Genomic DNA, 113,436 nt, shown 5'->3' on the forward strand with positions numbered 1-113,436 from the left:
ATATGTCCGCCCGATACAGTCAAATCGGATTCCCGGACTCGGGAGCGGGCGAGTTCTCGGGCCTCTCTGTAGCGCCTGATCTGCACGGCGGCCCGACCTGACCTCGGCCATCGGGCGTGGGCACGGTCCTCCGATTGGCCAGCTGCCGCGGTCCACCGGGCACTGTTAAGCCGTCCCGACCGATCGCGCCCTGGCCGCCGCCAGCGCCGCCGCCACCCTGTCGCGTCCGAAGGATCCCATGGCAGAACTCCGAGAGGGGCCGGAAGCGACGGCGCCGCCCGCGTTCTCGAAGCGCCGGAGCCTGGCCTGGATGGGATTCTGCCAGGGCGGGTTGTTCCTGGCACAGTTCGGCACCTCGCTGGCCCTCGCGCGGCTGCTGACGCCCCACGAGACCGGCATCTTCAGCCTCGCCGCCGCGATCGCGGGCCTGCTGTCCACGCTGCGCTCCTGCGGCCTGTCGAGCTACATCGTCCGGGCGGACCGGGTGGACGGGGCCCTGCTGGCGAGCGTGTTCACGGTGAACCTGATCCTGTCGGGCGCGGCGGCGATCCTGATCCTGGCCTTCAGCGTGTTCGGCAGCGTCCTCCTGGGCGAGCCGGAGGTCCAGCGCGCCCTGGCCATCCTCGCCGTCGTGCCGCTGGTCGGCGCGCTGGAGTTCCGCCCGGCCGCCATGATCGAGCGGCACGGCAATTTCCGCGGCGTGGCCCTCGTCAACATGCTGCGCGGTCTCGTCGCCAGCGGCGCGATGCTGGCGCTGGCGCTCCTCGGCTTCAGCTACATGAGCCAGGCCTACGGGCAGGCAGCGGGCGCCGTCGCGGCGGCGCTGGCGGCGAACGGCCTCGGCCTGCGCTACGTGTCGCTGCGCATGGGCCTCGCGGGCTGGCGCGAGATCCTGACCTACGGCGGCCGGCTCTTCGCCATCGCGGGCGTCGCGGGGATCGCCGGCCGGATGGGCGACCTCGTCCTCGGGCGGATGCTCGGGCTCAGCGCCCTCGGCCTGTACTCCCGCGCGGCGAGCCTCAACACCCTGATGTGGGACCACCTGCACGTGGTGATCACGCGCATCACCTTCGTGGACCTCGCGAACCAGCAGCGGAACGGGCAGTCCCTGCGCACCTGCTACCTCCACACGCTGCGGATGATCACCGTGCTGCTCTGGCCGGCCTTCGCGGGCGCGGCCGTCCTGGCCGGGCCGATCATGCGCGTCCTGCTCGGTCCGGGCTGGGACGGCGCGGCGCTGCCCTTCTGCCTGCTGTCCCTGGCGGCGATCGTGCTGAGTTCGCTCAGCATGACCTGGGAGGTGTTCCTGATCCGGGATCAGACCGCCCTGCAGGCGCGGTTCGAGTTCCTGCGCCACGGCGCCGGCCTCGTGATGTTCAGCATCGGCTGCCTGTTCGGACTCGGCGGCGCGGGCGCGGCACGGGTCGGCGAGGCGCTCCTGGCCGTGGGCCTCTACCGGCCGCATCTCGAGCGGATGACCGACACGTTCCGGCGCGACTACGCCCCCATCTACCTCCACGCCGCCGTCCTGACCGGCATCGCCGTCGCGCCCGCCGTCCTGGTGATGTCGGCCTGGGGATGGTCGGCCGAGACGCCGCTCCCGAGCCTCGCGGCCGCGATCGCCGCCGGGATCGCCGGCTGGGCCTGCGGCCTCTGGTACCTGGACCATCCCCTCGTCGCGGAAGCGCGCCTGCTGCTCGCGCACATGCGCCCGGCCCGTCCGGCCACGAGCGTGTCGAACCTCTAGCGGCGGCCGCGCGCTTGCGCTCGCGCGCATCGGGGCGCGATATGGCCGGGCACGACGGCGAGGCGGGACGATCGCGGGATGGCGGATTTCCGCAGCTTGGAGGTGTTCTACTGGGTCGCGAAACTCTCGAGCTTTCGCCGCGCCAGCGAGAAGGTGAACACCACGCAGCCGGCGGTCTCCCAGCGCATCGCGGCCCTGGAGCACGAGTACGGGACTCTGTTCGAGCGCCGCAGCCGGGACGTCGCGCTGACGGAGCGGGGACGCCTGCTCCTCGGCTTCGCGGAGCGGTTCCTGGCGCTCCAGACCGAGATGAGCGCGGCCCTGCACGAGACCGGCCGGACGCGGGGCACCCTGCGGCTCGGCGTGTCCGAGACGATCGTGCACCTGTGGTTGTCGCGCTTCATCGAGCGGATGCGCGCCACCCATCCCGGGATCGGCGTCGACATCACGGTCGACATCTCGCCGAACATGCAGGCCGCCCTGGTCGCCGACGAGATCGACCTCGCCCTTCTCGTCGGCCCGATCACCCTGCCGAGCTTCGCCAACCGGCCCCTGTTCAGCACCCCCGTGGCCTGGATCGCCGCGCCCGACCTGCTGCCGGGCGACGAGCCCCTGAGCCTCGGCGCGCTGCTGCACCACCCGCTCATCACCTACCCGCGCAACACCAGCCCCTACGTCGAGCTGCGTGACCTCGTCCTGCAGGAGAACCTCCTGCCGAGCCAGATCCACACGAGCGCCTCCCTGGCCACCATCGTGAAGATGGGCGTGGAGGGCCTCGGGATCTGCGTAATCCCCCCGGCCGTGGTCGAGGCCGAACTGCGTGCCGGCACCCTGCGCGTCCTGCCAGCCGAGCCGCAGCTCTCGGACCTGACCTTCACGGCGATGCACACCAAGCGGCCGGCCCACCACTTCGTGGCGGACGCGGCCCGCCTCGCCCAGGACGTCGCCGAGACCTGGGCCACCAAGACCTGGGCCGCCGGCCGATAAGTCCGGTTTATCGCGCCCCATTCGCAATCACGATTGGCGTGCCCCGCGGCGCGATGGGATCGTTGCCGCAGGAAATGAATCGCTGAAGCGATCGGGATCTCGCGGAATACGGACAGCCGACGCGGCCGCTCCGGCGCGCGACGACCAGCCAGGGAGATCAACGCGGTGAGCCAGCACGCGGGCGCCGATGGCGCGCCACCTGTCTTCGCCGACGCGGCGGACGCGCGGCGCGCGATCCGCGCGGGTCGGTTCCGGGGCCACACCTCGGGTCTCGTCCCCGCCCACGCGCAGGGCAACCTGATGATCCTGCCGCGGGCCATGGCGGAGGATTTCCACCGCTTCTGCCAGCAGAACCCGAAGCCCTGCCCGATCCTCGGCGTCTCGCGGCCCGGCGCCCGGGCGCTTCCGACGCTCGGGACCGATCTCGACCTCGCCACAGACGTGCCCGGCTACCGCGTCTACGAGGGCGGCGCGCTCGTGGCCGAGCTGCCCGACCTGACCGGCGTGTGGCGGGACGACCTCGTCACCTTCGTCCTCGGCTGCTCCTTCTCGTTCGAGGCCGGCCTGATCGAGGCGGGCATCCCGCTCCGGCACGTCGCCCTCGGCCGCAACGTCGCGATGTACCGGACCTCCATCGCCACCCAACCGTCGGGCCCGTTCCACGGCCCGCTCGTCGTCTCCATGCGGCCGATGAAGGCGGCGGACGCCATCAAGGCCGTGCAGGTGACGGCCCGGATGCCGGCGGTCCACGGGGCGCCGATCCATCTCGGCGACCCGGGCCTGATCGGCATCCGCGACCTCGGGCGACCGGATTTCGGCGACCCCGTGCCGATCGAGCCGGACGAGATCCCGGTCTTCTGGGCCTGCGGGGTCACCCCCCAGGCGGTGGCGATGGCGGCGCGGCTGCCGCTCTGCATCACCCACGCGCCCGGTCACATGCTGATCACCGACCTCCTCAATCGCGACCTGCCGTTCCTGTGACCATCCCGGCCGCGCGGCGGCCATTCCGCAAAGGAGTTGCGCCATGTGGGTGAAAGACACGAGTCCGGCGGAGCGCCGGGTCCTGGGCGCGGCCTTCGCGGGCTACGGCGTCGATGCGTTCGACTACATGATCTACACGTTCCTGATCCCGACCCTGGTCGTGGTCTGGGGCCTGACCAAGGTCGAGGCCGGCAACATCGCCACCGCCGCGCTGGTGACCTCGGCGATCGGCGGCTGGGCGGCCGGGATCCTCGCCGACCGCTACGGCCGGGTCGTCGTCCTGCAGGGCACCGTCGCGTGGTTCACCCTGTTCACGGTGCTCAGCGGCTTCACCCAGTCCTACGAGCAACTGCTCGTGACCCGCGCGCTGCAGGGCTTCGGCTTCGGCGGCGAGTGGTCGGTGGGCTCGGTGCTGATCGCCGAGACGATCCAGGCCCGCTACCGCGGCAAGGCGGTGGGGCTCGTCCAGTCGAGCTGGGCGGTCGGCTGGGCCTGCGCGGCGATCGCCTTCTGGGCCGTGTTCGCCCTGGCGGAGCCGGCGGTGGCGTGGCGGATCCTGTTCTGGCTCGGCGCCCTCCCCTCAATGCTGATCTTCTGGATCCGCCGCAACATCGAGGATCCCGAGGTCTACCGGCAGACCCGCGCCGCCATGCGGGACGTCGGCGATACCGGCAGCTTCCTCGACATCTTCTCCCGGCCGCTGATCGGCCGGACCGTGCTGGCGAGCCTGCTGGCGACCGGCATGCAGGGCGGCTACTACGCGGTGACCACGTGGCTCCCGACCTACCTGAAGACCGAGCGCAACCTCTCGGTCCTGAACACCAGCGGCTACCTGCTGATGCTGATCTTCGGGTCGTTCGTCGGGTACCTCACCAGCGCGTGGCTCTCCGACCGGATCGGGCGCCGCTTGGGCTTCGTCCTGTTCGGCTTCTGCGCCGGAATCCTCGTCCTGGCCTACACGCTGATCCCGATCACCGACCCGGTGATGCTGGTCCTCGGCTTCCCCCTCGGCTTCTTCCTCTCGGGCGTCTTCTCCGGGATGGGCGCCTTCCTGAGCGAGCTGTTCCCGAGCCGGATCCGCGGCTCCGCGCAGGGCTTCTGCTACAATTTTGGCCGCGCCACCGGCGCGATCTGCCCGGCCGTGGTTGGCCACCTCAGCGGCTCGCTGACACTCGGCATCGCCATCGGCGTCGTGGCGGCGGGCGCCTATTGCCTCGTGATCGTCGCGGCGCTTCTCTTGCCCGAGACGGCGGGCCGCGCGCTCGATTCTTGCAGCGCGGATCCGGCGGAGCCGGAACCCGTTGCGGCCCTATGAGACCCGATCGGCACGCGGAGCGGCGGCGATGACCAGCGTGGACCTGAATTCCGACCTAGGCGAGGGCTACGGCGCCTACGCCTGCGGCGACGACTCGGCGATCCTCGGGATCGTCACCTCGGCCAACGTCGCCTGCGGCCTCCACGCCGGCGACCCCGAGATCATGGCCCGGACCTTCGCGCTGGCGAAGGAGCGCGGCGTCGCCGTCGGCGCCCATCCGGGCTTCCCGGACCTCTGGGGCTTCGGGCGGCGGCGGATGCCCTACAGCCCCGCCGAGATCGAGCGGCTCGTCGCCTACCAGATCGGTGCCGCGCAGGCGCTCGCCGCCTATGCCGGCCACCGCATCACCTACGTGAAGGCGCACGGGGCGCTGGCCAACGTCGCCGCCGAGGAGCGGCCGGTGGCGGACGCCATCGCCCGCGCGGTTCGCGCGGTGGACCGGGAGCTCGCGCTGCTCGCCATCGCGCTGACCGCCCAGGTGCCGGCGGGCGAGGCCTGCGGCCTCGAGGTTCACCAGGAGATCTTCGCCGATCGCGGCTACACGCCGACCGGCCTCTTGATCCCCCGCAGCCAGCCCGGCGCGATGATCACCGATGCCGGCGAGGCGGCCGACCGCGTCCTGCGCATGGTCGAGGCGGGCGCGATCCTCACGGCCGACGGTCAAACGCTGCCGACGCCGATCCGCTCGATCTGCGTCCACGGCGATTCGGACCACGCCGTCGCCACGGCGCGGGCGGTGCGGACCCGGCTGGAGGGCGCGGGCGTCACGCTGGCGCCGTTCCGGCCGTGAGCGCGGCGCTGGACGAGCCCCGGCTCCTCGACGCGGGCGAGGCGGCCCTCGTGGTCGAGTTCGGCAGCACCGTCGACCCGGCGATCAGCGACCGGGTCCTGGCCCTCGACGACGCCCTCGGGGCGGACCCGCCGGAGGGGCTGCGGGAGCGCGTGCCGACCTACCGCTCCCTGATGCTGCACTACGACCCGCTGGTGCTCGACCGCGAGACGCTCGCCGAGCGGGTCCGGGCGCTGGTCGCCGGCGCGACCGCGCGCGCGGCGAGCCCGATACTCTGGACGCTGCCCTGCTGCTACGACGCCCCCCACGGGGAGGACGTCGCGCAGGTCGCCGAGCGGAGCGGCCTGAGCCCGGAGAATGTGGTGTCGACCCACGCGGCCACGACCTTCCGGGTCTACATGTACGGCTTCGCGCCGGGCTTCGCCTATCTCGGCGGCCTGCCGCAGCCCCTGGCGGTGCCCCGGCGGCCGAGCCCGCGGCCGCCGCACCCGCGCAACGCGATCATGATCGGCGGCGGCCTCGCCGCGGTGGCGACCGTGCCGATGCCGACCGGCTGGTACGTGATCGGCGCGACGCCGTCCCGCCTCTACGCGCCGGAGCGCGACCCGAGCTTCTTCGTCGGCGCCGGCGACCTGATCCGCTTCGAGCCCGTGGATGCCGCGACCTTCGACGCCCTCACGGCGCGCGAGGCGGCGGGCGAGCCGGTGGCCCGCCGCGGGGAGGCGCGCTGATGCCCGCCCTCGTCATCGACTCCGCCGGGCCCGGCATCACCCTGCAGGACGGGGGCCGGCACGGCTACCTGCGCTACGGCATCACGGCCGCGGGCCCGATGGACCCGCTGATGCACGCCGCCGCCAACCGGGCGGCGTCGAACGCCCTCGACGCCACCGCCATCGAGATCTCCACGGGCGGCATCACCGTCTCGGCGCAGGACGGCGCCGTCGGGCTCGCCCTGCTGGCACCGGGCTTCCGCATCGCGCTGGACGGCGTGCCCCTGCCCGACACGGTCGCGCTCGCCCTGGAGCCCGGCCAGACCCTCGTCGTGCGGGCCGGCGATGCCGGCGCCTGGGGCTACCTCGCGGTCGCCGGGCGGCTCGACGTGGCGCCGGTCCTCGGCTCGGCGGCGACCCATACCCGCTCGGGGCTCGGCGGCCTCGACGGGCGCGGCCTCGCCGCGGGCGACCGCCTCCCCGTCGCCGAGGGCCGGACGGCGGACGGAGCGCCGCAGCGTCTCGTCGCGCCCTGGCTCGACCGGGACGGCCGGGAGATCCGGGTCGTGCTGGGCCCGCAGGACGATTACTTCGCGCCCGACCAGATCGAGGCCTTCCTGGCCGGTCCCTGGACGGTCTCGCCGCGGGGCGACCGGATGGCCTGCTTCGTCGACGGCACGCCGCTGAGGCACGCCAAGGGGCACGACATCGTCTCCGACGGCGTCGCCATGGGGGCAATCCAGGTGCCCGGCAACGGCCTGCCGATCATCCTGATGGCCGACCGGCAATCCACCGGCGGCTACCCGAAGATCGCCACGGTCATCGGGCCCGATCTCGGGCGGCTGGCGCAGGTCCGGGGCGGGGCGAGCCTGTCGTTCCGGCGCGTCACGGTGGCGGAGGCGGTCGCGGCGCGCCGCGCCGAGCGCGATCTCCTGCGCGAGGCGATCCCGCGCGAGCCGGTCATCCGCACGGATTTCGCGTCGGATTTTCTGCTCGGCCTCAACCTCGTCGGCGGCGTCACGGACGGCCGCGCCTGAGCGCTTGGTACCTGAGCGCTTGATACCTGAGCGCTTGGCGCCTGAGCGCGAGCGTCTAGAGTGCGGCCCCGGCCGGTCTGCCCGGCCCGATCCGAAGTCACAGGAAAGCCCGCACGCATGGCGCACGCCGTTACCGCCCCGGGGACTCCGCCGGCCCGCAGCAACGAGCCCCTGAACGCCGACAGCGTGCGCCGCGCCCGGATCGACCTCGCCGCCTGCCTGCGCTGGGCCGCGCGCAACGGCCTGGAAGAGGGCATCTGCAACCACTTCTCGGCGGTGCTGCCGGAGCGGCCCGACCTGTTCCTGGTCAATCCCTACGGCCTCGCCTTCGCGGAGGTCACCGCGTCGAGCCTGCTGCTCTGCGACTTCCACGGCAACGTCCTCGAGGGCGACGGCCAGCCGGAGGCCACCGCCTTCCACATCCACGCCGAGCTGCACCGGCTGAAGCCCCGCGCCCGGGCCGCGTTCCACACCCACATGCCCTATTCCACGGCCCTGGCCATGCTGGAGGGCGAGCCCCTGATGTGGGCGGGCCAGACGGCGCTGCGCTTCTACGGCCGGATCGCCGTGGACGAGGATTACAACGGTCTCGCGCTCGATTCGTCCGAGGGCCGGCGGATCGCCGAGAGCGCCGGCGAGGCGGACGTCGTGTTCCTGAAGAACCACGGCGTGATGGTGCTGGGCGAGACGATCGCGGAGGCCTGGGACGACCTCTACTACCTGGAGCGCGCCGCGCAGGCGCAGGTCCTGGCCATGAGCACGGGGCGCGCGCTCAAGCCCGTGCCCGAGGCGATCGTGCAGCGCGTGGCGGCCCAGGAGGCGGCCGGGCGCGCCGAGAGCGCCCGCCTCCACCTGGAGAGCGTCAAGCGGGTGCTCGCCCGGGACGAGCCCGCCTTCCTGGCGTGAGCGCCCGTCAGGGCGCGGCCCGGACCCGGTCCAGCAGCGCGGCGTCGGCGTAGCCGTCCGGCGGCAGGCCGACCGACCCCTGGAAGGCGCGCAGCGCCGCCCGCGTCTTCGGGCCGATCTTGCCGTCGACCCCGCCGGTGGCGAAGCCGCGCTCCGTCAGGCGGGTCTGCAGGTCGCGCCGCTCGTCGCCGGTGAGGGGCCGGTCGCCCCGCGGCCAGTCGTGCACCAGGCCCGGGTCGCCGCGCAGGCGGTCCGACAGGAGCGCGACGGTCAGCGCGTAGGACAGCGCCGTGTTGTAGCGGAGGATCACCGCGAAGTTCGGCTGCAGCAGGAAGGCGGGGCCGCGGATCCCGGCGGGCAGGATCAGGGTCGCCTCGGCCGTGTCCGGCAGGGCGCGGTCGCGGGCGGGTCTCACGCCGAGCGCCCGCCACGCCGCGACGGTGCGGACCGTCGTCTCGTCGGCGAGCGCCGCGTCGAAGGTCTCGGGCAGCACCGCCTCGGCGCCCCAGCCCGCGCCGGGCTTCCAGCCGTGGCTGCGCAGGTAGTTCGCCGTCGACGCGAGGGCGTCCGGCACCGAGGTCCAGATGTCGCGCCGGCCGTCGCCGTCGAAATCGACCGCCTCGCGCTGGTAGACGCTGGGCATGAACTGCGTGTGCCCCATGGCGCCGGCCCAGGACCCGGTCAGCCCCGCTTGCATCCGGTCGAGGGGCGCCTGGTTCCAGGCCAGGATCTGGAGCGCCGCCGCCAGCTCGTCGCGCCAGTACGTCGCCCGGGCGGGATCGCTGCAGCCGAGCGTCGCGAGCGAGCGGACGACCGGCTTCACCACCGCCGGGTTGTCGAGCACGGCGCCGTAGCTCGACTCGACGCCCCAGAACGCCACCAGGATGTGGCGGTCGACCCCGTACCTGGCCTCGATGGCGGCGAGCGTGTCGGCGTGCTCGGCGAGCTTGCGCAGACCGGCCTCGACGCGGGCCGGCGTGACGCTGGCCTCGATGTAGTCCCAGATCGGACGGACGAACTCGCCCTGGCTCTGGGTCGCGGCGACCACGTCCGGGTCGGGGGTGAGCGCGGCGAGCTGCGCCTCGGCGAGGCCCTGCGGCACGGCGCGGGCCGTGACCCAGGCGATCAGGTCGGCCCGGCAGGCCTCGAAGGCCTGCGGCGCGGCCGGCGGCGACGGGTCCGGCCCCGCGGCGAGCGCCGGCATGGCCGTGCCGATGACGAGCGCGGCGCCGGTCGCCAGGACCGCGCGCGCGGCGCCGCTCCGGGTCGCGGGCCGCTTCGGCGCGGCGCGATCGTCCATGGGCATCTCCGGTGATCCTGACGGGCGCGGCGTAGCATACCGCGCCGTCAGCGACACCTTCGAGACGCGGTCCGTCGCGGCCCCGGGGCTCGCCGCGGCCCGGCGGCGCCCCAAGTCGCGTCACATCAGCCCGGCGGCCCGGAGACCGACCCGTGATGCATCCCGCTTCCCTGACGGCGATCGGCGCGGCCGTCCTGGCCGCCGGACCGGCCAGCGCCCTGGAGGTCACCCGCAGCCGCGACATCCCGGCTCCGCCGGCCGCGGTCTGGGCGCTGGTCGGCGATTTCTGCGCGATCCAGAACTGGCACCCGCAGGTCCAGCGCTGCATCCTGTCGGGCGAGGACGAGGATGACGGCATCCGCGCGCAGATCCGCGGCCTCGTGGTGAAGGGCGGCAAGGGCACGATCGCCGAGGTCGAGACCGCGCGCGACGAGACCGGCATGAGCTACAGCTACAGCTTCATCCAGGGGCCCCTGCCGGTGCGCGCCTACAACGCGACGCTGGCGGTCCGTCGCGACGGCGCGGGCTCCACGGTGATCTGGAGCGCGACCTTCGACGCCGAGGGCATGAGCGATGCCGACGCCGTGGCCGACATCACGGACGTGTTCGACGCCGGGCTTGCCGGGATCGCCCGGGAGGCGGCCAGATAGCCCCCCGCCGAATCGGCCCGCCGCGCGAAAAATCGCCCGCCGGGCGCCGCGAGGCCTCGCCGCGGGGCCGTCGCGGACCGATGTGAGCGCCGTCGGCGCGAGCGAGCGCCCGGCTCGATTCCCAGAGGCAGCCTCAGGAGGCCGAGACCCGCATGCGCCGTCACCGCCACGCCAAGATCGTCGCCACCGTCGGTCCCGCCAGCTCCGCCCCGGACCAGCTCCGCGCCCTGTTCCTCGCCGGCGTCGACACGTTCCGGCTCAATTTCAGCCACGGCCTCCAGGCGGATCACGCCAAGGTCCACGCGGCCATCCGCGCCCTCGAGAAGGAAGTCGGCCGGCCGATCGGCATCCTGCAGGATCTCCAGGGGCCGAAGATCCGCATCGGCACGCTCCAGGGCGGCCGGCTCGATCTCCAGGCCGGCGAGACGGTGCGCTTCGTCCTCGAGGGCGCCGACGGCGACAAGCAGGCGATCCCGCTGCACCACCCGGAGATCTTCGACGCCGTCGTGCCGGGCCAGGAACTCCTCATCGACGACGGGCGGGTTCGGGTGCGGGTCACCGGGCCCGAGCGGACCTCCATCACCGCCGAGGTCGTCACCGGCGGGCCGATCTCGAACCGCAAGGGCGTGAACCTGCCGGGCACGCTGCTGGACCTGTCGCCGCTGACCGAGAAGGACCGGGCGGACCTCGCCTTCGGGCTCGACCTCGGCGTCGACTGGGTCGCCCTGTCGTTCGTCCAGAAGCCGTCCGACGTCATCGAGGCGCGGGGGATCATCGGCGACCGCGCCGGCATCATGTCGAAGATCGAGAAGCCCCAGGCGCTGGAGCGGATCGCCGACATCATCCGGCTCTCCGACGCCGTGATGGTCGCCCGCGGCGATCTCGGCGTCGAGATCCCGCACGAGGACGTGCCGGGGCGGCAGAAGGAGCTGATCCGGGCCTGCCGGCTCGCCGTGAAGCCCGTCGTGGTGGCGACCCAGATGCTCGACTCGATGGTCAATGCGCCCGCGCCCACCCGGGCGGAGGCGTCGGACGTCGCCACCGCCATCTACGACGGCGCCGACGCCGTGATGCTCTCGGCGGAATCCGCGACCGGCCGCTACCCGGTCGAGGCGGTGGCGATGATGGACCGGATCATCCGGAGCGTGGAGGGCCACAAGCTCTATCACTCGATCGTCGCGGCCTCGGAGCCGGGCGAGGAGGAGACGCCGCCCCACGCCGTGGCCACCGCCACGGCCGACCTCGCCGAGGCGGTGCGCGCCGCGGCCATCGTCGCCTACACGGCGAGCGGGACGACGGCCGCGCGGGTCGCGCGCAAGCGGCCCGCGGCCTCGATCCTGGCCCTGACCCCCAACGTCGCGACCTCGCGGCGGCTGAGCCTGCTCTGGGGGGCGCACAGCGTCCTGACGGAGGACGTCGACAGCTACGAGGAGATGACCTCGAAGGCCTGCCACCACGCCCAGGACGAGGGCTTCGCGCGGCCGAACGACGTCATCGTGGTCACCGCCGGCATCCCGTTCCACACGGCGGGCAACACCAACAACATCCGCCTGATGCAGGTCTGAGGCGCCCGATCGGGCGCCGGGCTGGAACGCGGCCCGCGCCTGACCCGTTGTTGGGGAAGCTGCGCCATTTGGGCGCGATACCGGAGGGCCGACCCATGAACCTGATCGGACGCATCGTCACCAAGATCCTCGGCAACGAGAACCGCCCCGTCGACCGGGACGACCGGAACGCCAGCACGGCGACGCCGCTCGGCCGCCTCGTGACGAAGATCCTGGGCAAGTAGGCGCGTCGTCCGCCCGCGCCATTCGCCGCGCGCCCGAGCCGGGCGCGCGGCGGACCGTTAGGCGGTCAGTTCGCGACGGCGCTGGCGGTCGCCTTGAGCACCGGCGCCGCCGGGATCGAGTGCTGCCAGAAGGTGCCGGTCCGGCCCTTCTCGTAACCGGCGTCGTACAGGGCCCGCATGTAGGCGGTGTCGAAGCCCTTTGCGGCGGACGCCTTGGGGCCGTTCTCGTCGATGTAGGTGAGATTGAAGCCGATGCCGTTGGTGCGGGCCAGCGCGTAGGTCGCCGTCAGCGTCGCGCGGGAGCGGGCGCGGCTCGCGGTGGTGAAGGAGCGCTCGACGATCGAGAGCGTGTTGTCCTTCGTCACCTCGAATTCCGGCTCCAGGCGGCCGTTGATCACCACGTAGATCTCGGCCTTGCCGCCGGTGCGGATTCGCCCGTCGCGCAGCAGCAGGGTCTGCGGCAGGGTGAAGACGGGGGTCACCACCGAGCCGTCGACATGCATCTCCTGGAAGCGCGCGTCGCCGGCCGAGACGTCGATGAACTGGGGCGGGAACACCGCCGGGATGCTGGCCGAGGCCGCCAGCACGTCGCGGAACAGCTGGCGGGCGTTGGGCACCCCGCTCGCCGCGATGGCGCCCATGTTCCAGATCACCGCGCGCTGGGAATCGAGGTTCGTCGTGACGACCAGCAGGCGCCGGCCCTTCGCGTGCTCCTCGGCCACGGCCTTGAGGAGGTCGTCCGTGACGTAGCGGTCGATGAGGTTGCGCAGGCGCCCGTCGCCGAACAGGCCCGAGCCGAACAGCACGTTGGCCAGGTTCGGCGAGGCCACCAGCTCGCTGGCGACGCCGCTCGTGTAGAACTCGGTCAGGTAGGGGTCGTAGGCCGGGCCCAGGAAGGCGAAGGGCGCGATCAGCGCGCCCGTCGAGACGCCGGAGACCAGGGTGAATTCGGGCCGCTTGCCGGACGCCGTCCAGCCGTTGAGCACGCCCGCCCCGTAGGCGCCGTCGCCGCCGCCGCCCGACAGGGCCAGGTAGGTGAAGCCCTTGAGGCGCCGCTCCGGATTGGCGGCGAGCGCCGCGATCGTGTCCACCGACGCGTCCGCGAAGACGCGCGCGCCGGGGATGCCCGGCACGGTGGCGAAGGCCGCCTGCTCGGCACTGTAGGGGGTCCGCGGAACGCTGCCGCAGGCCGCGACCTGACCCGCCAGCCCGAACGCCATCGCCATGCGCAGGCTGACCTGACGAACACCCATCGTCACTTCCTCGAACCGCGAAACGCGCCCACTCTGCCACACGGAACGAGCTTGGCCGTATCGCCTGTTCCGTCTTAGCCGGCTTCGGAGGAACGATAAGGCCGCGCTGTTGCGGTGGGGTCACGATCCCACGCGATCGGGGCGCAAGCGTGGCCGCTGCGGCCGGCGGCCCGGACGGTGCGGCGCCGTACCGGTCACCGGCGGGACTGCGCCGGGGCCGCGCAGGATCGCGCCGGACACGGCCGACCCGGGCCGGCCTGGGTCATTGCCGGTGGACAGGCGTCGCGGCGGCCCGTGCCCGGCGACCGCCCGCCCTTGCAACGTTCGCGAGCGCCGCGCTAGGGTTCCCCCGTGGCCTGGCGAGACAGGGTGTCGCACGCGATGCGGCAGCCGGTGCGCGGGGGCGCGGTCTGCGCGGCGACACGGTCGGCCGGGATAACGGCTCCTGTCTGCCTGGAAGACGCGGACTGGCCTTCGGGAACGCGGCCGAGCCGCAGGGGGCGGAGGGGATGATGGAAGCGGGTCTCGGCTGGACGGACGATCGCGTGGCGCTGCTGCGCCGCCTGTGGGAAGACGGGCAGAGCGCCAGCAAGATCGCGGCGCAACTCGGCGGCGTCACCCGCAACGCGGTGATCGGCAAGGTCCACCGCCTCGGTCTGGCCGGTCGCGCCCGCGGCGGCGAGGAAGCCGCCACCGCCGTCCCGCCGTCGAAGACGGTCGAGATCGAGACCGCCATCGCGGTGGTCGAGACGCAGGCGCCCGAGCCGGTCGCGATCCTGGCCCACCGTCCGGCCCCGGACTTCCCGGCGCCCGCGCCGGCCGCGGCGCCCGCGCCCGTGGCCCTCGCGGTGTCGGAGCGCGTCACCATCATGGACCTCCGGGAATCCATGTGCCGCTGGCCCCTCGGCGACCCGACGACGCCGGAATTCCGCTTCTGCGGCGCCCGCTCCATCACCGGCCTGCCGTACTGCACCCACCACGCCGAGATCGCCTACCAGCCCGCCGCCGAGCGGAAGCGCGATCGCCGGGTCGCCTCGTTCCGCTGAGCCCCCACGGCGTCAGCGCAGCGTGACGCCGGCTTCGCGCAGGACGCGGGCGGTGCCTGGATTGACCTGGTCCGCCGGGACGAGGCCGACGAGGTTCCTCGGCTGCGCTTCGGTGAGATCCGTCCGCGCCAGCGCCCGGACGATCCGGTAGGCCGTCTCCTCGTCGAGGCCGGGCCGCGCGATCACGAAGCTCCAGGACCCCACCGTCGCGATCGGCTCCGCCTGCCCGGCGAAGCTGCCGGCCGGAACCGTGAGGCGCCGCGTCGCCGCGCCGGGCTGCGCGAGGCGCGCGATGGCCGCCTCGGACGGTCCGAAGAAGCGGGCCCCGCCCGGATCCGCGGCCAGCGCGTGGAAGCCCGGCCAATCGAGGCCGCCGCCCCAGAGCGCGTCGGCGCGGCCCTCCCGCACCAGGGCCGGGCCGTCGCCGGCCCGGTCGAGGAGGATCGGACTGATGTCGCGCTCGGGATCGAGGCCCGAGGCGCCGAGGACGCTGCGGCCCATGACGGTCAGCCCGGACTTGTGCGTGCCGAGCACGACCCTGCGCCCGCGCAGGTCCGCCACCGAGCGGATCGCGCTGGTCGCCGGCACCACGAACAGGCCCGGCGTCGGGTACATCGGCGCCAGGACGGTCAGGCTGCCGCCCTCGGCGAGGGCCGGGTAGGCGTACTCGCCCTGCACGAGGCCGAGATCGACGCGGCCGGCGCGGAGGAGGCCGACATTCTCGGACGACCCGCCGGTGGCGCGCCGCTCGACGGTCAGGGCCGGGTCCGCGGCCGCGACCGCGCCGGCGAAGGCCTCCCCGAAGGCCGGGAAGCCGCCGCCCGGCGTCGCGGTGGCGAGCACGACGCGGAGCGCCTCGGCGGCCTGCGCCGGCCGCGCCAGGACCAGCCCGAGGCCCGCCAGAAGAGCGGCCCGACGAGTCGGCCGAAGGGTGAGGTCCCGTCCGCCCGTCGGGCAGGAGGGCTGGGCAGCGCCGGCCGCGGCCGGACGGGCTGGAGAATAGAATTCCATCAGGAACGGGCCGCTCAATAAAGGTCTTCCACCCCGCCGCGAAAGTTCGCCCAATTCCGGAAAGAACTTTCGGCAACGGCACTTAGCCCGATTGCTCCGGCCGCGGCAACGCGATATCGCAGCCTCCCGTCCGGGCCGGTCAAGCCTCCCCACGCGAGGGCGATCCCTTGGCGGGGCCTCTCCCGGATACGACATCTGTCCGATCCGTCACCACGAGCAGGAGTTCCGCGATGGCCGATACCCTCAACGCACCGGCGAAGGTCGGCCACGGCCGTGTCTACGGCTCGATCACCGAGACGATCGGCAACACCCCTCTGGTGCGCCTGAACCGGCTGCCCAAGGAGCACGGCGTCGACGCCGAGATTCTGCTGAAGCTCGAGTTCTTCAACCCGATCGCGAGCGTGAAGGACCGCATCGGCGTCAACATGATCGACGCCCTGGAGGCCTCCGGGAAGCTCCAGCCCGGCGGCACGCTGGTCGAGCCGACCTCGGGCAACACCGGCATCGCCCTCGCCTTCACGGCGGCGGCCCGCGGCTACCGGCTCATCCTGGTGATGCCCGAGACGATGTCGCTGGAGCGGCGCAAGATGCTCGCCTTCCTGGGTGCAGAACTGGCGCTCACGCCGGGCGCGCAGGGCATGAAGGGCGCGATCGCCAAGGCCGAGGAGCTCCTGAAGGAGATCCCGGGCTCGGTCATGCCGCAGCAATTCTCCAACCCGGCCAACCCGGAGATCCACCGGAAGACCACCGCCGAGGAGATCTGGAGCGACACGGGCGGCCAGCTCGACGCGTTCGTGGCCGGCGTCGGCACCGGCGGCACCGTGACGGGCGTCGGCGAGGTGCTGAAGCCGCGCCTGCCGAACCTGAAGGTCTTCGCGGTGGAGCCGGAGGACAGCCCGGTGATCTCCGGCGGCCAGCCCGGCCCGCACAAGATCCAGGGCATCGGCGCCGGGTTCATCCCCGACAACCTGCACACGAGCATCCTCGACGGCGTCCTGAAGGTCACCAACCAGGCGGCGTTCGAGACCTCCCGGGCGCTCGCCCGGCTGGAGGGCATCCCCGGCGGCATCTCCACCGGCGGCAACGTCGCGGCGGCGCTGGAGCTGGCCAAGCGCCCCGAGTTCCAGGGCAAGCGGATCGTGACGGTCGCCTGCTCGTTCGCCGAGCGCTACATCTCCTCGGCGCTGTTCGACGGGATCGGCTGAACCGGCCATCGGAGCGGCCTTCGGGCCGCTCCCCTACGGAGCACCGATCGAATCGCACCGGGGCGGATCGCGGCGATGTGGATCCGCGCGCGCTTCCGGTCCGCCGGGGACGGACACGATCGTCGCGACCCACGGAATTTTTCATTTTATCACAGTCATACAATTATTTTTCCTTGATCAGTATCTGTCTCTTTTAAAATTTATTCGCAGCACAATACTGAGTTTTGGGCGAAAATTTCGGATCAACACTGCGATCTCCCGTGCCTGGACGCCAGAAAAACTCTCCGCTAACGCCGATCGGCGAACGGACAGCGATTCTCTCATGCGCGGCCTCCTGCTTCTCGTGTTCGGCCTCTGGGCTCAGTCGGCGATGGCCCTGGGCTTCGCGGTCCACGACCTGACCGGGCTGGCCGAGGCCGCCAGACTGGCGCTGGGACCGGCAGCCACCGCGCAGGCGGAGGCCCAACGTCTCGGCCTGCACTGCGCCGCCTGCGCGGGCACCCCGGCGATCGAGCTGCGGATCGGGCGCCTGACGGACGGGACCGAGGCCCGGGTCCGCTCCGGCAGGACGACCCTCGCGGCGCTCGAGGCGCTCTGCGTGCGGCGCAATCCGGATTGCCGGCTCTCGGCCCTGCCCGCCGGCCCGGCGATCGGCTGGTTGAGCGTGTACGCGCTGGACGGCGGCGCGGGTGCCACCGCGGTCATCCTCCGGGACGGCGATCTGCTGACGATCGAGGCCCGGGCGTCGGATCGCGGGGCCGCGGAGGATGCGGCGCGGCGCCTCATGCAGGCCGTCCTGCCCCGGATCGTCGGGCCGGAGACCTGAACCGACCGCCTCCGGTCGCCCAGTTCGCGCAACCCTCCCCGGCCGCCTCCGTTGTCCCCCGAAGAGGCAGAGAGGCGAGCCATGACAGACCAGACCGGACGACCCGCGCGGGAGGGTGCCGAGGCCGCGGTGGCCAACGAGACCGAGACGTCGCGCGAGAAGCTCGGCCAGATGGAGGACAAGGCGCGGTCCGACACGGATCTCGGCGAGGCGATCGACCGCGCCACCGCCGCCGTCGGCCAGGACGACGGGAAGCGCTGATGGTCAGGCCGACGAGCGAATCCGGCACAGTCACCCGCAAGCCCGACGACAAGGTCGGTTCGCGCGGGAGCCCGCCCGCCGGGCGCGGCCATCAGACGGCCGATCAGGCGGCGATCACCGACATGGGCTCCGGCGAGGCGCCGCGGACCGAACCGAAGGAGGGATGGGGCGCGGCCGGAGAGCCCGGGCGCGCGCCGCCGGCGGTCGGCGGCTCCTCGGGCGGCCACTCGGACCAGAAGGCCTCGCGGGGTCCGGCCGCCGACACGAAGGTCGCGGGCGGGCACTACCGGGCGGAGCGGGAGAATCGGGAATGACCGAGCGTCGCGAGACCGGCGCGCAGCCGGACAAGCCGAAGAACGTCGCCCCCGACGCGGTCAAGGACCCGAACGAGAAGACGGAGGGCAAGCCCGGCCAGGGGACGCCCGCCGGCGGAACGCAGAACGACGAGACCGATCCCGGGGGCAGCTGACGCGACCGGGATGCCGCCGCGGCGGCATCCCCCGCGCGGCGGCGCGCGGCTCAGGAGAGACGGAAGGGGATCGGCCCGGAAGCCAGCGGGACGTCGCCGGGACGGCAGCCGGTCTCGACGCAGGCGTAGCGGATCGCGTCCTGGCGGCTGCGGAAGATGCCTCCGGCACGCCCACCGGTCTCGACGGCGACCCAGTGACCCTCGCCGTCCTGGCCGACGAGGTATGAGGGCGGCGCGGCGGCGGCCTGCGCGAGCGACGGAAGCGGGTTCAGCGCGACGGGCATCGGTGTCACGGGGTTCACGCGGGCCTCTCGGGTCCGCCCCATCGAAGTATTGCCCCCAGCATAAGGGTTCGATGGGTCCGAGAGCGGCCAGGAATAAGGGCCACATCAGCAACCGGGCCTGAGCGCCCGGTTGCCGGTCATTCACGATCGGTGACGGTCGCGCGCCTCAGGCGGCGTTCTCCTTCGACCGCTCGGCCCGCTTGCGGTCGTTCGGGTCGAGGATCGCCTTGCGCAGGCGGATCGACTTCGGCGTCACCTCGACGAGCTCGTCGTCCTGGATCCAGGCCAGCGAGCGCTCCAGGGTCATCCGGATCGGCGGAGTGAGGCGCACGGCCTCGTCCTTCGAGGTGGTGCGGATGTTGGTGAGCTTCTTGCCCTTGAGCACGTTCACCTCGAGGTCGTTCTCGCGGTTGTGCTCGCCGACGATCATGCCCTGGTACACCTTCCAGCCCGGCTCGATCATCATCGGGCCGCGGTCCTCTAGGTTCCACATGGCGTAGGCCACGGCCTCACCCTGGTCGTTGGAGATCAGCACGCCGTTGCGCCGGCCCGGCATCTCGCCCTTGTAGGGCTCGTACGCCTTGAACAGCCGGTTCATGATCGCGGTGCCGCGGGTGTCGGTGAGCAGCTCGCCCTGGTAGCCGATCAGGCCGCGGGTCGGGGCGTGGAAGACGAGGCGCAGGCGGTTGCCGCCGGAGGGCCGCATCTCCAGCATCTCGGCCTTCCGCTCGGACATCTTCTGGACGACGACGCCGGAATGCTCCTCGTCGACGTCGATCACGACCTCCTCGATCGGCTCCAGCAGGCCGCCAGCCTCGTCGCGCTCGTACACGACCCGCGGCCGCGACACGGCGATCTCGAAGCCCTCGCGGCGCATGGTCTCGATCAGGATCGAGAGCTGCAGCTCGCCGCGGCCCGAGACGTAGAAGCTGTCCTTGTCGGCCGCCTCCTCGATCTTGAGCGTGACGTTGCCCTCGGCCTCCTTGAACAGGCGGTCGCGGATCATGCGGCTCGTCACCTTGTCGCCCTCGGTGCCGGCGAGCGGGCTGTCGTTGACGATGAACGACATCGTCACGGTCGGCGGATCGATCGGCTGCGCCTGGATCGGGGTCTCGACCTGCGGGTCGCAGAAGGTGTCGGCGACGGTGCCCTTGATCAGACCGGCGATCGACACGATGTCGCCCGCCTCGCCGATGTCGATCGGCGCGCGCTCCAGGCCGCGGAAGGCGAGGATCTTCGACACGCGGCCGGTCTCGACGACCTTGCCGTGACGGTCGAGCACCTTGATCTGCTGGTTCGGCTTCACCGAGCCCGCGGCGATCCGGCCGGTGATGATGCGGCCGAGGAACGGGTTGGCCTCGAGCAGGGTGCCGAGCATCCGGAACGGCCCCTCCTCGGTCCGGGCCGGCGGCACGTGCTTGAGCACGAGGTCGAACAGCGGCTCGAGGCCGACCGACGGGTCCGCGTCCGGGCTGTCGGCCATCCAGCCGTTGCGGCCCGACCCGTAGAGGATCGGGAAGTCGAGCTGCTCGTCGGTGGCGTCGAGGGCGGCGAACAGGTCGAACACCTCGTTCACGACCTCGTTGATCCGCGCGTCCGGACGGTCGACCTTGTTGATCGCCACGATCGGGCGCAGGCCGATCTTGAGCGCCTTGCCAACCACGAACTTGGTCTGGGGCATCGGCCCCTCGGCGGCGTCCACCAGCACGATCACGCCGTCGACCATCGACAGGATGCGCTCGACCTCACCGCCGAAATCGGCGTGGCCGGGGGTGTCGACGATGTTGACGCGGGTGTCCTTCCAGACGACCGAGGTCGCCTTGGCGAGGATCGTGATGCCACGCTCCTTCTCGAGGTCGTTCGAGTCCATCGCCCGCTCCTCGACCCGCTGATTCTCGCGGAAGGTGCCGGACTGGGCCAGCAGCTTGTCGACGAGGGTCGTCTTGCCGTGGTCGACGTGAGCGATGATGGCGATGTTGCGCAGTTTCATGGCGGCCCGAAACGGGTTGTGCCGGCTCCCTGGCGGCCGCGCGGCGCGGCCGTCCGCGCCGGTTCAGGTACGGAGTCGTGGTGGTTGCGTCGCAATATAAGGACGCGCGCGCTTGGGCAAGGCCGCTGAAGTCATGGGGGCCTCGCGTGACCGGGATTGCTGGGGGAAGATCGGCGTCGGGATCCGGCGCCGAGTGCCCTATATGACGGCGCGATGACACCGCGGCCGGCGGGAATCCGCGCCTATCGGGCTGTATTGGATGAAACCGGATCCCTCGGGTAGCGTATCGACCAGGATCAGGCGTCCGGCTGCGGCGATTCGGCCGTCGGGCCGCCAGGGCGGGCTTTCGTCGGAAGGACACGATGCGCGCGCTTGAGCCGCGGCTGTTCCCGTATATCTGGCGCTACTCCAAGGTCGCGCAGCTCCGGATCTGCGCCGTCGTGCTGGCGTCGCTCCCGTTCTATTTCGCCTCGCTCGACCTGCCGAAGCGCATCGTCAACGACGCGATCACGGGGAAGGCCTACGCGCACGGCGAGGCGACCGCGCCGTTCCTCGAGCTCACCGTCGAGTGGCCCGCCTTCCTGGGCGGCGGCAAGACGCACCTGTTCGAGGGGTTCCAGCTCGACCGGTTCGAGCTGCTGCTCAGCCTGTCGACGCTGTTCCTCAGCCTCGTCCTGATCAACGGCGCGTTCAAGTTCTGGATCAACCTCCAGAAGGGCATTCTCGGCGAGCGGATGCTGCGCCGCCTGCGGTTCCAGCTGTTCTCGCTGATGCTGCGCTTCTCCCCGGAGACGCAGCGGGAGGTGAAATCCTCCGAGACCGCGACGATCATCCGGGACGAGGTCGAGCCGATCGGCTCCTTCATCGGCGACGCGATCGTGGTGCCGGTGTTCCTGGGCACGCAGGCCGCGACGGCGCTGGCCTTCATCATGATGCAGAACATCTGGCTCGGCATCGCGGCCGGCGGCATGGTCGCCGTGCAGATGACCGTGATCCCGCGGCTGCGGCGGGAGATCATCCGTCTCAGCCGCCAGCGTCAGATCGCGTCCCGCGCCCTGGCCGGGCGCGTCGCCGAGGTGCTCGACGGCCTGCAGGCGGTGACGCTGAACGACACCGGCCGCTGGGAACGCGCGGAGATCGGCGGCCGCCTCTACCGGCTCTACGACCTGCGCCTGCGGATCTACCGCCGCAAGTTCGCGGTCAAATACCTCAACAACCTGCTCGCGCAGGTGACGCCGTTCCTGTTCTACGCGATCGGCGGCTACTTCGCCCTGAAGGGCCAGCTCGACATCGGCCAGCTCGTGGCGGTCCTGGCCGCCTACCGGGACCTGCCGCCGCCCCTCAAGGAGCTGATCGACTGGGATCAGCAGCGCCTCGACGTCGAGGTCAAGTACGAGACCGTGGCGGCGCATTTCGGCCCGCAGCGCCTCCTGCCGGCCGAGCACGAATCCGAGCGCGCGGCGCCCCGGCTCGGCGGGCCGCTGCGGCTGGAGGGCCTGCAGCTGCGCGATCCGCAGGGCGGCTCCCTGATCGAGGTCGGCGACGTGGAGGTGCGCCTCCCCGGGCAGGTCGCCCTGGTCCCGCCCGGGGCGATCGCGCAGGAATTCGTCCGCGTGCTCGCCGGGCTCCAGTCGCCGCCCGGGGGCACGGTCCGGATCGGCGAGCACGACCTCTCGACGCTGCCGCGCCGCGACCACGCGCGGCGCATCGCCTACGCGGGCGTCCAGCCCGTGCTGTTCCCCGGGACGCTGCGCGACAACGTCCTCTACGGGCTGCGCGTGCACCCGCTGCGCACCAAGAGCCTCGACCTCAGCAAGGCGCGGATCAACGAGGCGGTGAAGACCGGCAACCCCTGCGACAGCGTCGAGGACCCCTGGATCGACTTCAAGCGCCTCGGCGTCCGGGATGCCGACGAGCTCGACGAGCGCCTGCTCGACCTGCTCGGCCGGCTCGACCTCGGCGACGAGCTCTACCGGTTCGGGCTCGGCGCCCTGAGTTCGGTCGCCCACGACACGCCGGTGGGCCAGCGCATGATCGCGGCGCGGGAGCACCTGCGCGAGCATTTCGCCCAGAAGGGTCTCGCCGACCTCGTGATCCCCTTCGCCCGGGGCCACTACAACGAGCAGGCCACCGTCGGGGAGAACCTGCTGTTCGGCGTCCCCCGCGACCCGACGCTGACGGATCCGCGCCGCCTCGCCGGCGTCCCCCTGTTCCGCGACGCGCTGGAGAAGGTGAAGCTCCTCGACGAGCTCGACCGGATGGGCGTCGCCATCGCCAGCAACCTCAAGGACATCTTCGCCGACGTGCCGCCGGGCCACCCGCTGTTCCGGCGGTTCTCGCTGATCACCCCGGACGCGCTGCCCGACTACCTGCGCCGGCTCGCGCGCCTGCCCGAGGACGGGCGGCTGAGCGAGACCGACAGCGTGGCCTTCCTGGCGCTGGCCCTCGCCTATGTCGAGCCGCGGATGCGCTTCGGGCTGCTCGACGAGACCCTGGCCAAGCGCATGGTCGGCGCGCGGGCGGTCGTGCAGGGCTTCATGCACGGCGACGACGGCTGCGACGTCGAATCCTACGACCCGAACCGGATCAACCCGCGCAGCACCGTCCTCGACAACCTGCTCTTCGGCCGCATCGACACGGCGCGGATGCACGGCGAGGCGCTGATCCAGAAGGAGGCCCGCGCGGTGTTCCGGGAGTTCGACCTGGAGCGGCCGATCCAGCGGCGCGGCCTCGAGAAGGAGGTCGGCAACCGCGGGCAGGCGCTCGCCGAGCGCGTGCGGGTGCGGGTCGGCCTCGCGCGGGCGATCCTGCGCGAGCCGGAGATCCTCGTGGTCGACCGGGTGGACGAGCACCTGGAGCGGGGCGTCGACACGCTGCTCGACGTGACCGAGACCGCCCTGCCCCGGGCGAGCCTCGTGGCGAGCCTGTCGCCGGAATCCGACCCGGCCCGGTTCCCCGCGCGCCTGCCGATCCAGAGTGCCGACCGGAGTGCCGAAGCGCGCCTGCGCGCGGCGGCGGAATGACGTAAGCGTGACCGGTCCGCGCGGGGCGCGGCCGGCGGTTTACAGGGCTGCCCGTCTCCGGCACAGGATGGCACCCCATGCCAACATTCTCGGACGCCACCGCGACCCCGGACCGGACGATCCCGAGCCTCGCCGGGACGCCGCGCGTGGTGCCGCCGCACCGCGCTCCGCCCGAGCGCGAGCTGCCCCTGTCCGCCTACCTGCGGTCGATCCGCGACAACGCGCTCGCGGGCTTCCCCCGGCGCGCCTTCGAGGAGCCGGTCACCCGCCGGGGTCTGCTCGGGCGGTCGAGCTTCGTGCTGAACGACCCCGAGGCGATCCGCCGGGTGCTCGTCGAGAATCAGGCGAACTACGCCCGCACCACCGGGACGACCCGCATCCTGCGCCCGATCCTCGGCGACGGGCTCCTGATCAGCGAGGGCTCGGCGTGGCGGCACCAGCGGCGCACCCTGGCGCCGGCCTTCACGCCGCGGGCGATCGACGGCCTCGTGCCCCATATCGCCGCGGCCGTGACCGACGGGATGGAGCGCATCGCCGCCGAGGCCGCGGCGGGGCCGGTCGACCTGTTCACGTCCTTCTACCGGCTCGCCCTCGAGATCGCCGGGCGCGCCATGTTCTCGGTGGGGATGGACCAGCACGGCGCCGAGCTGCGCCAGTTCATCGCCGAGTACGCCGAGCGGATGGGGCGGCCGCACCTCCTCGACATCGTCACCCCCCCGGGCTGGCCGGTGCCCCTCGACTGGTCGCGCCGCCGGTTCCGGCGCCGGTGGATCCCCTTCCTCGACCGGATCATCGCGGCGCGCCGGGCGGTCGAGGGGGACAGGTCCCGCTCGGGCGATTTGCTCGACCTGCTCGCGGCCGCGCGCAATCCCGATACCGGCGCCGCCTTCACGCCCGACGAGCTGCGCGACCAGGTCGCCACCATGATCCTGGCGGGCCACGAGACCACGGCCGGCACGCTGTTCTGGGCGGCCTACCTGATGGCCCTCGCGCCGGAGGTGCAGGAGCGGGTCGCCGCCGAGGCGCGGGCCGCTGACCTCGCCGACCCCACCGGCTGCCAGAGCGACGGGCGGCTGCCGCTCACCCGCGCGGTGATCGACGAGACCTTGCGCCTGTACCCGGCGGCCTTCGTGGTCGTCCGGCGGGCGCTGGGCCCGGACACAGTGGCGGGCCACGCGGTCAAGGCGAGCGACATCGTCATGGTGAGCCCCTGGGTGCTCCACCGCCACCGGTCGCTCTGGCCGGACCCGGACGCGTTCGATCCGGGCCGCTTCCTGCCCGGCGCCCCCGCCCCGCGGCGCTTCGCCTACCTGCCCTTCGGGGCCGGCCCGCGGGTCTGCATCGGCGCGCAGTTCGCCCTGAGCGAGGCCGTCCTCTCCCTGGCGCGGGTGCTCCAGCGGTTCCGGCTGGTGCTCGACGAGCGCGAGCCGGTGCTGCCCCAGGCGGTCGTGACGACCCAGCCCGATCGCCCCGCGCGCTTCCGGCTGATCCCCCGCGCGCCGGTCAGCCCCTGATCCCGGTGATCGTCGCCGAGATCGCCCGGGGGTCGCGCATCGGCCAGCGGCCGCTCTCCACCTGCGCCAGGAAGTCGTCCAGCAGGCGGTTGTAGGCGTCGGGCTCCTCGACCGAGAGGGCGTGGCCGGTATTGGGCAGCATGGCGAGGGCGGCGGAGGGGATGACCCGCTTGAGCATCAGGCTCGGGGTGAGGCAGGGCCAGTCCTCGTCGCCGGCGACGATCAGGGTCGGGACGGTCATGCGCCCCAGCTCGTCCGTGAGATCGTAGAGCGACGGCCGCCCCTTCTGCACGCCGGCCTGGGTGTTGGCCGAGCCGAGGGCCGAATGCTCGGCGAGCATCCGCCTGAACTCGGCGTGCCCGCGCGGGTCCTTGGTCTCGAACTGCACCCGCGTCGGCCCGACGGCGTAGCGCTCTGCGAAGGCCGCCATGCCGTCGCGGAGGAGCATCGCGGCGGTGGCGTCCGCCTCGGCGCGGAACAGCGCCTGCCGCTCCGGCTCCGCGCCGTAGCCGCAGCCGCCGAGGCACAGCGACAGCGCCCGGTCGGGGTGCCGCAGGCCGAAATGCAGGGTCGCGAAGGCGCCCATGGAGATGCCGGCGACGTGGGCCTTCGGCGCGCCGAGATGGTCGAGGACGGCCAGGATGTCGTCGGCGGCGCGCGCCTGCGCGTAGGCCGTGACGGACTCAGGCACGTCGGAGGGCGGGTAGCCCCGGGCATTGAACGCGACCGCGCGGTAGCGCCGGCCGAAATGGCGCAGCTGCGCCTCGTAGCTGCGGTGATCGCCGGCGAACTCGTGGACGAAGATCAGCGGCGTCCCCTGGCCGCTCTCCTCGTAGTGGAGCCGTATCCCGTCGTCCGTCGTGGCGCTCGGCATGGCGATCCTCTCATCGGCCTCCCCCGGGGTTTCCGAGATGGCGCGGCGGGGCGCCCGGTCGAGAGTCGGGACCGGAGTTCGTGGAAGGAACGACGAAGCCGCACCCGGCGGACCGGGCGCGGCGCGTGGATCTCCGTGCCGGCGGGGACGCTCCCCGCCCGGCTCAAGCGGCCTTCTTGGAGGAGGCCGGCTTGGCGGCCCCCTTCTTGGCGGCGACCTCGGCGAGCTTCGCGGCCAGCTTGGCGTCGAGCTTGCCCGAGGCACCGAGCGGCAGCTCGATGTCGAGGCCGAGGGTCGAGACACCCTCGCCGCGCTCCAGGGTGACCTTCACCTTGTCGGGCTCCACCGCGACGTGGTTGGCGATCACCGCCAGGATTTCCTCCCGGAGCTGGATCACGAGGTCGGGGCGACCCGACTCCGCGCGCTCGTGGGCGAGGATCAGCTGCAGGCGGTCGCGGGCGACCGCGCCGGAGCTGCGCTTCTGGAACAGTCCCAGGATGCTCACGCCGCCCTCCGCATGAACAGCTTGTCGAGGAAGGACTTGCGCTCGACCGGCAGGCTCATCGGCACGGACTCGCCCTTGAGCCGGCGGGCCGCGTCGGCGTAGGCCCGCGCCGGGGCGCAGAGCGGGTTGTTCAGCGTCACCGGGCAGCCGAGGTTCGAGGCGCGCAGCACCTCCTGGCTCTCCGGGATGATCGCGAGCAGCGGGATCGACAGGATGTCGAGCACGTCCTCGGTCTTGAGCATGTCGCCGCGGTCGGCCCGCATCGGGTCGTAGCGGGTGAGGATCAGGTGCTTCTCGATGTCCTCGCCCTTCTCCGCCTTGGCGGTCTTGGAATCGAGGAGGCCGATGATCCGGTCGGAGTCGCGCACCGAGGAGACCTCGGGGTTGGTCACGACCACCGCCACGTCGGCGTGGTGCATGGCGAGCTGGGCGCCGCGCTCGATGCCGGCGGGGGAATCGCAGATCACCCAGTCAAACTTCGCGCGCAGCTCGTCCATCACCCGGGCCACGCCCTCATCGGTGAGCGCGTCCTTGTCGCGGGTCTGCGAGGCCGGCAGCAGGTGCAGGGTCTCGAGCCGCTTGTCCTTGATCAGCGCCTGCGGGAGCTTGGCGTCGCCGTTGACCACGTTGATGAGGTCGTAGACGACCCGGCGCTCGGCGCCCATGACGAGGTCGAGGTTGCGCAGGCCGACGTCGAAGTCGACGACGCACACGCTCTGCCCGCCCTGGGCCAGGGCCGCTCCGAGGGCCGCGGTCGTCGTCGTCTTGCCGACGCCGCCCTTGCCCGATGTGACGACGAGAACCTTTGCCACGCGTCGATCTCCCTTAATCCAGGCTTGCCATTCGGATGTTGCCGCCATCGAGCCAGACCTGGGCGGCCTTGCCGCGCAGGGCCGTGCCCATGTCCTCCGCCGTCCGCACGAGGCGGTCGATCCCCAGCAACTCGGGTTCGAATTTGCGGCAGTAGATTCGTGCGCGCGGGTTGCGCGCGGCTCCGGCGATCGCGCGACCGCGCAGGGCGCCGTAGACGTGGATCGAGCCGCCGGCCAGGATCTCGGCCCCGGAGGAGACGGACCCCATCACGGTCACGTCGCCGGTCGGGTTGATGACGCTCTGTCCGGAGCGGACCGAGCCCTCGACGGTGATCGAGGTGACCACCTGCGGCTCCGGCTCGGCCGGGACGCTCGGGATCTCGATCGTCTCGGACGGGTGCCCCTTGACCAGCAGCGGCGGCAGGCCGTCCACCACCGCGTCGGCCCCCTCGATGCCCAGGACCGCGATGCCGCGGGCCTTGAGCTCGTTCATGAGCGTCTCGAGCGCGTCCGGCTCGGGCTTGAGCTGGGCGCAGTCCAGGATGACGGCCCGGCCTTTCAGCAGGGTCGGCGAGCGCTTGAGCGCCGCGTCGAGGCCCGCGAGCCACTCGGGGAGCGGCGGCTCGGGGGAGAGGGCCAGGGCCTTGAAGGCCCGCCCGCGCAGGCTGAGCGGCCGGGGCGCGGAAGGAGCCGCCGCTGTGGCGGTCTCCGGGTCGATCGGCTCGGGGAGGGTGTCGCTCATGTCCGCCCGTTAAGAGTCCTTACCGGACCATTGACGGCGGGTATGGTTACCGAAGGGTTAAGTTTCTGATCCGGTCGGCAAATTCTGCCGGGATCCTTGTATCGGGGCAGCGGAGGATGGTCTCACGCCCTCGGGCGCGCGTCGCGGGGGGCTCGGCCCCGGTCTCCGTGGGTTCTGCGCGGGCGGAAAGGCCGTTAACCGACGGCCTGAACGCCGGAGCTGCGAAGCCTCTCAACCTCGCTCGAACAGGTTCAGCTTGATCGCGTCCTCCAGCAGCCGCACCTCCACGGCCTGCCCCCGGAAGGCCGGGTCGAGGTCGTCGGCGGCGCGGTAGAGACCGTCGATCGCGACCAGCTCCGGCTCGAACCGCCGGCACCAGATCCGCGCCGTCGGGTTGCCGGCGGCGCCGGCGATCGCGCGGCCGCGCAGGGCGCCGTAGACGTGGATCGAGCCGCCCGCGATGACCTCGGCGCCCGACGCCACGGCGCCCAGCACCGTGACGTCGCCCTCGAGGTGCAGGACGGTCTGGCCGGAGCGCACGGGCGCGTCGAGGATCAGCGAGCGGGCCGTCTCCCTGGCCTGCGGCTCGGCCGGCGCGGGCGCGTCCGCGGCCGACTCGTCCGGGGCGGCGATCTCCCCCGCGGGGCGCCCGCCCGACAGGGCCGGCGGGGTCGCGGAATCCAGGAGCGACGGCGCCGCGCCCTCGATCCCCAGGATCGGGATGTTGCGGGCGGCCAGCTCGGCGAGCAGACCGTCGAGATCCTCGCGGTTGAGCCGCAATCCGGACAGGTCGAGGATCACCGGCCGGCCGGCGAAGAAGTTCGGGGCACGGCGGTTGAGGGCGTCGAGGTCGCCGAACCAGTCGGCGACCGGGGGGATCGGCGCCAGGACGGTGGCCATGAAGGAGCGGCCGCGGAAGCGGATCGGCGGGCGCGCCGGCTCGGATGTCGGCTGGGTCACGGGCGTGTTCGGTGTGCGCGGAAGGGATCGTCTGCATCCATGGGACGGCGCCGCGCCCGGGGCAATCCCGCGAGGGCCGGTGTGACGCCTTGGCGGGTCCGCGGGCGCGTTTCTGTTGTAGAGAGAGAGCCGGCAGCCGAGCCGGACCGGACCGTTGAGCAGCGTCACCCCGCACGCCCCCGCCCCCTTCGTCGTCGACGACCTGACCCGCGCCAACCAGCGTCGGGCGGCCGACCCGCGCGCCTCGGCCTGGGTCTCGGCCAATGCCGGCGCGGGCAAGACCAAGGTCCTCACCGACCGGGTGGTCCGGCTGCTCCTCGACGAGGCGCCGCCCGGCCGGATCCTCTGCCTGACCTTCACCAAGGCCGCCGCGGCCAACATGGCGATCCGCGTCTTCCGGCTGCTCGGCCGCTGGGTCACGCTGGACGACGAGACCCTCGCCGCCGAACTCGCCGAGCTCACCGGCGAGCGCGCCGGGCCCGAGCGCCTGCGCCTGGCGCGGCGCCTCTTCGCCCGGGCGGTCGAGACGCCGGGCGGCCTCAAGATCGAGACGCTGCACGCCCTGTGCGAGCGGCTGCTCCACATGTTCCCCTTCGAGGCGAACGTGCCGGCCCGCTTCGTGGTGCTCGACGAGGCCAAGGCCCGGGAACTGTCCGACATCGAGATGGCCAACGTCCTGGCCGACGCCGTCGCGAACGGCGACACGCCGCTCAGCGCCGCCCTCGCGCGGGTCACGCCGGAAGCCACGGGCGACACCCTGCGGGCGGCGATCCGGGCGGCCATGCGAGCGCGGAGCTTCATCGGCGACGCCGCCGGCCTGGAGCGGGCCTTCGGGCGGCTGCACGGGGCGCTGGGGCTGGCGGCCGAGGAGTCCGCCGAGCGGATCGAGGCCGGGATCCTCGAGGGCGGTCCCGGGTGCCGCCCGGAGGAGCGCGCCGCGCTGGTCGCGGCGCTGCGCACCGGCAAGGCCAACGACGAGAAGCTCGCCGACGCGCTCGAAGCCGCCGAGGCCGAGCGGCTCCGCTCCGCGGACCTTCCCGACCGGGCCGAGGCGCTCGCCCTCTACCGCGCGGTCTTCTTCACCCAGAAGGACGAGCCCAAGGCCGACAGCAGCCTCGGGACCAAGGGCGTGCCGGCCGGCGCCAAGGCGGCGCTGCTCGCCGAGCGGGACCGGCTGGATCCGCTGTTCGACCGCCTGCGCGCCGCCCGGGCCCATGCCCGCACGCAGGCGCTGTTCCAGATCGCCGCCGAGATCCACCGCCGCGTCGAGGCGCAGAAGGCGCGCCTCGGCGCCCTCGACTTCGACGACCTGATCCACAAGGCGCTGGACCTGCTCGGCCGCGTCGGCGCCGGCTGGGTCCTGTACAAGCTCGACCGCGGCATCGACCACGTCCTCGTCGACGAGGCGCAGGACACGAACCCGGAGCAGTGGGCGATCCTGCGGGCGATCACGCAGGAATTCGCCGCCGGCGAGGGCGCGCGGTCCGGCAGCCGCACGCGCTTCGCGGTGGGCGACCCCAAGCAGTCGATCTACGGCTTCCAGGGCGCGGAGCCGCGGGAATTCGCCCTGACCCGCGCGTCCTGGATCGCGGAATCGCGCTCGGCCGGACTGACCTTCGAGGACGTGCCGCTCACCCTGTCGTTCCGCTCGACCGATCTCGTCCTGCGCGCCGTCGACGCGGTCTTCGCCCTCGACGCGCACAACGAGGGCCTGTCGTTCGAGGACACGGTGCGCACGACCGTCCACGCCAGCGCCCGCCCGGGCGCGCCCGGCGCCGTCGAGCTGTGGCCGATCGCCGAGCCGGAGCCGGCCGCGGAGCCCGATGCCTGGACCGCCCCCGTGGACGCGCCCGAGACCAGCGCCCCGGCGATCGTCACCGCCCGGCGGGTGGCGCAGGCGGTGCGCGCCTGGACCACCGCGGGGGACGCGACCGGCCGGATCTGGCGCCCCGGGGACGTCCTGATCCTGGTCCGGAAGCGCGGGCCGGCCTTCGAGGAGGTGATCCGCGCCCTGAAGGGGCTCGGCGTCCCGGTCGCCGGGCAGGACCGGCTCGAGGTCTCCGCCCACATCGCGGTGGCCGACCTCGTCGCCGCCGGCCGGGCGGGCCTCCTGCCGGCCGACGACCTGACCCTCGCCACCGCCCTCAAGACGCCGCTCGTCGGGCTCACCGACGAGGACCTCGTGCGGATCGCCGCCCGCCGCGACCTCGCCGAGACCCTGGAGGATGCCCTGCACCGCCACGCCGCGGCGGGCGACGCGGCCGCGCGGCGCGGGCTCGAGGCCCTGTCGGGCTGGATCGCCCTGGCGGGGCTCCACGGCCCGTTCGGTTTCTACGCCCGGCTCCTCGGGCCGCAAGGCGGCCGGGCCAAGCTGGTCGCCCGCCTCGGCGGCGAGGCCGGGGACGCGATCGACGTGTTCCTCGCCGCCGCCGCCCAGGCCGAGACCGGCGAGGACGCCCCGTCGCTGGGCGGCTTCCTCGCCCGCTACGTCGGGGCCGAGGCCGGCCACACGGTCAAGCGCGACCTCGAATCGGGCCGCGACGAGGTCCGGGTCATGACGGTCCACGGCGCCAAGGGCCTGGAGGCGCCGGTCGTGGTGATCCTCGACGGGTGCGAGCCCCTCGGCCGCAACGACCCGCCCCTCCTGCCGCTCCCGGCGACGGAGATCGCCCTGCCGCCGGTCTGGTCGGGCGGGCGGACGCAGGACTGCGCCGCCACCGACGCGGCGCGGGCGGCCCTGCTCGCCAAGGCCCGGCAGGAGCACAACCGCCTGCTCTACGTCGCCATGACCCGCGCGGCCGACCGGCTGATCGTCGCGCCCTTCCGCGGCCACGAGCGCGAGACCGAGGCGGCGTGGTGCCGGATGATCCAGGCCGGCCTGGAAGCGGCACTCGGCGCCGGCCGGGCGCTGGAACTCCCCTACGGGCCCGCGACCCTCTGGCAGGACGGCGCCCCGCCGGATCCCGCCCCCGCCGCGGGTGCCGCGTCGGCCGGAGCGGAAGCCGGGCCGGAGCCCGACTGGCTGCGCGGCCCGGTGCCGCCGGAACCGACCTCCGAGGCCCTGAACCCGTCCGGCGCCCTGCAGGCGGCGGACGGCGCGCGCGTGCCGCCGCCGCGCCTCGCCGACGCGCAGGCCCGGCGCCGCGGGATCCTGACACACGCCCTGCTGCAGCACCTGCCCCGGGTCGAGCCGGACCGCCGGGAGACGGCGGGGCGCGCCTTCGTGCAGGCCCGGGCGCCCGGTCTGCCGCGCGCGGCCGCTCCCGCGATCGTCCGGTCGGTCCTCCGGATCATCGACGCCCCCGACCTCGCGCCGCTCTTCGCCCGGGACGCCCGCGCGGAGGTGGCGCTGTCGGGGCGTGTCCGTGCCGGCGGGGCAGAGAGGGTGGTCCAGGGGCGCGTCGACCGCCTCGCCGTGACGGCGGACACGGTGCACCTCGCCGACTTCAAGACCGGGCGCCCGCCCGAGCCCGGCGCGCCGCTGCCCGCCGCGGAGGCCGGCCAGATCGCCCTCTACGCGCGCCTCCTCGCGCAGATCTACCCGGGCCGGACGATCCGGCCGATTCTCGTCTGGACCTCGGGGCCGGTGATCCGCGCCCTCGATTCCGACGACGTCGCGACGGCCCTGGACCGGATCGGGATCGAGGCGTGACCCGTGCCCCGGGGCGCGTGCCCGGAAGCGGTCCGCATGCGCCAGCGCACGTCGCGGTGGGGCGATTCACCGAGAGAGCCGTGCGTCCCGGGCACCCCCGCCCTCCCCCGGCGACCGGACTTCTTGACCGGGCGCCGGGCCGTCGCCAATTCTGACCGGACCGCGCGGGCCTCTGCCCGTTCGACGCCGCCCGACGGGCGGCGGATTCCGAAAGGTGACGTTATGGCGACGGTGAAAGTAACCGACGCGAGCTTCGAGCAGGACGTTCTCAAGTCCGCCGAGCCCGTCGTGGTGGATTTCTGGGCGGAGTGGTGCGGCCCCTGCCGTCAGATCGGCCCGGCCCTCGAGGAGATCGCGACCGACCTGCAGGGCAAGGTGAAGATCGCCAAGGTCAACGTCGACGAGAACCCGCAGATCGCCGCCCAGTACGGCATCCGCTCGATCCCGACGCTGCTGCTCTTCAAGAACGGCGAGCGCGTGGACCAGAAGGTCGGCGCCGCCCCGAAGGGCGACCTGTCGCGCTGGATCGGCGCCCAGACCGCCTGAACCGGCCACACGGTTCCGAACGACAAAAAGAAAGCCCGGCCGCGAGGCCGGGCTTTCTCGGTTTCGAGCCCAAGTTTTTTATTTCGGGATCCCGGTGCTTGGCCCGGGATCCCGTATTCCGTCTCAGTACGAGCCGAACTTGTAGTTCAGGCCGGCGCGGACGACGGCGAAGGCGTTCTCGTTCCGGCTGGCGCCGGCGAGCGAGTACACCGGCACGAGGCCGACCGGGGAGATCGCAGCACCAACCAGCGGCGCCTGGGCGCGGCCGTTGTTGTTGTCGAGGTTCACGTACAGACCTTCGACCTTCAGCGTGACGGCCGAGGAGCGGAAGAAGTTCAGGAACGAGTCGGTGGGCAGGGCGTACTCGACACCGCCGCCGACCGTCCAGCCGGTCTTGAAGTCGTTCCGGCGGCCGGCGAAGTTCTGCAGGCCGACGCGAGCGCCGTCATCCGTGCCGGTGGCGTAGGCGAAACCGCCGGTGGCGTACACGAGGGTCCGGTCGAAGGCCCAGCCGAGACGACCGCGGACGGTGCCGAAGAAGTCGATGGTGTTGAGCGTGCCGTTGACCGGGATGAAGCCCGGGTTGATCGCCACGGCGTTGGTGGCGAAGCGGGCGCGACGGCCGAAGTCGAGGTACTGGGCGTCAGCCTCGAAGCCGATCACGGCGCCGGAGCCCGGGGTCAGCTGCCAGTTGTAGCCGATCTGGCCACCGCCCGAGAAACCCTCGCGGCTGTCGTTGCTGTAGACCAGCGACGAGCCGTTCGGCAGCAGGGCCTGGTAGGGGACGAGACCGCCCGGAACCAGAGCGACCGGGTTGCCGGGCGTCTGGACGAAGCCGCGGGTGGAGTTGCTGCTGGCGTCGAACGCGTAGCCGGCGTTGATACCGAAGTAGGCGCCGGTCCAGGTGAACACCGGAACGGGGGTGAACACCGGCGGCGGCGCGGCGCGGCGCGGCAGGTCGGCGGCCGAAGCGGCGGCCGTGAGCGCGGTGAACACCGCGAGAGAGGTGAGAAGCTTCTTCATTACTGTGATCCCCAGCATAAGCCCGATCGCCGGTGAAACTATGCGATCGGGCCCCGCGAGGATGTAGCTTAGCTGCCACAGCGGGAGGAAAGCGTGGCCGTGGACGGGTGTCCGTCCGGGCGATTGCGGCGATTCGACGGATTTTCGAATGCAGAATCCGGATTTCACAGGTCTCCGGACCCCGGCCACTTGATACAGCGGCTGCGCGCGGCGCTCCCAGACTGGAGACGACTCAGACCGGCGGCGTGTCGTTGGCGGCGAGAACCATGCCGGCCAAGTAGAGCGATCCGCAGATCAGGATTCGCGGCGGGCGCTCGAAGGCGATGTCCCGCACGAGGGCGAGGGCCGCCTCGATGCTCGGCGCCGCGTAGGTCTTGAGGCCGACATCCTCGCCGATCCGGGCCACCTCCTCGGCCGGGCGCGCGGCCATGGTCCCGGTGATCGGGACGGCCACCAGGGCCCGGGCCAGGCCCACGAAGTTGCGCAGGAACCCGTCGGCGTCCTTCGTGCCGAGCAGGCCGACCACGAGGACGAGCGGCACGTCGCTCTTCTCGCCGAGATCCGCCATGGCGGCCGCGAGGATCCGGCCGCCGTCGATGTTGTGACCGCCGTCGAGCCACAGCTCGGTGCCGGGATCGAGCTGGGCGGCCAGCCGGCCGCGGCCGAGGCGCTGCAGCCGGCCCGGCCACTCGACCTCGGTCAGGCCCCGCTCCAGGGCCGCGATCCCGATGTCGCCGAACCCGGCGGCGCGCAGCGCGGTGATCGCGGTTCCGGCGTTGACCAGCTGGTGACGCCCGGCGAGGCGCGGCCGCGGGAGGTCGAACAGGTCGGTCTCGTCCTGGTAGACGAGCCGGCCGCGCTCCTCGTGCACGGAGAAGTCCTGGTTGCCCACCAGCACGGGCCCGGCCCCGAGGGCTTCCGCGCGCCGGCAGAGGACGGCGTCGGCCTCGGCGTAGTCCTGGGCGGCGATCACCGCCGGGCAGCCGCGCTTGAAGATCCCGGCCTTCTCGGTCGCGACCGATTCGACCGTGTCGCCGAGATACTCGGCATGGTCGCGGCCGATCGGCGTCACCACCGCGCAGGCCGGCCGGTCGATGACGTTGGTGGCGTCGAGCCGGCCCCCGAGGCCGACCTCCAGGAGCAGCACGTCGGCCGGGCTCTCCGAGAAGAGCAGGAACGCCGCGGCCGTTGTGATCTCGAACATCGTGATCGGCTCGCCGGCATTGGCGCTCTCGCAGCGCGCGAAGGCGTCGGCCAGCCGGTCCTCGTCCACGAAGTGCCCGCCGCCGATCCCGCCGATGCGCATCCGCTCGTGGAAGCGGACGAGGTGCGGGGAGGTGTAGACGTGGGCGGCCAGGCCCCCGGCCTCCAGGATCGACCGCATGAACGCGATGGTCGAGCCCTTGCCGTTGGTGCCGGCCACGTGGATCACGGGCGGCAGGCGGCGCTCGGGATGGTTGAGCCGCGCGAGCAGCCGCTCGATGCGCCCGAGCGACAGGTCGATGGTGCGGGGGTGGAGCGCCAGGAAGCGCGCCATCAGGGCGTCGGACGAGGCCATCGCCGGGCTCAGGCCGCCTCGGAGGCCGCGGCCGGCGCGCCGGCCTGGGCCGCGTTGGTGAGGAGGCTGCAGAGACGCGTGATCGTCTCCTTGAGCTGGTGCCGGTGGACCACCTGATCGACCATGCCGTGCTCGCGCAGGTACTCCGCCCGCTGGAAGCCGTCCGGCAGCTTCTCGCGGATCGTCTGCTCGATCACCCGCGGTCCCGCGAAGCAGATCAGCGCGCCGGGCTCGGCGAGGTGGACGTCGCCCAGCATCGCGTAGGAGGCGGTGACGCCGCCCGTGGTCGGGTTCGTCAGCACCACGATGTAGGGGAGCCGGGCCGCGTTGAGCCGGCGCACCGCCACGGTGGTCCGCGGCATCTGCATCAGCGACAGGATCCCCTCCTGCATGCGCGCGCCGCCGGAGGCCGCGAACAGCACGTAGGGCGTGCGCTTCTCCAGCGCCGTCTCGGCGCCGCGCACGAAGGCCTCGCCCGCCGCCATGCCGAGCGATCCGGCCATGAAGCCGAATTCCTGCGCGGCCAGCGTCATCGGCAGGCCGCCGACCCGGCCGAAGCCGATCTTGAACGCGTCCTGCAGGCCGGTCTTGGCCCGGGCCTCCTTGAGCCGGTCGACGTAGCGCTTCTCGTCGCGGAACTTCAGCGGGTCGGGCGTGACCTCGGGCAGGGCCACGTCGATCCACGTGCCCTCGTCGAACATCATCTTCAGGCGCGCCTGGGCGCCCATCTTCAGGTGATGCTCGGAACCGGGAATGACCCAGTGATTGGCCTCCACCTCCTTGTGGAACACCATCTGACCCGTGTCCGGGCACTTGACCCAGAGATTCTCGGGCGTCTCGCGCTTGAACAAGGTCTTGATCCGGGGGCGCACCACCTCCGAGATCCAGTTCATCGGTTCGACCATCGACTTGCGTCCGTCCGCTTCAAGCCCGCGCAGATATCAGGTGCGGCGCGCTCCGCCGCCAGGGGTGCCCGGTCCGCCCGTCAGGCGGCCCGCCCGACGCCCGCCGACCGCACGCCCGCGGCGAGTTCTCGCACCAGCTCCGTCACGGCCTCGACGCTTCCGCCCTGCGCCCGGCCCTCGCCGTCGAGGGAGCGCACCAGGGCGTCCACGAGCGCGGAGCCGACCACGACGCCGTCGGCGCCCTCGGCGATCGCCGCCGCGTGGGCGCCGGTCTTGACGCCGAACCCCACGACGACGGGCAGCTCGGTGTGGCGGCGGATGCGGGCGACCGCCTCGGAGACCTTGCCGAAATCCGGGGTCGCCGTCCCGGTGATGCCGGTGATCGACACGTAGTAGACGAAGCCCGCCGTGTTCGCGAGGACGGCCGGGAGGCGCCGCTCGTCGGTGGTCGGGGTGGCGAGGCGGATGAAGGCGAGGCCCTTGCCGAGGGCCGGAAGGCACAGCTCGGAATCCTCCTCGGGCGGGAGATCGACGACGATCAGCCCGTCGACGCCGGCCGCCAGCGCGTCGTCGAGGAAGCGGTCGACGCCGTAGGTGTGGATCGGGTTGTAGTACCCCATCAGCACGATTGGCGTGGTGTCGTTGCCGGCGCGGAAGCGGCGCACGAGGTCGAGGGTGCTCGACACCGTCTGGCCCGCCTTGAGCGCGCGCAGGCCGGCCGCCTGGATCGCCGGGCCGTCCGCCATCGGGTCGGTGAACGGCAGGCCGAATTCCAGGATGTCGGCGCCGGCGCCCGGCAGCGCCTTCAGGACCTCGAGCGAAGTCGCGGGATCGGGATCGCCGGACATCACGTAGGTGACGAGGACGGACCGGTTCTCCGCGCGGGCGCGGGCGAAGGTGGCGTCGATGCGGCTCGGCATGGTCGGTCGATATTCGCTTCTGCAGGGCCGCCGACGGCCCGGGGTTGCACCCGCGCTACACCAAAGGCATCGGCCCGTGAAGCGGGCGGGCCCGCGGCGACCGCGGGCGAAGGCGTCCCGGAGGCCCGGCCACGCGCGAGACGCGGCCATGCGCGCGGGCCGGTTGCCGGGACGGCGGCGCCGGCCTAGCCCTCGCCCATGCCCGAGTCAGCCCTCCCGTCGCGCCCCCTGGCGGCGCTCCTGTTCGACATGGACGGGACGATCATCAGCTCGATCGCCTCCGCGGAGCGGATCTGGTCGCGCTGGGCCGAGGCGCACGGCCTCGACGCGGCGTCCTTCCTGCCGACGATCCACGGCGTGCAGTCGGTCGAGACCATCCGGCGGCTGAACCTGCCGGGCGTCGATCCCGTGGCCGAGGCGGCCGCGATCACCGAGGCCGAGATGGCGGATGTCGACGACATCGTGGCGATCCCGGGGGCGCGGGCCTTCCTGGAGGCGCTGCCGCGCCACCGCTGGGCGATCGTCACCTCGGCGCCCCGGCGGCTGGCGGAGCGCCGCCTCGCGGCGGCCGGCATGCCGATCCCCGACCTTCTGGTGGCCGCCGAGGACGTGGCGCGGGGCAAGCCCGCGCCGGACTGCTTCCTCCTGGCGGCCGGGCGCCTCGGCGTCGCGGCGCCGGACTGCCTCGTGTTCGAGGACGCCCCGGCCGGCATCCGGGCGGCCGAGGCCGCGGATGCGGCCGTCGTGGTCGTCACCGCGACCCATCACGAGCCGGTGCGGACCGGTCATCCGACGATCGCGGACTACACCGGGCTGCGCGTCGCGGCGGACCCGGAGGGAATCCGGGTGACACGGACCGCCTGAGCCTCTCCATCCCGGCCGCGGATCCGCTGGCGGCCGGTCCCGCCCGGTCGTATCGCCCGCCTGCGCCGCGCGGCGCGCGGATCAAGGTGAAGGGACACGGCCATGGCAACGATCAGTCGACGCCGCGCTCTCGGGGTGGTGGCCGCCGGCGCCGCCGCGGGCCTCGGCCCCGCCGCCGCCGCCGAGGCGCAGCCGGGCCTGCTGTTCCCGCTGCCGCAGGCCACGATCCCGATCCAGGGCGAGGCGCAGGTCTTCCCGGTCCGCCGGATCTACTGCATCGGCCGGAACTACGCGGCCCACGCCCGTGAGATGGGCTCCGACCCGTCGCGCGAGCCGCCCTTCTTCTTCCAGAAGCCGGCGGACGCCGTGCAGGTCGTCGCGGGCGGCGTCGCCGACCATCCCTACCCGTCGCTGACCCAGAACTACCACCACGAGATCGAACTCGTCGCCGTGCTGAAGTCGGGCGGTCGCGACATCCCGGCCGCGCAGGCGCTCGACCACGTCTACGGCTACGCCACCGGCCTCGACATGACCCGCCGGGACCTCCAGCGCGGCATGGGCAACCAGAAGAAACCCTGGGAGATCGGCAAGAGCTTCGACCAGTCCGCGCCGATCACGCCGATCCTGCCCGTCGCCCAGGTCGGGCATCCGGCGCGCGGCCGCATCCGGCTCGCCGTGAACGGCACCGTGCGGCAGGACTCCGACCTGTCGGACATGATCTGGTCGGTCGCCGAGCAGATCGCCGAGCTGTCGCGGGCCTTCGAGCTGAAGGCGGGCGACATCGTCTTCTCGGGAACGCCCGAGAATGTCGGGCCGGTCGTCCGCGGGGACGTGCTCGCCGGCTCCATCGAGGGCCTGCCGGACCTGTCGATCCGCATCGTGTGATCGCGCGTCGCGCGATTCCCCGCGGCGATCCGGTCGCGGCGGGGCGTTGACTTTCCCTGCCGGCGTCGCGGCTTTATCCGGTACGGATCCGCGGGGGCAGGAGCAGCGCGCGTATGACCAAGCCCGACGGCGTGCCGCCGCACCTCTTCGAGACCGCCGAGGGCCGCCGTCTCGTGGAGGCCCGCTCCGATCCGGCGTGGCGCCGCTGGGGGCCCTACCTCAGCGACCGGCAATGGGGCACGGTGCGGGAGGATTACAGCCCGAAGGGCGACGCCTGGGACTACCTGCCCCACGACCACGCCCGGTCCCGCGCCTATCGCTGGGGCGAGGACGGGATCGGCGGCTTCGGCGACCGCCACCTGAACTGGTGCCTGTCCCTGGCGCTGTGGAACGGGCGCGACCCGATCCTGAAGGAGCGGCTGTTCGGCCTGACCAACCAGGAGGGCAACCACGGCGAGGACGTCAAGGAACTCTACTACTACCTCGACGGGATCCCGACCCACGCCTTCATGCGAATGCTCTACAAGTACTCGCAGGCCGCCTTCCCGTACGGGCGCCTGGTCGAGGAGAACGCGCGGCGCGGCCTCGACGACCCGGAATTCGAGCTCCTCGACACGGGCCTGTTCGACGAGGGCCGCTACTTCGACGTCGAGATCGCCTACGCCAAGGCCGCCCCCGACGACATCCTGATGCGGGTGACCGCGACCAACCGCGGCCCGGACCCGGCCGCCCTGACGCTGCTGCCGCAGCTCTGGGCCCGCAACACGTGGTCGTGGAAGCAGGGCACGCCGAAGCCGGAGCTGATGGCCGGGTCGGAGGGCTCGGTCTGGGCGCGCCACCCCGAGATGCCGACCTTCCGGTTCTTCGCCGAGGGCGCGGGCGACCTGCTGTTCACCGAGAACGAGACCAACACGCACCGGCTGTTCGGCAGCGGCCCCGCCGAGGGCTTCTACAAGGACGGGATCGACCGGTGCGTCGTGGGCGGCGACCGGGCCGCCGTCAACGCCCTGTCCGGCACCAAGTGCGCCGCCCGCTACGACCTGCATCTCGGCCCCGGCGAGACGCGGACCGTGCGCCTGCGCCTGCGCGCCGAGACCGCGCCGGGCGCACCCTTCGCGGATTTCGACGCCGTCTTCGCCGCCCGCGAGGGCGAGGCCGACGACTTCTACGGGGCGCTCCAGGCGCCGATCGCCGATCCCGAGATGCGGCTCGTGCAGCGGCAGGCGCTCGCCGGCATGCTCTGGTCGAAGCAGCTCTACCATTACGACGTGCGCGAGTGGCTCGCCGGCGACCCGGCCCAGCCCGCGCCGGCGCCGGAGCGGCGGCACGGCCGCAACAGCGACTGGTCGCACCTGCGCGCCAACGACATCATCTCGATGCCGGATGCCTGGGAGTATCCCTGGTTCGCCTCCTGGGACCTCGCCCTGCAGGCGATCGTGTTCGGGCTCATCGACCCGGACTTCGCCAAGAACCAGCTCCTGCTGCTGGTCGACGAGGCCTACACCCACCCGAACGCCGCGCTGCCGGCCTACGAGTGGGGCTTCGGGGACGCCAACCCGCCGGTCCACGCGCTGGCCGCCTGGCGGGTGTTCGAGCTGGACCGGGCGCTCACCGGCCAGCCGGACCACGCCTTCCTCAAGCGGATCTTCAACAAGCTCACCCTGAACTTCACGTGGTGGGTGAACCGGAAGGATTCCGACGACCGCAACCTGTTCCAGGGCGGCTTCCTCGGGCTCGACAATATCGGGATCTTCGACCGGTCGAAGCCGGTAGGCGACGGCGCCACGCTGACCCAGTCCGACGCGACGGCCTGGATGGCGACCTACGCGCTGAACCTGATGCGGATCGCCATCGAGCTGGCGCTCGACGACCCGACCTTCGAGGACATGGCGGAGAAGTTCTTCGAGCACTTCCTCCTCATCGCCGGAGCCACGGGCGCGGGCGTGTGGGACGAGCCGGACGGCTTCTTCTACGACGTCATCGAGACGCGCGACGGGCAGCGCCTCCCGATCCGCGCCCGGACCATGGTCGGCCTGATCCCGATCTTCGCGGTGGCGGTGATCAACGAGTGCGACCTCGCGCGGCTGCCGTCCCTGCGCAGCCGAATGGTGTTCTTCCTCAAGAACCGCCCGGACCTCGCGACCCTGGTCTCGCGCTGGAACGAGCCCGGCGAGGGCCAGACGGCGCTGCTGTCGCTGCTGCGCGGGCACCGGCTGAAGGCGCTGCTCCACCGCGCCCTCGACCCGAACGAGTTCCTCTCGGATTACGGGCTGCGCGCCGTGTCCCGCGTCTACGCGGACGAGCCGTTCTGCTTCGCCTGGGACGGGCGGGACCTGGGGCTCGCCTACGAGCCGGCCGAGTCGCGCTCGCGGCTGTTCGGCGGCAACTCGAACTGGCGGGGACCGGTGTGGATGCCGGTCAACTACTTGCTCATCGCCGGGCTGAACCGCTTCCACGACTATTACGGCCCGGATTTCAGGGTCGAAGCGCCGACCGGGTCGGGCCGGACCTACGCGCTCCGGGAGATCGCCGCCCACCTGTCACGGCGGCTGATCAGCCTCTCGACCCGTCGCCCGGACGGGCGCAGGCCGGTCTACGGCGACAGCCGGATCGAGCAGGAGGATCCGCATTTCCGCGAGCACGTCCTGTTCTACGAGTACTACCACGGGGACAGCGGCCGCGGGGTCGGCGCGTCGCACCAGACCGGATGGTCCGGGCTCGTGGCCCTGCTGATCCAAGAAGTGGCGACCGCCGCCGCCGAGGCGCAGAACCCGGGCTGGCCGTGAGGACCGGTCGCCGGGCTCGCGCGCCGGCGACCGACGCCCATTTACTCCGCGGCCTGCTGCATCCGCAGGCGCTGGCCCTCGCCGATCTGGCGGGAGATCGTCGAGCGGCGGGCGCTGTAGACCGCCGAGACCAGCGGGTAATCGACGGGCAGGCCCCACTTGGCCTTGTAGGCCTCGGGCGTGAGGCCGCGCATCGTCAGGTGACGCCGCAGGGCCTTGTAGGGTTTGCCGTCCTCGAAGCTGATGAGCGTGTCCGGCCGGATCGAGGCCCGGATCTGCGCCTCGGTCGGCCGCCGGACCTGCGGCTCCGCGGGCTGGTCCAGGGCGGTGATCGAGCGGTGTACCTCGGAGAGCAGGTCGGGCAGCGTTCCCGCCGGGACACTGTTGCGCGTGACGTAGGCGCTCAGGATCTTTGCGGCGAGTTCGACGCTCGGCGATGTCATCTGCATGGTCGTCACCTCGATTCTACGTGTTTCGGATGTGGCTCTCGTCGGTTTCCGTCGGGCTCTTCGCCGCCGACGGCCGGTGCATGTCCCTGAGACGTTCTCGGCCTCGGCCGGAGGCGGCGGATGGCCTCATTATGGGCCAGTCCGCCGCCGCTACAACCGAGCCGCGCATTTATCGCGCCGATATTTCTACTTAGGATTGAGATTTAGGGTCAACGACGAATCAACGGGCGCGTCGTTGTTCCGGCTCAAGTGCGGTATTGAGGACTCACCTGCCCAACCGGGCGCGTTGGAGAACGCGAAGACATGGAGGCCCTGGTCGTCGGAGCCGGCGTCGTCGGACTCGCCATCGGGCGGGCACTCGCGCTGCGCGGGCATGCCGTCATCGTGGCGGAAGCCGAGGACGCCTTCGGGACGGGGGTCTCCTCCCGCAGCTCGGAAGTGATCCACGCCGGCATGTACTACCCGGGCGGATCCGAGCGCGCGCACCACTGCGTCGAGGGCGCCGGGCGCCTATACAACTTTTGCGCGAGTCACGGCGTCCCGCATCGCGCGTGCGGCAAGCTGATCGTCGCCTCCGACGACGCGGAGGCCGAGAAGATCGCGGCGATCCGACGCCAGGGCGAGGCCAACGGCGTCCCGGGCCTCGAACTCCTCGACGGACGCGCCGCCCGGCAGCTGGAGCCGAATCTCGCCTGCACGGTGGCGCTGCACTCGCCGCGCACCGGCGTCGTCGACAGCCACGCGCTGATGCTCGCCCTGCTCGGGGCGATCGAGGATCACGGCGGCGCGCTCGCCCTGCGCACCCCGGTCGAGGGCCTGACGCGGCGGGACGGGCAGTGGCAGGCCGCGTTCGGCGGCGCCGAGCCCGGCACGATGGCCTTCGACGCGGTGGTCAACGCCGCGAGCTTCGGCGCCCCGGCCCTGGCCGCCGGCACGGAGGGCTACCCGGCCGAGCGCGTCCCGACGCTGCGCCTCGCCCGCGGCAACTACTTCGGCTGCACCGGCAAGCCGGCCTTCTCGCGGCTGATCTACCCGGCGCCGCGGATCGACGGCGGCCTCGGCATCCACCTCACCCTCGACCTCGCCGGCCGCACCCGCTTCGGGCCCGACGTGGAGTGGGTCGACGGGTTCGACTACCGGGTCGATCCCGCGCGCGCCGAGGCCTTCTACGGCGCGATCCGGCGCTACTGGCCCGGCCTGCCCGACGGGGCGCTGTACCCGGACTACGCGGGCCTGCGGCCGAAGCTGACCGGGCCCGGCGAGGCAGCGGCCGACTTCCGGATCGACGGGCCGGCCGAGCACGGCCTGCCGGGGATCGTGCACCTGTTCGGGATCGAGAGCCCCGGCCTGACCTCCAGCCTGTCGCTCGCCGAGGCGGTGGCCGACCGGCTGGACGCCTGAGGCCACAGAACAGCAGGTGCTCAGAACAGCAGGTGCAGCGCCAGGGGCGCGAGGATCGCCGTCAGGAAGGCGTTGAGCCCCATGGCGATGCCCGCGAAGGTGCCGGCGACCTCGCTGACCTGGAAGGCGCGGGCCGTCCCGATGCCGTGGGCCGCGAGCCCTGCGGCGAAGCCGCGGGCGCGCATGTCGCGGATCCGCAGGAGGTTCATCATCGGCGTCACGAGGATCGCCCCGATGATGCCGGTGAGGATCACCAGGATCGCCGTGAGCGTCGGGTCGCCGCCGAGCGCCTCCGCGATGCCCATCGCGACGCCCGAGGTCACGGATTTCGGGGCCAGCGAGACGAGGATCGGCTGCGGGATGTCGAGGAGGCGCGCGAGGCCGATCACCACGGCGAGGGTGGTGGCCGAGCCGGCGGCGAGGGCCGCCAGCATCGGCGCAAGGGCGCGCAGGACGGTCGCCCGCCGCTCGTAGAGCGGCATCGCCAGCACCACGGTGGCGGGCCCGAGCAGGAAGTGGACGAACTGCGCGCCCTCGAAATAGGCCCCGTAGGGCGTGCCGGTGACGGCCAGGACCGCCCCCACCAGGACGACGGTGATGAGGACGGGGTTGGCGATCGGGTGCCGGCCGGTCACGGCGGCGATCCGGTCCGCCAGGACGTAGGCGGTCAGCGTCACCGTCAGCCACAGGAGCGGCGTCTTGGCGAGGTAGACCCAGAGCGAGAAGTCGCCGGCCACCCGTCAGGGCTCCCCGTCGGTCCCGCGCCGCTCGACCAGCGCGGCGACGGCGCGGAACACCAGGACGGTGACCAGCAGCGACAGGGCGGTCGAGACGACCAGCACGAGGGCCAGTTTGGCGCCTTGCGCCCGCAGCAGGTCGAGGCGGCCGACGACGCCGACGCCCGCGGGGACGAACAGGAGCGACAGGTTCATCAGCAGCCCGCGCGCGGTCGTCTCGAGCGTCCCGTCGGTCAGCGGCTTCGGCAGCACGCGCGGTAGGCCGAGGCGGGCATTGTCGCGCAGCAGCAGGAACGCGAACATCAGGCCCATGCCGATCACCGGCCCCGGGATCGGGACGCCCGCGCCGCGCGCGAGGGCTTCGCCCAGCAGCTGCGCGAGCAGGATCAGGGCCAGGCTGGCGATCATCGCGGGCTGCCGGGACTACGCGGCCGCGACGCCCTGCTGTCCGCTGCGGCGGGCCGCCGCAATGGCGGCCTCGTCGAAGCCGAGCAGGCGGCCGAGGCGCTCGACCAGCGCCTCCTCGAACTCGTCGACGTTGCCGTCCGCCGCCGCGACCGACCACGCCATGGTCAGCAGCTCCTCGCGCTCGGACCGGTCGGCCTCGTGCGGGATCATCTCCACGAGGCTCGCCACGTCGCGCACCTCCGAATCCATGGCGGCGGCGCGCTCGATCAGCGCCCGCGCGGCGTCCGGACCGTCGGCGTAGTGGCCCTGCACGAGGCGCGAGAGGCGCTCGCTCTCGGCCGGCGCCAGGATGCCGTCGACGCGGGCGACGTGGACCAAGAGCGCGGTGGCCGCGAGATGCGTCTCGTCCACGGTCTCCTGCGTGCCGACGCCGAGAGCCTCGGCCGCGTAGGCGCGCAGGCGTGCGATCAGGGACATGGCGGCTCCGGGGGATCGTGCACCGCAACAGTTCGGGCCCCGGCGGCGCGTCGTCAAGCACGCCGCCGCACGTCGCGCCGGACCGTGGCCCGGTTGCATCGCCGGCGCGGCGCTCACCGGCGCGCTGCGGCCTCCGCCCCCGTCACCAGCGGCGCGAGGATCGCCTCGGCCGCCCGGACGGTCGCGGGCCCGGCCTCGGCGGGCGTGCCGGCGCGGAAGGGCGGCGCCGGGGCGTACTCGGCGACGAGCTGCGCGGTGCGGGCGAAGGTATCCCCGCGCAGGCGCGCGGCGAGCGCCAGCCCGAGATCGAGCCCCGCCGAGACCCCGGCCGCGGTGACGCGGTCGCGGTCGAAGACGACGCGCTCGGCCAACGGCCGGGCGCCCAGGAGCGGCAGCACCGCGTCGCGCACGCTCCAGTGCGACGTCGCGCGGTAGCCGCGCAGCAGGCCCGCCGCGCCGAGGATCAGCGACCCGGTGCAGACGCTGGCGATCCAGCCGGCCCGCGCGGCGCGGTCGCGCAGGAAGGCGAGGAGCGCGGCGTCGCCCATCTGTGCGGGGGTGCCGTCGCCTCCGGGGACGAACAGGACGTCGAGGTCCGCCGGGCAGGTCGCGAAGCCGTGGGTCGCCACCAGAACGAGGCCGGTGTCGCTCGTCACCGGCCCGGGCTCCGCGCCGACGAGGTGGAGGCTGCCGGGGGCGAGGCCGGCGAGGAAGGTCTGCGGCCCCACGAGATCGAGCGCGGTGAGGCCCGGATAGACCAGCATGGCGATCCGGACGGGACGATCCGGCGGGATCGGCGCCGGATCGCCGGCGGCGGCCAGGGCCGGACGGAGCGGCGCGGCGAGGGCTGCAGCGAGCGCGGCGGCGACGAGATCGCGGCGGCTGGCGTCCGGCGCGGTCACGGGCGCGCCGGGCGGCTCACAGGGCCCAGGCCGCGTCGCGGTAGGCGCTGTCCCAGAACTGCCACTCGAGCCGGGTGGCCTGCGTGAACGCCCGGTGCATCCGCGCGCGCTCGGCCTCCGACGCGTCCCGCGCCGCGCAGTCCGTGGCGGCGATCATGGCCGCGACCGCCGCGGCGAAATCGTCGCCCGCGTAGGTGTCGATCCAGGCGCGATACGGGTTGTCGGGCGCCGCGCGGGCGAAGATGTCGTCGCCGACCGCCTTGTAGATCCAGAAGCAGGGCAGCAGGGCCGCACAGAGGACCGCGTAGGGCTCGGCGTAGGCGGTGGCCGTGAGGTAGCTGACGTAGTGGTCGCAGGCCGGCGTCAGGGGCGTGGCCGCGAAGGTCTCCGGCCCGATGCCGTAGTCGCGGAAGAAGCCGCCGTGGAGGGCGCGCTCGACCACGATCGCCTCCTGCGCGGCGCGGGAGAACTGCACGATCGTGTCCGGATCCGGCGCCTTCGCGGCGGCGAGGCTCAGCGCCCGGCCGAAGCCGATCAGGTAGTGCGCGTCCTGCACGATGTAGTGCCGGAACCGGTCTTGCGGCAGCGTGCCGGCGGCGAGCTCGGCGTTGAACGGCATCGACCGGATGGTCTCGTAGGCGGCGGCGTTGCGCGCCCAGGCCTCCCGGGAGAAGGCGTCGTCAGGTCCGGGGGATGCCACGGCTTAGCCCTGCCGCTGCGCGTGGGTGACGGCGACGTGGATCAGCTCGGCGAGGGTGCGCACGCCGAGCTTCTGGCGCATCTGCGAGCAGGCGTTCGTCACGGTCTTGTAGCTCACCGACAGGTCGGCCGCGATGGCTCCGTAGGAGCGGCCCTGCGCGAGGCGCGCCAGGATCTGCTGCTCGCGGGGGGTCAGCTGCGATTCCGGCGCGCGGCGGGCGTCGGCGCGCAGCATCGCCACCTCGGTGGCGAGGCGCCGGTCGAGGTAGACCTCGCCGACGCGGACCTTGGCGAAGGCCTCGAACAGCTCGGCCGAGGCGTGGTCCTTGAGGACGTAGCCCAGGGCCCCCGCCTCGAGGGCGCGGGCGACGATCACCGGGTCGTTGTGCATGCTGAAGACCAGGATGCGCGTCTCGGGCGCGACCGCCCGGATCCGCCGGATCAGGCCGAGCCCGGCCATGCCGCTGCCCTGGAAGGTCAGGTCGCAGATCACGACCGGCGGGCGGAGCCGGTGGAAGATCCGGTAGCCGCCGACGACTGTCGTCGCCTCCGCGATGGTCTCGACGCCGGAATCCTCCAGCACGCGTCGACAGCCCTGCAGGACGATGGGGTGATCATCGATGACGAGAACCGGCAGGCGCGTGGCGGCGGCGTCGATCTGGGATGCGATGGCGTTCATGCGCTCGGCGCGGTGTTGTTCTCGTCGCCCCGGTCGGGCGGAACGGGGATCGTGATCCGGACGATCGCCCCGGGGCCGGCATTGTCAAGGGCGAAGGTGCCGTCGAGGGCCTCCACGCGCTCGCGCATCCCCGACAGACCGAGCCCGGTACCGTGTTCCGGCGGGATTCCGGTGCCGTTGTCGCGGATGGTGAGGTCGATCCGGCCGCCGGTCTCGGCCGCCTCGGCCTCCACCCGGGTCGCGGCGCCGTGCCGCACGGCGTTGGTGGCGCTCTCCTGAACGCAGCGGAACACCGTGAGGTCCACGAGGTCGCCGTAGCCCCGGGCCAGCCCGTCGAAGCGGCCCGCGAAGGTGATGCCGGGATGGCGCTGCCCGAAGCCGCGCAGGAGCAGGTCGAGGCAGGTCGCCAGGGGCGCCTGCCCGAGGCCGTGCGGCCGCAGGCGGTTCAGGAGTTCCCGGTTGACGGTCTGGACCTGCCCGACGATCGCGCTGATCTCGGCCGCCCGGGCGGCGAGCTTCTCGCGGCTCGGCTCGGCCGCGCCGGAGGCGATGCGGCCGATCGAGGCGGCGTTGGCCTCCAGGGCGAACAGGCACGGACCGAACTCGTCGTGCAGCTCCAGGGCCGTCCGGCGGCGCTCGTCGTCCTGCGCGGTCAGGAGCTGGCGGTTGAGGCGGCCGTTGGCGGCCCGGACCTCGCCCAGGGCCTCGGCGACCTTGTTGAACCGCTCGGCGATCACCGCCAGCTCCCGGGCGCCGGGCGGCTCCAGGCGGGCGGTGTAGTCGTGGTGCTCCAGCTGGGTCAGGCCGGCGCCGAGCCGCCGCAGCGGCGCGAGGATCCGGCCCAGCGCGATGTAGAGCGCGATCAGCATCGCGGCGTTGATCGCCAGGGTGGTCAGCGAGAGCGCCCGGGCGTAGCCCCAGATCTCGTCGATCTCGTCCATCGGCTGCGTGGTGATCTGCGCCGTGCCGAGCCGCCGCCCGTTGACGACGATCGGAAGGGCGTGGCGCTCGATCGGCGGCATGATCAGGTCGGCGAACCAGCGCGGCGCCTCCCGGTCGGCGCGCGGCGGCGGCAGCGGCCGGCCGACCTCGTCGCCGTCCGCGTCGAGCACAGCGACCCGGACGTGCCGGAGGACCTTGAAGCGCAGGTCGAGGGTCTGGAGCAGCGTGTCGGGCGCGGCCGTGTCGGACAGGCGGATCGTGTCGGCCACCAGCGACTCGACGGTCGCGAGCGACGCGCGGGTCTCGACGCGCACGGCCGACCGGGCGTTCAGGACGATGACCGCGCAGGAGATCACGGCCGCGAAGGCGTCGATCAGCAGGACCACCGCGACGAGCCGCGCGCGGGTGGACCACGCCGACCAGGGCCAGCGGCGGAGCCGGGGAGCGTCCGGCGCTTCGGCCGTCTCGGTACGCGGGGACAGGTTCGGGCGGGTATCCACGCGCTGACGCATAGCGACCGCGCCGGCGAAGTCCATGGCGCCCGCCGCGGCCGGCCGGCAGAGTGGCGCCCCGGACGTGCTCAGGCCGCCCCGCCCCCAGTGCCGCGGACGGGGCGAACACCGATTCTTAAGCGGCGCGGCGTAATCTTGTGGATAGCCGCGCCAGGACTGGCAGGGCAGGCAATTCGGACCGACATCATTGCGCCGTATTGCAGCTCCTCTATCGCCACCAGAGTCGAACCACCTTCGAATCCTCGGAGTGTGGCGGCCGGTGAAGGGGAGCCCGGTCGCGCGCGGCGTGTATCGTGTCAGAGACCCCGGCCTATGATCGATCTCAACCTCGACCCGTCCGAGACCCGGCCTGACCGGACGCCGTCGGCCAAGCCCGGGCCGTCGCTGAACCTCAAGGTCGCGCTGTTCAGCGTGGCCGGCGCAAGCGCGCTGGTCGGCTTCGGCGTCGCCGCCTCGACGGTGATGGCCGGCCTGGCGGCGCCGACCCCCGTGAAGATCGTCGCGTCCCGGCAGGCCGCGGACTGGCCGGAGCTGAAGGACGGGCTGCCCGCCATCAAGGGCTCCGTCCAGACGGCGGCCGCCCCGGCGCAGCCCGCCAAGCCGGAGACACCGGCGCTCAGGATGGTGTCGCTGCCGGAAGCCTTCGCGGCGATCAAGCCCGCCCCGACGGCGCCCGCACCCACCACCCCGCAGCCGGCGGCCCCGCGGCCCGCGAAGGTCGCCGCGGCCCCCGTCGCGCCGACGCAGCGCATCCCGGTTCCGACGCCCGTCACGCCGGTCGCGGCCGCGCGGGAAGTCGCGCCGCTGGCGCCGGTCCGCACGGCCGCGCTTCAGACGCCCCGCGCCTCCGAGACGGTCCGGGCCCGCGAGCTCGTCGAGCCGGCCGCGCCGAAGTCGGTGGCGGAGAGCACCGAGCGCGCGGAGAAGGCCGAGCGTCCCGAGAAGAAGGAGCGGGCCGAGAAGACGGAGCGCTCCGTAAAATCGGAGAGGACGGAGCGCGCCGAGAAGATCGAGCGCCCCGAGAAGCCCGCGCCCAAGGCGGCGACCCGCCAAACGCCCGCGCCGACGCGGACCGCCGACAAGGCGAAGGGCGCCGCCACCGCGACCGTTGCCCAGGCGGAGCCCGCCGAGGCTGAGGACACAGAGGTGCTCGGCATCAAGCTCCCGTCCCTGGCGCCGGCCGGGCGGAAGCTGAAGGAGAGCGTCGACGCCCTCGGCGACGCCGTCAAGAACGTCTTCTGATCCGCCGCGGCGGCCCCGATAGCGGGGCCGCACGGTTATCGGGCCCGGCGCTCAGGCCCGGCCCGTCTGGCGCCCGGCCTTGTCGCCCTTCGGCCCGGTGCGCTCGGCCTTGCGCTGGTGCTTGCCGGCCCGCGGGCTCGCGAATCCCTTCGGCCCGGCGGGCGGGCCCCTGCGCTCGGCCGGCGCCCCGTCGCCCGCGAGCGCCTCGACCTGGATCTCCGGCGAGCCGTTGCGGGCGAAAGCCTCGGCGAAGCGCGCCGCCGCGTTGCCCCGCACCTCGAACTTGGTCTCGCGGTCGAAGATCCGGATGGCGCCGATCTCCTGGCGCCCGATCCCGCCCCGACGGGTCAGCATCGGCAGCAGCCGGCGCGGATCGGCGTTGTCGCGGCGGCCGAGGTTCAGCCGGAACCAGACCGCCGGGCCCATGGCGGCGATCCGCTCCGGGTCCATCGGGTCGTAGGGCGGACGCTCGCCGCGGGGCGCGCGGCCCTCGCCCGGATCGCTGACCTCCTCGGGGGCCGGCAGGCGGGTGCGGTACACGCGGGCCAGGAGCGCGGCGAGCTCTTCCGGGCTCTTGCCGGCGAGCAGCGTCTCGGCCAGCGCGACGTCCTCCTCGGCCGGCGGCTCGGCGAAGAGCGGGTCGGAGAGCATGCGCTCGCCGTCGAGCCGGCGGATCTCGTCGGCCGAGGGCGGCCCCGACCATTCGGGGCTCACCTTGGCGATGGCGAACATCTGCTCGGCCCGGCGCCGCCGGGCATTGGGGATCAGCAGCACCGAGGTGCCCTTGCGGCCGGCACGGCCGGTGCGGCCGCTGCGGTGCTGCATGACCTCGGCGTCGTGCGGGAGATCCGCGTGGATGACGAGGCTGAGCGACGGCAGGTCGATGCCGCGGGCGGCCACGTCGGTGGCGACGCAGACGCGGGCGCGGCCGTCGCGCAGGGCCTGGAGGGCGGCGTTGCGCTCGCCCTGCCCCAGCTCGCCCGAGAGCGCCACCACCGAGAAGCCCCGCTCGGTCAGGCTGGCCTGGAGGTGCCGGACGGCGTTGCGGGTGTTGCAGAAGACGATCGCGGTCTTGGCGTCCGCCTCGCGCAGAAGGTTGAGCACCACGTGCTCGGTCTCCCGCGGCATGATCCGCACCGCGCGGTAGGCGATGTCGGCGTGGCCCTTGGTCTCGCCCTTGATCGCGAGCCGGAGGGCCCCGCGCTGGTAGCGCTCGGCCAGCGTCTCGATCGCCTTCGGCAGGGTCGCGGAGAACAGGTAGGTGGCCCGCTCCGCGGGCGTCGCCGAGAGGATGAACTCGATGTCCTCGCGGAAGCCGAGATCGAGCATCTCGTCCGCCTCGTCGAGGACCACGGCGCGCAGCGCCGTCGGGTCGAGGTTGCGGCGCTCGAGGTGGTCGCGCAGGCGGCCCGGCGTCCCGACCACGATGTGGGTGCCGTCCGCGAGCATCCGGCTCTCCCGGCGCGGATCCATGCCGCCGACGCAGGCCGCGACACGGCCTCCGGCCGGGCCGTAGAGCCAGGACAGCTCCCGCTGGACCTGCAGGGCGAGTTCCCGGGTCGGGGCGATCACGAGGGCGAGGGGCGCCGCCGGGGGCGGCAGATGCTCGGCCTCCCCGATCAGCATGCTGGCCATGGCGAGGCCGTAGGCCACGGTCTTGCCGGACCCGGTCTGGGCCGAGACGAGGAGGTCGCGGGAGCCGGCGGCGGCTTCCAGCACGGCGGCCTGGACCGGCGTCGGGTCGGCGTAGCCGCGGTCGCTCAGGGCCCGCGCGAGGGGGGCGGGCAGGGTCGGGAAAGGCAAGCTTCGGGAACTCTCAACGGCCGTGCCGCGCCCGGCAGCGCGCCATCGCGCGGCGGGGGAATCAGGCGCCGGACTTTATTCGGGTGCCTGGAAGGTAACGCCAACCGGGCCGACTGACCACTCCCGTCGCAGCATGGGGCGGTTGCGCGCGCTCGATCCGGGATCCGGCACGCCTCATCGGCGCGCGAATGGACCCGCGGCCGATCGGCCGTCGACGCCGACACTGGTCCGACGACCTGCTAAGGCTCCCGTGAATCGCGCACGTCGAGGCCCGACGCGAACCGAGCGGAGTACACGTTCATCATGATGGCAGCCCTGCGGGTGGCGATAGCCTGGGCGACGGTTCTCGCCTTCACGTGGTTCGGCAAGGACTGGCTCGGGGACCTGTCTCAGCCCCTGTTCGCGGGGGGCCTGTTCGCGTGGCTGCTCGCCGTGATCGTCTGGGCGGCCTTCGGCGTGGTGCACGAGGCCGAGGAGCTGGCACACCGCCTCGGCGAGCCCCTCGGGACGCTGGTCCTGACGCTGGCCATCGTCATCATCGAGGTGGCGCTGATCTCCGCCGTGATGCTGTCGGCCAAGGACGCGCCGACCCTCGGTCGCGACACGATGTTCGCGGTGCTGATGATCGTGCTGAACGGCGTGGTCGGGCTGGGCCTCCTGGTCGGCGGCCTGCGCCACCACCAGCAGCGCTACAACCTCCAGGGCGCCTCGGCCTTCATGGCGGTGATCATCCCGCTCACCACCATCGCGCTGATCATCCCCAACTTCACCAGCTCCACCAGCGACGGGACCCTGACGACGCTTCAGGCGGTCACGTTCTCGGTGTTCACCCTCGCCCTCTACGGCGTGTTCCTGCTCATCCAGACCGGGCGCCACAGCGAGTTCTTCATCGACGCGGAGATCCCCGAGGCGACGGAGCCGCCGCACGGCGCGGATCCGGTCTCGGGCGGCAGCGTCGCCAAGCATGTCGGCCTGCTGCTCGCCAACGTCCTGCCGATCGTGATCCTGGCCAAGAGCCTCGCGGTGATCCTCGACCACGGCATCGCGGCGCTCGGCGCGCCGACGGCGCTGGGCGGCGTGCTGATCGCCGCCATCGTGTTCACGCCGGAGGGGATCTCGGCGCTCAAGGCGGTGGCCCGCAACGAGCTCCAGCGGGCGATCAACCTGTGCCTGGGGGCGGCCACCTCGACGGTCGGCCTCACCGTGCCGGCGATCCTGACCATCGGGCTGCTCACCGGCCAGACCGTGGTGCTCGGCCTCAAGCCGACTGAGATGACCCTGCTCGCCGTGACGCTGATCCTCAGCGCCCAGACCTTCTCGGGCTCGCGCACCACCGTGCTGGAGGGCGCGGTGCACCTCGTGCTGTTCTTCGTCTACCTCGTGCTGATCTTCAGCCCCTGATTCGGCTTCCGGCTGAACGCTTCGGTCGGCGCAACCCGCTCCGTCATCGCGATCGCAGCGAAGCGACCCGGGGCGGCGCGACGTTGGAGAACGTGGCGCACTCTGGATTGCTTCGCTCTGCTCGCAAAGACACAGAGCCGAGATCCTCGACCGGAAAGCGCCGGGCCTCGTTCAGGCGCCGAAGCGCTCGGTGCGGATCAGGCCCGGCGCGACGCCCTGCGCCAGGATCAGGTCCGAGGCCGCGGCCACGAACCGGTTCGAGCCGCAGAGGAACACCTTCCCGGGCGCCCCGATCCGCGCCAGCGCGTCGGCGACGAGGGGCGCGTCGATCCGCTTGCCGCCGGGCTCCCGCGTCGTGGCGAGATGCAGGGAGAAGTTGGGATCCGTCTCGGCGAGCCGCTCCAGCTCGGCGACCGCGATCGCCTCCGCGCGGGTGCGGGCCGAGTAGATCAGCGCCGCCGGGATCGCCCGCCAGTTCTGCGCCCGCCGCCGCAGCATCGCCAGGAGCGGCACCACGCCGGACCCGCCGCCGCCGAGGAGCAGCGGCCCGCCGTCGGACCCGTCCCAGGAGAACGAGCCGCCGATCGGCCCGCGCAGATCGACCCGGTCGCCGACCTCGGCGCAGTGCGAGAACCAGCCGGACACCTCGCCGTCCGGCAGGGCCTCGATCATCAGCTCCAGGGTGCCGCTGCCGTCCTGCGCCGAGGCGACGGAGTAGCTGCGCTGCGCCTGGTAGCCGTCCTCGGCGGTGAGCCGGACATCGACGTGCTGTCCGGCCCGGTAGGACTCGGCGAGGCCGCAGCGCAGCCGGACGCTCTTCACGTGCGGCGTCACCGGCGCGATCGCGGTGATCTCCGCCTCGTGCCAGCGGAAGACGATGGGCTCGAACGCCGGGTCAGTCACTGTGTCCGTCACTGCGCCAGTCACCGCCTCAGGAACCGCCTCAGGAACCGCCTCAGTCACCGATGTAGCGCTGCTCACGCCAGGGATCCCCGTACATGTGGTAGCCGCGCAATTCCCAGAAACCGGCCGTGTCGGTCTGAGTGAACCGCAGGCCCTTCACCCACTTGGCGCTCTTCCAGAAATAGAGGTGCGGCACGAAGAGCCGCGCCGGGCCGCCGTGATCCGGATGGATCGGCTGACCCTCGTAGCGCGTCGCCACCAGGGCGCGACCGCCCACGAGGTCGGCCACCGGAACGTTCGTGGTGTAGTCGTCGTGGGATTCCGCCAGGAGGTAGCCGGTCGGTGCCGTGATCCCGGCATCGGCCAGGATGTCGTCGAAGCTGACGCCCTCCCAGGTCGTGTCGAACTTCGACCACTTGGTGACGCAGTGAATGTCGCCGCGCCAGGTGGTGCGGGGCAGCGCCTCGAACTCCGCCCAGCTCCACGCCTTGATCGGCCGGGATCCCTCGCGCAGCGTGAACCGCCACGTCGCCATGTCGATGGTCGGGTTGGGGCCGATCTGGAGGATCGGGAAATCGTCGGTGAGATACTGACCCGGCGGCAGGCGCGCGCCGGTCTCGGGCGGCTGCCTGCGTCCGACGAAGCCCCGTGTCACCATGACGGTCGCCGCTCCTCTCGCTCGCCCTCCGGCTCGCCCCCGGGTTTGGTGCGGCGGAGCACCTCACGTCAAGCCGGCACGTGCGGCCGAACAAACGCCCCAAAGCTCGGGTGTGCTAGCAGCTCTGTGCCGATCGATCGGCACGAATCGCCTGCTTTCAGGGGGATGTCATGAAGTACCTTCTCGCGACGAGCCTTGTCGTCGGGAGCCTCGCCACGCTCGCGCCGGCCGCCCAGGCCCGCGACGGCATCGGCGCCGGCGGCGCGGCCGCCCTCGGCGTGCTCGGCGGCCTGGCCGTCGGCGGCGCCATCGCGTCGGCCAACAACGGCTACTACCCGGGCCGCCCGGTCTACCGCGCCCCGCCGCCGGTCTACGTCGAGGAGGATTACGGCCCGGTCTGCCACTTCGAGCGCCGCCGGACCTACGACGCCTACGGCGACGTCTACATCCGCCGCGTCCGCGTCTGCGAGTAGGCGGCTTCCGGAGTCGCCTCTGCGGCGGGCGCCGGTTTCAGGCGCTCGGCGCAGGCGATCCCGGCCAGCACCAGGGCCAGGGCGACCCCTTCCGTCGCGCCGAACGGCTCGCCGACCAGCAGGACGGCGAGGATCGCGCCGAAGATCGGCACGAGGTTGACGAACAGGCCGGCGCGGTTCGGGCCGATGATCTCGACGCCGCGCATGAAGAAGAGCTGCGCCAGCAGCGACGGCCCGAGGCCCACGAAGGCGACCATCAGCCAGCCCTCGCGGTTGGGCCAGACGGCGTGGCCCGTCGCCCACTCGACGGCGAGCGGCGGCAGCGAGGTGACGAAGGCCGCGACCGCCATCGCGGCGAAGAACACCAGGGCCGGCACCTTCGGGCGCGTCGGCAGGAAGATCGTGTAGCCCGCGTAGAGCAGGCAGGCGCCGAAGACGAGCACGTCGCCGCGGTTGAACGCGAGGGTCGTGAGCACCGACAGGTCGCCGTGCGTGGCGGCGAGGCCGGCGCCGACCAGGGTCAGCGCCACGCCCAGGACCTGCCCCGGCGTGACCGGCACCCGGTAGGCGAGCCGGTTCAGGACGATCACCAGCACGGGGATCGCCCCCTGGAACAGGGCGAGGTTGATCGCGCCGGTATGCACGCCGGCCGCGTAGAACAGGCAGTTGAAGGCCGTGTAGCCGAGGCCGCCCATCAGCAGGATGCGCAGCCAGTGCGGCCGCAGGAGCGGCCACGCGGCGGCGAGCCGGCGCGCGGCGAAGGGCATGAGCACCAGGCAGGCGACCGCCCATCGGAGCGTCGTGATGACCTGGGGCGACACGTGACCGGGCGCCCAGCGGCTGGTGACGGCGTTGCCAGCCCAGAGCAGCGCCGTGACGGTCAAGAGCAGGTAGGCGGGCGCCGCCGGGGAAGCCCGGCGCGCGCGCCCGGTCGTCAACGGCGGCGGAACTGACCGCCGCGCACCGGCGGGCGGGGTCCGGACGAGCGCTCGTCCTTGTGGCGGAACACGAGGCGGCCCTTCTCGAGGTCGTAGGGCGACATTTCGACCGTCACCCGGTCGCCCGCCAGCGTCTTGATGCGGTTCTTCTTCATCTTGCCGGCCGTGTAGGCCACGATCTCGTGGCCCTGGTCGAGCTGCACGCGGTAGCGCGCATCCGGCAGGATCTCGATCACGAGACCATCGAACTGCATCAATTCTTCTTTCGCCATGCACCTTCTCCAGTCGGACCGTCCGGCAGCAGGCGTTCCGGCAATGCGTGTTCGGCTGTCATCGAGCTCGGGAAACGCCGCAGGGCGCGGATCCGATCCGGGGGACCGCCCGCGCCAGCTCAGCAGCACCGCTCGCATGTAGTCCCCGCGGGAACCGGCCGCAAGTCACGGACACCGAACACGTTCCGTCATCGACACGATTTGCCGGCTCTCAGGGCTCGGCGTCGTTGCCGGCGTAGTCGAGGCGCCCGTCCGGCGTCCGGCGCCAGATCCGCAGGGCGATCGGTGCTGCGGCGCGGTCGCCCCGCGCGTCGAAGGCCACCGATCCGAGCAGCGTCCGGGACGGCCCCGTCCGCACGGACTCGGCCACCTTGTGGCCGTCCGCGATGCGGCCGGTCCTCGGGTCGGCGGCGCGGGTGCGCTCGGTCGCCTGCGCCAGGAGCTCCACGGCCACGTAGGCGTTGGCCGCGACGCTCTCCGCCTCGGGCGAGCGCGGCACCGGGCGAGCGCCGCGGATCTCGGGCAGGCGCGGCGGATCGGGAACCAGGGTCATGACCGTCCCCTCCCCGTCGCCGTCGACCGCGGCGAAGGCGGGGTCGAGGATGCCGTCGCTCGCCACCAGGGTCGCGCCGAGGCCGGCCTCGCGCATGGCGCGGAGCAGGGTCACGGCCTCGGGCGCGAGGCCGCCGAAATACACCGCGTCGAGGCGCGCCGCCTTCAGCCGCGCGACGAGGTCCGCGAGGTCGCGGTTGCCCCGGGGGAAGCCGTCGAACATCACCTCCGGCATGCCGGCCTCCTTCAGCCGCGCCGCCACCGCGTCGGCGAGGCCGCGGCCGAAGGTCGAGCGGTCGCTGAGGATCCCGACCCGGCGTCCCGCGAAGGCCTTCGCCAGGTAGGCCCCGGCCGCCCGACCCTGCTGGGCGTCGCTCGGTCCGAGGCGGAACAGGTTCCACAGACCCCGGCCGGTCAGCGGTCCGTATGACGCCGCGGGCGCGACCATGACCGCGCCCGCCTCCTCGTAGACGGGCGCCGCGGCCGCGACCGCCCCGGATTCGAGCGGTCCGACGACGAGGCGCACGCCGTCGGCGGCGAACTTCTTCGCGACGGCGACGGCCTGCCGCGCGTCGCCGCCGTCGTCGGCCGGGACGAGGACCCAGCGCGGGCGGCCGCCCGCGACGCGGTTGAGATCGGCCACCGCCTGCTCGGCGCCCTGCCGGAGCCCCTGGCCGAAGGCGGAATCAGGACCGGTCAGCGGCGCCGACAGGCCGATCCGCACCGGTGCCTGCGCGACGGCCGGGGCGGCCGCGAGGAGAAGGGCGAGGAACGGGAGGAGGCGACGGATCATGGCGACACTCTAGGACCGTCTCCGCCCCGACCGGAAGGGCGCCGCCCCCGGATCGCCCGGCCTATCGTCGGGCGCAGCGTCGCGCAGATCGTTGAGCGGATCGGGATGCTGATGCGCGCGGAAGCGCTGGCGGGCGGGCGCGATGTGCGGAATAAGGGCGTCGGCCCGGCCCGTCGCCGGGCGTGCCGGCGCCCCTCCGCGCGTCGCCGGCCGAGACCCTCTGGGACGATTGACGATCATGACCTCGCTGTTCGCCGGCATCCAGGACGCGCCGCTCGACCCGATCATGCGCCTGTTCGAGGCCTTCAACGCCGACCCGAGCCCCAAGAAGCTCAACCTCGTGGTCGGCGTGTACACGGACGCGGACGGCAAGGTGCCGCGCCTGCGCGCCGTGCAGACCGCCGAGAAGCGCTGGATCGAGAAGGGCCTGCCGAAGACCTACCGGCCGATCGAGGGCACCAAGCCGTTCCGCGACGCGGTCCAGGAACTCCTGTTCGGCAAGGGCGCGCCGATCCTGTCCCAGAACCGGGCCGCGACGCTCCAGAGCATCGGCGGCACCGGCGCGCTGAAGACCGGCGCCGACCTGCTGGCCAAGCTCTACCCGAACGCCACCGTGGCGGTGAGCAACCCCAGCTGGGAGAATCACAAGGCGCTGTTCGGCCAGGCCGGCTTCACCGTGGTCGACTATCCCTACTTCTCGTCCGAGACCGGCGGAGCCGACTACCAGGCCATGAAGGCCTATCTCCAGGATCTGCCGAAGGGCTCGATCGTGGTGCTGCACGCCTGCTGCCACAACCCGACGGGCGCCGATCTCGGCCTCGACGAGTGGCGCGACCTCGTGCCCCTGATGGCCGAGCGCGGCCTGATCCCGTTCCTCGACATCGCCTACCAGGGCTTCGGCAACGGGCTCGACGCCGACGCCGAGCCGGTGCGCCTGTTCGCCGAGTCCGGCCAGGAATTCCTGGTCGCCTCCTCGTTCTCGAAGTCGTTCTCGCTCTACGGCGAGCGCGTCGGCGCGCTCACCATCGTGGCCGAGAACCCGGCCGCGAAGGCCAAGGTCGAGGCCTTCGCCAAGCGGCTGGTGCGGGCGAGCTACTCGAACCCGCACACCCACGGCGCGGCGATCGTCGAGATCGTGCTCACCGACCCGGAGCTGCGCGCCGACTGGGAGCGGGAACTCGGCGAGATGCGCGACCGGATCCGCGCCATGCGCGAGCGGATGGCCGACAGCCTGCAGCAGCGCCACCCGGAGCGCGGCTTCGACGCCATCAAGGCGCAGAAGGGCATGTTCTCCTACACGGGCCTGAGCCCCGCCGAGGCCACTCGCCTGCGCGAGGACCACGAGGTCTACGCCCTGGAGACGGGCCGGATCTGCGTCGCCGCCGTCAACACCCACAACATCGACCACGTCATCGACGCGATCGACGCGGTGGTGAAGGGCTGAACCGGGTGTCGGCCCCCAAGCGCGTCTGCCGATTCAACGTCTGGATCAATCCGGTCTTCGACGCGCGCCTGGGGGCCGAGCCCGACATCGACCTGCAGGTCGGCGACCTGCAGGGACCGGAGGACGCGCTCGCGGCGCTGCTGGCGCGGGCCCACGTCCTCCACGTCTCGCCGGCGCGGGACGAGCTGCCGCGCCGCTGGCACGTGACCGACGCGCTGCTCGCCGAATGCCCAAATCTGCTCGCGGTCTCGTCGGCCGGCGCGGGCTTCGACACGGTGGACGCCACCGCCTGCACCCGGGCCGGCGTCGCGGTGGTGAACCAAGTGGGCGGCAATGCCCGCTCGGTGGCGGAACTGGCGATCGGCCTGATGCTCGCCGTCTCGCGCAAGATCTGCGTCTCCGACCGCCTGCTCCGGACCGCGCGCGGCTTCACCCGCGAATCGCTGATGGGCCACGAGATCGGCGGCGCGACCCTGGGCCTCATCGGGATCGGTCATACCGGCCGGGAGGTCGCCAAGCTGGCCCGCGGCTTCGACATGCGGGTTCTTGCCCACGATCCCCTGCTCTCGGACGCGGAGATCCGGGCCCGCGGCGCGGAGCCGGTGGACCGGGCGCGGCTGCTCGCCGAGTCCGACATCGTGTCCCTGCACTGCCCCCTCGACGACACCACCCGGGGCAGCTTCGACGCCGCGTCCTTCGCGGCGATGAAGCCGGGGGCGCTGTTCATCACCACCGCCCGGGGCGGGGTCCACGACGAGGCGGCGCTCGCCGCCGCGCTCACCGCCGGCCATCTCGCCGGGGCTGGCCTCGATGTCTGGTCGCCGGAACCGCCGTCCCTCGACGCGGCCCTGCTGCAGCTCGACACCGTGGTGGCGACCTACCACACCGCCGGCGTCACCCACGAGGCGCGGCGCAACGTGGCCGCCTGGGGGGCCGAGCAGATCGTCGGCCTGCTCCGGGGCGAGACGCCGCCGCGGCTCGTCAATCCCGAGGTCTGGCCCACGGTCCTCGAGCGCCGGGCGCGGCTGCTCGGCGGCGCCTGACCGGGAACAGGTCCCGCTCCGACCTATCTGGGCGGCGCGCGAATCGGTGAAGATCGCTCGGACGACGCGAGAGGCGTCGTCTGTGCAGATGCCCCGCGACCCGGCGTGTTGAGAGCCCGTGCGCCGGAGCGACCTCCCCTTCCCTCACCGCTCGAACCGGCGACGACGGCGTCTTCGCGCGCTTCGTGCGGGCGCACCGTCGATCCCGATCAGATTGTAGTTATTCAAAATCTAGCCTGGAGACTCCGCCGGCGATCAAGCTTGACCGTGAATGTTTCCGCACCGTATCTGGCGCCACTCGAAACAGAATGGTCGACATCGTGGTACGGCGTAACTGTCTAAGGTCTTGCACGCGGGCTTCGCGCGGTGTTTCCGGACGCGCAGCCAGAATCTCCCTCTTCCTCGCTCCGGTATTGCTCCCGTCTCCTGGCTGGGCTCAACTTGCCGTTGACAGTTCCCAGGAAGTCCAGCTGGAGGAGCTGTCGGTGGCGGGGACCGGCGACGGGACGTCCCGCATCGACGGTTACCGGGCCACGCGGGCGGTGAGCGCCACGCGGACCGACACGCCCGTCCGCGAGGTGCCGCAGACCATCGTGGCGGTGCCGCAGGAGGTGCTGGAGGACGCGGCGGCGACGCGGATCGACAGCGCCCTCGACCTCGCGGGCGTCGGCCGCGGCAACAATTTCGGCGGTCTCGGCCTGACCGAGTTCACGATCCGCGGCGTGGCGACCGGCGAGTATTACCGCAACGGGTTCCCGATCAACCGCGGCTACCCCAACAGCCCCGACATCGTCTCCATCGAGCGCATTGAGGTCCTCAAGGGCCCCTCGGCCTTCCTGTACGGCCGCGGCGATCCCGGCGGCACCTTCAACATCGTGACCAAGCAGCCGCTGGCGGCGCGCTCCCTCACGGTCGGCACGCAGTACGGCAGCTTCGGCGCCAAGCGGAGCACCTTCGACGCCACCGGCGCCCTCGACGAGAGCGGGCAGGTGCTGGCCCGCGTCACCGGCGCTGTCGAGGACAACGGCAGCTTCCGGGACTTCGTCACCAGCGACCGCTACGCCCTCGCCCCGGTCATCGCCTGGAAGCCGACGACGGACACGACCGTCACCCTGGAGAGCGACTTCGTCAGCACGGCGCAGACCTTCGACCGCGGCATCGTCCCGCTGGGGGGCAACGTGCGCGCCCTGCCGCGCAGCCGCTTCATCGGCGAGCCGGGCCTGCCGCCGGCCCATGTCGACAACGCCCTCGGCCAGCTGCGCGTCGAGCACCGGTTCGACCAGGACTGGGTGCTGAACCTCGGCGCCCAGGTGCTCGGCGGGAACCTGTCGGGCTACGGCGTCGGCGCCATCGGCCTGCTGCCGGATGGCCGGATCCAGCGGCGGACCCTGGAATGGCGGGACCTGACGTGGTCCGACCTCGACCTGCAGGCGAATCTCGCGGGGAAGTTCGAGACCGGCCCGTTCCGCCACACGCTCCTGCTCGGGCTGGAATACGACAGCTACCGCTACCGGGAGGTGTTCAACCGCTCGAACGTCGCGACGAACCCGTTCCTCCTCGACCTGCTGGCGCCGCGCTACGGCCAGCCGCTGCCGCCGATCACCGCGCGGGTCACGAACTTCCTGCAGAAGACCGAGAGCTACGCCGGCTACGTGCAGGACCAGATCGACCTCACGCCCCGCCTCCACGCCCTCCTGGGTGTCCGGGTCGAGGACCTCGGGCTGGTCTCGACGAACAACCTCACGAAGAGCACCACCAGCCTCCAGGGTCTGGTTGCGACGCCGCGCTTCGGCCTGCTCTACGACCTGACCGACACGGTCGCGCTCTACGGCAACTACGCGCGCTCGTTCCGGCCCAATATCGGCACGGATCGCAGCGGCCGGCCCTTCGCGTTCGAGGAGGGTGAGGGCTACGAGGCCGGCGCGAAGGTCAGCCTCCTCGACGGGCGCCTCGACGCCACCGCCGCCCTGTTCGAGATCCGGCGCACCAACGTCCTCAGCACCGATCCGGTCGACCCGAACTTCAGCGTGGCCACCGGCACCGTCCGCAGCCGCGGCTTCGACCTGACCGCCGCCGGCTACCTGGCCCCGGGCTGGCGCGTGATCGGGACCTACACGCGCGTCGACGCGGCCGTCGCCCGCGACAACACCCTGCCGGTCGGCACGCGCATCGCCAACGTGCCCGCCAACAGCCTCGCGTTCCAGACCGTCTACGAGTTCCAGAGCGGCGACCTGAAGGGGCTCGGCCTGGGCGGCGGCCTCGACTTCGTCGGCCGACGCGCCGCGGGGACGGCGCTCGCGACCTTCAACCTGCCGCAATACACGCTGGTCAACCTGATCTCGTACTACCAGATCGCGCCGGGCGTGCGGATCTACCTCAACGTCGACAACGTGTTCGACACGACGTTCTACGACCGCGCGTTCCAGAACCGCTACGCGACGCCGGGGCAGCCCCGCACAATCATCGGCGGCGTCGCCGCCCGGTTCTGAGGCCCCGGCGCTACGCCGCTGCCGCCCGCATCCAGCCGAGCCCTGCCTCGGTGCCGGCCGCGGGATGGTACTCGCAGCCGACGAAGCCGGAATAGCCGACCTCCTCCAGGGCGGAGAAGATCGGGTCGAAGGCGATCGTGCCGGTCCCCGGCTCGTGCCGCCCGGGATCGTCGGCGATCTGGACATGGGCGATGAGCGGCGCGTGCGCGCGGATCAGCGCCGTCGGGTCATAGCCGAGGCACACGCAGTGATAGGCGTCGAACAGCAGCTTGACGTTGTCGCGGCCGATCGTCCGGATCGCCTCGACCGCCAGCAGCGGGTCGTCGATCGCGTAGTCGGCGATCGAGCCGGGACCGATCGGCTCGACGATCACCGTCATGCCGCGCGCGCCGGCGGCGTCGGCCGCGAAGGCGAGGTTGTCAAGATAGGTGTCCCAGAGCCGCGCCCGCTCGACTCCCGCGGGCCGGACGCCCGCCATCGGGTGGACCATCCGGCAGCCGAGCTGCGCGACGTAGTCCAGTGTCGGCCCGATCGTGGAGCGGAAGTAATCGATCCGGTCGGGCAGCGCCGCGAAGCCCTTCTCGCCCTTGGCGGCGTCCCCTGCCGGGAAGCCGGTCTGGACCAGCGGCACGCCCGCCCGCTCCAGCCAGCCAGCGACCTCCCGGGCCGGCGTCGCGAACAGGTTGGGATGCTCGACCGCGCGGAACCCGGCACGGGCCGCGGCCGCGAAGCGCTCGGCCAGCGGCAGCTCCGTGAACAGGAAGCCGCAATGGCCGCTGAGACGATCCTTGTAGGCACCGAGCTTCATGGTCTGGCGCTCCCGCCGGTCTCGATCATCGCCCGCATCTGGTCCACCGCCGCGTGGGGCGCGGTCAGCACCGGGACGTCGACGGCCTTCCGCACGGCCTCGGCCGCGCGCGAGGTGGAGAAATGCGCGAGCATGATCGCGTCGCAGTCGCGCAGGTCCGGCGCCCGCTCGGCGATCAGCCGGTTGTGGGTCTCGGCGTCGCCGGCGCGCAGCCGCGCCATCGCGTCGTCCACCAGGACCGTCCGCAGGCTCGCCGGGCGTCCGGCCTCGGCGACGAACTCCTCGAACTCGTCCGTCATCGTGCCGACCGAGGGGCCGAAGGTCGCCAGCATGCCGATGCGCGCGCCCTGCGCGATCGCCGCGCGGAACATCGCCTCGTTGGGCTTGAGCACCGGCACCGGCACGGTCTCGATCAGCCGGTCGATCGCCGGACCGAAGGCCGAGCAGGTGATCAGGATGCCGTCGGCGCCCATGTCGTGGCCGTAGCGGCCGAACCGCACGAAGCGCTCGATCATCGTCTCCGAGATCGCGCCCGGCTCCTTCGCCCGATCGAGGGACAGGCCGTCGTCGAGCAGGTTGACGGTCTCGGCCTCCGGCCAGCGCTCGGCGAAGGCGGCCTGGATCGGCGCCATGGCGACCGGCGTCGCGTGCAGGAGGACGATGCGGGGAGCCATGCTGTGTTCCGGAGAATCTACGGAGCCGGACGGGGCCGGTCCGCATGTTGTAAGCGATTTCAACTGGGTGGCAAGATAGCGCAGGTCAGGCGTCGGCACGCCGCGGCGGAGCCGTGCTGGCGCGCAGGATCAGCTCGGCGTCGATCTCGGTGAGACGGACCATCGGCCGCCCCTGGATCCGGGCGATCAGGTGGTCGCCGGCGGCGTGGCCGATCTCGGCGGAGTGGATGCGGATCGTCGTCAGCGCCGGGTCGAGGAAGGGGGCGAAGTCCGAATCGTTGTGGCCGATCACCGACAGGTCGCCGGGAATGGAGAGCCCCCTTGCCCGCGCCTCGATCATCGCCCCGAAGGCGATCTGGTCGGTGCCGCAGATGATCGCGGTCGGCGGCGGGCCGCCGGCCAGCATCTGGCGGAACCCGTCGCGGCCGCCGCCGATCCCGTAGGAGATCTCCACGTCGTGCTCCGGGGCGAGCCGCAGGCCGCGGGCCGCGAGCGCCGCCGCGATGCCCGTCACCCGGGCGCCGCCGCGATCGTTGTCCTTGCGCAGGCCCGAGATTACTCCGATCCGGCGATGGCCGAGATCCATCAGGTAGTTGGCCGCCCGGGCCGCCGAGGCAGCGTTGTCGAAGCCCACGCAGGGGCGCTCGCGGGACAGGCTGAAGGTCTGCACCATCGGGATGCCGGCGCGGGCGATCCGAGCGTGGAGGTCCGGGTGGTGGATGTCGCCGACCAGCATCAGCCCGTCGACGCCGCGCTCCAGCAGGAAGGTCGCCTCACGGAGCTCGTCCTCCAGGTCGTAGCCGGCATTGGCCGCGACCAGGGTGTAGCCCGCCTGCCGCAGCCGGTCCTGGAAGCTCGACAGGACGCGCACGAAGGCCTCGTTCTCGATGTTCGGCACGACGGCGCCGACGGCCATGAAGCGGCGCGTCGAGAGCGCCCGGGCCGCCCCGTTGGCGACGAAGCCGAGATCCTGCGCGGCCCGCATCACCGCCGCGCGCTTGTCGGCCCGGACGCCGGCGGAGCCGTTCAGCACCCGGGAGACCGTCGCGGTCGAGACGCCGGCGCGGCGGGCGACGTCCCGGGCCACCGGGCTGCGCGTCGGCGGCTCGAGGATCTCCTCCGGCAGGTCCAGCACTGAGATCGATCTCCCATCCCGAACGGCCCCGCGGGGCAGCGCGTCGGCCCCGGATACGCGACGCGGCGATGCCCGGCCAGCAGAAGCGGGCCGAACCGGCAGTATATTGACACCCCACCCGGCCGCTGGCTATCTGAAAGCGCTTTCAAGAAGTCGCTCGATCGGGCGGCCCACAGGAGGATCCGATGGCGACGCTCGACCGGCCGGCCTCCGGATTGGGAGCCCCAGAGCGCGCCGCGCCGACCGTCGGCGGCGCGGACGCCGCGGCGCCGGGCATCGCGGCCCCGCAAGCCATCGTCACCAGTCTGAAGCGCAGCGACGCGGTCACGCCCTACCGGTTCCGCGACCTGCTGGCCCTCGACGATTTCGAGCGGCACGCCCGCAAGCTCCTGCCGCCGATGATCTTCCAGTACGTCTCCGGCGGGGTCGAGACCGGCTCGGCCCTGGCGCAGAGCCGTGGCGCCTACGCCGACTACGCCCTCGTCCCTCGCCTGATGCGGGACACCTCGGCGCGGGACACTGCCACCACGCTGTTCGGCCAGACCTACGCGGCGCCGTTCGGGATCGGGCCGCTGGGCGGGGCCGCCTTCATCGCCTACCGGGGCGACCTCGTGCTCGCCGAGGCGGCCCGGCGGATGAACCTGCCGATGTGCCTGAGCGCCTCCTCGCTGATCAGGCTGGAGGACGTCCACGCCCAGAACCCGCAGGCCTGGTTCCAGGGCTACCTGCCGGGCGACCAGAACCGGATCGACCGCCTCCTCGACCGGGTCGAGGCCACCGGCTACCGGACCTTCGTGGTGACCGCCGACACGCCGACCCTCGGCAACCGCGAGCACAACATCCGCAGCGGCTTCTCCATGCCGATCAAGGTCACGCCGAAGGTGGCGTGGCAGAGCGCCACCCATCCGCGCTGGCTGCTCGGGACCGTCGCCCGGACATTCCTCAAGCACGGGGCCCCGCACTTCGAGAACACCGAGGCCGAGCGCGGGCCGCCGATGATGTCCCAGGGCGCGGTGCGCAACACCATCGCCCGCGACCAGCTCTCGTGGAAGAACCTGGAGGCGATCCGCAAGCGCTGGTCCGGCAACCTGCTGGTGAAGGGCCTACTGGCGCCGGAGGACGTCGACATCGCGCGGGAGTGCGGCGCCGACGGCGTGATCCTCTCGACCCACGGCGGCCGCCAGCTCGACTACGCCGTCGCCCCCCTCGACGTGCTGCCGGAGATCGCCGCCCGGAAGGGCGGGCTGAAGATCATCGTCGACAGCGGCATCCGCCGGGGCACCGACGTGATGAAGGCGCTGGCGCTGGGCGCCGACTTCGTCCTGCTCGGCCGGCCCTTCATGTTCGCAGCGGCGCTCGGGGGCGCCGCGGGGGTCGAGCACGCGATGCGGATCCTCAAGGAGGAGCTCAACCGCGACATGGCGCTGATCGGCGTGAACCGCCTGTCCGAACTCAATCCCGACTTCCTGCGCCGCACCCCGCGGCGGGCCTGAGCCGATGGCGGGAGGATCGACCATCATCGGCTTCCCGGACACGCGCGGCGCGCCGGCGAGCGGCAGCGGGACAGCCGCCCGGGGCGCCGGGGCCGCCGCGCTCGGGCGCCCGGCATCCCCGCACCGTCGATCCCGCCGGCTGCCCCCGCAGCCCCGTCCCCGATCCGGATGCTCCGCATGACCGACCCCGGCCCCCGCGGCCTCGCCTTCGTGGGCTGCTTCACCACCGAGCGGCGCCGGGCGCGCGGCCGGGGCATCGACATCTATCGGACCGGTCGCGACCTCGGCGACTGGACGCATCTCGGCCGGGTCGAGAACCTGACGAACCCGTCTTTCCTGGTGACCGACCCGGCGCGCGCGATCCTCTACACGGTCCAGGGCGACGGCGAGGCGGCGAGCGCCTTGGCGCTGGAGCCCGACGGCACCCTGCGCGGCCTCGGCAGCGCCGCCACCGGCGGCACCAACAGCGTGCACCAGGCCCTCGACCCCGGGGGTCGGTTCCTGATCGTGGCCAACTACGCCAGCGGATCGGTCGCCCTCATGCCGGTGCGCGCCGATGGCGGCCTGGAGCCCGCGTGCCAAGTGCTGCCGCTCCCGGGCGAGCCGGGCCCGCACCGGACCGAGCAGGCCTGTGCCCACCCGCACCACGTGGTCCTGTCACCCGACGGTCGCCACGTCATCGTTCCCGACAAGGGCCTCGACCGCGTCTTCGTCCTGAAGCTCGCGGATGAGCGGCTCGCCATCGTCTCGGAAACCGCGATGCGTCCCGGCGCCGGCCCGCGCCACATCGCGTTCCACCCGCACGAGCCCCTCGCCTTCCTGGTCAACGAGCTCGACTCGAGCGTCGCCACCTGCCGGTGGGACGCGGACGCCGGAGCGCTGACGCCCCTGCACCTCGTCTCGACCCTGCCGCCGGACTTCTTCGGCGCGAGCACCGCCGCGGCCATCGCGGTCACGCCCGACGGGCGGTTCGTCTACGCGTCGAACCGCGGACAGGACGGGATCGCGCGGTTTCGGGCGGACCCGGCCGGGCGCCTCGAACCCGCGGGCTGGACGTCTTCCGGCGGCCGCGACCCGCGCTTCATGGTCCTGGCACCGGACGGAGGCCACCTGCTCGTCGCCAACGAGCAGGGCGACTGCCTCGTCGCCTTCGCCATCGACCCCGAGAGCGGAGACCTCACTCGGACCGGTTCGCGCCCGAGCCTCAGTCCCTGCACGATCGCGTTCCTGTAGGAGGCGCCGACGCGTTCAGGCCCGCGCCGCGCGCGGGCCCGACCATGCCCCTCGAAGGGGCAAGAGAGGCGGAACCGGCGGCGGTCGAGCCGTGACCTCTGACCGCCGGGCCGCACCAAGCAAACAAGAAAAGAAAATCATAAATATCCTGGAGGATGCCCATGTTCGCCAAGCGTTACAGGTTCCTGATCGCGTTCCTGCTGTTCCTCGCCGGTATCATCAACTACATGGACCGAGCGGCGCTCGGCGTCGCCGCGCCCTTCGTCAAGCAGGACCTGAACCTGTCGCCCTCGGAGCTGGGGGTGATCTTCAGCACGTTCTTCTTCGGTTACGCGCTGTTCGCCTTCGTGGGCGGGCAGCTTGCCGACCGCTACGGGCCGCGCAGCGTCTACAGCTGGGCGGCGGCCTCCTGGTCGGTCCTGTGCATGCTCACAGGGGCGGTGACCGGCTTCGCCCAGATGTTCATCGTCCGCGCCCTGTTCGGCTTCGCCGAGGGGCCGATGAACTCCACCACGAACCGCACCATCACCACGTGGTTCCCCCGCGAGGAGACCGCCCGGACCATCGGCTTCACTTTCTCGGGCCAGACGGTGGGCAGCGCCATCGCGGCGCCGGTCGTCGGCCTGCTGGCGATCCAGTACGGCTGGCGCGTGGCGTTCGTGGCCATCGGCGCCGTCGGCCTGCTGTGGGTCGTGGCGTGGCGGATGCTCATGACCGACCGGCCGCAGGACAATCCGCGGGTCCATCCGGAGGAGATCGCCCTCGTGGAGCGCAGCCGGGCGGTCACGCACCTCGCGCCCTCCGACCATGCCCGCTCGCTGAAGGAGTACCTGTTCCTGCCGAGCACCCTGTCGCTCGGGCTCGGCATGTTCGCGGTGAACTACACCCTCTACATCTTCCTCTCGTGGCTCCCGAGCTACCTCACCGATGCGCTGCACATGCCGGTGAAGGAGATGGCGCTCGTGGCGTCGATCCCCTGGGCCTGCGGCTTCGTCGGCTATGTCGGCGGGGGCGTGGTGGCGGACTTCGTCTACACGCGCATGGGCGACAAGCTCGCCGCGCGGAAGATCACCACGATCGTGCCGCTCGCCATCGCGGGGGTGGCCCTGATCATGGTCAACGCCGCGACCAGCACCGCCATGGCGGTCGCGCTGATCGCGCTCGCCGTGCTGATGCTGACCAGCTCGGTGCAATCCTGCTGGGCGACGATCCACGAGCTGGTGCCCGAGGCCCGGGTCGGCGGCGTCAGCGGCTTCATCCACCTCCTGAGCAACATCTCGGGCATCATCGGGCCGACTGCCACGGGACTGGCCGTGCAGTATCTCGGGGGCTACGCCAGCGCCTTCGTGATCGCCGCCCTGATCGCGGCGGCCGGCGTCGTCGCGATGGCGATCTTCGTGCGGCGGCCGCGCAACCCGGCGGAAGCCGGCCCCCTCACCGCGGCCAAGGCCGTCTGATCAACGGCATTCGGCCAAGGCCGCCGGAATCTGGAGCAGCGTCCCATGAGCGCCGAGACCGTCCCGCCCAAACCCGTCCTCCTGACCGGAGCCTCCGGCGCCCTCGGGCGCGTCCTGACCCGCGCGCTCGGCGCGCAGGGCTGGACGCTCCGGCTCACGGACCGCGTCCCCTTCCCCGACCCGTTGCCGGAGGGGGCGCGGTTCCAGGTCGCCGACCTGGAGGACGGGCCGGCGATCCTGCGGCTGGCGGAGGGCTGCGGCACGATCCTCCATTTCGGGGGGATCTCGGTGGAGCACCCGTTCGAGACCGTGATCGGCCCGAACATCCGCGGCCTCTACCACGCCTACGAGGCGGCCCGGCGCGAAGGCGCCCGGATGATCTTCGCCTCGTCGAACCACGCGATCGGCTTCCACCCGCGGTCCGAGGTGTTGGACGACGATTGCGGCCTCGCGCCCGACGGCTATTACGGCCTGTCCAAGGCCTACGGCGAGCTGATGGGCGGCCTCTACCGCGACAAGCACGGGGTCGAGAGCGTCTTCCTGCGGATCGGCTCGTGCTTCCCGGAACCGACCGACGCGCGGATGCTCACCACGTGGCTGTCCTACGCCGACCTGACCCGGCTGATCACCCGCGCCACCCTGGCCCCGGACCTCGGCCCGACGGGCTCGGTGGTGATCTGGGGCGCCTCGAACAACAGCCGCATGACCTGGTGGCGGAAGGACGGGCGCGCCGTCATCGGCTGGACGCCGCAGGACAGCGCCGATTCCCACGCGGCGGCGCTGGAGGGGAAGACCAGCGGCAACCCGGTGGTGGAGCGCTACCAGGGCGGCGGCTTCACGGCGATCGACTATTCCCGCGCCGCGCCGCCGCGGTGACGGACCGCTTCTTCGGCGCGCGGCCGCCCGACCGCTCCTCCCGAGACGAGAAACTGGACACACGATGCCGAACGAGCGACCCGAGACACGCCTCAAATGCGCCCTGGTGGTGCGCGGCGCCTTCGACGCCCACGTCGTCCCGGCCTTCGAGGCCGCGGGGGGCCGGACGGCGATCCACTGGGCGCCGACCACGGTCATCATGAAGTCCCTCGCCGAGGGCGAGACCGCCGACGCGGTGCTCGTCCTGTCGGACGCCATGGACCGGCTCGTCGCCGAGGACCGCGTCGAGCCCGAGAGCTGGGTCGACGTGGTGCGCTCGCGCTACGGCATCGCCGTCAAGGCCGGGGCTCCGCATCCGGACATCGCGACCGTCGAGGCGCTGAAGCGCACCCTGGTGGAGGCGCGGTCGGTGGCCTACTCGCGGACCGGCGCCAGCGGGATCTACTTCGCCGGCCTGCTGCCGCGGCTCGGCCTCGCCGACGCGGTGAACGCCCGGGCGACGATCATCCCGCAGGGCTTCACGGCCGAGAAGCTGGTCTCCGGGGAGGCCGACATCGCCGTCCAGCAGATCAGCGAGCTGATGGTCGTGCCCGGCATCGAGGTGGTCGGCCCCCTCCCCGACCCGGTGCAGGAGATGACGACCTTCGCGGCGGCGATCCTGCGCGGCGCGGCGGACCGGGACGGCGCGGCCCGATTCCTCGCCGGGCTGACGACGCCGCAGGCGGCCGAGGCCTATCGGACCAGCGGGCTGGAGCCGGCCTACTGACGGCCCATTCGTCTGGCCGTACCGTCGCGCTTGCAAGGAGCCCGCCGATCTTTGACAATCTCTGCCAAAGATCGTCATCCAGCGGGCGGAAGTGTCCCGTGGCCAGCATGAACGTCTCGCTGCCCGAAGCCATGAAGGCCTGGGTCGAGGCGCAGGCCGATACCGACCGCTACGCCAATGCCAGCGACTACGTGCGCGACCTGATCCGGCGCGACCAGGAGCGCTTGGCCAAGCTCGTCGATCTGCAGCGGCTGATCGACGAGGGGCTGGCGCGCGGCGTCAGCGACCGGTCGGAGCAGGATATCCGCCAGCTCGGGCGGACGCGATTGGCGGCCCGTCCGGAGCCATGACCTTCCGGACGACGCCCCGGGCCGATGTGGACATCGCCGAGGCCTGTGTGACGGGGGCGCTGCGCTTCGGCGTGACCCAGGCCGAGCGTTACCAGGACGGCCTGTTCGACGCCTTCCGCATGCTGGCCGCAACGCCGCAGATGGCGCGCGAGCGGCGCGAATTCACGCCACCCGTTCCGCTACATCCCTATCGAGCCCACGTGATCGTCTACGTCGTGGACGGGTCCGCCGTCCTCATCCTGCGCGTGCTGCACGGGCGACAGGACTGGGAACGGGCACTGACGTAGGAGTCGAGCCCGCCTCGATACTGGTGGCCGAACGGGTCTGCGGCGGTCTTGTTGCCACCGCCTCCGCGAAACCGGGGTTCGCGACCGCAAAAAAGTCCTTATGCTCGTGCTGTCCGGACGCCCAATCCCGTCCGACCGGATCGCTCCATTCATGCTGAAGACAGCCTTCGTTGCCGCCCGCGACCGCCAGCGGCTGTCGGAGATCGCGACGATCCTCATCGGCTTCGGCGTCACCCGCGTCGTGGACCGGCTCGGCCTGCGCTACCTGCCGCTCCTGCCGCGCCGCCAGCCCCGGGTCGACGTCACGCGCCTGTCCGAGCCGGAGCGGCTGCGCCGGGCGATCGAGGCGCTCGGGCCGACCTTCATCAAGTTCGGGCAGGTGCTGGCGAGCCGGCCGGACCTCCTGTCGCCGGCCTGGACCGAGGAGCTGCAGAAGCTCCACAGCCAGGTCGTGCCGGTGACGTGGGAGCAGATCGGCCCGCAGCTCGAGCTCGATCTCGGCGCCTCGCCCATGGAGGTGTTCGCCGAGTTCGACACCAACCCGATCGCCTCGGCGTCGATCGCCCAGGTCTACCGGGCGCGACTGCACTCGGGCGAGGACGTCATCGTCAAGGTGCTGCGGCCGAACCTGCGCAAGATCATCGAGGCGGATCTGCGCCTCATGGCGCACGGTGCCCGCATCGTCGAGAACGAGTGGCCCGACATGGCCCGCTACCAGCCGCGGGAGCAGATGCGCCACCTGGCGGAGGGCCTCAACGGCGAGCTCGACCTGCTTAACGAGGCGCGCAACTGCGAGCTGCTGGCCCAGATCTTCGAGGACCGCGACGACATCGTCTTCCCGAAGATCCACTGGGAGTACTGCTCCGAGCGGGTGCTGGTGCAGGACTTCATCCACGGCATCCCGCCCAACGACGAGGCGGCCCTGCGCGCGGCGGGCATCGACAAGAAGCTGCTCGCCCAGAAGGGAACCGACGCGTTCCTGCAGATGGCGCTGATCGAGGGCGTGTTCCACGCCGACCCGCATCCCGGCAACATGCTGGCCCTGCCCGGCAACAAGATCGGCTTCATCGATTTCGGCATCATCGGGCGGCTGTCGCAGCGGCGGCGCTCGCAGCTGCTCGTGCTGATCGGCGCCATGCTCAAGCAGGACGCCGACGGCCTCATGGCCGTGCTCCTCGACTGGACCGGCACCAGCAACCCGGACCTCACCCGCCTCCAGGTCTCGGCCCAGTCCTTCGTGGAGAGCCACTCGTCGATCCCGCTGAATCTGGGACTGGTGCTGACCGACTTCATGAACATGGCCCGCGAGAACGACCTCGCGATGCCGACCGACCTCGCCATCCTGTTCAAGGGACTGGTCACCGCCGACGGCGTGATGCGCCACCTCGACCCGAATTTCGACCTGTTCGCCGCCGCGGGCCCCACGGTCCGGGCGAGCATGCAGACGCAGTTCTCGCTCTCCGCCCTCAAGCAGAAGGCCGAGGCCCTGGGCGTCGGCCTCTACGGCGCCGCCTCGGAGCTGCCGACCCTGATCCACCTGATGCTGGTGCGGCTGAAGCAGGGTCGCGTCACCGTCGAGATCGAGGTGAAGGGCCTCGACAAGGTCACCCGCGGCATCGAGCGCGCGGCCGCGCGGGTCGCCGTGGCCCTGGTGGTGGCGGCCTTCGCCACGCAACTCGCACCCCGCCTCATCGATCTCGGCACGCCCGTCTTCGTCTCGATCGGATTGATAATTTTTATCCTCGGGATCGGCTGGCTCGTGCTGCTGATGCGAAACAAGTAACCGTCTTCGCACCCGCACAGGGCTCCAACATAAGTTTTCATCTGCAGGCGAATACCGAGCTGATTTGATTATCCTGCGCGCCATGCTAGCGTGAGACATCCAACGATTCGCTCGGCTGCGGGCGGGGAACCGGCACCAGAAGCGGTCTGAACCGCCGGTGCGGCCCTGCCATCGACATCCGTTGCCGCACCGCGCGGTCGGGGAGCTCCGACGGCGCGCCGCGCACGGGCGCCCCGTCGGGATGACGAGGGGGGCGGGCGATGGAAGTGGACATCGTACGGCCGCGGATCGACGGGGCGGAGCGCCGCGTCGAGACGCTCGAGGCGGAGAACATCCGCCTGCGCAGCCTGCTCAGCCAGGCGACCGCCCAGGCCGACTGGGAGCGGCAGCGGAGCCGCCGGCTCGGCCGAATCATCGAGACGGCGAGCCGCGTCGAGGCCGGTCGCATGGCGGCCGAGCGGGTCGAGGCGCCCCGCGGGCCGTCGCCCCGCGAACCGGCCGGCCTCGGGCTCGAGGCGAGGCCGCGCCCCTCCGGCCGCGCGCGCGCGATCGGCCTGCCGCAGGCCCCGAACGATTACCTGGAACTGCTGGACCGCGACGGGCGCCTGATCACCGCCAGCGAGGACGGTCCGGCCCTGTCCGCCGCCGGGGACGAGGCGGACGCCATCGGCCGGCCCTGGATCGACGCCTGGACGCGCCCCGAGGACCGGGAGGCGGTGGCCGAGGCGCTCGATCGGGCCCGGATCGGCCGCCCGAGCCGGTTCCAGGCCCAGTCGGAATCCGGCGGCGCGCTCCGCTGGTGGGACGTGGCCGTCACGCCGATCGGCGCGGCGCCGGACCGGCCCGAGCGGATCCTGGCGGTGTCGCGCGACATCACCGACCAGAAGCTGTCCGAGGCGCGCCAGACGCTGCTGATGCAGGAACTCGCCCATCGGATGAAGAACACCATGGCCATGGTTCAGGCCGTCGCGACGCAGACCATGCGCAACGCGCCGTCGCTGGAGGCAGCCGGCGAGGCGCTGGCCGCGCGGCTCCTGGCGCTCGCGAAGGCGCACGACGTGCTGCTCCAGGGCTCGTTCACCCGGGCCTCCCTGAGTGGTCTGGTCGAGGGCGCCGTGTCGCTCCACGGGGACGGCGTCGCGGGCCGGTTCCGCATCGCCGGTCCCGAGCTGACGCTCGGACCGCGCCACGGCATGACCCTGGCGCTGATGCTGCACGAGCTCGGAACCAACGCGGCCAAGTACGGCGCGCTGTCGGTGGCCGCCGGCTGGGTCTGCATCACGTGGAACGTGGCCGAGGCAGAGGGCGGCCAGACCCTCCGGTTCCGCTGGGAGGAGAGCGGCGGACCGCCGGTCACGCCACCGACCCGCACGGGGTTCGGCACACGGCTCATCGCCCGCAGCCTCGCCCACAGCTTCGGCGGGACCGCCCGCATGAGCTACCCGCGCGAGGGCGCGGTGCTGACCTTCGAGGCGCCCCTCGACGCGGTGATGGTCGCCTGATCGCGATGCGGCCGCGCGGCCCTAGGCGCTCAGCCGGGTCTCCGCCTGCAGGTCCCGCAGGGCCGCGACGGTCCGGTCGCGCAGGGTCCTGAGATCGACCAGCGATCGGGTCAGATCGTCGCCCGCCATGGCCGATTCCTCGAGGCCGCGGCAGGCCCGGGACAGCTCGGCGCAGCCGAGCATGCCGGACATCGAGACCAGCGTGTGCGCCTCGCGGCCGTAATCGTCGCTCGCGCGATCCGGTCCCTCGAAGGCGGTGGTCAGGCTGACGACGAACCGGTCGAGGATGCGGACGAGCTTTTCCGTGCCGATCACGGCCGTGAGTTCCTCGAGCGCGTCCCGGTTCACCAGGGAGTGCGACACCGTCGGTCTCCAAGTACGGATCCGCGACAGCGATCCGAGAGAGGCGCGCAACCGAGGCGCCGCACAACGGCCCAGTTTGCAGCGAAGTGTTTACACCGCGTTGCGTCAGCTTTTCAACGAAGCGTGACCGTTCCCCAGGCTCCGCAGGGTTGACCCGGGTGCATGGATCGGCCGTCGCGACTGGCCGAAGCTTCGCGATGGTCGTTGCGAATCAGTTCGGGCTCTCCTAGCCTCGTGCTCCTGTCGCGCTCGCACCAGGGAGGGAGCTGCATGATCGCTGTGTTTGCCACCCTCCGAGCAGGATTCGTCGGCGCCCCCGCGCGGGTCGGCTAGCCGTTTCCCGCTTTCGCCCGGCCCTGCCGCCCGGCGCCTCTGAACCCGATCCTGCCTGATCTCGCCGGCGCGCATCGTTCGCGATGGGACGCGGCGTCACCCGGAGCCGACGCTCGCCCGCGTCGGGCACTCGCATGTCTCTGTCGTCTCCCCGGAAGGCGGACGCGGTCCGTCGCGTCCTGGCCTTCGTCGTCCGCAGCTGGCGCAGGCGCTGGCCCCTCGTCGCCGGTCTCACCGGCGCGATCACGCTCGCCACCCTGGCGGAGGTGCTGCTGCCGCTCTTCGCGGGCCGCTTGGTCGACGCGCTCTCCGGGAGCGACCGACGCGCGGCGCTGGACGCGGCCTGGCCGGCCTTCCTGGCGATGACCGGGCTCGGCCTCGCCACCGCGCTGCTGCGGCACGTCGCCTGGAGCCTCGTGGTGCCGCTCTCCCTGCGCACCATGAGCGACATCGTCGGCAACGGCTTCGCCCGGGTCCAGCGCTTCTCGACCGAGTGGCACGCCAACACCTTCTCGGGCTCCACCGTCCGGAAGATCTCCCGCGGCATGTGGGCGATCGACGGGCTCAACGACACGCTGCTGCTGTCGCTCCTGCCCGCGCTCGTCGTCCTCGTGGGCACGGCCCTGGTCCTCGGCCTGCACTGGCCGGCCCTCGGCGCGACGGTCGCGATCGGCGCCGGCGCCTATGTCGGCGCGACCGCGCTGCTCGCGACCCGCGTCATCGCGCCCGCGGCCGCGCTCTCGAACGCCCTCGACACCCGCCTCGGCGGCGCGCTGAGCGACGCGATCGGCAACAACGCCGTCGTCAAGGCCTTCGGCGCGGAGGCGCGGGAGGAGGCGCGGCTCGGCCGGCTGCTGGCGAAGTGGCAGCGGCGGACCCGGCGCACGTGGATGATCGTCACCTGGGGCGGCACCGGCCAGCTCGGGCTGCTGCTCGTCCTGCGCACCGCCATCGTCGCCATCGCCCTGTGGCTGTGGTGGCGGGAGCGGGCGAGCCCGGGCGACGTCGCCTACGTCCTGACCGCGACCTTCGTGGTGCACGGCTACCTCCGCGACATCGGCGGCCACATCAACCACTTGCAGCGGGCCATCAACGAGATGGAGGAGCTGGTCGCCCTGGAGGCCGAACCCGTCGGCGTCGCCGACCGGCCCGGCGCGGTCCCGCTCGCGGTCGCGGTCGCGGGCGGGGCGATCCGGTTCGAGACCGTGCGCTTCCACTACGGCGACCACACGCGGCCCCTCTACGACGGGCTGACCGTGACGATTCCGGCCGGCCAGCGCGTCGGGCTGGTCGGGCGCTCGGGCTCCGGCAAGACGACCTTCGTCAAGCTGATCCAGCGGCTCTACGACGTATCGGGCGGGCGCGTGACGATCGACGGGCAGGACGTGGCGTCGGCGAGCCAGGCGAGCCTGCGCGCGCAGGTCGCCATCGTGCCCCAGGAGCCGGTGCTGTTCCACCGCTCCCTGGCCGAGAACATCGCCTACGCCCGGCCCGGCGCCTCGGCGCAGGAGATCGAGCGGGCGGCGCGCCTCGCCAACGCGCACGACTTCATCGCGCGGCTGCCGAAGGGCTACGCGACGCTGGTGGGCGAGCGCGGGGTCAAGCTGTCGGGCGGCGAGCGCCAGCGGGTGGCGCTCGCCCGCGCCTTCCTGGCGGACGCGCCGATCCTGATCCTCGACGAGGCGACCTCGAGCCTGGATTCCGAGTCGGAAGCTCTGGTGCAGGAGGCCATGGCGCGGCTGATGCGCGGGCGAACCGCCCTGGTCATCGCCCACCGCCTGTCCACGGTGCGGGCCCTCGACCGGATCCTCGTCTTCGACCACGGTCGCATCGTCGAGGACGGGCCTCACGCCGCCCTGCTGCGCCGCCCGAACGGGGCGTACCGCGCCCTGTTCGAGCGGCAAGCCGACCTCGCGGAAAGCGCGTGAGGATCCTGTTCGTCTGCGGCCGGGCGCGCGCCCGCAGCCCGACCGCGGAACAGATCTTCGCGCGGCTGCCCGGCATCGAGACCGCCAGCGCGGGGGTGTCGCCCGACGCCGACGAGCCGGTGGACGCCGATCATCTCGCCTGGGCGGAGATCGTCGTCGTCATGGAGCGCGCGCACCGGCGCAAGCTGATGCGCCGCTTCGGGGCCGCCCTGCGCGGGACCCGCCTCGTCTGCCTCGACATCCCCGACGTGCACGACTTCATGGCGCCGGCGCTGGTGGCGCTGCTCGACGCGCGCGCCGGCCGCTTCCTGCCGCGCTGAGACCCGCCACGCCCGGCGGCGCATTGCCGTTCTTTAATCTTCCGGTCATGCGACCAAATGGTGGCTGATCTATTATCTGAACACGGAATGAATGAGGCCAATGCAGATGAAGGCCTTATCTCCGGCACTAGAGGGAGATATTACTATGTCCTATCGCAAATCTATGGCTGCGGCTCTCGTGCTCACCACAATCCTCGGTGGAACCGCCTACGCGGCGGAGCAGGCCGCCCAGACCAACGGCACGCAGATCAGCGCGAGCCAGGCGGCGGTCGACAAGGATGTCGGCAAGCTCTCGAAGGACGGCGCACAGGGCTTCAGGGATCTCCAGCTCACCCGCCTCGCGATCTTCGAGGCCAATCCCGGCCAGGCCAAGGACATGATCGCCAAGGCGCAGGCCGCCTTCGCCAAGGCCAAGACCGACGACGCGGTCTTCACCAAGGCCGAGGCCGACCTCAAGTCGCCGGCCGACATGGCCGCCCACAAGGCGACTGCGCCGAGCGCCAAGGCCGACACCAAGGCCGATACCAAGACGGCCTCCAAGGAGCAGGTGGCCTGGGTCCCGGTCGACGCGCAGCTGACCCTCGGCGACGACTTCGTGGCCACGCCCGCCAAGGCCTCCGCGGTGACCGAGGCGAACAAGAACCTCGCTCAGGGCGACCAGAAGGGGGCCCTGGAGAAGCTCAAGCTCGCCCATGTCGACGTCAACTTCACCATGGCGGTCCTGCCCCTGAACAAGACCATCACCGACGTCGATCAGGCCGCGACGCTGATCAATCAGGGCAAGTATTACGAGGCCAACGCCGCCCTGAAGTCGGCCCAGGACAACATGCGCTTCGACGTGATCGACGCGATCGCGGTGCCCCAGAAGGCGGCCGCCGCGACGGCCGACAAGGGCGCGCCGCAGGCCACCGGCACGACGGCGGGTGCCAAGACCAGCAAGTGACCGAACGCCGACGACGGCCGCGCCTGACGGATCTCGGGCGCGGCCCGGTCGGCGCACAGGAGGGAGGGTCGCGTGCGGCGATTCTGGATCTCGACCATCCTGGGACTCGAACTGCTCCTCGGCGGGACCCTGGCGGCCTCCGCCCGGACGGCGGGGGTTCCGGACTTCAACATCCGGGCGATCTGCGCGCCGGAGCACCGGGCGGGATCGACCGCCGTCGACCGGGCGAGCTACCGCGGCTGCCTGTCCGACGAGGCCGCCGCCCGGCGCACCCTGATCAAGCGCTGGGCGACGTTCGACGTGGCGGAGCGCCGGACCTGCGCGACGGAGAGCCAGATCGGCGGAGCCCCGTCCTACGTGGCGATGCTGACCTGCGTGCAGCTCGGAAGCGACGCCCTGCCGATCAACCCGTCGGGCCAGCCCTGAGACGAGACCCTCCGCGCGACGGATCGCACGCCCGTGATCCGCGCATGAGGAACCGGCGGCATCGCCAAGACGTCCTGCAATGTCGATTGAGTGGAGGAGGCATCATGTTCAAGACTACGGCGCGCGCTGCTCTTTGCCTGGCCTGTCTCTGGTCGGTCACGCCGGCCCTGGCGGCCCCGAAGGAGATGCCCCAGGGCAAGCGTGACGAGATGTCGATGAAGGACACCAAGCACGAAGTGGTGATGCAGCGGAAGGAGAATAAGGAAGCCAACAAGAACGTCGACAGCCTCATCACGAACCGCAAGTGAGCGCGCGCGCCGACGACTGATCGATCGTACGTCCGAGAGGGGTGCTGGACGCGGCGCCCCTCTCCCGGCGGTCCCGCGCCCGGCCCGGGGCCGTAAGCGCGCGTCGCGCCGGCACCGTGGGACCAGCGCAGTCTCCGCGTGGTCGGGGACCGGGCAATGGCTTAGGAACGGGGTCCGGGCGCGCGACGCCGCCGCAGGAGCCAGCGCCATGCCGGGTCGGACACCGCCGTGACGGCCTACAGCCTGCGCGCCCGGCTGCTCGCGCTCTGGGTCCTGCTGGTCGCCTCCGCGGCCGCCACCGCCTACCTGATGCTCGGCGTCTACGACCAGTCGACGGGCGTCCAGGTGGCGCAGGCCGATCTCGCGGTCGGGCGGGCCTGCCGCGAGATCATCGACCGGTACGCCGCTCTGGTCCGAGCCCGCGGCCCGAGGATCGCGGAGGCCGATCTCGTCGGCACCGTGTCGGCCGCGCTGACGCGCTTCCCGGGGATCGAGGGCGGGATCTGGAGCACCGCGCGCGGGTCGGTGGCCTACGCCTATCCGACCTACGAGGGATCCGGGCCGAAGACCGACTTTCCGGCGGCCGAGCGCGACGCCATCGCGGCGCTGAACGCCCAGGCGCTGCGGGTCGACCACGCGGCCTCGGAGCGGCGGCCGAGCCGGACCCAGGTTCTCATGCTCCAGGCCTGCCCGCTGCACGGGCCGGAGGCCGGCCTGACCGCGTGGTCGATGACGCGCGCGCACGTGAACGACGGCCCCACCTACACGCGCTTCCTCGCGGGCCTCGGCTTCCTCGCCGCCACGGTACTCGGATCGGCCGCGTTCCTGAGCTGGTTCCTGTACGGGTTCTCGGGGCGGATCGCCCGGCTCGAGGCCGCGCTCGCCGCGCCGCGTCCGGACGGCCAGGACCTGCCCCATCTCGACCGCACCGGCGAGCGCGAGCTCGACCGGCTGGTCGACGCCCTCAACGCCGCCGGCGGGCGGCTGCGGGAGGCCCAGGCCCGGATCGTGGCGACCGAGCGCCTCGCCGCCGTCGGCCGTCTGGCGGCGAGCATCGCCCACGAGATCCGCAACCCCATCGCGGCGATGCGGCTGAAGGCCGAGAACGCCCTGGTCAGCGCCGATCCGCACCGCGCCGCCGTCGCCCTCGAGACCGTTCTCGGCCAGATCGCCCGGGTCGACACGCTGCTGCGCGACCTCCTCAACCTGACGCAGGCGCGGCCGCTCAACCGGATGCCCACACCCGTGGCACCGCTCCTGGCCGAGTGCGCGGGCCTGCACGAGGATCTGGCGCGCGCGCGCTCTGTCCGGATCGCGGTCGAGGCCGACGGGCTGCCCGCCGCGGACCACCCGCATCTCGACCGGGCGCAGGTCGCCCGCGCCGTCGACAACCTGCTGCTGAACGCCCTGCAGCACGCGCCGCCGGGCGGGCGGGTCCGCCTCGGCGCCGAGCGGGTGACGGTCGACGGCGCGCTGCGGCTGCGCCTCAGCGTCGCCGACACCGGCGGCGGGGTCGACCCGGCGATCCGCGCCAGCCTGTTCGAGCCCTTCGTCACCGGCCGGCCCGACGGGACCGGCCTGGGGCTCGCGATCGTGCGCGAGATCGCCCTGGCGCATCGAGGCGAGGCGAGGCTGGTCGAGGGCGCGCCGGTGACCACCTTTGTCCTGGATCTGCCATGGCAACCATCCTGATCGTCGACGACGACAGAGCCCTGCGCGACGGGCTCGCCGAGACGGTGACCGATCTCGGGCATACCGCGCTCCCGGTCGCCTCCGGGTCGGAGGCGCTGGCGCGGCTGGGCGCGGGTCCGGTGGCGGCGGTGCTCCTCGACCTGCGCATGCCCGGAGACCTCGACGGCATGGCCACGCTGGAGCGGATCCGGGCCCTGCCGGAGCCGCCGCCCGTGACGGTCCTGACGGCCTTTGCGAGCCCGGCCAACACGATCGAGGCGATGCGCCTCGGGGCGCACGACCACCTGACCAAGCCGATCGGCCGGGCCGACCTCGCCGCCGTCCTCGACGCGATGCTGCGCGACGCCCGCTCCGATCCCGTCGGCGCCGCCCCGCCGCCGGACCACCCGGTCCTGATCGGGGCGAGCGCGGGCATGCGGAAGGTCCAGAAGACCATCGGTCTCGTCGCCGACAACGCGTCCACGATCCTGGTCCAGGGCGAGACCGGCACAGGCAAGGAGGAGGTCGCCCGGGCCCTGCACGCCTTCTCGCGGCGGCGCGCACGGCCGTTCGTTCCGGTGAACTGCGCGGCGATCCCGGCCGAGGCTCTGGAGAGCGAGCTGTTCGGCCACGTCCGGGGCGCCTTCGCGGCCGCGACCGCCGACCGCGCGGGCGCCTTCCACGAGGCCCAGGGCGGCACCCTGTTCCTGGACGAGATCGGCGACATGCCGGCCGCGATGCAGGCGAAGATCCTGCGGGTGATCCAGGACGGCGTCGTGACCCCGCTGGGGGGCCGCCCTGCCCGGGTCGATGTCCGCCTCGTGGCGGCGACGCATCGTGACCTGCCGGCGCTCGTCGCCGCCGGCGGGTTCCGCGCCGACCTGTACTACCGGCTGAACGTCGTTCCGATCACCCTGCCGCCCCTGCGCGAGCGCCTGGCCGACATCGTGCCGCTCGCCGAGCACTTCCTGGTCCCTTCGGGCAAGCGCCTGAGCGGCGGGGCCGCCTCGCGCCTGCTCGCCTACGAGTGGCCCGGCAATGTCCGCGAGCTGCGCAACGTCGTGGAGCGCGCCGCCATGCTGGTGCGCGGCGGCGTGATCGCGGCCGAGGCCATCGATCTGCCGACCGCGCGACCCGACCGCCGCGGCGAGGACGGCGCGGCCGACTGGCTCGCCGGCGACCTGCCCGGGGCCGTGGCCCGCCTGGAGCGCACCATGATCGCGGCCGCGCTCCGCGAGGCCGACGGCAACCGTGCCCGGGCCGCCCGCCGGCTCGGCATCCAGCGGCAGCTCCTCTACGCCAAGATCGAGCGCTACGGCCTCGGCGCGCCGGGCACCGATCTGTCGGAAGAGACGACAGACACTGTCGGGAATCCCGACGCTTCGGCCGACACCGACACGGCCTGAGGCCCGTGCGGGCCGGAGAACCGTTCACATCCCGCGTGAGGCCCGCGCCGCGCGGGAACCGATGGTGCGCGCGGGCGTCGAGCCCCGCGTGCGACGGCGCGGCCCGGATCGGGGCCGCGCCGTCCGTCGGTCGGGGGATCGCGGCAGGATGAACAGCATCGAGACGGGCGCCCGCGGCGCCGGCGGCCGGACACCCTCGGCCAAGGCTCTGCGCGGCCTCGACGCGCTCAACTTCTTCCTCGCCGACGTGCGCGACGGCCTCGGCCCCTACCTCGCCATCTACCTGATCGCCGTGCGCGGCCCCGACCAGGGCTGGAACGAGGCCACGACCGGCCTCGTGATGACCATCGCGGGCATCCTCGGCCTCGTGGCGCAGACGCCCGCCGGCGCGCTGATCGACGCCACCAACCACAAGCGCGCGGTGGTGATCGGCGGCGCCATCGCGGTGACGGCCAGCTGCCTCGTCCTGCCATTCATCACGAACTTCTACCTCGTCACCGCCACCCAATCGATCGCCCACGTCGCCGGGACGATCTTCCCGCCGGCGCTGGCCGCGATCACGCTCGGCCTCGTCGGGCCGAAGATGTTCGCCAAGCGGATCGGCCGGAACGAGGGCTTCAACCACGCCGGCAACGCGGTCTCCGCCGCCCTGGCGGGCGGGCTCGCCTACTTCTTCGGGCCGGTGGTCGTGTTCTGGCTGATGGGCATCCTGGCGGCGCTGTCGATCGGCGCCATGCTGATGGTGCCGGCCGACGCCATCGACAACGACCTCGCCCGCGGGATGACCGAGGCGGAGGAGCAGGCTCAGGAGAAGCCCTCCGGCCTCGCCACCCTGCTGCAGAACCGGGCGCTGCTGATCTTCGCGGTGCTCTGCGCGATCTTCCACCTCGCCAACGCGGCGATGCTGACCTCGGTGGGCCAGCTCCTGACGCACATCTCGGGCAAGGACCACGCGACCTCGCTGATCGCGGTCTGCATCGTGGCGGCGCAGTGCGTGATGGTGCCGGTGGCGATCTTCGTGGGCGCGAAAGCCGACGTGATCGGCCGCAAGCCGATCTTCCTCACCGCCTTCGGCATCCTGGCGCTGCGCGGCGTCCTGTACACGCTGTCGGACAACCCGTTCTGGCTGGTGGGCGTCCAGCTCCTCGACGGCATCGGGGCCGGCGTCTACGGCGCGCTGTTCCCGATCGTCGTCGCCGACCTCACCCGCGGCGGCGGCCGATTCAACGCGGCCCAGGGCGCCGTGGCGACGGCCCAGGGCATCGGCGCCTCCCTGAGCGCGACGCTGGCCGGCGTGATCATCGTGTCGGCGGGTTACTCCACCGCCTTCCTGGCGCTGGCGGCCATCGCGGCGCTCGGCTTCGTCCTCTACTTCGCGCTGATGCCCGAGACCCGCGAGGCGGTGCGCGCGGGCAGCGAGCCCGAGAGCGGCGCCGGCATGCCGCCGGCCGTGCCGGCGAGCGCCTGAGCGCCGGGATCGGATCCGGAGGCCGGGCTCAGGACGCGGCGGCCAGCTCCGGCGCGGCCTCGCTCGCCACGGATTTGCCCGGTCCGAGTTGGCCCGGCACGGTCGCCTCCGGCGGGGCCTTCCGCGAGACGTAGTAGATGTCGACGGCGCGCCAGAACGCGCCCTGCTCCTCCGTCGAGCGGCGCGCGAGGGAGGTCTCGAGGATCGACATCGCGGCCCGCGCGGGCTCGCTCCGCTCGAGTTCCTCGAGCAGGCCGGCGAGATGCAGCATGGGATCTATCTCCGAGCGGACAGCAACCCCCATCAACGCCCGAGCTTGCGTAACGATCCGTCGCGCCCTGCACGTGGGCGCCCTGCATGATCCTTGCCTCGGGCCGGGGCGCGGCTACCATCCCCGCGTCGAGTCCCACTCGCTCTCCCGTCAACCATCGAGGATCTCCGATGTTCTCCTGCCGAAGCGGCGCGGCTCTTCCCCTGCGCGGAGCGGTCTTCGCCCTGGCCCTGGCCAGCGGATTCGGGGCGGCGCCCCTCGTCGCCCGCGAGATGCCCGAGGCCGGCACGGCCGCCGCGGCGAAGAAGCCGAACGTCGTGATCCTCGCCACCGGCGGGACGATCGCGGGCGCCGGCGCCGACGCCGCCAACAGCGCCACCTACACGGCCGCCAAGGTGCCGGTCGACAAGCTGATCGCCGCCGTGCCGCAGGTGAACACCATCGCCAACGTCCGCGGCGAGCAGGTCTTCCAGATCGCCTCCGAGAGCTTCACCGACGCCCAGCTGGTCCAGCTCGGCAAGCGCGTGTCCCAGCTCCTGAAGCAGGACGACGTCGACGGGATCGTCGTCACGCACGGGACCGACACGCTGGAGGAGACCGCGTTCTTCCTCGACCTCGTGGTGAAGAGCGACAAGCCGATCGTGGTGGTCGGCTCGATGCGGCCGGGCACGGCGATCTCGGCCGACGGCGCCCTCAACCTGCTCGACGCCGTCACGGTCGCCGCCAGCAAGGAGGCGATCGGCCAGGGCGTCACCGTGACGATGAACGACTACATCCAGTGCGGCCGCGACGTGAACAAGCGGACCAACATCGTGCCCAGCGCCTTCTACAGCCAGTGGGGACCGCTCGGCATGGTGGTCGAGGGCAAGACCTACTTCTTCCGCTCGCTGACGAAGCGGCACAACATGAGCTCCGAGTTCGACATCGACCAGATCGACAGCCTGCCGCTGGTCGGCATCGTCTACGGCTCGGGCAACATGATCCCGGGCGTCTACGACGCCGAGCTCCAGGCCGGCGCCAAGGCGATCGTCAACGCCGGCACCGGCAACGGCTCGGTCCCCGGCTACCTCGTCGACAAGCTGAAGGAGATCCGCTCCAAGGGCGCCATCGTGATCCGCTCGTCGCGGGTGCCGGACGGCTTCGTCCTGCGCAACGCCGAGCAGCCCGACGACAAGTACGACTGGGTGGTCGCCCACGACCTGAACCCCGCCAAGGCCAAGATCCTGGCGGCCGTGGCGCTCACCAAGACCAGCGACACCAAGGAGCTGCAGCGCATCTTCTGGGAGTATTGAGGCCAGGGACGTGCTGGGTCTCTGAGGTTCGACCTCATCCTGAGACGTGCTGACGCCGGGCGTCCAGGCAGAGGCGTGAGCGCACCGTCTTCGCGAGCGCAGCGAAGCAATCCAGGGTCGCGCTGCCCTGGGTCACTTCGCTTCGCTCGTGATGACGATGTGAGTGGCATCGAGCGTGAGCGTTCGCTGCCCTGGACGCGGGGTTTCCTGAGCCGGCGGGCGGCCCTCGCGGCGTCGCCGGCGCGCGCCCCGGGTTACATCCCGCGGCGCACCCCTTAGATACCGGCCACCGACGCGGGCGCGCGGCCGATCCCGACTCGCGGCCTCGGCCGCGCGCCCGTCGGCACCGAGCCTGGAGGAACGAGCATGACCGAGCTTCATCCCGAGGTCGCGGCGGTCACCGAGCGCGTCGTAACGCGCTCCCGCGAGACCCGGCGCGCCTATCTCGACCTGATCGCCCGCGAGCGCGAGGCGGGGGTCCGGCGCGGGAAGCTCGCCTGCGGCAACCTCGCCCACGGCTTCGCGGCCTCCGGCGAGGACAAGGCGGCGATCCGCGACGAGCGGACGGTGATGAACATCGGCATCGTCACCGCCTACAACGACATGCTCTCGGCCCATCAGCCGTACGGCCGCTACCCGGAGCAGATCAAGCTGTTCGCCCGGGAGCGCGGCGCCACCGCGCAGGTCGCGGGCGGCACGCCGGCCATGTGCGACGGCGTCACGCAAGGGCAGAGCGGCATGGAGCTGTCGCTGTTCTCCCGGGACACGATCGCGCTCTCCACCGCGGTCGCGCTGAGCCACGGCATGTTCGACGGCGCGGCGCTGCTCGGCATCTGCGACAAGATCGTGCCGGGCCTGCTGATCGGGGCGCTCCGCTTCGGCCACCTGCCGACGATCCTGATCCCGGCCGGGCCCATGCCGTCGGGTCTCGCCAACAAGGAGAAGCAGCGGATCCGCCAGCTCTACGCCGAGGGCAAGGTCGGCCGGGCGGAGCTGCTCGAATCCGAGTCCGCCTCCTACCACGCGGCCGGGACCTGCACGTTCTACGGCACGGCCAACTCCAACCAGATGATGATGGACATGATGGGCCTGCACATGCCGGGCGCGTCCTTCATCAATCCCGGCACCAAGCTGCGCCAGGCGGTGACCCGAGCGGCGATCCACCGGCTCACCGAGATCGGCGGCGCCGGCAACGACTACCGGCCGCTCGGCCTCTGCGTCGACGAGAAGGCGATCATCAACGCCGCGGTCGGCCTGCTCGCCACGGGCGGATCGACCAACCACGCGATCCACCTGCCGGCCATCGCGCGCGCGGCCGGCATCGTCATCGATTGGGAGGACATCGACCGCCTGTCCAGCGCCGTGCCGCTGATCGCCCGCGTCTACCCGAACGGCGCCGGCGACGTGAACCACTTCCACGCCGCGGGCGGCATGAGCTTCGTGATGGCGGCCCTGCTCGACGCGGGCCTCCTGCACGACGACATCCTGACCGTGTCGGGCCAGACGCTGCGCGACCACGCCCGCGACCCGAAGCTCGACGGCGAGGAGCTGGTCTTCGAGGACGCCGTGCCGGAGAGCCTGGACGACACGATGCTGCGCCGGCCCGGCAACCCGTTCCAGCCCGACGGCGGCATGCGGCTCGTGAAGGGCAATCTCGGCCGGGCGACGTTCAAGACCAGCGCCGTCGAGGAGCATCGCCGCACCATCGAGGCCCCGGCCCGGGTCTTCTCCGACCAGGACGAAGTGCTGAAGGCGTTCAAGGCCGGTGAGCTGGAGCGCGACGTCGTGGTCGTGGTCCGGTTCCAGGGCCCGAGGGCCAACGGCATGCCGGAGCTCCACAAGCTCACGCCGCCGCTGGGCGTGCTGCAGGACCGCGGCCACAAGGTCGCCCTGGTGACGGACGGGCGGATGTCGGGCGCGTCCGGCAAGGTGCCGGCCGCCATCCACCTGAGTCCCGAGGCGCTCGGCGGCGGCCCGATCGGGCGGATCCGCGACGGCGACGTCGTCCGCCTCAGCGCGGCCGACGGGCTGCTGGAGGTGCTGGTCGACGAGGCGGAACTCGCGGGCCGCTCCGAGGCCGAGGCGCCGGAGCCGGCGCAGGGCACCGGGCGGGAGCTGTTCGCGTTCATGCGCCAGGGGGCCGACACGGCGGAGCGGGGCGCCTCGGCGATGCTCGCCGCCGCCGGCCTCTGAAACCGAGAGGGAGTTGCCGACCATGAACGATCTGACCAGCATCGACGCGCTGATGCGCTCCGTGCCCGTCATTCCGGTCCTGGTGATCGACGACGCGGCGCAGGCGCGGCCCATCGCCGAGGCCCTGGTGAAGGGCGGCCTGACCGCCCTGGAGGTCACCCTGCGGACCCCGGCCGCCCTCGACGTCATCCGGGAGATGACCCGGGTCGAGGGCGCGGTGGTGGGCGCCGGGACGGTGCTCAACCCGCGCGATCTCGAGAAGGCCCTGGCGGCGGGGGCCGAGTTCATCGTCTCGCCGGGCCTCACCGAGCCGCTGACCGACGCCGCCAAGGCCAACGGCGTGCCCTACCTGCCCGGCGTCGCGACGGCGGCCGACATCATGCGCGGCCTCGACCACGGGCTCGACCGGTTCAAGTTCTTCCCGGCGGAGGCCGCGGGCGGGATCAAGGCGCTGAAGGCGCACGCGGCGGTGTTCGGCGCGGTGCGGTTCTGCCCGACGGGCGGGATCACCGAGCTGAGCGCCCCGGACTGGCTGTCGATCCCGTCCGTGCTCTGCGTCGGCGGCAGCTGGGTGGTGAAGCCCGGCACGCCGGATCCGGCGGCGATCGAGCGGGCGGCCCGGGCCGCCGCGGGGTTGCGCAAGGCGTAAGCCCCGCAACCGACGTCCTTGCGAGCGAAGCGAAGCAATCCAGGGTCGCGCCACATCTCCAGGATGTCGCGCTGCCCTGGTCACTTCGCCGCGCTCGTGATGACGGAGAGGGCGCGGCCCCGCCCCTCAGAGGGGGAGGAGCTGTTGCAGCCTCTCACTCCGCCGGCAGCGGCTGCCTCTGCACCCGCGGGACGAAGACACCGCTCTCCGGCTCGAGCGCGATGCGCCGGTCGTGGAAGGCGTCCAGCGTCGAGCGATGGCCGATCGACACGATCGTCGTGCCGGGGAGCTGCTCGCGCAGCATCCGGTAGAGGGCGGCCTCGGAGGGCTCGTCGAGGGAGGCCGTCGCCTCGTCGAGGAACAGCCATTCGGGCTTGGCCAGCAGCGCGCGGGCGATGGCGAGCCGCTGCTGCTCGCCACCCGACAGCCGCCGCTCCCAGGTGTCGCTCTCGTCGAGATGGTCGACGAGGTGGGGGAGCTGGGCGGCCGTCAGGGCGTCCCGGATCGCCGCGTCCGAGAACTGGTCGGTGGTGTTGGGGTAGACAACGGCGCCGCGCAGGGTCCCCTGCGGAATGTAGGGCCGCTGCGGCAGCAGCAGGGCCGACTGTCCGGCGGGCACGTCGACCCGGCCCTTGCCGAACGGCCAGATCCCCGCGATCGCCCTGAACAGGGTCGACTTGCCGGAGCCGGAGGGGCCCGTGACCAGGGTCGCGCCGCCGCGCGACAGGGTCAGCGCGTCGGCGGTGACGATCGGCTTCCCGTTCGGCAGGGCGAGGACCAGATCGCGCGCGGTGACGTCGCCGGTGGTCTCGTTGCCCTGGACGAGACCGTAGCCCGCCGATTCCAGCGCCTCGGCCTTGGTCATCGCCCGGCGGAAGGAGCCGAGACGGATGGTGTTGGCCTTGTAGGCCGCGAGCGTCGTGTACGAATCCACGAAGAACGAGAGCGAGCTCTGCACCTGGCTGAAGGCCTGGGACGTCTGCTGGAGCGCGCCCAGCGTGATCTTCTTGGCGAAGAAGGACGGGGCCGCCAGCACCATCGGGAAGATGACGCTCGCCTGCCGGTAGCTGAACGTGAAGGCGATCAGCTTGATGCGGCGGAAGATGATCCCGACGTAGTTGTCGATCACGCTGTGGAACAGGCTCGAGAGCCGCGAGGCCTCCGCCCGCTCGCCGCGCAGCAGGGCGATCTGCTCGGAGTAGATGCGGTTCCGGGCCAGCGCGAAGCGGAAATTCGCCTCGACCTGCTCCTGCCGGAAGTCCAGCCCGATGAGCGGCCGGCCGATCAGGTGGGTGAGCCACGTGCCGACCACCGCGTAGGCGATCACCAGCCAGACCAGGAAGCCCGGGATCACCGTGTCGGTGAACGGCACGACGAAGTCGCGCGACAGGGTCCAGAGGATCACGATGAACGAAACGAGCTGCGCGGCCTGGCTGAGAAGCCGGATCGACAGCGTCGTGGTCTGCACGATGAAGCTGTTGACGTCGGCCTGGATGCGCTGGTCCGGGTTGTCCGCTTCCTCGTCGGTGAACGGGATCCGGTAATGCGTGCCGTTGCCGAGCCAGCGCTCGTACAGGCTGTGGGTCAGCCACGTGCGCCAGCGGATGAGCAGCGAGGAATCGACGAACAGGTCGAACATGCCGATGGCGATGTTCAGCGTGGCCAGCGGCACGAACACCCAGAGCAGCTGGTACCAGAACGCGTTCGCGTCGTATTCCTGGAGCGAGTTGTAGATGTCGCGGTAGAAAAAGTTGAACCGCAGCGTCAGCGCCACGTCGGCGAAGTTCACGAAGATCGACAGCGCCACGAGGTTGCGGCCGATCCGGCCCTCGGTGGTGCCAAACCAGCGGAACAGGCCGATCTCCTTGGTCGGCTTGTCGCGATTGGCGAAGTACGGGTCGGCGATGTTGGTGATCGCGCGGATCGGCTCGAGATGCGAGATGCCGAGCACGATGGCGGCGAAGACCACCGCGCCGGTGGCGGCGAAGGCCGGCGGGAGCAGCGCGGCGATCACCGGCGGCAGGAGCCCCATGGCGGCGATCGTCTTCGATCCGGCGAGCAGCAGGTAGCCGACGCCGTAGACCGAGACGAAGACCTTCAGGTAGGCCGAGATGCCGTTCGAGGCGATCAGGATGCCCGCCATGGCGAAGCCGGCGAGGGAGACGTAGAGCGGTGGGCTCGGAATTCCGGGAAACGCCAGCAGGATCAGCGCGGCCAGGGCCGTGAGCACGGCCTGGATGCCCAGTCCGGTCCTGAGTGCTGCCACCGTCGATCCCCCATCCGTGCGCGCCCGCCCGGGGCGCCGCCGGCGGCCTTGGCCCCGGCAGATGGCCAGATAGTGGCACTCGGCCCGCGCTGTCGCGTGAAACTTTGGTCACGTTCCGGCGGTGCGGCGATTTACGCGGGCGCCGCCGCTACCAGTTCCACTCCTCGAAGCCGGGCTCGCGGCAATGGTAGCCGATCGGGCATTGCGGGTTGTCGCGCGTCGGGGCGAAGCGCAGCTCGGCGATCTCCGCGCCGCTGCACTGGCCGGGATTGCTGACGAACCGCTCCGGCGCCGCTCCGGCGGCGATGATCACGTCGCCCTCGTTCTTCACCAGGGCCATCGCCTCGGAGCAGGTCATGCGGGCCGTCATCGAGCCGCGCGGCGGCCGCGACTGCGCACGGGCCTCGACCCCGGCCGCGACGGCGGCGAGGTGGGCGAACAGCAGAGCGAGGGCCAACGGCCTCATCGGGCACGGGTTCCGGTACGCACCCGGGAAGAAAGCCCGCGGGTCTGGCGCCATCCTGCACAAGCGGGCCGCCCGAGACTGTCACCGGAATGCGCCACCGGGCCGCTTTCGCCGTCGGACCGCCGCAATCGGCGGATTAGGAGATTCCGGGATCGCCGGAAGCAGCAGTAGATCTGTGGTCGTGGACGCCTGCGCGGGCGGCCCCGGCACGACGGCTGGACCGGCCCCCCGGCACGCGTCTCCGGCGCCCCGCGTGCCGGCCGACCGGCGCCGGAGCCAAGGGACCCAGCGATGTCCGCTCTCTCGATCCTCGACATCTCCGCCGTGCGCGCCGCGCCCGTCTCCCGCGAGCCCTACGCCTACACGCTCGGCAGCAACGTCCTGAATCCCGACGCGATCGACGACATCCGGCGCGACTTCCCGGACATCGCCAAGCCCGGCTACCTCACGGTCGACGAGGTCACCCTGAAGGGCCGGTTCAAGGCGCTGATCGACGAGCTGGAGAGCGACGCCTTCTCGAAGATCCTCGGCGAGAAGTTCGGCATCGACCTCGTCTCCTGCCCGCGCCTGACGACCATCATGCGCCGCAGCCAGCTGAAATACGGCTCGATCCACACCGACGGCCCGTCGAAGGTGCTCACCCTGCTCGTCTACATGAACGACGCCTGGGACGCCCCGGCGGCCGGCCGCCTGCGGGTGCTCTACGACGGCCGCAACTACGAGCCCTTCGCGGTGGAGGTCCCGCCGACCATGGGCACGATGTTCGCGTTCCTGCGGGCGGACAATTCCTGGCACGGCCACGAGCCCTTCGAGGGCGAGCGGCGCGTGGTCCAGGTGGCGTGGCTCAGGGACGCGTCGGAGCTGGAGCGCAAGCGCAAGCGCAACCGCACGGCGCAGTTCCTGAAGGGCATCTTCGGCCGCTGAGCGGACGAGAGGGGGGCGGACCATGGGGGCGGTCGTTCTGGCGGATCCGGGCGACGGGGCGCGTTCCGGCTCCTGGCGTCGCTTCGCCTTGCCGACCCTCCTCATCCTCGGCTGGGTGGGCCTGTTCGCCTACAGCGCCGCCTACCTCACCGAGGACCTGCCGTTCCGCCCGTCCCCGCCGGAAGCGAGCCCGTCCGCGGCGGGGTCCGCCGCGCCGCGCCCCGCGCGCCGCGTCGTGATGCTCGACGAGCCCGACCCGCTCACCGCCCCGGCCGAGCCGCCCGGCCAGACCGCCATGGCGGCCTCTCCGGCGCCGGCGGCCCCGCAGAGTGCCGCCGCGCCGCCCGCGACCACGGCGAATGCCCGCCCGGCCCCGGGCGCCGCTCCGGCCGCCGCCGTGCCCACCGCGGTGCCCGCCGCCGAGTATGTCGGTGTCTGGGGCCCGACGCCGGAGGCCTGCGGAGCGCGCTCGCGCCGCCGCGGCTACATCCCGGCCACGATCACGCAGGACCGCGCCCGCGCGGGCCGCACGCTGTGCCTGTTCCACGACGTGCGGCGGAGCGGCGGCGCCTGGGTCACGGCCGCCGAGTGCAGCGATCGCGGCCGCCACTGGTCGTCGCAGGTCCGCCTGCAGGTCGACGGCGAGCACCTGACCTGGTCGAGCAGCCGCGGGACCTCGACCTATATCCGCTGCGGCCGTCGCGCCGGCTGAGCGGCGCCGTCACGCCGCCGGATCCGCTCCCTGCCCCCCGGCCGCGCGCAGGACGATCCGCGCCGCGGCCCGGCTCGGCGTGTCCGCCGCGGCGAGCCGCATCAGCCCGTCGATGCGGCCGAGGGCGGCGAGCTGGACGTCGCGCTCGTGACCGCCGGCCAGGAGCGGCCGCAGGGCGCCGGCGAGGCGCTCCGGGGTGCAGTCGGCCTGGACGAATTCCGGCATCGCGTTCTCGGCGAGGATCAGGTTCGGCAGCACGATGCTCGGGACCTGGATCAGCCGGCGGGCGATGAACTCCTCCGCCCGCGAGACCTTGTAGGCCACGACCATCGGGACGCCCGCGAGCGCCAGCTCCAGCGTGACCGTGCCGGAGGCGGCGAGCGCCGCCCGGGCCTCCCGGAAGGCCGCGTATTTCGGCGCCTCGCCGGTGACGATGCGGACCGGCACCGGCCACCCGGCCGACAGCCGCTCGATCAGGGCCCTGTGCCGGGTCACGGCGGGCAGGACCGCCTCGACCGCCAGGCCCTCGGCGACGCGGGCCAGCGCCGCGCCGAAGACCGGCATCAGCCGCTCGATCTCGGACCGCCGGGAGCCCGGCAGGACCACGAGGCTGTAGGGAACGGCCTCGCGCCGCCCCCGCTCGGCCGCGCCGGGCCGCAGCTCCGGGAGGCGCTCGATCAGCGGGTGCCCGACATAGGTGCAGGGCGGGCCGCCGAGCCGCAGATGCGCGTCGGGCTCGAACGGGAGCAGGGCCAGCACGTGGTCGATGAACGGCCGCATGCCCTTCGCCCGCCACGGCCGCCACGCCCACACGCTCGGGGACACGTAGTCGATGATCGGGATGCCGGGGGCCGCCCTGCGCACGCGCCGCGCCACCGCGTGGGTGAAGCCCGGGCTGTCGATGATCACCAGCACGTCGGGCCGCGCGCGAATCGTCGCCTCGACGGTCTCGCGGATGCGGCGGAGCAGGGTCCGGGCCCGGGCGAGGACCGGCAGGTAGCCCATCACCGCCACGTCATCGAGGGGGAACAGGGACGCGAACCCCGCCTCCGCCATGGCCTCGCCGCCGACGCCGCCGAAGACGGTGTCGGGCGCGGCCTCGCGCAGGGCGCGCATCAGCTTGGCGCCGAGCTGGTCGCCGGAATCCTCGCCAGCCACGAGCCAGATCGTGCGGGGCCGGCCGGTCACGGCGCGCCCCCGTACCCGACCACGAACAGGCCGAGGCGGTCGGCCTCCGCGGCCGTCGCCGCCCGGTCGATGACCAGGGTCCCGCCGGCCTCCAGGGCGAGCCCGGCGCAGCCCGCCCGGGCCGCGTTGCGGACGGTCCGCGCGCCGACGGCCGGGAGATCGATGCGGCGGTCCTGGCCGACCTTCGGGGCCTTCACCAGCACGGTCGCGGGCATCGCCCGGCCGAACCCGAAGGGGCGCCGCCCCAGGGCCCGGGCCCGGGCCAGCATGCGGTCCGTGCCCTCCGGCCCCTCCACGGCGAGGATCCGGTCGCCGGCCAGGACGACCGCCTGCCCCAGGTCGTAGGGCGAGAGGGCGTCGAGGACGCCGCGCCCGGTGCGGATCGAGGCGGCCGCCTCCGCGTCCGGAGCCCGGCGCCCGAGCGGGCCGTCCGGGCAGAGCAGGTCCGGCGCGGCCTCGTGGACGCCGACGACCCGGTGGCCCGCCTCCTCGACCAGCGTGACCGCCGCCCGCAGCAGGCGGTCGTCCCCGCCGCCGGCGATCGCCCGCAGGGCCTCGCGGTTGCGCAGGGCGGCGCCCGCGTTGAGGATCGCGGCCGGGCTCGGGCGGGAGACGCCGCCCGCCGGCACCACGGTCGCCGGCCCCCAGAGCCGCAGCAGCTTCAGGGTGGCCGCGAGATCGAGGAGGTCGACCGTGGCGTCGGCGCCCGCGCGCAGGGCCGGTCCGGTGAAGCCGCGCAGCGCGATCACCCGGAAGGGCCGGCGCGCCCGGCGGAGCGACTCGGCGACGAGCTCCGGGAGGCGCCCCGCCCCCGCGATCAGGACCAGGGCCCCCTCTGGGGCGGGGGCGGGATCGGCCTCGGTCACGGCCGCTTAGGCGGCGCTGATCGGGGTCGGAACCTCGCGCGGCGTGCAGATCGAGCGCTTGCCGCCGAGGCGGATGAAGTCGAGGATCTCGGCGACCGCCGCGTGGGACTCGAAGGTCGCGGCCACGTCCTCCACCCGCTCCATCAGCGTGCCCTCGGGGGCGAAGAGCAGGCGGTAGGCGCGCCGCAGCGCGTGGATGTCCTCGCGGGCGAAGCCGCGGCGCTGCAGCCCGATGATGTTGAGCCCCGACAGGTAGGCCCGGTTGCCGAGCACCATGCCGTAGGGGATGCAGTCGTTCTCCAGGCCCGACAGGCCGCCCACGAAGGCGTGCGCGCCGACCCGCGCGAACTGGATCACGGCGGCGCCGCCGCCCAGGATCGCGTAGTCGCCGACGCTGCAATGGCCCGCCAGCATGACGTTGTTGGAGAAGATCACGTGGGCGCCGACCCGGCAATCGTGGCCGACATGTGAGTTGGCCAGGAAGGTGCAGTGGTCGCCGACCACGGTCTCCAGGCCGCCGCCGCTGGTGCCCGGGTTCATGGTGACGCCCTCGCGGATCAGGCAGTCGGCGCCGATCGTCAGGGTCGAGGCCTCGCCCCGGTATTTCAGGTCCTGCGGCTGGTGGCCGATGGACGCGAAGGGGAAGATCCGGGTGCGGGGGCCGATCGCGGTGCGGCCCGCCAGGACCACGTGGCTGATGAGTTCGCAGTCCGCGCCGAGCACGACCTCGGGCCCGACATGGCAGAAGGGGCCGATCCGCGCCCCGTCGCCGATGCGGGCGCCGGACTCGATCACCGCGCTCGGGTGGATGACGGGGGCGGTCACTCCGTCACCAGCATGGCACTGATCTCGGCCTCCGCGACCAGGGTGCCGTCGACCCGGGCCTCGCCGCGGAACCACCACATGGTCCGGCGCTGGTTCAGCTTCGTCATGTGGAAGCGCACCTGGTCGCCGGGCGTGACGGGCTTGCGGAACTTGCACTTGTCGATGGTCATGAAGAACACCTGCTTGGTGTTCCGCCCGTCCGCCCGGATGTGGCGGCAGCAGATCGCCCCCGCCGTCTGCGCCATGCCCTCGATCAGGAGTACGCCCGGGAAGACCGGCATGTCGGGGAAGTGGCCCATGAACTGCGGCTCGTTGGCCGTGACGTTCTTGATGCCGACGCAGGATTCGTCCCGGTCGATCTCGACGATGCGGTCGACCATCAGGAACGGGTAGCGGTGCGGCAGCAGCTCCAGCAGCGTCTGGATATCGGCTATGCCCAGCTCGCTGCCGGTCTCGCGCGCCGCCTCACTCATCGAAATCCGCACCTCGACTTGCCGCCATCGGCGGCCCGCAATCCGGCCGCCACCGGGGCGCCGACCGCCCTATTCGGAAGAAATCGCCGGAAGCGCAAGGCCTTCCCGGTCAGGCGTCGTCTCCGGCGGGCTCCTTGCCCGAGCGTTCCGCGAGCCGCGCGAGCGTCGTCAGCTCGCGGAACCAAGCCCGCACCGGCTTGGCGGGCGTCCCGCCCCAGCGGCTGCCCGGCGGCACGTCGCGGTTGACGTTGGACGAGCCGGCGATCTGCGCGCCGCGACCGATGCGCAGGTGGCCGACGACGCCGACCTGCCCGCCGAGGACGACGTAATCCTCCAGCGTGGTCGAGCCCGAGATGCCGACCCCCGACACGATGACGCAGTGGCGCCCGATCACGACGTTGTGGGCGATCTGCACGAGGTTGTCGATCTTGGTGCCCTCCCCGATCACCGTGTCGCGCGAGGCGCCCCGGTCGACCGTGGTGTTGGCACCGATCTCGACGTCGTCCTGCACGATCACCCGCCCGACTTGCGGCACCTTGAGGTGGGTGGCGCCCATGGCGAAGCCGAACCCGTCCTGTCCGAGCCGGGCCCCCGGATGCAGGATCACCCGGTTGCCGAGGAGGGCGTGGCTGAGGGTCGTGGCCGCGCCGATCGCGCAGTCGCGCCCGATCCGGACGCCCGGCCCGATGACGGCGTTCGGCCCGATCACCGTGCCGGCGCCGATCTCGGCTCCCGGCCCGATCACCGCGCCGGGATCGACCGTGACCCCGTCCTCGAGCCGGGCCTCGGGATGGACGTGGGCGCCGGAGGCGACGCCGCGGACCGCGAACTGGGAACCGGGACGCAGCGCGTCCGGGTGCAGGCGGCCGAGCAGGGCCGCGTAGACGCGGTAGGGATCGCGGCTGACGAGGGCGACGGTCCCGGCGGGGCAGCGCGCCGCGAAGCGGGGCGAGATGAGGCACACGCCCGCACGCGTCGCCGCGAGGGCGTCGCCGTAGCGGGCATTGTCCATGTAGGCGAGGTGGTCCGGACCGGCACTCTCCAGGGAGGCCGCGCCGCTGAACCGGCGATCCGGATCCGCTCCCTCGGGGAGGCCGAGGCCGGCGGCGGCCGCGATCTCGGCCAGGGTGAGGCCGGTGGCGGCGGTGAAGAAGACGGGATCTGTCATGTCCGACAACGCGCCGGCCGGGAGAATCCGGCCGGCGCGCGTGTTTTTTATCAGAAGCGCGAGCCGCCGGAGAAGCGGAAGGCCTGGACCTGATCCGCGCCGATATGGCCGAACTTGCCGAGGATCGGGACGAACACCTTCTGACCCTCGTCCTTGGACAGAGCGTAGGCGTAGTCGAACCGGATCGGGCCGAGCGGCGAGTTCCACAGGATGGACGCGCCGATCGAGGAGCGGATCGCCGCCGTGTCGCGGACGTTCACGCATTCCGGCTCCACGCCGATCGTGAAGGCGTTGAAGTTGCACTTCCCGGTCGTCGGCGAGATGCCGTTGATGAAGGCGTCGCCGTTCACGTTGAAGTTCCGCTGGCCGTGATAACCGAACAGCGTGCCGGCATCGGCGAAGAGCGCGCCCTTCAGGCCCAGATCCCGCGGAACGAGGGGCAGCGGGAACTGCACTTCGAGGGTGCCGCCGACGTAGGTCGAGCCGCCGATGGCGTTCGAGCGGGCGTCGGCGATGCCGACGTCGCGCGGACCGATGCCGTTCGGCGCGAAGCCGCGGACCAGCGACGGGCCGAGGAAGAACTGGTCGGTCACCCGCAGCGGGTCGTTGTTGAGCGACGAGATGTGGCCGCCCTGGAAGCGGATGAAGCCGACAACGTCCTCGAAGATCTCCTTGTAGTACCGCGCGTCGGCGGTCACGCGGAAGAACTTGGAGTCGCCGCCCAGGCCCGCGACGTCGGGCTTCAGCTCGGCGTAGAGACCGTTGCGGGGCGCGCCGATCACGTCGAGGGTCGAGTAGGCGAGCGTCAGGCCGGCCAGCGAGGTCAGCGTGTTGCCCTGCGAGCCCTTGATGGCGATCGAGGCCTCGCCGTCATACGCGCAGTTCGGGTAGATCGACTGGCCGCCGATGTTGCGGCCGGTGTTCGGGTCGATCGTGCCCGCCGCGTAGGTGGCGGTGTAGCCGGGGATCGGGATCGAGCAGTCGTTGTACGGCCGCTTGAGGGTGTTCGGCACCTTCAGCTCGGTGTTGTACAGCGAGTAGCGCAGCGTGATGCCGAACTCCTCGGTGATCGGCAGGCCGAGGCGCAGCTGACCGCCGTACACCGTGGTCTCGTAGCGCGAGTACCGGGTCAGGTCGGAGTACTTGTAGAAGGCATCGAAGCCCGCCGCGAGGCGGTAGCCGAGGAAGTACGGCTCGGTGAACGAGAAGTCGACGCCGCGCGAGTACTGGCCGCCCGTGCCGGCGAGCCGGACGTACTGGCCACGGCCGAGGAAGTTCGACTCGGAGACCGAGACCTCGCCGATGATGCCGTCCTGGGTGGAGTAGCCGCCCGCCACCGAGAACGAACCCGTGGGCTGATCCTCGACGTCGATGTTGATGACCACCCGGTCCGGGGCCGAGCCCGGCTCGTTCGAGAAGCGGACCTTCTTGAAGAAGCCAAGGCCGTTCAGGCGCCGCTCGGCGCGGTCGGTCAGCACGCGGTTGTAGGCATCGCCCTCCGCGATATCGAGCTCGCGGCGGATGACGTAGTCGCGGGTGCGGGTGTTGCCGCGGATGTTGATGCGCTCGACGTAGACGTGCGGGCCGTCCTCGACCACGAAGCCCAGGGAGACCTGGTGGCTCGCCGGGTCGCGCTGGCCGGTCGGGCGGACCTGCGCGAACGGGTAGCCAGCGCGGTTGACCTGGCGGGTGACGTTGTTGAGCGTCTTCTCGACGTCGTCGGCGTTGTAGACGTCGCCCACGGAGGTGGCGATGTCGCTGTCGAGCTTCGCGGTGTCGAGGCCCGGCAGGCGGGAATCCACCTGGACGGCGCCGACCCGGTACTGCTCGCCCTCGCTCACCGTGATGGTGATGACGTAGCCGGACTTGTCGCCCTCGACGTAGCGCGCGTCGGCGCTGACCACCTGGAAGTCGGCGTAGCCGTTCTTCAGGTAGTAGCGGCGGACCTGGTCGAGGTCGTTGGTGATGCGGTCGGGATCGTAGACGTCGGAGGTCTTGATGAACGACAGGAAGTTCATCTCCGAGGAGCTCATCAGCCCCTTCAGCGTCCGCTCCGAGTAGGCGTTGTTGCCGACGAAGTTGATCGAGAGGATGCCGGTCTTGTCGCCCTCGTCGATCTGGTAGATCACGTCGACGCGGCCGTTGGGCAGGTCGACGGTCCGGTAGGTCACCTTGGCGGTGCCGCGGCCGAAGCGCTTGTAGACGTCGCGGATGCGCGCGAGGTCGGCGTTGATGATCGCCTCGCTGTAGGGCCCGCGGGACTTGGCCTCGACCACCCCTTCCAGGGTGGCCTTCTCGATCTTCTTGTTGCCCTCGAAGACCACGCGGTTGATCAGGTTGTTCTCGCGGACGGTCACCACCGTGCGGCCACCCGACTGGGCGACCTTCACGTCGGAGAACATCCCGCTAGCGAGCAGGTTGCGGCGGGCCTCCTCGGCGGAGCCGGACGCCGTCCCGGTCACGTAGGACCGGATCGTGTCGGCATCGACGCGCTGGTTGCCCTGGACGACGATCTGCTGCGCCTGGGCAGCCCCGCTCAGGACGACACCCAGACCGGCAGTGACTAGGACGATGGTTTTCCGCACCGACTTACGTCGGGGCTTCCCCGTCAACGACATCATGCAATCGCCCGTTTCTGTTCTGGTCGCGGGGGTTAGCCCGTCACGGGCGACCGTTGATCGGCCGTCCCGTCACCTGGTCCAAGCGTGGCTTCGGTCCAAGCGTAGCTCTTAGCGGGATTCCCCTGCCAAGCAAACGCGCGGGAGGCCATCGTCAGGGGATTTTGGGGGGTCGTGGCCTTCGCGCCACTTAACGGTGCGGTCAGCTTACGGGCAAACCGCGGATCATGGTGAACGCGCCGTAAACGCCTGAGCGACCGGCCCTTTTCCGCGCCGCTCGCGGTCGCGTGAAGGTCCCGTTAACCCTGTTTCGGCGCGTCGGCGCGGCGTCATCCGGGCGGTGTCCGGGCGAGATCGCGGCGGGATTGGGGCAGCGTTTCCGGTGGAGATCCGGCGGCGATCCTCGGATCCCCGCCGGCCCCGGATCAGGTGTTCCGCCAGGAGGCGCCGAGGTTGAGGATGTCGTTCCAGGCGGCGAACAGCATCAGCATCAGCACCAGGGCGAGGCCGATGCGGAAGCCGATCTCCTGGGCCCGCTCGCTGAGCGGGCGGCCGCGCACCACCTCGAAGGCGTAGAACAGCAGGTGGCCGCCATCGAGCAGCGGCACCGGGAACAGGTTGAGCAGGCCGATCGAGACGGAGAGCAGGGCGATCAGCCCGACCAGGCCGCCGACGCCGCCGGTCTTGGCGACCTCGCCGGAGACGCGGGCGATGCCAATCGGGCCCGAGAGCTGGTCGGCGGATTCCCGCCCGGTCACGAGCTTGCCGAGATACGAGAAGGTGCGCTCGACGACGAAGTAGGTCTCCTTCACGCCGAGATTGAGCGAGTCGAGCGCCCCGTACTGCACGAGCCGCGCCTCCGAGCCCGCGGGCGAGCGGATGCCGAGCCGGCCGATCCGGTGGCGGCCGAACGGCGTCTTCTCCTCGAAGGTGGCCGGCGTCGCCTGGATGGTGATGGGCTGGTCGTTGCGCTCGACCGTGAAGGTCAGCGGCGTCCCGGCGCTGCCGGTCACCGTGCGGTACATGGCGTTGAAGTCGCCGATCTTCTCGCCGTCGATCGCGGTGATCACGTCGCCGGGCTGGAAGCCGGCCTGGGCGGCGACGCTGTTCGGCTCCACCGACGAGACCCGGGCGGGCAGCTCGTAGCGGCCGCCGAGCCAGATGGCGCCCGCGAAGAGCAGGATCGCCAGGATGAAGTTGGCCACCGGGCCCGCGGCGACGATCGCGGCGCGCTTGGACACGGGCTGGGTCGGGAAGCTGATCGCCCGCTCGTGCGGGCTCATCCGGGCGACCGCTTCGGGATCGGGCATGCTGGCGCCGTTCACGTCGCCGTGGAACTTCACGTAGCCGCCGAGCGGGATCGCGCAGACCTTCCAGCGGGTGCCGCGCCGGTCGTTGAACCCGAACAGCTCGGGACCGAAGCCGAGCGAGAAGGCGTGCACGCCGACCCCGCACCAGCGCCCGACCAGGAAGTGGCCCATCTCGTGCACGAACACCACGACGGTGAGCACGAACAGGAACGGGATCACGGCGCCGAAGAAACCGCCGGCGGTTCCGCCCATCGCGTTGAGGAAGTCCATAAGCCGTATCCTGGCCGTCTCGGCGCCGGCTTCTCGGGCCGGCCATCCGCCCTGTCTAGCAGATCGGCGGTGCCGACCGCCAACGCAATCCTGCGGCCCGGCCGCGGAAGGTCGCACGCGCCGTCCGATTCCGCACCGGACGATCGCGCGGGGGCGGTCCCGCTCGTCGGGGACCGCCCGTCAGTGGCCGCCGCCCCCGCCCGCGCCGGCCTTCGGCCGCCGGATCATGGGGACCGCGCAGGCCATCGCGAGGAACAGGACGGTGAGGGACAGGAACACGTCCTCGAAGGCCATGACGAGGCCCTGCATCCGCACCGTGTTGGTCATCGCCTTCAGCGCCATGTCGGAGGCGGCGCTGCCGTAGGCGTCGAAGCCGCGCTGCATCGCGTCTAGCCGCTCCAGCGCGGCCGTGTTCGCCCAGGTGAAGCGCTCGTGCAGCCGGGCGAGGTGCAGGTCCCAGCGGTCGTTGAGGATCGTGTTGATCAGCGCGAGCCCGACCGCGCCGCCGAGGTTGCGGGTCAGGTTGAACAGCCCCGAGGCGTTCTTCATCCGCGCCGGCGGCAGCGTGCCCAGCGCGATGTTGTTGATCGGGATCATGCACAGCATCAGCGAGCAGCCGCGCAGGATCTGCGGCACGAGCAGCTCATAGAAGTCCCAGTCCTTGGTGAGGCCCGTGACGATCCACGTGCCGCAGGCGAAGCCGACGAAGCCGATCCCCATCATGATCCGGGGATCGACCTTGCCCGAGAGCCGGCCGGCGATCGGCGCGGTGGCGAACATGCACAGGCCGGAGACGAACATCGTCTCGCCGATCATCAGCGCCGAGTAGCCGCGCACCCGGGCGAGGTAGACCGGGTAGATGTAGGTCAGCCCGTAGAGGCCGATGCCCAGCACGAAGCTCGCCACGCAGCCGCTGGCGAAGTTCCGGTCCGAGAAGGCCCTGAGATCGACGATCGGCTGCTTCGCCGTGAACACCCGCCAGAAGAACAGCAGCGCCGACGTCCCGCAGACGACCGCACAGGCGAAGACCGCCTCGTCCTGCAGCCAGTCGTGGTTGGGTCCCTCCTCCAGCACGTATTCGAGGCAGCCGAGGAAGCCGGCCATGAAGGCGAGTCCGGCCCAGTCGAACGACCGGATCAGGCCGTAATTGGGCTCGTCGAAATCGACCAGGATCCAGGTCGAGACCGTCACGAAGATGCCCGGCACGACGTTGATCAGGAACAGCCAGTGCCAGGACATCAGGTCGGTCAGGTAGCCGCCCACCGTCGGCCCGATCGTCGGCGCCAGCGTCGCCACGAGGCCGATCATCGGCGAGACGATGGTCCGCTTCGAGGGCGGGAAGATCGTGAAGGCCGCGGCGAAGACGGTCGGGATCATGCCGCCGCCGATGAAGCCCTGGAGCGCCCGCCAGACGATCATCTCGCCGATCGACGAGGAGGTGGCGCACATCAGGCTCATCAGGGTGAAGCCGCCCGCCGAGATGGCGAACATCCAGCGCGTCGAGAGCACCCGCGACAGGGTGCCGGAGAGCGGGATCGAGATGACCTCGGCGATCAGGTAGCTGGTCTGGACCCAGGGGATCTCGTCGCCGGAGGCCGAGAGCCCGGCCTGGATCTCGTTCAGGGAGGCCGAGACGATCTGGATGTCCAGGATCGCCATGAACATGCCGAAGACCATGCAGACGAACGCCACCATGCGGCGGCGGTCGAGGGGCGGCTCGGCGGCGCGGATCGGCGCGCCGGGCGCGAGGGCGGCACTGGCGGCCATCGCCGGTCTCAGCGGCTCGCGGTGCTGACCGGCCGCGGCGCGGAGGCGCGGTCGAGGACGGAGCGGTCCGCGCCGGTGCGGGTATCGACCCGGACCACCGCCGACAGGCCCGGCCGCAGCAGGCCCTCGCGGGCGACCTCCTCGGGCACGCGCACCCGCACGGGCAGGCGCTGGACGATCTTGGTGAAGTTGCCGGTGGCGTTGTCGGGCGGCAGCAGGCTGAACACCGAGCCGGAGGCCGGCGAGAACGATTCCACCACGGCGTGGATCTCGCGGTCCGGATAGGCGTCGACCGTCACGGTCACCGGCTGGCCGGGACGCATGCGCTCGACCTGGGTCTCCTTGAAGTTCGCGTCGATCCGGACGCTCTGGAGCGGGACCAGGGCGGCGATCCGCGTGCCGGGCCCGACATAGGCGCCGGCCTCGACGGCCTTGTTGCCGACCACCCCGTCGAAGGGCGCGCGGATCGCCGTGAAGTCGAGGTCGCGCCGGGCCCGGTCGACGGCGGTGCGGAGTTCCGCCGCGAGGCTCTCCGCCTCGCGCTTCTGCGCCTGGAGGACGTCGACGTTGGCGCGGGCCGCGAGGAGGCCGGCCTCCATGGCCTTGACGGACGCCTCGGTGCGGTCGCGGTCGGCGCGGGTCTGGTCGATGCGCGACTTGGCGACGTAATCCGCCTGCATCTGCGTCGACCGGGCGAAGTCGGCCTGGGCGCGGACGGCGTCGGCGCGGGTCGCGTCGAGCTGCGCGGCGGCCTGGGCGACCTGGGCCTGCGCAGCCTCGGCCTGCCGGCCGATCCGCGCGATCGTGCTCTCCTGGGTGGCGAGCTTGTCCTGCGCCGCCTGCAGCGCGAGGCGGTAGTCGCCGTCGTCGAGCTTGGCGATGACGTCGCCCTTCTTCACCGCGAGGCCGTTCACGACCGGCACCGACTGGAGATAGCCCGGGATCTTGGCCGCCAGGACCGAGATGTCGGCCTGGACGTAGGCGTCGTCGGTCGAGACGAAGAACCGCCCGACGGTCCACCACTGCCATCCCTGATACGCGCCGCCGCCGAGGGCGGCCGCCAGCAGTCCGAGCAGGACGAGCCGCTTCACGGAGCGCTTGCGAGCGGGCGGCGCCTCGACCGGCACGGGCGTCGGCAGGGACGCCGCGGCGGGGGCCGGCGCGGCCGGCGCCGTGCGCTCGGCGCGCGCCTCGTCCCCGGCCTCGATTCGGGACTCAATAGCGGCATCGAGACCGGAATTCGGCCGATCGGCGTCCTCGCGAAGGGACATATCAGCGCCTCGACATCAATGACCGAACCGTTCGGTCAATAACGAGGCACGGCTTGACGCGCCCCCGAAGAAGCCGCAGGTTATTTTGACCGAACGGTTCGGTCAAGCGTGACGGTGTCACGGTGCGGAGCGGGATCATGGCTCAGGGTGCAGCGTTGGAGCGGGGTCAGGCCCAGCACGAGGGCGACAAGCGGCAGCAGATCCTCGAGGGCGCGCGGACGGTGTTCCTGGCGGCGGGGTTCGACGGCGCCAGCATGGGCGAGATCGCGCGGGCGGCCGGGGTCTCGAAGGGCACGCTCTACGTCTACTTCGAGAACAAGGAGGACCTGTTCGAGGCGCTGACCATTCAGGAGAAGGCCAGCCTCGCCGAGGCCCTGTTCACCCTGGACGCGGACGATCCCGACGTGCCGGGCGTCCTGACCCGGCTCGGAAGCAGCTTCCTGACCGAGATGTGCCGGCCGGCGCACGTCTCGCTGGTCCGCATGGTCATCGGCGCGAGCGAGAAGTTTCCGCGCTTCGGGCAGGTCTACTACCAGGCCGGTCCGGCCTGCGGCGTCGAGCGCCTCTCGCGCTACCTCGACGCGCAGGTCCAGGCGGGACGCCTGACGATCGCCGACACCGAGCTCGCGGCCCGGCACTTCCTGCATCTCTGCCAGGCGGGTCTGCTGACCCGCCTGCTGTTCGCGGCGGGCGGCATCGCCGGCGAGGCCGAGATGCGCTATCAGGTCGACGAGGCGGTGCGGGTGTTCCTGGCCGGGTACGGCCCCGCGCGCTGAGGCGCGGCTCAGGCGGGAAACGTCTCTGCGAGCGCAGCGAAGCAGTCCAGCGGCGCCACGCTCGCAGAATGTTGCGCCGCCCTAGGTTGCTTCGCTGCGCTCGCAATGACGGCTCAGCCGGCGGCGCGCAGCTCCGGCAGGGCCTCGGCGCTCCAGATCCGCACGTGGGCGTCGATGGCGAGCGCCTCGTCGACGTCGGCGGGCGCGGCCCGGTACTGGCCGGCGAAGTGGGTGCAGGCGCGCTCGACCAGATCGCTGATCCCGTAGAAGCCGATCCGGCCGGCGATGAAGGCCGCCACCGCGATCTCGTTGGCGGCGTTCATCACGGTGGGCGCCGCGCCGCCGGCGGCCAGGGCCGCGCGGGCGATCCGCAGGCACGGGAAACGCGCCTCGTCCGCGGCCTCGAAGGTCAGCGAGCCGAGCTTCACGAGGTCGAGGGGCCGGCCCCGCTCGATCGTCAGCCGGTCGCCGAGGCCGAGGCAGTGCGAGATCGGCACGCGCATGTCGGGCAGCGCCAGCTCGGCGGTCACCGCCCCGTCGAGCCAGTAGACCAGGCCGTGGATCACCGATTGCGGGTGCACGACCACGTCGAGGCGCTCGGGCTCGATGCCGAACAGGTGGTGCGCCTCGATCAGCTCGAGCCCCTTGTTCATCAGGCTCGCCGAATCGATGTTGATCTTCATGCCCATCGACCAGGTCGGATGGGCGGCGGCCTCGGCCGCGGAGGCGGCGGCGATCCGCTCGCGGGTCCAGGTCCGGAACGGGCCGCCCGAGGCCGTGATCATCATGGTGCGGACGTCGGCGAGCGGCCGGCCGGCCAGCGCCTGGCTCAGCGCGTCGTGCTCGGAATCCATCGGCAGGATCGTGGCGCCGTAGCGGGCGGCGTCGCGCATGAAGGCGTCGCCGGCGCAGACCAGGCTCTCCTTGTTGGCGAGCGCGACCTTGCGGCCGAGCCGGAGGGCGGCGTGGGTCGATTTCAGCCCGGCCGCCCCGCTCACGGCGGCGACGACGATGTCGGCGTCGCGGGCGGCGGCCTCCATGACGGCCGCCTCCCCCGCCCCGCTCGGGATGCCGGAGCCCGACAGGGCCTCGGCCAGCGCCGGGCCGGCGGCCTCGTCGGCGAGCGCCGCGAACGAGGCGTTGAGCTCCCGGGCGACCTTGGCCAGGGCGACGGGATCCTTGCCGCCGACCAGGGCCCCGACGCGGAACCGGTCGGCGTGCTGCGCCAGGAGGTCGGCGGTGGAGCGGCCGATCGAGCCGGTGGCGCCGAAGACGGTGACGACCTGGGTCACGGATTCAACTCCCTCATCGTCACGTGATCAGACCGCCGCCGCGCAGGGCGAGATAGACGGCCGCCAGCACGGCGACCGCGAAGAATCCGTCGAGCCGGTCCATGACGCCGCCATGGCCGGGGATGATCTTGCCCGAATCCTTGACGCCGTAATGGCGCTTCAGGCCGGATTCGATCAGGTCGCCGGCCTGACTCAGCACCGAGGCGAGCGCGCTCACGCCCGCCACGACCGGGAGAGAGGCGGCGCTGGGCAGGGTCATCCCGGCGAGGTCGGCGACCACCGGGACCAGCGTCCCAGCGGCGACCGCGCCGACGAGACCGCCGAGGGCGCCCGACCACGTCTTGTTGGGCGAGACCCGGGGCATCAGCTTGGGGCCGCCGATCTTCCGGCCGGCGAAGTAGGCCGCGATGTCGGTGGACCAGACCACCGCGAACATCCAGGCCGGCCCGACGAGGCCGATGGCGGGGTCGTCGCGCAGGGCCACCGGCACCGCCGCGATCGCCGCCGCGCCGAGCACGCCGAGGAAGGCGCGGAGCCGGCCCCGTCCGGTCCGCGCCACCGTGGCGCAGGCCGCGGCGCCGAGCAGCAGGACCGCGAGGCAGGCCGGCGTCGGGGCGCCGCCGCGCTGGCAGAGCAGCAGGGCGCCGAGCGTCGCCGCGCCCAGCGCGATCAGCACCTCGCGGGGCTCGGTGCGGCTCATCACCATCCACTCGGCGAAGCCGACGATGCCGGCGGCGAGCCAGATCCCCGCGAAGGGCCAGCCGCCATAGACCAGAGCGGCCAGCACGCCGGCGCCGAGCACGAGGCCCGAGGCGACGCGCAGCCACAGCTCGCGCCGTCCCGAGGGACGCGCGGCCGGTGCGGCGGCGGAGGTCACGCGCGTCCTGCCCTTCGCCTCAGACCTGCATGATCTCCTTCTCCTTGGACGCCAGCACGCCGTCGATCTCGGCGATGTACTGGTCGGTCGCCTTCTGCACGTCGGTGGCCTGACGCTTCTCGTCATCCTCCGAGATGGCGCTGTCCTTCAGGAGCTTCTTGAGATGGTCGAGGCCGTCCCGGCGCACGTGGCGCACGGCGACGCGGGCCTCCTCGGTGTACTTGTGGGCGACCTTGACCATCTCCTTGCGGCGCTGCTCGTTCATCTCGGGGATACGGAGCCGGATGGTCTGCCCCTCGGTCTGCGGGTTGAGGCCGAGGTCGGATTCGCGGATCGCCTTCTCGACGGCCGTGACCATGCTGCGGTCCCAGACCGAGATTGACAGGAGCCGCGGTTCCGGCACGCTGACGGTGGCGACCTGGGCCATCGGCATCATCGAGCCGTAGGCGTCGACCTGGATCGGGTCGAGGAGCGACGGCGTGGCGCGCCCGGTGCGCAGCGAGCCGAGATCCTTCGAGAGCGAGGACACAGCGCCCTGCATGCGGCGCTTGATGTCGTTGAGATCGAATTCCGGTGTGGCCATGAGGGTCGTCCCGAGACGTCTGACGTGGTCTTGAGCCCGGCGCGGGCAGTCGCGGCCTCAATGGACGAATTTTTTCAGGGCCGCAAACGGTCGCGGCCCGGTCGTGCCGCGCGTCAGGGCGCCACGAGGGTCGAGGGCGCGTCGCCCGACAGGATCGCGGCGATCGAGCTCGGCGGGTGGAGCGAGCCGACCACGATCGACAGGCGGCTCTCCCGGGCCAGCGCGAAGGCGGCGGTGTCCATTACCTTCAGGTCGCGGGCGATCGCCTCGTCGTGGGTGATGCGGTCGTAGCGCGTGGCGCTCGGATCCTTCTTCGGATCCGCCGAGTAGACGCCGTCCACCTGCGTCGCCTTGAGGACCGCGTCGCAGCGCAGCTCGGCGGCGCGCAGCACCGCGGCGGTGTCGGTGGTGAAGAACGGGTTGCCGGTGCCGCCGGCGAGGACGACGACCTGGCCCTTGTCCAGATGGTGCAGGGCCGGCTGGCGGGCGTAGGTCTCGCAGATGGTCGGCATCGACACCGCCGACATGGTCCGCGCCTGCACGCCCGCGGCGTTGAGCGCCGTCTCGATCGCCAGCGAGTTCATCACCGTGGCCATCATGCCGAGCGAATCCCCGGTCGCCCGGTCGATCCAGCCGGCCGCGGAGATCCGCGCGCCGCGGATCATGTTGCCGCCGCCCACCACGATGGCGATCTCGGCGCCCGACTCGATCGTGCGGGCGATGTCCTCGGCGAGCGCCGCCAGCGTCGGCGGATGCAACCAGTAGCCGTCGGGAGCGGCGAGCGCCTCCCCCGACAGCTTCACGAGGATACGGCGAAACGGCGTCGTCTCCGGCATCTGGGCCCCCGGCTCCATCCCGCATCGCGTGAGCGGGGAGGCTTCTACGTCAACCGCCCGAGCGCCGTCGAGGGGCCAGGCCCGGATCCGGCGGGGATCGTGGGCCGAAATGCTACCGGCGCGCGAGCGACGTGCGAGAGACGTGCGCCCGGGGAGGACGTCTGCGCCGCCGCCGCGGTCCGGGTCCGGAGCGCCGGCGCTCGTTCTCAGCTGCCGGCGAGGACGCCGACGGCGCCGAAGACGGTCATGGCGAGGCCGGAGGCGAACACGCCGATCATGAGGTAGGAGAAGGGCTTCAGAGGCATGCCCGGAACTTAGCGCGGCGCCGCACGGCGGGGTGTGCGGCGCAACACGACCCCGCGCGGATCGATCGGGCGCCTCCGGAAACGCGAAGCCCCGCCCGGCGCGTGCCGGACGGGGCTGATCTCACGATGACGGCCCGGCAAACCGGGCGTTCGCGGTCGGTGTCAGGCGCGGCCAGCCTGCTGGGCGACCTCGGTGGCGAAGTCCGGACCCTCTTCCTTCTCGATGCCGTCGCCCAGCGCGTAGCGGACGAAGCCCGTCAGGGTCACGGGGCCGCCGACCTTGGAGCCGGCCTCCTTGAGGACCTGGCTCACAGTCTTGGAGCCGTCGTGCACGAAGGGCTGCTCGAGGAGGGTGACCTCCTTGTAGTAGCTCTTCAGGCCGCTCTCGACGATCTTGGCCATCACGTGGTCCGGCTTGCCGGCGTTCTTCTCGCGCAGGATGTTCGACTCGCGCTCCACCGTGGCGGCGTCGACGCCCGAGGCGTCCAGCGCCACCGGGTTGGTCGCCGCGATGTGCATGGCGATCTGGCGGCCCAGCGCCGAGAGCGCGTCGACGTCGCCCTCGGACTCGAGCGCCACGAGCACGCCGATCTTGCCGAGGCCCTCGGAGATCTGGTTGTGCACGTAGGAGGCGATGACGCCCTTCTTGACCTCGAGCTTGGTCACCCGGCGCAGGTTCATGTTCTCGCCGATGGTGGCGATCAGGGCCTGCAGCTTCTCCGAGACGGTCTCGGTGGCGCCCGGGAAATGGGCGGCCTGGAGGCCCTCGAGCGTGCCGTCGGTGTTGAGCGCGATCTTGGCGGCCTCGCGGGCGAAGGCCTGGAAGGCGTCGTTGCGGGCGACGAAGTCGGTCTCGGAGTTCACCTCGACCACGGCGGCGTGGCGGCCGGCGGACTCGACGGCGACGAGGCCCTCGGCGGCGACGCGGCCGGCCTTCTTGGCGGCCTTGGCGAGACCCTTCTTGCGCAGCCAGTCGACGGCGGCCTCGATGTCGCCCTGCGTCTCGTTGAGCGCGCCCTTGCAGTCCATCATGCCGGCGCCGGTCTTCTCCCGGAGCTCCTTCACCATCGCGGCGGTGATGTTGGCCATGGCGGTCCCTTTCGTGTGGTCTGGATGCGAGAGGCCCGGCGCGCGGGTGAGCGGCCGGGCCCGGTATGCCTGGATCCGCGACGGCCCGATGACGGTGCCGCCGCGAAGCCCCGTTGGATCAGGCCGCGGCGGCGGCCTCGACGAAGCCGCGGGCCTGCGAGACCCACGAGTCGCGGTCGATGCGGCCGTTGAGCTTCAGGTCGGCATCGACCTTGGCGACGTCCTCGGGGGTCATCGCGGCGAGCTGCCAGTAGTGGTAGATGCCGGCGTCGTTGAGCTTCTGCACGATCTGCGGGCCGGCGCCGTTGAGCTTGGTCAGGTCGTCCGGCGCGCCGCGCGGGGCGGCGAGCAGCTCGAAGTGCTCGGTCGACTCGGCGAGCATCGCCACGTCGGCCGGGTCGAGGGCATCGGACTCGACCGTGACGGCCGCGTCGTCGTTCGCCGGCAGCTCCTCGGCCATCGGCTCCTCGGAGGCGCCGATATCCATGCCCGACGAGCCCTGGGCGCGCGAGATGCCGTCGATGGCGGCCTTGGCGATCAGGTCGCAGTACAGCGCGATCGCGCGGCCGGCGTCGTCGTTGGCCGGGACGATGTAGCTGATGCCGTCCGGGTTGCAGTTGGTGTCGACGATGGCGGCCACCGGGATGCCGAGGCGGTTCGCCTCCTTGATCGCCAGCTGCTCCTTGTTGGTGTCGATCACGAACAGCAGGTCCGGCACGCCGCCCATGTCCTTGATGCCGCCGAGCGCCTTCTCGAGCTTCTCCTTCTCACGGGAGAGCATCAGGCGCTCCTTCTTGGTCAGGCCCGGGCCGCCGGTCTCCAGCGTCTCGGTGACCTTGCGCAGGCGCGAGATCGAGCCCGAGATGGTCTTCCAGTTGGTGAGCATGCCGCCCAGCCAGCGGGAGTTGACGTAGTACTGGGCCGAACGCTTGGCCGCCTCGGCGATCGTGTCGGCCGCCTGGCGCTTGGTGCCGACGAACAGCACGCGGCCGCCCTTGGCGACGGTGTCGCTCACCGCCTGAAGCGCCTGGTGCAGCGCCGGCACGGTCTGGGCGAGGTCGATGATGTGGATGTTGTTGCGGGTGCCGAAGATGTACGGCTGCATCTTCGGGTTCCAGCGGTGGGACTGGTGACCGAAATGGGCGCCCGCCTCGAGGAGCTGACGCATAGAGAAATCGACGGCCATGGCTCTTGTGCTCTCCGGTTATATCCGCCGCGGAGGGATGCGGTCGGCCGAGAGTTCGGACGACCACCGGAAACGCCTCATTCAGGCATGAGGCCGGCTCCGCGTGTGGGATGGGCGGGCGCTTAGCAGAGGGCGGGTCCGAAGGCAAGAAGCGGCGGGGCGGCGCGGGCCAACCCTCAATCACAGCCTGTGTTCAGACCGCTGCAACACGCGGGCTCGCCTCGCGAGAGTTCGAACCATGGCGGCGGTCGCCTTCGACACCCTGAAATTCGCCCGGACCCTCCGGGAGAAGGCCAAGCTCTCCCCGGAACAGGCGGAGGGCATGGCCGATGCCATGGCGGAAGCGTTGCAGGGCGATCTCGTCACGAAGGCGGATCTGCGCGCCGGGCTGGCGGATACGCGGTCCGAAATCGTGCGCTGGGTGGCGGGCCTGATCGGCTTCCAGACACTCGCTGTGATCGGCGCGGTCGTCGCCCTCGCCCGGGCGCCGCACTGACAGGCGCGCAGCCCGGATCACCCGCCCGCGAACACCGCCGCCACGTCGTCGGCCGTCATCACCCGGTACGCCCCCGCCGGCAGGTCCGCCGGCAGAGCGAGACCGCCGACCCGGTCCCGGTGCAGCGCCGCGACGTGGTTGCCGACGGCGGCGAACATCCGGCGGACCTGGTGGTAGCGGCCCTCCGTCAGCGTCACCGCGCAGCGCGTGGCATCCTCGACGTCGAGCCGCACCGGCAGGAGCGGGCGCTCCTCGCCCTCCAGCACGAGCGTCCCCGCGGCGAACACCTCCGCCTCGCGGCCGGTCAGCGGCCGGTCGAGGGTCACGCGGTAGCGCTTCGCCACCTGGGCCTTCGGGCTGATGATCCGGTGCAGGAGCGCCCCGTCGTCGGTCAGCAGCAGCAGGCCCGACGTCTCCTTGTCGAGGCGCCCGACCGTGGAGAGCGGCGGGTCGCGGCGGCGCCAGCGCTCGGGGAGCAGCCCGTAGACCAGCGGACCCGCCTCCTTGTGCGAGCAGGTGACGCCCAGCGGCTTGTGCAGCATCAGGCACAGGCCGGGGAGCGGGTCCAGGGCCTCGCCGTCGATCGTGAGGCGC

At 72.1% G+C, this 113,436-nt stretch carries 106 protein-coding genes (1 of these 106 only partly in view); 55 read left to right on the plus strand and 51 right to left on the minus strand.

The features are described 5' to 3' along the window. Positions 1-238: 238 nt before the first annotated feature. The 8 genes from BM314_RS11155 to BM314_RS11190 all read left to right on the plus strand — a co-directional run bounded on the left by BM314_RS11155 (position 239) and on the right by BM314_RS11190 (position 8,473). On the plus strand, positions 239-1,747 hold the full coding sequence (locus BM314_RS11155; protein WP_244492281.1) for an oligosaccharide flippase family protein: 1,509 nt from the start codon (positions 239-241) through the stop codon (positions 1,745-1,747). Between the two features lie 78 nt (positions 1,748-1,825). Next, the gene (locus BM314_RS11160) at positions 1,826-2,734 is read left to right on the plus strand and encodes a LysR family transcriptional regulator (RefSeq protein ID WP_091978169.1); all 909 of its coding nucleotides are present in this window, start codon (positions 1,826-1,828) and stop codon (positions 2,732-2,734) included. A gap of 165 nt (positions 2,735-2,899) precedes the next feature. Further along, positions 2,900-3,715 (plus strand): putative hydro-lyase, encoded by an 816-nt coding sequence (locus BM314_RS11165; protein WP_091978170.1) that lies wholly within the window; start codon positions 2,900-2,902, stop codon positions 3,713-3,715. Between the two features lie 43 nt (positions 3,716-3,758). Then, the gene (locus BM314_RS11170) at positions 3,759-5,030 is read left to right on the plus strand and encodes an MFS transporter (RefSeq protein WP_091978171.1); all 1,272 of its coding nucleotides are present in this window, start codon (positions 3,759-3,761) and stop codon (positions 5,028-5,030) included. 28 nt (positions 5,031-5,058) lie between these two features. Beyond that, entirely contained in the window at positions 5,059-5,820 is a 762-nt protein-coding gene (locus tag BM314_RS11175) for a 5-oxoprolinase subunit PxpA (protein ID WP_091978172.1), read from the plus strand. Continuing rightward, on the plus strand, positions 5,817-6,551 hold the full coding sequence (locus BM314_RS11180) for a 5-oxoprolinase subunit B family protein (RefSeq protein WP_091978173.1): 735 nt from the start codon (positions 5,817-5,819) through the stop codon (positions 6,549-6,551). The genes BM314_RS11175 and BM314_RS11180 overlap by 4 nt, the downstream gene beginning before the upstream one ends. After that, entirely contained in the window at positions 6,551-7,567 is a 1,017-nt protein-coding gene (locus BM314_RS11185) for a 5-oxoprolinase subunit C family protein (protein ID WP_091978174.1), read from the plus strand. Before BM314_RS11180 ends, BM314_RS11185 begins: the two co-directional genes overlap by 1 nt. A gap of 117 nt (positions 7,568-7,684) precedes the next feature. Next, the gene (locus tag BM314_RS11190) at positions 7,685-8,473 is read left to right on the plus strand and encodes an aldolase (protein WP_091927157.1); all 789 of its coding nucleotides are present in this window, start codon (positions 7,685-7,687) and stop codon (positions 8,471-8,473) included. A gap of 7 nt (positions 8,474-8,480) precedes the next feature. On the opposite strand, the gene BM314_RS11195 is transcribed toward BM314_RS11190, so the two are convergent. Then, positions 8,481-9,773, minus strand: coding sequence for a lytic murein transglycosylase (locus tag BM314_RS11195; RefSeq protein ID WP_091978175.1), 1,293 nt, complete (start codon positions 9,771-9,773; stop codon positions 8,481-8,483). Positions 9,774-9,928: 155 nt separating this feature from the next. Between BM314_RS11195 and BM314_RS11200 the strand changes: the two genes are divergently transcribed. The 3 genes from BM314_RS11200 (at position 9,929) to BM314_RS11210 (ending at position 12,212) form a co-directional block, all read left to right on the plus strand. Continuing rightward, complete coding sequence (locus BM314_RS11200) at positions 9,929-10,423, plus strand: SRPBCC family protein (RefSeq protein WP_091978176.1); 495 nt, start codon at positions 9,929-9,931, stop codon at positions 10,421-10,423. Positions 10,424-10,575: 152 nt separating this feature from the next. Then, positions 10,576-11,988, plus strand: a complete 1,413-nt coding sequence (gene pyk / locus BM314_RS11205; protein WP_091978177.1) for a pyruvate kinase — start codon at positions 10,576-10,578, stop codon at positions 11,986-11,988. 95 nt (positions 11,989-12,083) lie between these two features. Continuing rightward, positions 12,084-12,212 carry a hypothetical protein gene (locus tag BM314_RS11210; protein WP_012320301.1) on the plus strand — a complete coding sequence of 43 codons (129 nt, stop codon included), beginning with the start codon at positions 12,084-12,086 and terminating at the stop codon, positions 12,210-12,212. 65 nt (positions 12,213-12,277) lie between these two features. Here BM314_RS11210 and BM314_RS11215 read toward each other — a convergent pair whose 3' ends face one another. Next, complete coding sequence (locus tag BM314_RS11215) at positions 12,278-13,465, minus strand: patatin-like phospholipase family protein (protein WP_170868085.1); 1,188 nt, start codon at positions 13,463-13,465, stop codon at positions 12,278-12,280. 512 nt (positions 13,466-13,977) lie between these two features. Here BM314_RS11215 and BM314_RS11220 point away from each other — a divergent pair. Further along, the gene (locus BM314_RS11220; RefSeq protein ID WP_020093059.1) at positions 13,978-14,511 is read left to right on the plus strand and encodes a GcrA family cell cycle regulator; all 534 of its coding nucleotides are present in this window, start codon (positions 13,978-13,980) and stop codon (positions 14,509-14,511) included. Between the two features lie 12 nt (positions 14,512-14,523). Here the strand turns inward: BM314_RS11220 and BM314_RS11225 are convergent, their stop codons facing one another. Next, the gene (locus BM314_RS11225) at positions 14,524-15,540 is read right to left on the minus strand and encodes a TAXI family TRAP transporter solute-binding subunit (RefSeq protein WP_244539916.1); all 1,017 of its coding nucleotides are present in this window, start codon (positions 15,538-15,540) and stop codon (positions 14,524-14,526) included. Between the two features lie 212 nt (positions 15,541-15,752). Between BM314_RS11225 and cysK the strand changes: the two genes are divergently transcribed. The 5 genes from cysK (at position 15,753) to BM314_RS30565 (ending at position 18,283) form a co-directional block, all read left to right on the plus strand. Continuing rightward, positions 15,753-16,727 carry a cysteine synthase A gene (cysK, locus tag BM314_RS11230; protein WP_020093057.1) on the plus strand — a complete coding sequence of 325 codons (975 nt, stop codon included), beginning with the start codon at positions 15,753-15,755 and terminating at the stop codon, positions 16,725-16,727. A 322-nt stretch (positions 16,728-17,049) separates the two neighbouring features. Beyond that, positions 17,050-17,553: a hypothetical protein gene (locus BM314_RS11235; protein ID WP_020093056.1), complete on the plus strand. Its 504-nt coding sequence runs from the start codon at positions 17,050-17,052 to the stop codon at positions 17,551-17,553. A gap of 81 nt (positions 17,554-17,634) precedes the next feature. Beyond that, positions 17,635-17,814, plus strand: a complete 180-nt coding sequence (locus tag BM314_RS11240; protein ID WP_091978179.1) for a hypothetical protein — start codon at positions 17,635-17,637, stop codon at positions 17,812-17,814. Next, entirely contained in the window at positions 17,814-18,128 is a 315-nt protein-coding gene (locus tag BM314_RS11245; RefSeq protein ID WP_091978180.1) for a hypothetical protein, read from the plus strand. Before BM314_RS11240 ends, BM314_RS11245 begins: the two co-directional genes overlap by 1 nt. After that, the gene (locus tag BM314_RS30565) at positions 18,125-18,283 is read left to right on the plus strand and encodes a hypothetical protein (RefSeq protein ID WP_020093053.1); all 159 of its coding nucleotides are present in this window, start codon (positions 18,125-18,127) and stop codon (positions 18,281-18,283) included. Before BM314_RS11245 ends, BM314_RS30565 begins: the two co-directional genes overlap by 4 nt. 50 nt (positions 18,284-18,333) lie before the next feature. Here BM314_RS30565 and BM314_RS11250 read toward each other — a convergent pair whose 3' ends face one another. Both BM314_RS11250 and typA read right to left on the minus strand, forming a co-directional pair. Then, complete coding sequence (locus tag BM314_RS11250) at positions 18,334-18,567, minus strand: RAG2 PHD domain containing protein (RefSeq protein WP_082558088.1); 234 nt, start codon at positions 18,565-18,567, stop codon at positions 18,334-18,336. 166 nt (positions 18,568-18,733) lie between these two features. Then, positions 18,734-20,557 carry a translational GTPase TypA gene (gene typA, locus BM314_RS11255; protein ID WP_020093051.1) on the minus strand — a complete coding sequence of 608 codons (1,824 nt, stop codon included), beginning with the start codon at positions 20,555-20,557 and terminating at the stop codon, positions 18,734-18,736. A gap of 362 nt (positions 20,558-20,919) precedes the next feature. Here typA and BM314_RS11260 point away from each other — a divergent pair, with 362 nt between their 5' ends. Together BM314_RS11260 and BM314_RS11265 are read left to right on the plus strand one after the other, a co-directional pair. Continuing rightward, a complete protein-coding gene (locus BM314_RS11260; RefSeq protein ID WP_091978181.1) occupies positions 20,920-23,580 on the plus strand; it encodes an ABC transporter ATP-binding protein in 2,661 nt (886 codons plus the stop codon). A 77-nt stretch (positions 23,581-23,657) separates the two neighbouring features. After that, positions 23,658-25,094: a cytochrome P450 gene (locus BM314_RS11265; RefSeq protein WP_091978182.1), complete on the plus strand. Its 1,437-nt coding sequence runs from the start codon at positions 23,658-23,660 to the stop codon at positions 25,092-25,094. Here BM314_RS11265 and BM314_RS11270 read toward each other — a convergent pair. From BM314_RS11270 to minC (BM314_RS11290), 5 genes are all read right to left on the minus strand, one after another. Further along, entirely contained in the window at positions 25,084-25,968 is an 885-nt protein-coding gene (locus BM314_RS11270; protein WP_091978183.1) for an alpha/beta fold hydrolase, read from the minus strand. The genes BM314_RS11265 and BM314_RS11270 overlap by 11 nt on opposite strands. A gap of 163 nt (positions 25,969-26,131) precedes the next feature. After that, a complete protein-coding gene (gene minE / locus BM314_RS11275) occupies positions 26,132-26,473 on the minus strand; it encodes a cell division topological specificity factor MinE (RefSeq protein WP_042672278.1) in 342 nt (113 codons plus the stop codon). Next, a complete protein-coding gene (minD, locus tag BM314_RS11280; RefSeq protein ID WP_020093046.1) occupies positions 26,470-27,285 on the minus strand; it encodes a septum site-determining protein MinD in 816 nt (271 codons plus the stop codon). Before minD ends, minE begins: the two co-directional genes overlap by 4 nt. A 13-nt stretch (positions 27,286-27,298) precedes the next feature. Then, the gene (gene minC / locus BM314_RS11285; protein ID WP_020093045.1) at positions 27,299-28,027 is read right to left on the minus strand and encodes a septum site-determining protein MinC; all 729 of its coding nucleotides are present in this window, start codon (positions 28,025-28,027) and stop codon (positions 27,299-27,301) included. Positions 28,028-28,258: 231 nt separating this feature from the next. After that, the gene (gene minC / locus BM314_RS11290) at positions 28,259-28,927 is read right to left on the minus strand and encodes a septum site-determining protein MinC (protein ID WP_056533382.1); all 669 of its coding nucleotides are present in this window, start codon (positions 28,925-28,927) and stop codon (positions 28,259-28,261) included. Positions 28,928-29,141: 214 nt separating this feature from the next. On the opposite strand from minC (BM314_RS11290), the gene addA reads away from it, so the two are divergent. Both addA and trxA read left to right on the plus strand, forming a co-directional pair. Then, on the plus strand, positions 29,142-32,639 hold the full coding sequence (gene addA, locus BM314_RS11295; RefSeq protein WP_091978184.1) for a double-strand break repair helicase AddA: 3,498 nt from the start codon (positions 29,142-29,144) through the stop codon (positions 32,637-32,639). A 222-nt stretch (positions 32,640-32,861) separates the two neighbouring features. Beyond that, positions 32,862-33,185, plus strand: coding sequence for a thioredoxin (trxA, locus tag BM314_RS11300; protein WP_010682902.1), 324 nt, complete (start codon positions 32,862-32,864; stop codon positions 33,183-33,185). A gap of 123 nt (positions 33,186-33,308) precedes the next feature. Here trxA and BM314_RS11305 read toward each other — a convergent pair whose 3' ends face one another. From BM314_RS11305 to trpA, 4 genes are all read right to left on the minus strand, one after another. Then, positions 33,309-34,208: an outer membrane protein gene (locus BM314_RS11305; protein ID WP_091978185.1), complete on the minus strand. Its 900-nt coding sequence runs from the start codon at positions 34,206-34,208 to the stop codon at positions 33,309-33,311. A gap of 232 nt (positions 34,209-34,440) precedes the next feature. Further along, on the minus strand, positions 34,441-35,766 hold the full coding sequence (locus tag BM314_RS11310; RefSeq protein ID WP_091978186.1) for a bifunctional folylpolyglutamate synthase/dihydrofolate synthase: 1,326 nt from the start codon (positions 35,764-35,766) through the stop codon (positions 34,441-34,443). A gap of 8 nt (positions 35,767-35,774) precedes the next feature. Beyond that, positions 35,775-36,671, minus strand: a complete 897-nt coding sequence (gene accD, locus BM314_RS11315) for an acetyl-CoA carboxylase, carboxyltransferase subunit beta (protein ID WP_091680513.1) — start codon at positions 36,669-36,671, stop codon at positions 35,775-35,777. An 80-nt stretch (positions 36,672-36,751) separates the two neighbouring features. Next, positions 36,752-37,591 carry a tryptophan synthase subunit alpha gene (gene trpA, locus BM314_RS11320; RefSeq protein ID WP_091978187.1) on the minus strand — a complete coding sequence of 280 codons (840 nt, stop codon included), beginning with the start codon at positions 37,589-37,591 and terminating at the stop codon, positions 36,752-36,754. A gap of 198 nt (positions 37,592-37,789) precedes the next feature. Here trpA and BM314_RS11325 point away from each other — a divergent pair, with 198 nt between their 5' ends. The 3 genes from BM314_RS11325 (at position 37,790) to BM314_RS11335 (ending at position 42,126) form a co-directional block, all read left to right on the plus strand. Then, a complete protein-coding gene (locus BM314_RS11325) occupies positions 37,790-38,455 on the plus strand; it encodes an HAD-IA family hydrolase (RefSeq protein WP_091978188.1) in 666 nt (221 codons plus the stop codon). Between the two features lie 102 nt (positions 38,456-38,557). Next, complete coding sequence (locus BM314_RS11330; RefSeq protein WP_091978189.1) at positions 38,558-39,340, plus strand: fumarylacetoacetate hydrolase family protein; 783 nt, start codon at positions 38,558-38,560, stop codon at positions 39,338-39,340. Between the two features lie 113 nt (positions 39,341-39,453). Continuing rightward, positions 39,454-42,126: an MGH1-like glycoside hydrolase domain-containing protein gene (locus tag BM314_RS11335; RefSeq protein ID WP_091978190.1), complete on the plus strand. Its 2,673-nt coding sequence runs from the start codon at positions 39,454-39,456 to the stop codon at positions 42,124-42,126. A 41-nt stretch (positions 42,127-42,167) separates the two neighbouring features. Here the strand turns inward: BM314_RS11335 and BM314_RS11340 are convergent, their stop codons facing one another. Further along, a complete protein-coding gene (locus BM314_RS11340) occupies positions 42,168-42,575 on the minus strand; it encodes a Ros/MucR family transcriptional regulator (protein WP_026604910.1) in 408 nt (135 codons plus the stop codon). A gap of 303 nt (positions 42,576-42,878) precedes the next feature. On the opposite strand from BM314_RS11340, the gene BM314_RS11345 reads away from it, so the two are divergent. Beyond that, positions 42,879-43,976 (plus strand): NAD(P)/FAD-dependent oxidoreductase, encoded by a 1,098-nt coding sequence (locus BM314_RS11345; RefSeq protein WP_091978191.1) that lies wholly within the window; start codon positions 42,879-42,881, stop codon positions 43,974-43,976. Between the two features lie 20 nt (positions 43,977-43,996). Here the strand turns inward: BM314_RS11345 and BM314_RS11350 are convergent, their stop codons facing one another. From BM314_RS11350 to BM314_RS11380, 7 genes are all read right to left on the minus strand, one after another. Next, entirely contained in the window at positions 43,997-44,713 is a 717-nt protein-coding gene (locus BM314_RS11350) for an LrgB family protein (protein WP_020093033.1), read from the minus strand. 3 nt (positions 44,714-44,716) lie between these two features. Beyond that, a complete protein-coding gene (locus BM314_RS11355; RefSeq protein ID WP_020093032.1) occupies positions 44,717-45,121 on the minus strand; it encodes a CidA/LrgA family protein in 405 nt (134 codons plus the stop codon). A gap of 15 nt (positions 45,122-45,136) precedes the next feature. Then, positions 45,137-45,598 carry a tellurite resistance TerB family protein gene (locus tag BM314_RS11360; RefSeq protein WP_020093031.1) on the minus strand — a complete coding sequence of 154 codons (462 nt, stop codon included), beginning with the start codon at positions 45,596-45,598 and terminating at the stop codon, positions 45,137-45,139. A 113-nt stretch (positions 45,599-45,711) separates the two neighbouring features. Further along, positions 45,712-46,500, minus strand: coding sequence for a DJ-1/PfpI family protein (locus BM314_RS11365; RefSeq protein ID WP_170868086.1), 789 nt, complete (start codon positions 46,498-46,500; stop codon positions 45,712-45,714). Positions 46,501-46,516: 16 nt separating this feature from the next. Continuing rightward, positions 46,517-47,200 carry a thiaminase II gene (tenA, locus tag BM314_RS11370; protein ID WP_091978192.1) on the minus strand — a complete coding sequence of 228 codons (684 nt, stop codon included), beginning with the start codon at positions 47,198-47,200 and terminating at the stop codon, positions 46,517-46,519. 3 nt (positions 47,201-47,203) lie between these two features. Beyond that, positions 47,204-47,878, minus strand: coding sequence for a response regulator (locus BM314_RS11375; RefSeq protein WP_012320334.1), 675 nt, complete (start codon positions 47,876-47,878; stop codon positions 47,204-47,206). Further along, entirely contained in the window at positions 47,875-49,356 is a 1,482-nt protein-coding gene (locus BM314_RS11380; RefSeq protein WP_091680502.1) for an ATP-binding protein, read from the minus strand. The genes BM314_RS11375 and BM314_RS11380 overlap by 4 nt, the downstream gene beginning before the upstream one ends. 288 nt (positions 49,357-49,644) lie before the next feature. On the opposite strand from BM314_RS11380, the gene BM314_RS11385 reads away from it, so the two are divergent. After that, the gene (locus tag BM314_RS11385; RefSeq protein ID WP_091978193.1) at positions 49,645-50,574 is read left to right on the plus strand and encodes a hypothetical protein; all 930 of its coding nucleotides are present in this window, start codon (positions 49,645-49,647) and stop codon (positions 50,572-50,574) included. Positions 50,575-50,625: 51 nt separating this feature from the next. Here the strand turns inward: BM314_RS11385 and BM314_RS11390 are convergent, their stop codons facing one another. After that, on the minus strand, positions 50,626-52,377 hold the full coding sequence (locus BM314_RS11390; RefSeq protein WP_091978194.1) for a DEAD/DEAH box helicase: 1,752 nt from the start codon (positions 52,375-52,377) through the stop codon (positions 50,626-50,628). A 303-nt stretch (positions 52,378-52,680) separates the two neighbouring features. On the opposite strand from BM314_RS11390, the gene BM314_RS11395 reads away from it, so the two are divergent. Beyond that, positions 52,681-53,778: a calcium:cation antiporter gene (locus tag BM314_RS11395; RefSeq protein WP_091978195.1), complete on the plus strand. Its 1,098-nt coding sequence runs from the start codon at positions 52,681-52,683 to the stop codon at positions 53,776-53,778. A gap of 171 nt (positions 53,779-53,949) precedes the next feature. Here the strand turns inward: BM314_RS11395 and BM314_RS11400 are convergent, their stop codons facing one another. After that, positions 53,950-54,693: an FAD-binding oxidoreductase gene (locus tag BM314_RS11400; RefSeq protein WP_244539917.1), complete on the minus strand. Its 744-nt coding sequence runs from the start codon at positions 54,691-54,693 to the stop codon at positions 53,950-53,952. A 40-nt stretch (positions 54,694-54,733) separates the two neighbouring features. After that, the gene (locus tag BM314_RS11405) at positions 54,734-55,339 is read right to left on the minus strand and encodes a sulfite oxidase-like oxidoreductase (protein WP_091978196.1); all 606 of its coding nucleotides are present in this window, start codon (positions 55,337-55,339) and stop codon (positions 54,734-54,736) included. A 170-nt stretch (positions 55,340-55,509) separates the two neighbouring features. On the opposite strand from BM314_RS11405, the gene BM314_RS11410 reads away from it, so the two are divergent. Then, entirely contained in the window at positions 55,510-55,812 is a 303-nt protein-coding gene (locus tag BM314_RS11410) for a hypothetical protein (RefSeq protein ID WP_012320341.1), read from the plus strand. Here the strand turns inward: BM314_RS11410 and BM314_RS11415 are convergent. The 3 genes from BM314_RS11415 to BM314_RS11425 all read right to left on the minus strand — a co-directional run bounded on the left by BM314_RS11415 (position 55,782) and on the right by BM314_RS11425 (position 58,367). Next, positions 55,782-56,750, minus strand: a complete 969-nt coding sequence (locus BM314_RS11415; RefSeq protein WP_020093022.1) for a DMT family transporter — start codon at positions 56,748-56,750, stop codon at positions 55,782-55,784. The two genes, BM314_RS11410 and BM314_RS11415, sit on opposite strands and share 31 nt — an antisense overlap. Then, positions 56,747-57,022, minus strand: a complete 276-nt coding sequence (gene infA / locus BM314_RS11420) for a translation initiation factor IF-1 (RefSeq protein WP_012320343.1) — start codon at positions 57,020-57,022, stop codon at positions 56,747-56,749. Before infA ends, BM314_RS11415 begins: the two co-directional genes overlap by 4 nt. Positions 57,023-57,233: 211 nt before the next feature. After that, a complete protein-coding gene (locus BM314_RS11425) occupies positions 57,234-58,367 on the minus strand; it encodes a branched-chain amino acid ABC transporter substrate-binding protein (RefSeq protein ID WP_091978197.1) in 1,134 nt (377 codons plus the stop codon). 238 nt (positions 58,368-58,605) lie between these two features. Here BM314_RS11425 and BM314_RS11430 point away from each other — a divergent pair, with 238 nt between their 5' ends. The 3 genes from BM314_RS11430 (at position 58,606) to BM314_RS11440 (ending at position 63,343) form a co-directional block, all read left to right on the plus strand. Continuing rightward, positions 58,606-59,811 (plus strand): amino acid aminotransferase, encoded by a 1,206-nt coding sequence (locus tag BM314_RS11430; protein WP_091978234.1) that lies wholly within the window; start codon positions 58,606-58,608, stop codon positions 59,809-59,811. Between the two features lie 5 nt (positions 59,812-59,816). Continuing rightward, positions 59,817-60,854 carry a hydroxyacid dehydrogenase gene (locus BM314_RS11435; protein WP_091978198.1) on the plus strand — a complete coding sequence of 346 codons (1,038 nt, stop codon included), beginning with the start codon at positions 59,817-59,819 and terminating at the stop codon, positions 60,852-60,854. A gap of 485 nt (positions 60,855-61,339) precedes the next feature. Continuing rightward, complete coding sequence (locus BM314_RS11440) at positions 61,340-63,343, plus strand: TonB-dependent siderophore receptor (protein ID WP_091978199.1); 2,004 nt, start codon at positions 61,340-61,342, stop codon at positions 63,341-63,343. A 10-nt stretch (positions 63,344-63,353) separates the two neighbouring features. On the opposite strand, the gene BM314_RS11445 is transcribed toward BM314_RS11440, so the two are convergent. From BM314_RS11445 to BM314_RS11455, 3 genes are all read right to left on the minus strand, one after another. Next, positions 63,354-64,151, minus strand: coding sequence for a hydroxypyruvate isomerase family protein (locus BM314_RS11445; protein ID WP_091978200.1), 798 nt, complete (start codon positions 64,149-64,151; stop codon positions 63,354-63,356). Next, the gene (locus BM314_RS11450; RefSeq protein ID WP_091978201.1) at positions 64,148-64,825 is read right to left on the minus strand and encodes an aspartate/glutamate racemase family protein; all 678 of its coding nucleotides are present in this window, start codon (positions 64,823-64,825) and stop codon (positions 64,148-64,150) included. The genes BM314_RS11445 and BM314_RS11450 overlap by 4 nt, the downstream gene beginning before the upstream one ends. Positions 64,826-64,910: 85 nt before the next feature. Then, complete coding sequence (locus tag BM314_RS11455) at positions 64,911-65,960, minus strand: LacI family DNA-binding transcriptional regulator (RefSeq protein ID WP_091978202.1); 1,050 nt, start codon at positions 65,958-65,960, stop codon at positions 64,911-64,913. A 185-nt stretch (positions 65,961-66,145) separates the two neighbouring features. Between BM314_RS11455 and BM314_RS11460 the strand changes: the two genes are divergently transcribed. From BM314_RS11460 to BM314_RS11500, 9 genes are all read left to right on the plus strand, one after another. Beyond that, positions 66,146-67,453, plus strand: a complete 1,308-nt coding sequence (locus BM314_RS11460) for an alpha-hydroxy acid oxidase (protein ID WP_091978203.1) — start codon at positions 66,146-66,148, stop codon at positions 67,451-67,453. 177 nt (positions 67,454-67,630) lie between these two features. Beyond that, complete coding sequence (locus BM314_RS11465) at positions 67,631-68,686, plus strand: lactonase family protein (protein WP_244539918.1); 1,056 nt, start codon at positions 67,631-67,633, stop codon at positions 68,684-68,686. 161 nt (positions 68,687-68,847) lie between these two features. Then, positions 68,848-70,143 carry an MFS transporter gene (locus BM314_RS11470; protein ID WP_091978205.1) on the plus strand — a complete coding sequence of 432 codons (1,296 nt, stop codon included), beginning with the start codon at positions 68,848-68,850 and terminating at the stop codon, positions 70,141-70,143. A gap of 45 nt (positions 70,144-70,188) precedes the next feature. Beyond that, positions 70,189-71,019: an NAD-dependent epimerase/dehydratase family protein gene (locus tag BM314_RS11475; RefSeq protein WP_091978206.1), complete on the plus strand. Its 831-nt coding sequence runs from the start codon at positions 70,189-70,191 to the stop codon at positions 71,017-71,019. Between the two features lie 64 nt (positions 71,020-71,083). Continuing rightward, complete coding sequence (locus BM314_RS11480; RefSeq protein WP_091978207.1) at positions 71,084-71,785, plus strand: substrate-binding domain-containing protein; 702 nt, start codon at positions 71,084-71,086, stop codon at positions 71,783-71,785. A 98-nt stretch (positions 71,786-71,883) separates the two neighbouring features. Continuing rightward, complete coding sequence (locus BM314_RS11485) at positions 71,884-72,135, plus strand: type II toxin-antitoxin system ParD family antitoxin (RefSeq protein WP_210187341.1); 252 nt, start codon at positions 71,884-71,886, stop codon at positions 72,133-72,135. Beyond that, a complete protein-coding gene (locus BM314_RS11490; RefSeq protein ID WP_091978208.1) occupies positions 72,132-72,422 on the plus strand; it encodes a type II toxin-antitoxin system RelE/ParE family toxin in 291 nt (96 codons plus the stop codon). The genes BM314_RS11485 and BM314_RS11490 overlap by 4 nt, the downstream gene beginning before the upstream one ends. Positions 72,423-72,573: 151 nt before the next feature. Continuing rightward, the gene (locus BM314_RS11495) at positions 72,574-74,205 is read left to right on the plus strand and encodes an ABC1 kinase family protein (protein ID WP_020093008.1); all 1,632 of its coding nucleotides are present in this window, start codon (positions 72,574-72,576) and stop codon (positions 74,203-74,205) included. Between the two features lie 260 nt (positions 74,206-74,465). Beyond that, positions 74,466-75,707: a sensor histidine kinase gene (locus tag BM314_RS11500; protein WP_020093007.1), complete on the plus strand. Its 1,242-nt coding sequence runs from the start codon at positions 74,466-74,468 to the stop codon at positions 75,705-75,707. A gap of 21 nt (positions 75,708-75,728) precedes the next feature. Here the strand turns inward: BM314_RS11500 and BM314_RS11505 are convergent, their stop codons facing one another. Continuing rightward, positions 75,729-76,070 (minus strand): Hpt domain-containing protein, encoded by a 342-nt coding sequence (locus BM314_RS11505; protein WP_091927191.1) that lies wholly within the window; start codon positions 76,068-76,070, stop codon positions 75,729-75,731. Between the two features lie 467 nt (positions 76,071-76,537). Between BM314_RS11505 and BM314_RS11510 the strand changes: the two genes are divergently transcribed. From BM314_RS11510 to BM314_RS11545, 8 genes are all read left to right on the plus strand, one after another. Then, positions 76,538-78,331 carry an ABC transporter ATP-binding protein gene (locus BM314_RS11510; RefSeq protein WP_091978209.1) on the plus strand — a complete coding sequence of 598 codons (1,794 nt, stop codon included), beginning with the start codon at positions 76,538-76,540 and terminating at the stop codon, positions 78,329-78,331. Then, positions 78,328-78,651, plus strand: a complete 324-nt coding sequence (locus BM314_RS11515) for a low molecular weight protein tyrosine phosphatase family protein (protein WP_020093004.1) — start codon at positions 78,328-78,330, stop codon at positions 78,649-78,651. Before BM314_RS11510 ends, BM314_RS11515 begins: the two co-directional genes overlap by 4 nt. A 163-nt stretch (positions 78,652-78,814) precedes the next feature. Continuing rightward, positions 78,815-79,594, plus strand: coding sequence for a YfdX family protein (locus BM314_RS11520; RefSeq protein WP_020093003.1), 780 nt, complete (start codon positions 78,815-78,817; stop codon positions 79,592-79,594). Positions 79,595-79,666: 72 nt separating this feature from the next. Beyond that, positions 79,667-80,020, plus strand: a complete 354-nt coding sequence (locus tag BM314_RS11525; protein ID WP_020093002.1) for a hypothetical protein — start codon at positions 79,667-79,669, stop codon at positions 80,018-80,020. Positions 80,021-80,124: 104 nt separating this feature from the next. Further along, positions 80,125-80,328, plus strand: coding sequence for a hypothetical protein (locus tag BM314_RS11530; RefSeq protein ID WP_020093001.1), 204 nt, complete (start codon positions 80,125-80,127; stop codon positions 80,326-80,328). Positions 80,329-80,556: 228 nt separating this feature from the next. Continuing rightward, positions 80,557-82,020 carry a sensor histidine kinase gene (locus BM314_RS11535; protein WP_091978210.1) on the plus strand — a complete coding sequence of 488 codons (1,464 nt, stop codon included), beginning with the start codon at positions 80,557-80,559 and terminating at the stop codon, positions 82,018-82,020. Then, positions 82,005-83,405 carry a sigma-54-dependent transcriptional regulator gene (locus BM314_RS11540; RefSeq protein WP_091978211.1) on the plus strand — a complete coding sequence of 467 codons (1,401 nt, stop codon included), beginning with the start codon at positions 82,005-82,007 and terminating at the stop codon, positions 83,403-83,405. Before BM314_RS11535 ends, BM314_RS11540 begins: the two co-directional genes overlap by 16 nt. Positions 83,406-83,553: 148 nt before the next feature. Beyond that, positions 83,554-84,873: an MFS transporter gene (locus BM314_RS11545; protein ID WP_091680460.1), complete on the plus strand. Its 1,320-nt coding sequence runs from the start codon at positions 83,554-83,556 to the stop codon at positions 84,871-84,873. Positions 84,874-84,901: 28 nt separating this feature from the next. Here BM314_RS11545 and BM314_RS11550 read toward each other — a convergent pair whose 3' ends face one another. Continuing rightward, positions 84,902-85,144: a hypothetical protein gene (locus tag BM314_RS11550; protein WP_091978212.1), complete on the minus strand. Its 243-nt coding sequence runs from the start codon at positions 85,142-85,144 to the stop codon at positions 84,902-84,904. A gap of 170 nt (positions 85,145-85,314) precedes the next feature. Between BM314_RS11550 and BM314_RS11555 the strand changes: the two genes are divergently transcribed. From BM314_RS11555 to eda, 3 genes are all read left to right on the plus strand, one after another. Then, positions 85,315-86,436, plus strand: coding sequence for an asparaginase (locus BM314_RS11555; protein ID WP_056533064.1), 1,122 nt, complete (start codon positions 85,315-85,317; stop codon positions 86,434-86,436). 366 nt (positions 86,437-86,802) lie between these two features. Next, positions 86,803-88,629: a phosphogluconate dehydratase gene (edd, locus tag BM314_RS11560; RefSeq protein ID WP_091978213.1), complete on the plus strand. Its 1,827-nt coding sequence runs from the start codon at positions 86,803-86,805 to the stop codon at positions 88,627-88,629. 31 nt (positions 88,630-88,660) lie between these two features. Then, positions 88,661-89,278: a bifunctional 4-hydroxy-2-oxoglutarate aldolase/2-dehydro-3-deoxy-phosphogluconate aldolase gene (gene eda, locus BM314_RS11565; protein ID WP_026604904.1), complete on the plus strand. Its 618-nt coding sequence runs from the start codon at positions 88,661-88,663 to the stop codon at positions 89,276-89,278. Between the two features lie 154 nt (positions 89,279-89,432). Here eda and BM314_RS11570 read toward each other — a convergent pair whose 3' ends face one another. Continuing rightward, positions 89,433-91,544: an ABC transporter ATP-binding protein/permease gene (locus tag BM314_RS11570; RefSeq protein ID WP_091978214.1), complete on the minus strand. Its 2,112-nt coding sequence runs from the start codon at positions 91,542-91,544 to the stop codon at positions 89,433-89,435. A gap of 148 nt (positions 91,545-91,692) precedes the next feature. Next, positions 91,693-92,010 carry a hypothetical protein gene (locus tag BM314_RS11575; RefSeq protein ID WP_026604902.1) on the minus strand — a complete coding sequence of 106 codons (318 nt, stop codon included), beginning with the start codon at positions 92,008-92,010 and terminating at the stop codon, positions 91,693-91,695. Between the two features lie 291 nt (positions 92,011-92,301). Here BM314_RS11575 and BM314_RS11580 point away from each other — a divergent pair, with 291 nt between their 5' ends. Then, complete coding sequence (locus BM314_RS11580) at positions 92,302-92,934, plus strand: 2OG-Fe(II) oxygenase (RefSeq protein ID WP_056533055.1); 633 nt, start codon at positions 92,302-92,304, stop codon at positions 92,932-92,934. 22 nt (positions 92,935-92,956) lie between these two features. Further along, positions 92,957-93,646 (plus strand): peptidase inhibitor family I36 protein, encoded by a 690-nt coding sequence (locus tag BM314_RS11585; protein WP_091978215.1) that lies wholly within the window; start codon positions 92,957-92,959, stop codon positions 93,644-93,646. A 9-nt stretch (positions 93,647-93,655) separates the two neighbouring features. Here the strand turns inward: BM314_RS11585 and lpxB are convergent, their stop codons facing one another. From lpxB to BM314_RS11630, 9 genes are all read right to left on the minus strand, one after another. After that, positions 93,656-94,834 carry a lipid-A-disaccharide synthase gene (lpxB, locus tag BM314_RS11590; protein ID WP_091978216.1) on the minus strand — a complete coding sequence of 393 codons (1,179 nt, stop codon included), beginning with the start codon at positions 94,832-94,834 and terminating at the stop codon, positions 93,656-93,658. Beyond that, complete coding sequence (gene lpxI, locus BM314_RS11595; protein ID WP_091978217.1) at positions 94,831-95,700, minus strand: LpxI family protein; 870 nt, start codon at positions 95,698-95,700, stop codon at positions 94,831-94,833. Before lpxI ends, lpxB begins: the two co-directional genes overlap by 4 nt. 6 nt (positions 95,701-95,706) lie before the next feature. Next, entirely contained in the window at positions 95,707-96,525 is an 819-nt protein-coding gene (lpxA, locus tag BM314_RS11600) for an acyl-ACP--UDP-N-acetylglucosamine O-acyltransferase (RefSeq protein ID WP_056533043.1), read from the minus strand. Next, positions 96,522-96,998, minus strand: a complete 477-nt coding sequence (gene fabZ / locus BM314_RS11605; protein WP_020092987.1) for a 3-hydroxyacyl-ACP dehydratase FabZ — start codon at positions 96,996-96,998, stop codon at positions 96,522-96,524. The genes lpxA and fabZ overlap by 4 nt, the downstream gene beginning before the upstream one ends. A 109-nt stretch (positions 96,999-97,107) precedes the next feature. Continuing rightward, complete coding sequence (gene lpxD, locus BM314_RS11610) at positions 97,108-98,166, minus strand: UDP-3-O-(3-hydroxymyristoyl)glucosamine N-acyltransferase (protein ID WP_091978218.1); 1,059 nt, start codon at positions 98,164-98,166, stop codon at positions 97,108-97,110. A 50-nt stretch (positions 98,167-98,216) separates the two neighbouring features. Beyond that, entirely contained in the window at positions 98,217-100,787 is a 2,571-nt protein-coding gene (bamA, locus tag BM314_RS11615) for an outer membrane protein assembly factor BamA (protein WP_026604899.1), read from the minus strand. A gap of 422 nt (positions 100,788-101,209) precedes the next feature. Continuing rightward, complete coding sequence (locus BM314_RS11620) at positions 101,210-102,364, minus strand: M50 family metallopeptidase (protein WP_020092984.1); 1,155 nt, start codon at positions 102,362-102,364, stop codon at positions 101,210-101,212. A gap of 180 nt (positions 102,365-102,544) precedes the next feature. Continuing rightward, positions 102,545-104,131, minus strand: a complete 1,587-nt coding sequence (locus BM314_RS11625; RefSeq protein WP_091978219.1) for a DHA2 family efflux MFS transporter permease subunit — start codon at positions 104,129-104,131, stop codon at positions 102,545-102,547. 8 nt (positions 104,132-104,139) lie between these two features. Then, positions 104,140-105,402 (minus strand): HlyD family secretion protein, encoded by a 1,263-nt coding sequence (locus BM314_RS11630; protein WP_091927207.1) that lies wholly within the window; start codon positions 105,400-105,402, stop codon positions 104,140-104,142. 137 nt (positions 105,403-105,539) lie between these two features. Between BM314_RS11630 and BM314_RS11635 the strand changes: the two genes are divergently transcribed. Beyond that, positions 105,540-106,178 carry a TetR/AcrR family transcriptional regulator gene (locus tag BM314_RS11635; protein WP_091978220.1) on the plus strand — a complete coding sequence of 213 codons (639 nt, stop codon included), beginning with the start codon at positions 105,540-105,542 and terminating at the stop codon, positions 106,176-106,178. 113 nt (positions 106,179-106,291) lie between these two features. Here the strand turns inward: BM314_RS11635 and dxr are convergent, their stop codons facing one another. From dxr to BM314_RS11665, 6 genes are all read right to left on the minus strand, one after another. Further along, a complete protein-coding gene (dxr, locus tag BM314_RS11640) occupies positions 106,292-107,470 on the minus strand; it encodes a 1-deoxy-D-xylulose-5-phosphate reductoisomerase (RefSeq protein WP_020092980.1) in 1,179 nt (392 codons plus the stop codon). 19 nt (positions 107,471-107,489) lie between these two features. Next, a complete protein-coding gene (locus BM314_RS11645; RefSeq protein ID WP_020092979.1) occupies positions 107,490-108,347 on the minus strand; it encodes a phosphatidate cytidylyltransferase in 858 nt (285 codons plus the stop codon). A 19-nt stretch (positions 108,348-108,366) separates the two neighbouring features. Then, the gene (frr, locus tag BM314_RS11650; RefSeq protein WP_020092978.1) at positions 108,367-108,930 is read right to left on the minus strand and encodes a ribosome recycling factor; all 564 of its coding nucleotides are present in this window, start codon (positions 108,928-108,930) and stop codon (positions 108,367-108,369) included. 113 nt (positions 108,931-109,043) lie between these two features. Continuing rightward, positions 109,044-109,766 (minus strand): UMP kinase, encoded by a 723-nt coding sequence (gene pyrH, locus BM314_RS11655; protein WP_026604897.1) that lies wholly within the window; start codon positions 109,764-109,766, stop codon positions 109,044-109,046. Positions 109,767-110,233: 467 nt separating this feature from the next. Next, complete coding sequence (gene tsf, locus BM314_RS11660) at positions 110,234-111,160, minus strand: translation elongation factor Ts (RefSeq protein WP_042676079.1); 927 nt, start codon at positions 111,158-111,160, stop codon at positions 110,234-110,236. 118 nt (positions 111,161-111,278) lie between these two features. After that, positions 111,279-112,346, minus strand: a complete 1,068-nt coding sequence (locus BM314_RS11665) for a 30S ribosomal protein S2 (RefSeq protein ID WP_020092974.1) — start codon at positions 112,344-112,346, stop codon at positions 111,279-111,281. Positions 112,347-112,584: 238 nt separating this feature from the next. On the opposite strand from BM314_RS11665, the gene BM314_RS11670 reads away from it, so the two are divergent. Next, a complete protein-coding gene (locus BM314_RS11670; RefSeq protein WP_091978221.1) occupies positions 112,585-112,842 on the plus strand; it encodes a hypothetical protein in 258 nt (85 codons plus the stop codon). 17 nt (positions 112,843-112,859) lie between these two features. Here BM314_RS11670 and BM314_RS11675 read toward each other — a convergent pair whose 3' ends face one another. Beyond that, positions 112,860-113,436: the 3' portion of a pseudouridine synthase gene (locus tag BM314_RS11675; RefSeq protein WP_020092972.1), read on the minus strand. Its footprint extends 164 nt past the window's final position; only the last 577 of its 741 coding nucleotides appear in the window; its start codon lies beyond the right edge, outside the window; its stop codon occupies positions 112,860-112,862.

This window comes from Methylobacterium sp. 13MFTsu3.1M2 (genome assembly GCF_900112625.1).
Classification (GTDB): Bacteria; Pseudomonadota; Alphaproteobacteria; order Rhizobiales; family Beijerinckiaceae; genus Methylobacterium.

Coding starts and splice junctions, on each gene's coding strand:
- BM314_RS11340 (WP_026604910.1), bottom strand. CDS start 42,575: ATGCAGATGACATCGCCGAGCGTCGAACTCGCCGCAAAGATCCTGAGC.
- BM314_RS11345 (WP_091978191.1), top strand. CDS start 42,879: ATGGAGGCCCTGGTCGTCGGAGCCGGCGTCGTCGGACTCGCCATCGGG.
- BM314_RS11325 (WP_091978188.1), top strand. CDS start 37,790: ATGCCCGAGTCAGCCCTCCCGTCGCGCCCCCTGGCGGCGCTCCTGTTC.
- BM314_RS11270 (WP_091978183.1), bottom strand. CDS start 25,968: ATGCCGAGCGCCACGACGGACGACGGGATACGGCTCCACTACGAGGAG.
- frr (WP_020092978.1), bottom strand. CDS start 108,930: ATGGCCACACCGGAATTCGATCTCAACGACATCAAGCGCCGCATGCAG.
- BM314_RS11240 (WP_091978179.1), top strand. CDS start 17,635: ATGACAGACCAGACCGGACGACCCGCGCGGGAGGGTGCCGAGGCCGCG.
- BM314_RS11460 (WP_091978203.1), top strand. CDS start 66,146: ATGGCGACGCTCGACCGGCCGGCCTCCGGATTGGGAGCCCCAGAGCGC.
- BM314_RS11175 (WP_091978172.1), top strand. CDS start 5,059: ATGACCAGCGTGGACCTGAATTCCGACCTAGGCGAGGGCTACGGCGCC.
- BM314_RS11385 (WP_091978193.1), top strand. CDS start 49,645: ATGATCGATCTCAACCTCGACCCGTCCGAGACCCGGCCTGACCGGACG.
- BM314_RS11360 (WP_020093031.1), bottom strand. CDS start 45,598: ATGTCCCTGATCGCACGCCTGCGCGCCTACGCGGCCGAGGCTCTCGGC.
- minC (WP_056533382.1), bottom strand. CDS start 28,927: ATGGCCACCGTCCTGGCGCCGATCCCCCCGGTCGCCGACTGGTTCGGC.
- BM314_RS11575 (WP_026604902.1), bottom strand. CDS start 92,010: ATGAGGCCGTTGGCCCTCGCTCTGCTGTTCGCCCACCTCGCCGCCGTC.
- BM314_RS11335 (WP_091978190.1), top strand. CDS start 39,454: ATGACCAAGCCCGACGGCGTGCCGCCGCACCTCTTCGAGACCGCCGAG.
- BM314_RS11185 (WP_091978174.1), top strand. CDS start 6,551: ATGCCCGCCCTCGTCATCGACTCCGCCGGGCCCGGCATCACCCTGCAG.
- BM314_RS11465 (WP_244539918.1), top strand. CDS start 67,631: ATGACCGACCCCGGCCCCCGCGGCCTCGCCTTCGTGGGCTGCTTCACC.
- BM314_RS11480 (WP_091978207.1), top strand. CDS start 71,084: ATGCCGAACGAGCGACCCGAGACACGCCTCAAATGCGCCCTGGTGGTG.
- minC (WP_020093045.1), bottom strand. CDS start 28,027: ATGAGCGACACCCTCCCCGAGCCGATCGACCCGGAGACCGCCACAGCG.
- BM314_RS11510 (WP_091978209.1), top strand. CDS start 76,538: ATGTCTCTGTCGTCTCCCCGGAAGGCGGACGCGGTCCGTCGCGTCCTG.
- pyrH (WP_026604897.1), bottom strand. CDS start 109,766: ATGCCGGAGACGACGCCGTTTCGCCGTATCCTCGTGAAGCTGTCGGGG.
- BM314_RS11380 (WP_091680502.1), bottom strand. CDS start 49,356: ATGGACTTCGCCGGCGCGGTCGCTATGCGTCAGCGCGTGGATACCCGC.
- BM314_RS11620 (WP_020092984.1), bottom strand. CDS start 102,364: ATGGACTTCCTCAACGCGATGGGCGGAACCGCCGGCGGTTTCTTCGGC.
- BM314_RS11495 (WP_020093008.1), top strand. CDS start 72,574: ATGCTGAAGACAGCCTTCGTTGCCGCCCGCGACCGCCAGCGGCTGTCG.
- BM314_RS11330 (WP_091978189.1), top strand. CDS start 38,558: ATGGCAACGATCAGTCGACGCCGCGCTCTCGGGGTGGTGGCCGCCGGC.
- BM314_RS11375 (WP_012320334.1), bottom strand. CDS start 47,878: ATGAACGCCATCGCATCCCAGATCGACGCCGCCGCCACGCGCCTGCCG.
- BM314_RS11470 (WP_091978205.1), top strand. CDS start 68,848: ATGTTCGCCAAGCGTTACAGGTTCCTGATCGCGTTCCTGCTGTTCCTC.
- BM314_RS11540 (WP_091978211.1), top strand. CDS start 82,005: ATGGCAACCATCCTGATCGTCGACGACGACAGAGCCCTGCGCGACGGG.
- BM314_RS11215 (WP_170868085.1), bottom strand. CDS start 13,465: ATGGGTGTTCGTCAGGTCAGCCTGCGCATGGCGATGGCGTTCGGGCTG.
- pyk (WP_091978177.1), top strand. CDS start 10,576: ATGCGCCGTCACCGCCACGCCAAGATCGTCGCCACCGTCGGTCCCGCC.
- lpxD (WP_091978218.1), bottom strand. CDS start 98,166: ATGACAGATCCCGTCTTCTTCACCGCCGCCACCGGCCTCACCCTGGCC.
- BM314_RS11475 (WP_091978206.1), top strand. CDS start 70,189: ATGAGCGCCGAGACCGTCCCGCCCAAACCCGTCCTCCTGACCGGAGCC.
- BM314_RS11520 (WP_020093003.1), top strand. CDS start 78,815: ATGGCTGCGGCTCTCGTGCTCACCACAATCCTCGGTGGAACCGCCTAC.
- BM314_RS11430 (WP_091978234.1), top strand. CDS start 58,606: ATGACCTCGCTGTTCGCCGGCATCCAGGACGCGCCGCTCGACCCGATC.
- BM314_RS11555 (WP_056533064.1), top strand. CDS start 85,315: ATGTTCTCCTGCCGAAGCGGCGCGGCTCTTCCCCTGCGCGGAGCGGTC.
- BM314_RS11450 (WP_091978201.1), bottom strand. CDS start 64,825: ATGGCTCCCCGCATCGTCCTCCTGCACGCGACGCCGGTCGCCATGGCG.
- BM314_RS11530 (WP_020093001.1), top strand. CDS start 80,125: ATGTTCAAGACTACGGCGCGCGCTGCTCTTTGCCTGGCCTGTCTCTGG.
- BM314_RS11265 (WP_091978182.1), top strand. CDS start 23,658: ATGCCAACATTCTCGGACGCCACCGCGACCCCGGACCGGACGATCCCG.
- BM314_RS11445 (WP_091978200.1), bottom strand. CDS start 64,151: ATGAAGCTCGGTGCCTACAAGGATCGTCTCAGCGGCCATTGCGGCTTC.
- BM314_RS11410 (WP_012320341.1), top strand. CDS start 55,510: ATGAAGTACCTTCTCGCGACGAGCCTTGTCGTCGGGAGCCTCGCCACG.
- BM314_RS11550 (WP_091978212.1), bottom strand. CDS start 85,144: ATGCTGCATCTCGCCGGCCTGCTCGAGGAACTCGAGCGGAGCGAGCCC.
- BM314_RS11160 (WP_091978169.1), top strand. CDS start 1,826: ATGGCGGATTTCCGCAGCTTGGAGGTGTTCTACTGGGTCGCGAAACTC.
- BM314_RS11310 (WP_091978186.1), bottom strand. CDS start 35,766: ATGGCCTCGTCCGACGCCCTGATGGCGCGCTTCCTGGCGCTCCACCCC.
- BM314_RS11235 (WP_020093056.1), top strand. CDS start 17,050: ATGCGCGGCCTCCTGCTTCTCGTGTTCGGCCTCTGGGCTCAGTCGGCG.
- BM314_RS11190 (WP_091927157.1), top strand. CDS start 7,685: ATGGCGCACGCCGTTACCGCCCCGGGGACTCCGCCGGCCCGCAGCAAC.
- trpA (WP_091978187.1), bottom strand. CDS start 37,591: ATGCCGAGCCGCATCGACGCCACCTTCGCCCGCGCCCGCGCGGAGAAC.
- BM314_RS11355 (WP_020093032.1), bottom strand. CDS start 45,121: ATGATCGCCAGCCTGGCCCTGATCCTGCTCGCGCAGCTGCTGGGCGAA.
- edd (WP_091978213.1), top strand. CDS start 86,803: ATGACCGAGCTTCATCCCGAGGTCGCGGCGGTCACCGAGCGCGTCGTA.
- BM314_RS11585 (WP_091978215.1), top strand. CDS start 92,957: ATGGGGGCGGTCGTTCTGGCGGATCCGGGCGACGGGGCGCGTTCCGGC.
- BM314_RS11490 (WP_091978208.1), top strand. CDS start 72,132: ATGACCTTCCGGACGACGCCCCGGGCCGATGTGGACATCGCCGAGGCC.
- cysK (WP_020093057.1), top strand. CDS start 15,753: ATGGCCGATACCCTCAACGCACCGGCGAAGGTCGGCCACGGCCGTGTC.
- BM314_RS11195 (WP_091978175.1), bottom strand. CDS start 9,773: ATGGACGATCGCGCCGCGCCGAAGCGGCCCGCGACCCGGAGCGGCGCC.
- BM314_RS11395 (WP_091978195.1), top strand. CDS start 52,681: ATGATGGCAGCCCTGCGGGTGGCGATAGCCTGGGCGACGGTTCTCGCC.
- bamA (WP_026604899.1), bottom strand. CDS start 100,787: ATGATGTCGTTGACGGGGAAGCCCCGACGTAAGTCGGTGCGGAAAACC.
- BM314_RS11500 (WP_020093007.1), top strand. CDS start 74,466: ATGGAAGTGGACATCGTACGGCCGCGGATCGACGGGGCGGAGCGCCGC.
- BM314_RS11200 (WP_091978176.1), top strand. CDS start 9,929: ATGCATCCCGCTTCCCTGACGGCGATCGGCGCGGCCGTCCTGGCCGCC.
- infA (WP_012320343.1), bottom strand. CDS start 57,022: ATGGCGAAAGAAGAATTGATGCAGTTCGATGGTCTCGTGATCGAGATC.
- tsf (WP_042676079.1), bottom strand. CDS start 111,160: ATGGCCAACATCACCGCCGCGATGGTGAAGGAGCTCCGGGAGAAGACC.
- fabZ (WP_020092987.1), bottom strand. CDS start 96,998: ATGAGTGAGGCGGCGCGCGAGACCGGCAGCGAGCTGGGCATAGCCGAT.
- BM314_RS11210 (WP_012320301.1), top strand. CDS start 12,084: ATGAACCTGATCGGACGCATCGTCACCAAGATCCTCGGCAACGAGAAC.
- trxA (WP_010682902.1), top strand. CDS start 32,862: ATGGCGACGGTGAAAGTAACCGACGCGAGCTTCGAGCAGGACGTTCTC.
- BM314_RS11580 (WP_056533055.1), top strand. CDS start 92,302: ATGTCCGCTCTCTCGATCCTCGACATCTCCGCCGTGCGCGCCGCGCCC.
- BM314_RS11220 (WP_020093059.1), top strand. CDS start 13,978: ATGGAAGCGGGTCTCGGCTGGACGGACGATCGCGTGGCGCTGCTGCGC.
- BM314_RS11305 (WP_091978185.1), bottom strand. CDS start 34,208: ATGAAGAAGCTTCTCACCTCTCTCGCGGTGTTCACCGCGCTCACGGCC.
- BM314_RS11245 (WP_091978180.1), top strand. CDS start 17,814: ATGGTCAGGCCGACGAGCGAATCCGGCACAGTCACCCGCAAGCCCGAC.
- BM314_RS11665 (WP_020092974.1), bottom strand. CDS start 112,346: ATGGCCGTCGATTTCTCTATGCGTCAGCTCCTCGAGGCGGGCGCCCAT.
- BM314_RS11260 (WP_091978181.1), top strand. CDS start 20,920: ATGCGCGCGCTTGAGCCGCGGCTGTTCCCGTATATCTGGCGCTACTCC.
- BM314_RS11625 (WP_091978219.1), bottom strand. CDS start 104,131: ATGGCCGCCAGTGCCGCCCTCGCGCCCGGCGCGCCGATCCGCGCCGCC.
- BM314_RS11425 (WP_091978197.1), bottom strand. CDS start 58,367: ATGATCCGTCGCCTCCTCCCGTTCCTCGCCCTTCTCCTCGCGGCCGCC.
- BM314_RS11670 (WP_091978221.1), top strand. CDS start 112,585: ATGGCGGCGGTCGCCTTCGACACCCTGAAATTCGCCCGGACCCTCCGG.
- BM314_RS11155 (WP_244492281.1), top strand. CDS start 239: ATGGCAGAACTCCGAGAGGGGCCGGAAGCGACGGCGCCGCCCGCGTTC.
- BM314_RS11405 (WP_091978196.1), bottom strand. CDS start 55,339: ATGGTGACACGGGGCTTCGTCGGACGCAGGCAGCCGCCCGAGACCGGC.
- BM314_RS11630 (WP_091927207.1), bottom strand. CDS start 105,402: ATGTCCCTTCGCGAGGACGCCGATCGGCCGAATTCCGGTCTCGATGCC.
- accD (WP_091680513.1), bottom strand. CDS start 36,671: ATGGTCGAACCGATGAACTGGATCTCGGAGGTGGTGCGCCCCCGGATC.
- BM314_RS11545 (WP_091680460.1), top strand. CDS start 83,554: ATGAACAGCATCGAGACGGGCGCCCGCGGCGCCGGCGGCCGGACACCC.
- typA (WP_020093051.1), bottom strand. CDS start 20,557: ATGAAACTGCGCAACATCGCCATCATCGCTCACGTCGACCACGGCAAG.
- BM314_RS11170 (WP_091978171.1), top strand. CDS start 3,759: ATGTGGGTGAAAGACACGAGTCCGGCGGAGCGCCGGGTCCTGGGCGCG.
- BM314_RS30565 (WP_020093053.1), top strand. CDS start 18,125: ATGACCGAGCGTCGCGAGACCGGCGCGCAGCCGGACAAGCCGAAGAAC.
- BM314_RS11250 (WP_082558088.1), bottom strand. CDS start 18,567: ATGCCCGTCGCGCTGAACCCGCTTCCGTCGCTCGCGCAGGCCGCCGCC.
- BM314_RS11635 (WP_091978220.1), top strand. CDS start 105,540: ATGGCTCAGGGTGCAGCGTTGGAGCGGGGTCAGGCCCAGCACGAGGGC.